We start from the raw sequence: 115343 nt of genomic DNA, 5'->3' as shown, positions 1-115343 counted from the left end.
TGGCGCCGTCATGACAGTGAAGCCTGCGGCCTCAAGGGAAGCCGTTGTGGACCATTGAGAACCGGATCCGGTCGGGAGCCTTTTCAGGTCTTCGAGCGTCGAGATCTTTGACAGCATGTTCTGATCCTGCCTGTTAATGAAGAACAGGCGGTACCCTTGCAGCCCTTTGCGGATCGGTATGCGGATCGGAATGAGTTTTTCCTCCCATTCCGGTTTTGTCGGCAAGGCGATGAACTCGATGTTCTCGCCGGAGAGAAGTTCCAGGAATTTCCGGTTGCGGGAGTAAGGCAGTTCTCCCGCGACGCGGCGCTTCGCGGCACCCGGACCTTCCGTGCGTTCGAAGATCTGATGGGTCAGTTCCAGGATAAAGTTCGAGTTCTTTTCCGCACCTATCGTGGCGGTGGGGGCGGCCACGAACAGGAACAGCAGGCCGGCCATCGCAACGGGCCTCAGGAAGGTCTTTATCTTGGGCATCGCTGTTTCGTTCGAACTCGGGTTTGGAATTTCGATCTTCAACAAGATTTGTCCGTATAGTCTGAACAATAAATGAATCGCAACGTAAGAAGTTGTGTCAAACTAATTAAGTATGCGAGAGAGTATTGTTAGAAGTAACGATAACGTTTTGGTCGTCGTGAGGCGTGGCACCTGAAATAATTAAGTAAACTGGACAGAGTTGGGTCGAGTGGCGCTTTCCGGGAGAGCAATTCTGCCCGCGCCGATTCCCGGCCTTTGTATGCCGCATGAAATCTGTCCCGATGAAAGGTACTTGATATATGACAAATAATTTGTCATATTGACAATAATATTTCTGAATAGGTGCCATGAACAATTCAGTCGAACTCTATGAAATTATCCGCCTGATCAGGCCGGTTCACAGGCGTCTTGCCCGGGCGGTCGAGGCGAAACTGGAGGGAACCGGCATCACGGTCGGCATGCGTGCTGTGCTGGAGGTGCTGCAAGAAGCCGGTCCGATGTCGGTACCTGATCTGGGGCGCATGCTCTTTCTGGCCCGCCAGCAGATCCAGTTGCTGGTCAACGAGCTGGAAAAACGGGGACTGGTCGACCGCAGGCCCAACCCCGCACACAAACGCTCGCCGCTGTTCGTCCTGACCCGGGCCGGTGAGGCCGGGTTCGGCGAGATCCGCGCGCGCGAAAACGACGACATAGACAAGATCAGCGGTTTGTTCGAGCAAGAGGATCTTCGTTCGACGCAACGCGTGCTCTGCGCGATGCTTGATCAATTCGCGGAATTCGAAGACGACCCTGATCTGCCGAGAGCCCTGGAGTGACCCCATGTCTACCTTCTGGATCGCACTTTCCATCGCCGGGACAGCTTTGGCCGGCTTGCTGGTTTACACCGGATACTGCCTGCGCAGGTTGGGAACGCCGACAAGGGGCATTGCCATCGACAGGGCGGCCCGTCCGAACCGGGCGCTGGTCGTGATCGACGTGCAGGAGGATTTCACCCGCAACACGGGCAGGCACGCCTATGATCCGGCGATCCGGGACAAGGCGCTGGCCGCCATCGGCAGGGAAATTGCGATTGCCCGATCGGCCGGAAACGACGTGATCTTCGTCCGGAATGTGTTTCGCGGGTGGCTGGTGGTGCTCGCAATGAAACTTGTTGCCGGCGGTATCGGCACGCCGGGGCGGGAAGGCTTGCGGATCGACCGGGCGCTCGATGTCGGCGAGGACCCTGTTTTCGAAAAGTCCATCGGCGACAGCTTTTCCGATCCCGGTTTCGAAGCCTTTCTGGCGGACCGGGCGATCGGCGCGCTCACGCTTGTCGGCCTCGATGCCTGCCATTGTGTGCAACTGACGGCCAGGGGCGCCCTGGCGCGCGGTTACGAGGTGGAGGTCAGGGAAGCCTGCCTGCTGACCGTGACACCGGACAAATGGCCGGCATTGAAGCGAGACATCGGCGCGGCAGGGGCTCAGGTGGCCTGACGCCGGCACTTGCTGTTCGCACGCCAGGCCGGACAGAGGCATGGCAATCCCGAGGGGTGTTCCCGATTGTTTGCCTGTGATGAACACTGTGTCGACACCGGATATCGGCAAACCCGGGTATAAGGACAGTCCTGGCAAGCTCGAAGGCACCGCAATGACCACTTCCCGGCATCTGGACGAACGGCAGGGTCTCCCCCCGGAATGGCTGTATTTGTTGAAGGACCATCCGCGCGATGGTTGGCAGGCGCATGGAAATCTCGGGCCGCTCACCCAATTCTGGCTCGAGCGCCACAACGGGTTCCGCCAGCTTGGCCGGTCACTGGACGACTTGCTTGCGGATTTTCGGGAGGACCGCGTGCGGGCCGAGCGTTTCGGCGGTCTGTTCGCACCGCGCCTGCAACAGTTTCTGTCAGAGCTGCATCACCACCACATGATCGAGGACGAGCACTATTTTCCCGTCTTCATGGCAGCGGAAAACCGGCTGGTTGCCGGGTTCGAACTGCTGGAAGGCGATCATGAACTGATCCATCACCGGATCGAAACGGTGATCGGCAGCGCCAACACCTTTCTGGACCGGTTGCGCCAGGGCGGGCGTGACGGGCTTCGCCGCGCGGCTGACGACTACGCCGCCGTCAGCGACACCCTGCTCAGTGGCCTGATGCGCCATCTGGACGACGAGGAAGATCTTATTGTTCCCCTTATCCTGGATCAGGGCGAACATGACCTGGGGCTGTCGTGAGGCTTTTGCGCCACACCGGGTGTCTTGCGGCCGTGATGCGGCCGCAAGACACTTGACTCTTTTCCTCCGGCCACGCATTTAAGCTGACATGAACAGGATGAGCGCCACCTTTGTGTATTTTTATTACGTCACCGACATACCGGCGGCTGCGTAGGATCTTGTTCACCCCATAGAAACCTCAAAAGCCGCCGCGTCAGGCGGCTTTTTGGTTTCCAACCCCAAGCTTCCTGGCGGGGATACCAGGAAGCAGACGATGACCAGACACATGATCGAGGCCGGGAAACCGGCATCCAGCCTCAAGTCCGAAGCACTCGCCGTGCTTCTGGAACGCGGGCTCGTGCACCAGTGCACCGATATCGAGGCCCTCGACAACACCCTCTCCAATGGCCCGATCACGGCTTACGCCGGGTTCGACGCGACGGCGGCAAGCCTTCATGTCGGGCACCTGATGCCGCTGATGACCATGCGCTGGCTGCAGAAACTCGGACACCGGCCGATAGTCGTGCTCGGCGGCGGCACCAGCCGGATCGGCGATCCGAGCTTCCGCAAGGACGCGCGGCCGATGCTGGAGGAGCGTCAGATCGCGGCCAATATCGCCACCATCCGGCGGTCCGTCGAGCGTCTTGTCGACATGGAAGGCGCTGACGGCGCGCGTCTGGTCGACAACGCCGAGTGGCTCGATGAATTCCGCTTCCTGGAATTCCTGCGCGACTACGGCTCCCAGTTCACGGTCAACCGCATGATGACCTTCGACAGCGTCAAGTCTCGGCTGGATGCGCAGATGCCGCTGACAGTGCTGGAATTCTGCTACATGATGCTCCAGGCCGTCGATTTCCTGGAACTCTCCAAGCGCCATGGCTGCGCGCTGCAGGTGGGCGGCTCCGATCAGTGGGGCAACATCGTCAACGGCGTCGAACTCGGCCGCCGGGACGGGCGCAAGCTGCACGGCCTCACCGTGCCGCTGCTGACCACGGCAAGCGGCGCCAAGATGGGCAAGACCGCAGCCGGAGCCGTGTGGCTGCATCCCGAACACCTGTCCCCCTTCGGCTTCTGGCAGTTCTGGCGCAACACCGCCGACGCCGATGTCGCGAAGTTCCTGCGCCTGTTCACCGAACTGCCGATGAGCGAGATCGACCGGTTGGGCGCGCTGGAAGGCGCGGAGCTGAACGAGGCCAAGAAGATCCTGGCAACCCAGGTGACCGCTATCGTCCACGGTCCGGAAGAAGCCCGCGCCGCGCTGCAGCAGGGCGACGCGCTGTTTGCCGGTGAGGGCGAGATTCTCGAGCCGACCCACACCCTGCCGCTGGCACAGCTTGCCGAGGGGCTGGGCCTCCTGGAGCTCGTCGTTGCCGTCGGCTTCGCCGCCTCCAACGGTGAGGCCCGCCGCCTGGTCGAAGGCGGCGGCGTGCGTCTCAACAACCGGATCGCCGACGACCCCCGCCGCCGCATCGCCATCGGCGATCTTGCAGCCAACGACAGGCTGTCGGTTGCCGTCGGCAAGAGGCGCAAGGCGCTGGTTGAGTTTGAATAAAGTAAACTCGAAGAGCCGGGAGATTTCCGGCTTTTCGAATGGCGGCGACGGTCACCCTTGCGCGGGTCACCTGTATTTTTTCATCAGGCAACTCAATTGCTTCTTTCCTGTCGGGAATTGATCTGAAAGATCTACGTCGTGATCTTCCAGTGGTTGTCGTCGTGGACGGAGGTCAGGAGATCGGCATCGCTGATTGAGAAATGCACCCGGGCAAAGTCGGTGTTGTCGTCAGCGACTGCCGGACCGAGACAATTCGAACGTATTCAGCCATGGTCCGAAAGCGCAGAGGCGTTTCGTTTGCCATTGCATAGATCGCGTTGGCGTGGAACACTTTTTCCAGAAGGCCGGTGTCTCAATGATGAAGCGTATCGAAATAGTGAACACGGCATCTTGCTACGCGTCGTCCTGCCGACATCCACCCCTTTGCTGAATCCGAGCTGACGGATCTCAGGCGGGAACACATTCCGGTTCGCTGAGCGATTGTCGAGTTGGTGCACAAGCTGAAACGCCGGCGCGGCTACCGAACGGAAGGGGAATCCGCAGATTAGGCTGACTTGATTTGCCGACTTGAGGGCACTTATGGGGAAGACATTCGTTCTTGTTCACGGCGTTTGGCACGGAGGCTGGTGCTGGTCGCGTGTTGCGGCCATCCTGCGCTCTCGTGGACATCGCGTATCGACCCCGACCCAGACTGGACTTGGTGAGCGGGCGCATCTCCTGACCGCTGACATCACTCTCCAGACTTTCGTTGAGGACGTTGTCCGGCATCTGGAATTTGAAGATCTGAAGGAGGTGATCCTGGTTGGCCACAGTTTTGGCGGCATTCCCATAACCGGGGTCGCCGATCAGGTGCCGGAACGGATCGCCTGGCTCGTCTATCTCGACGCCATCATGCTGGCAAGCGGCGAGACCTGGTTCAATCTTCTGCCGCCTGACATGGCCGCCGACCGCAAGGCGCTGGCGGAAACATCGAGCGGCGGTCTCAGCCTGCCGCCGGCGCCACCCGATAGCTTCGGGGTAACGAAGGCAGAGGATAGGGCGTTCCTGGAACCGCGCCTCACGCCGCATCCGTTCCGCACTTTCACTACGTCATTGGAGCTGAAAAACCCGATCGGAAACGGCCTGTCCACCCACTATATCCAGTGCACCGATCCGCCGTATCCACCTGCGAGGGTCGCTCTGGAACGGGCGATCGGCTTCGGATGGCCCGTCTCCCGGATCGCCACCGGACATGATGCAATGGTTACAGAACCCGAAGCGCTGTCCGATTTGCTGGAAGAGATTGTCTGATCAAGAATAGGGGCGGTCCCTTGTGAGGACCGCCCCGCGTCACTGCCCGTTCAAGATCGGGTAACGCAGGCAGTGATGCTTAAAAGAAGCCGAGCTTGTTTGGGTTGTAGCTGACCAGCATGTTCTTGGTCTGCTGATAGTGGTCCAGCATCATCTTGTGGTTCTCCCTGCCGATGCCCGACTGCTTGTAACCGCCGAAGGCGGCATGGGCAGGGTAGGCGTGGTAGTTGTTGACCCAGACGCGGCCTGCCTCGATGGCGCGGCCGAAGCGGTAGCAGGTATTGGCGTCGCGCGACCACACCCCGGCACCGAGGCCGTACATGCTGTCATTGGCGATCGCGAGCGCTTCCGCCTCGTCCTTGAAGGTGGTCACAGACACGACCGGGCCGAAGATTTCCTCCTGGAACACGCGCATCTTGTTGTGGCCCTTCAGGATGGTCGGCTGGATATAGAAGCCGCCCTCAAGGTCGCCGCCGAACCTGGCTTCGCCGCCGCCGCACAGAACCTCGGCGCCTTCCTCGACCCCGATGGTCAGATAGGACAGGATCTTGTCCTGCTGCTCCCGGCTGGCCTGGGCGCCGACCATGGTGTCGAGCGCGCGCGGGTCGCCCTGCTTGATCGCTTTCACGCGTGCGATTGCCCGCTCGATGAAGGCCTCGTAGATGTCCTCCTGGATGAGCGCGCGGCTGGGGCAGGTGCACACTTCGCCCTGATTGAAGGCGAACAGAACGAAGCCCTCGATGGCCTTGTCGAGGAATGCGTCGTCTTCGCGCATCACGTCGGAGAAAAAGATGTTCGGCGATTTGCCGCCGAGTTCCAGCGTCACCGGGATCAGGTTCTCGGTAGCGTATTGCATGATCATCTTGCCGGTCTGGGTGGAACCGGTGAAGGCAATCTTGGCAATGCGGGCGGATTTCGCCAGCGGTGCGCCGACCTCGGCGCCATAGCCGTTGACGATGTTGAGCACGCCGTCCGGCAGCAGGTCGCCGATCAGTTCGGCAAGCACCATGATCGCCGCCGGGGTTTGTTCCGCCGGCTTCAGCACGACGCAGTTGCCCGCCGCCAGCGCGGGTGCCAGCTTCCAGGCGGCCATCAGGATGGAGAAGTTCCACGGAATGATCTGGCCGACCACGCCGAGCGGCTCCTGGAAATGATAGGCGATCGTGTCGGCGTCGATCTCCGACATGGACCCTTCCTGACCGCGCAGGACACCGGCGAAATAGCGGAAGTGGTCGACTGAGAGCGGGATGTCCGCCGCCGTGGTCTCGCGGATCGGTTTGCCGTTGTCCCAGGTTTCCGCCTTGGCCAGAATATCCAGGTTTTCTTCCATGCGGTCGGCGATCCTCAACAGCACGTTGGCGCGTTCCGCTGCCGGGGTCGCGCCCCAGCCTGTTTTCGCCGCATGGGCGGCATCCAGCGCCAACTCCACGTCCGCCGCGTCGGATCGGGCGACGTTGCACACGGGTTGTCCGGAAATTGGCGTGATATTGGAAAAATAGCGGCCGTTCACCGGCGCGACAAACCTGCCGCCGATGAAATTGTCATAGCGGGCATTGAAAGGCGACACGTTGTCGGCCGCGATCTTGGGCATCTGGTTCATGAACTTCCTCCTCTTGAACCCCGGTCCTCCACCGGGAATGAGGCGACTTTGCCTGGGAGGCGTCGTTCATGACAGACCGGGCGGGGAGGTAATGCGGGAAAGGTGTCTCAGTTCCGAGACAGGTCGGCCTGATTTCAGTCGATGCCGAGGCGATTCATGCGCCGGTAGAGGGTGGCCCGTCCGATGCCGAGGCCTCTGGCGGCCTCGGACACATTGCCTCTGGCACGGGCCAGCGCGCGCACCACGGCCGCCCTTTCGGCCTTTTCAAGTCCGCTCGGGCCGTCCTCCCGGCCGAGCAGGTCGGAGGCGGGCACGGGGGCGACCGGCCCGCTGGCGCCAAGTCCGAAGGCCTTGCGGGCAGCTCTGGTGGCCCCCAGCACGATGTCGTCCTGATCGACGGCCAGCAGCACCGCTGCCGTTTCGGAAGTTTCCTGATCGGCAACGATGACACGGCTCCGCGGGAAGGCCGCCCGGAAAGTGTCTGTTTCGATCTGCCGGGCGGTCTGCGCCACCATGGCGGCGATAAGCCGGTTGAACGCTTCGGTCTGGTCGGAGCGCGCGGAGGACACGTCCAGCGCGCCCGCCAGGCTGCCGTCGGCTCCGTAGATGGGCGCATCCATGCAGCTCATGCCGACGTTGCGGGCCAGAAAATGCTCGCCCTGGTGCACGATCACGTTGCGCTCCTCGGCAAGACAGGTGCCGATGCCGTTGGTGCCGACGGCAGCCTCGCTCCAGGTTGTACCCTGGTAGAGGCCCCAGTCGCGGAATGTGGTCCTGTCCGCCTCCGTGCAGCGCTGGTCGAGCACAACGCCGTCCGCGTCGGTCAGCAGCACCGTACAGCCGGACTGCCCCACCAGCCCGAACAATTGATCGAGTTTCGGCGTTGCGATCCGGACAAAGTCGCCGGCCATCGTTCGCCGCTGGTCAAGCACGCTGTCCTCCATGCGGTCGGGAGTGTCATGGGCCGCCGGATCGAGCCCGTACTTGTCGACGGAACGCCGCCATGACGCGGCAATCCGCGACAACGCTGGCGCCGACCCCGATTGCACGGTCTTCAGAACTGTTTCCACATGATCTTTCATGGCCGTGACCGGGCCTTGGGCCGGCTGCCGCACCAGATGGCAGCCTGCCTTCGATCCGTTCCTCCCGAGAACGCCTGACAGGCCCGGAAGGATGTCGGCAACGGCAGCAGAATGCAAGCGATGCGCGCCCGGCGTATTGCCCACAAGAAAAACCCCGCCTCCTTTTCTGGGAGACGGGGCTGAAGTTTGTTTCGCGGGGAATGCGAATGTCGCTTCTTGGAGACGCCTGCTTATGCCTGCAGACGGGATCTGATCTCCTTGCGGAGTTCGTCGATGGGCGCGGCCTTGGCCCCGTCCCTTATGTGCCAGAAGGTCCAGCCGTTGCAGGCTTCCTGCCCCTGGACCAGCGCACCGACCTTGTGGATCGAGCCGGTGTGGTCGCCTGACTTGAGCGATCCGTCCGCGCGCACGATGGCCAGATGCTTGCCCTTGGAACAGGACAGTTCGGTGCCCGCTTTCAACAGCCCGCTTTCCAGAAGGGTGCCGAACGGGATGCGTTTCAGGGCGCGTTTGCCCTGATGCATCTCCAGGGCCTGCGCATCGCCGGGCTCGATCGCTTCGATGCGCGCGGTTGCGGCATCGATATAGTCCTGCTCGCGCTCCACGCCGACAAAGTTGCGGCCCAGTCTCTTGGCGACAGCGCCGGTGGTGCCGGTGCCGAAGAACGGGTCAAGGACCACGTCGCCGGGCTTGGAGGAGGCCGTCAGCACCCGGTAGAGCAGAGACTCCGGCTTCTGGGTCGGATGTACCTTCTGGCCCTGCTTGTCCTTCAGGCGTTCCGTCCCCGTGCACAGCGGCAGGTGCCAGTCGGAGCGCATCTGAAGGTCTTCGTTGAAGGTCTTCAGCGCATCGTAGTTGAAGGTCGGCTTGGCATCCTTCGACTTCGTCGCCCAGATCATGGTTTCATGCGCATTGGTGAAGCGCTTGCCACGAAAGTTCGGCATCGGATTGGACTTCAGCCAGACGATGTCGTTCATGATCCAGAAGCCGAGATCCTGCAGGATCGCGCCGACGCGGAAGATGTTGTGATAGGAGCCGATCACATACAGCGAGCCGTCGGGTTTCATCACCCGGCGGATTGCCAGCAACCACGCCTTGGTGAAGGCGTCATAGGCCTGAAAGCTCTCGAACTGGTCCCAGTGGTCGTCGCAGGCGTCAACCTTCGACTGGTCCGGCCGGTGCAGGTCGCCGCCCAACTGAAGGTTGTAGGGCGGGTCCGCGAACACCAGGTCGACAGACCGGGACGGCAGTTTCTCAAGGGCGGCCACGCAGTCGCCCTTCAGGATCGTGTTCAGCCAGGAAGCGGAAGCTTCCGGATTTTGGGTTTTACGGGGTGCCGCGAAGGACACCCCGGTACGCAGTACACTCATTGCGACGCAATACCTCACGCAATTTAGAGTGTCATGGTTACCGGGTTTGGTAAATCAGGCGTTAAGCGCTGAAAACAAAAATTACCGTTGAATCAATGCTTTGTTTACATTGGTAAAAGCTGAATGAGAAGTTAATGAGGTGTCCCGACCGAAAAGGCCAGAATTCTGCTGATTTCATTCAGGGAACGACCGGAAGTTGCGTTCCATTCGTTAAAGGCTGCCTGAATCGCCCTGAGGTTTTTTTTCGACATAGCGGCATTCTCAATGACATTTTCAACGATCAGCGCATTAACCAAGTCGCTCGAGAGCACGAAACTCTCCTTTCCCATGAAACGCAGGGAGATTTGTCCGGCAAGTCCGCCGAGGCGGCTGCCGCGCTTCTTCAGGAGGTCCATCAGACCGATCTGGTCCGTGACCGGATACCGGGCGAAAAACCGCGCGGCGCTGCCATGCCCGGCCGCAAGGTCCTTCAGGAAAATGGCGTTCTGCTGAACCGACCTGATCTTGGCGCCATTGCGGACGATGCGGGTGTCTTTCAGGAGTGCCTCGAAGGCTTCGTCGGGAAGGAAGGCAAGGCGGGCGACGTCAAACCCTTCGAAGGCTTCCTCGAATCCGGGCCATTTCCGGTCGATCACCTTCCAGCTGAAACCGGCCCGGAACACGCATCTTGTGAACATCGACAGCCATCGGTCGTCGCCGATCCGTTCCAGTTCGGCCGCGGACTTGGGCGGATCGTGTTCGGCCAGCAGCGCGCTGAGCCGATCCGCTCCTCCCTTGCGCGCCGCGGAAACGGCCTCGATCTCTTCAAAAGGTCGCATGACTACGGGTCTTTTCCGGCACGGCCTGTGAACCCTGTTGCAAGGGACCGTATCTCAAGGCGTCCTGTTTTCATCAAGATAGATCTGCTTGTATTTCTCCAGCAGGTTCTCGACCATCTGCATGTAACCCGGCTCCGCCAGAATGTCGTCGATCTGGTCCAGATACCCGGAAAAAGGCGATTTCTTCGAAACGGAAATGTACAGCGGACCCTGCACGACCGGCCTGGGCAACACCGTGATCCTGTCTTCAAAATGATGCAGGTCGCGCTGCAGCAGGCCGATCTGCTTGCCGGTCACGAAGAAGTCCGCGCGGCCGGCCTCCAGGAAACGGAAGGCCTGGAGACGGTTTTCCATCCTGTACAGCATGGTGTTGGCCTCCAGAAAGACATCATTGCCCTGGCCGATGCTGACGCCGTCGAGCATGATGGCCCGCTTGCCGGACAGGTCCCGAAGGGTGGTGAACGCGAATTCCTCGCCCTTGCGCACGAAGATCGAGATCTCGTTGATGCCCATGGGCCGCCCGGCGAACGTCGAATAGCCTTTGCGGGTGTCGTTCACGAAGGCGCAGATATTGACGTCGATCCTGCCGCTTTCGACATATTTCTGGCAGCGATTCCAGGGGCCGGCATAGTCGAGAGACACCTCCAGCCCCAGCCGGGCGAACACCGTGCTGGTGATTTCCGCGCAGACCCCGACAATCTTGTCGCCGCTGCGCCAGTTCCAGGGAGGATAATCGTCATGGCCGCAGGCGGTCACGACGTCGCTGGCAAGAGCGTTTCCGGCGAACAGACATGCCATGACCCATCCTGCGATGATCCGGCGCACGCTTGCATCTCCTGATACTTACTTAGAATTGCAGCCTATGGGCAAATACACGGTTCGGCAAGCAGGCGCCGGCGAGGGGGCGACCGGCCAGTTGCCTCCCTTGAGCGGCCTCTAACGGGATCGGGGCGGGCCGGACCTCTCGAACCGCCTCAGGGCCAGCGACAGCGTGACGGTCATCATCAGATAGATCAGTGCGACGACATTATAGGTCTCGAAATAGCGGAACGAGCCGGCTGCATAGATCTTTCCGAGCTGGGTGATGTCGGCCACACCGAGAACGGAAACCAGGGAGCTGTCCTTGATCAGCGCGATGAAATCATTGCCGAGCGGGGGCAGGATGGTTTTCAGAGCCTGCGGGAAAACGATCAGCCGGAACCGCAGCCATCGGTTCATGCCGAGCGCCTCGGCGGCCTCGATCTGACCCCTGTCGACAGCCTGGATGCCGGCCCGGAACACTTCGGCGATGAAGGCCGAATAGCCGATTGTCAATGCGAGCACCGCGCGCCAGAGCAGGGGGAAGTCCCGGCTGCGCACCGGGTCCAGCCCCATGGGTTCCAGGACGGCGTTGACACCTGCCACCAGCAACAGGGTTGCGACGAAGGCAATGTAGAGCAGCAGCACGATGATCGGCAGGCCGCGCACGATCTCGACATAGAACCGGGCGGTCTGACGCAGGACAAGGGATCCGGAAAGCGACGCAAGCGCAAGGGCAAGCCCCAGCAGCGAAGCCAGCAAAAACGCCACGAGTGTCACCAGGACCGTCAGCCCGACACCGCGGGACACGGTCGCCATGACCTGGCTGTAGATGTCGTCGGTCGCGATCCGGAAAAGCAGAAACACCGCTATTCCAACCGCAAGCAGCAGCCAGTACGGAAAGTCCGGTCGCGGTGTGCCTGACGGATTTTTGCGTGAGATCATGAGCTGACTTGAGGTTCGCGGGGAAGGGACTTCGGCGGCGGCAATGAAAATGGCCGGTCTCCGGACGAGGGCCCGGATACCGGCCATGACTATGGAAACCCGCCACCCGAAGGCGGCGGCAGGGATCTATTTGCCGATCTTGTAGTCGAAGAACCATGTCTGGTTGAGCGCGTCGAGCGTGCCGTCTGCCCGCATCGAAGCGATTGCGGCATTGAACGGGTCGATGAGATCGGAGCCTTTCGGGAAGATGAAACCGAAATCCTCGGAGCCCATCGGCGCGCCGATCAGCTTGAACGTGTCCGGATTGGTGGCGACATAGCCCTTGCCGCCGGTGCTGTCGGTCAGAACCAGATCGAACGTCCCCGACCTTCAGAGCCTGCACGGCCGCCCCGAAGGTTTCGAACAGCTTGATCCGTGGATTGGCCTCGTCGCCATCCAGCACTTCATAGACGGTGACATAGAACGGTGTCGTGCCCGGCTGCGCCGCTGCGAGGAAATCCGGGTCGGCGGCAAAACCCTTGGCGTCGGTGAAGCGGTCTTCCTCGGCGCGCACCAGCATGAACATTTCAGAGCGCATGTAAGGGGCGGAGAATGCGACCTTTTCGGCGCGGTCTGCGCGGATGGTAATGCCGTTCATGGCCAGGTCGTATTCACCGGCGGACACCGCCGGGATCATGGCGTCCCAGCTGGTGTTCTGATAGGTCACCTTTGCGTTCAGGCGCGCGGCGATTTCGGCGATCGCGTCATATTCCCAGCCGATCGCCTTGCCTGTGTTCGGATCGACGAACTGCAGCGGCGGATAGGTGTTTTCGGAGGCCACGACAATCTCGCGGCCGCCGAGATCCGGAAGGTCGCCGGCAAGGACACCGGCGCCCGCGCCTGTCAGGGCGGCGACGGCGATCGCAAGGGTCAGGATCGGATTTTTCATGAAATAACTCCCGGTCGAATTTCCGCTAGGTTCGTGGCCGGAGCTTACCGGTTCACCGGACGTTGGGAAAGGTCGACGAGGCAACAGATGAATTGCGGCTGAAGATTTTTTCTAGTGACGCAAAAAATTTCACAAACCTGTCTGACATCTATTGACCCGGCGGAGACTTGGCGGGACTGTGAGCCCACAACAATAAGGAGAGGCTGAATGTCCGGAACCCCCAATGTTTTTCAGCAGCCCGCGCGCCGTGTCCGGCTTGCCCCGTCGCATCCGCTTGAAGTGTTCAGCGATGCCGGGCAGGCGGTCGATCGTCTGGTCGAGATCTTCGAAGCCAATACCGCGTTCCTGCGTGCCCGGTTTCAGGATCTGCTCGACGGCAAGCCGATCGAGGGACGGGTCCGCGCGTTTTATCCGCAGGTCCGGATCATCACCGACAGTCACATACGCCTCGACAGCCGGTTGTCCTACGGCTTTGTCTCAAGGCCGGGCACCCATGCCACCACGGTGACGCGCCCGGACCTGTTTCGCCACTATCTGCTCGCACAGCTGTCTCTCCTGATGAAGAACCATGACGTGCCGCTGCTGATCGGCGACAGCGACATGCCGATCCCGCTGCATTTCGCGTTTTACGACGGCACCCACGTGGAAGGCGGGGCGGCCGCCGCCAAACTGGATCGGCCGCTGGCGGACATGTTCGATCTGCCCGATCTGACCGTGATGGACGATTCCATCGCCAACGGCACCCATGAGCCGCTTGACGGCGTCATGCCGCTGGCCTCCTTCACCGCGCCGCGGATCGACTATTCCTTGCACAGGCTGCAGCACTACACCGCGACCCGGGCCGAGCATTTCCAGAATTACGTGCTTTTCACGAACTACCAGTTTTACATCGATGAATTCTGCCGCATGTCCCATCAGTTGCTCGCCGATCCGCAAAGCGGCTACGAGGCGTTCGTGTCGCCGGGCAATCTCGTCATAGAGGCCGGGCAGAGCGAACCCGGCAGCGGCGAGGAACCGGCCAAATTGCCGCAGATGCCGGCCTACCACCTGAAACGGGCGGACGGCAGCGGCATCACCATGGTCAATATCGGCGTCGGTCCCTCCAACGCCAAGACCATCACCGACCACATTGCTGTCCTGCGCCCGCATGTCTGGCTGATGCTCGGTCACTGCGCCGGCCTCAGGAACAGCCAGACGCTCGGCGACTATGTGCTCGCCCACGGCTATGTGCGCGAGGACAGCGTGCTCGACAAGGATTTGCCGATCTGGGTGCCGATTCCGCCGCTGGCCGAGGTTCAGGTCGCGCTGGAAGATGCCGTTGCCGAGATCACCGGCATTGACGGGTATGAACTGAAGCGGGTCATGCGCACGGGCACCGTGGTGTCTCTCGACAACCGCAACTGGGAACTCTGGAACCAGCCGGAGCTGGTCAAGCGCTTTTCCCAATCCCGCGCGATCGCGCTGGACATGGAGTCGGCCACAATCGCAGCCAACGGGTTCCGCTTCCGTGTGCCTTACGGAACGCTCCTGTGCGTGTCGGACAAGCCGCTGCACGGCGAACTGAAGCTTCCGGGCATGGCCACGGATTTCTACACGCGCCAGGTCGCCCAGCATCTGGAAATCGGCATCAGGGCGATGGAGAAGATGCGCGCGATGACAGCGGAACGGCTGCATTCACGCAAGCTCAGGAGCTTTGCGGAAACCGCGTTTCAGTGACCCCGGTGCGAAGTGCATCCTGAAGTCAGCGGAAGCTGTGCAGCTGAATAAAAAAAGCCGCCGGTGCTGTTTCTTGCACCGGCGGCTGAACAGGGTGATGGGGCCTGAAGTAACCTTATTCCGCTTCGTCGGCCGGGACGGCGTTCAAAAGGCCGTAGCGCTCGACGCCGATCTTTTCCAGAAGCTCGAGCTGCGTTTCCAGGAAGTCGATATGACCTTCCTCGTCCGTCAGCAGCTCCTCGAACAGGTGCATGGAGACATAGTCGCCTTCCTCGCGACAGACTTCGCGGGACTTGGCATAAGCCGTGCGGGCGTCATATTCGCCGGCAAGATCGCATTCCAGCACTTCCTTGATGTTCTGGCCGATCCGAAGCGGTGCCAGCTTCTGCATGTTCGGATGACCTTCGAGGAAGATGATGCGGTCGGTAATCTTGTCCGCGTGCTGCATTTCCTCGATCGACTCTTCACGCTCCTTCTTGGCCAGGCGCGCGTAGCCCCAGTCGTTCAGGAGACGGTAATGCAGCCAGTACTGGTTGATTGCGCCGAGCTCCAGAAAAAGGGCCTCGTTCAGACAATCGATAACCTTTTGATTTCCCTTCATGGCAGTTCTCCTGAAAGCCGCTAATTTAGAATTATTCTAAAAGACACATTAGGATCATTCCGATGCTCTTGTCCAGTCATGGCGTGCAAAAATTTTCAAAAAAATAGCCTGGCCGGCGCGTTTTCCAGCGGGATTGGCAATGCCGCAACGCCTTCAGAAAAAAGAGTTTTTGCGAGCAAGTCGCAATAGGCGGCGCGGCCTCGAAAGGCCGCGCCGCTTGCCGTCACATGTCACGGCTGAAACGGGTTCGAAGAGAACCTCAGGACTTCGGAAGGATGACCGCGTCAATCACATGGATCACACCGTTGGATGCGTCCACATCCGCTGATATCACCGTGGCGCCATCGACCTTGACGCCATTGGTCGCGTCGATGGAGACCTCACTGCCCTGAACGGTGGCGACCGAGGCTTTCTTGCCGGCGATATCGGCGGCCATCACCTTGCCAGGGATCACGTGATAGGTGAGCACGGCCACCAGTTGGTCCTTGTTTTCCGGTTTCAGCAGGTTCTCGACCGTGCCTTCCGGAAGATTGGCGAAGGCCTCGTCCGTCGGCGCGAACACGGTGAAGGGGCCGTCGCCTTTCAGGGTCTCGACGAGACCGGCGGCCTGAACGGCGGCAACCAGCGTGTTGAACGAGCCGGCTTCGACTGCCGTGTCAACAATGTCCCTGTCGGCGGCCCTTGCGGCGGACAGAGGTAGAATGACAAGCAACGCCATGACGATGTTCTGAATCAGTTTCATTTCATACTCCCACTCGGTTCACGCAGACACAAAGAAGTCGTTCCCGGAAACGCATTCTCCGGGGTATCTCAGGGCTTCAGTTCAAATGTCTGTCGTGATTGAGGTACGGCGGACCGCACGGTGTGGATGAGGAAAAACTCTTTTCCGATTTTTAACAGCAATCGGGTTTGGCGCCGGATCGTTTGCCGCGACCGGACGTAAAATGAAAATGGGTGTTGATAGCCGCTGCAGAACGCGCCTGCCGGTCGTTCAAGCAGCCCAACGCTGTTCGCGCGCCGGAACAAGCCACCGGTGGCGGCGATTGCAAAGTATTCCGCCACATTGCGGAAGGAGACCGTGCATCAGGCTCACGAACCCTGATCGGCGGCCAGTGCCATCGCGAGAACCTTGCGCATCACAGTCGGGAGAGCTTCGTCGCGAAGCTCTGTCCGCGCGGACCACCAGCCGCCCTCGGGCGGCCTGGCAAGTGTCAGGTCGGCCCGGTAGACGGCCAGGCGAAGATGAAAATGGGTGAACGTGTGTTTCACCTCACCCGGCCGGCGCGTCCAGTCGGCGGGGAAGGGGGCCAGATCAAGAGCCGCTTCGCCTGCAAAGTCCGCGGCCCATTCCGTTCCGGGAACTTCCGTCATGCCGCCGAGCAGGCCCTCGGGCGGGCGCCGGCGCAGCAAGACCGCCCCAGACTTTTCATCGATGGCGACGAAGGCAGCCCCGAAGCGGGTCGGCTTTTTCTTTTTCGGCGCCTTGCGGGGCAGGGTCTCGGCGAGGTTCGTAGGCTGGGCCGCGCAGTTTTCCCGCCAGGGGCACAGCCCGCAGGCAGGCCGCCTGGGCGTGCAGATGGTGGCGCCGAGATCCATGACGGCCTGGGCAAAATCTCCGGGCCGTGCGTGCGGTGTGAGTTCGCCCATCCGGGCCCTGATTTCGGGCTTGGCCTCGGGAAGGGGTGTTTCGATCAGGAACATGCGCGAAACAACCCGCTCGACATTGCCGTCGACCACGGCCGCATGCCGGTCGAACGCGATGGTCGCGATCGCCGCTGCGGTGTAGGGGCCGATGCCGGGCAGACCCATCAGCGCGTCTTCCGTCTCGGGAAAGCGTCCGTCATGTTCCCTGGCGACCGTTTCGGCACATTTTTTCAGATTGCGCGCCCGCGAGTAGTAGCCGAGACCGGCCCAGGCCTTCATCACGTCTTCTTCGTCGGCCATGGCAAGATCTTCCACGGCGGGCCACAGGCGGATGAACTTTTCGAAATAGTCCTTCACTGCCGCGACGGTCGTCTGCTGCAGCATGACCTCGGACAGCCAGATCCGGTAGGGATCGGGAACTTCGCCGAGGTTCCGGTCTTGCGGGCTGACGCGCCATGGCAGGCGCCGGGCATGCCTGTCGTACCAGTCGAGCAGCGATCGGGAGTGCGAAACAGTCGTCATGAGATCAGCGGTGCAGGTCTTGTGAATTCAAGCAGCGAAGCGTTGGATAGGCTGGGGACAACTTGGGAAGCACCGCGTTCCGCCGAGCTTCATGAAAGTATTCGTCGTCATTCTGTCGTATTCTATTGGGACACATCAGGCCATTCCGGAATCTGGCCGGCCGTTCGGGCCGTGCGGATTGAAGGGGGAGGTAGGACATAAGCGCTGCAAAGGCAAATTCCGTGCGCCCGCAGATGGGGGCAAAACGACTTTCCGATCTCGTCGGCAAGGCGATGACGCCTGCCTGCCGGAAGCGTGGATTTGCCTCGGTCGACATCATCGCCGCCTGGGCCGACATTGTCGGGGAGCGCTATGGCGCCCGGGTTCAGCCCGATCGCCTGATCTGGCCGCGCCGGCCTGACCGCACCGATCCCGAGACGCCTCCGGAACCGGCGATCCTTGTCGTCCATACCGATGGCGCGACCGCGCTGCTGCTGTCCCACGAAACTGCGCAGGTGATCGAACGCATCAACACCTTCTACGGCTGGCAGGCCGTCGGCCGCATCAAGATCCTGCAAAAGCCGGTAAAAGTGAAACCCGCCGCCCCGAAACGGCAACTGCGGGAGCTGACCACGAGCGAACAGGACCGGCTTGACCAGAATCTCGAGGGTGTTCAGAACGAGCGCCTGCGCGATGCCCTGAAAAAGCTGGGAACTCAGGTGATCGCCCGTAACGGCGACAAGGCCGCCTGAGCAGCCTGCCTGACATCGGCGGCCGCCTGAAGTCCCGATCAACAACACCGCCGGGCGATAACAACCCCGATTAATAACAACACTGTGATACGCCGAATTGCATCGTCCTCGCTCCCGCCACATTTGATAAGCTCTGTTGACGCCATGTGTCGGAAAGGGCACATGAGATCCCGGTATTCGCGCCTGGCAGTGCAAACTGGGCAAGGTACAGCGCTTAAAATGTGACAGGACGAATTTGTGACCCAGACCCGTAGACAGTTTCTAAAGACCACCGCCCTGGCGACCGCCGCACTCAGCCTCACAATGCCCCTGGCGGCATTTGCCCAGTCCGTTGATCTGGACGAGCTTCTGAAGCCGGGTCCTCTTGGCGACAAGATCCTTGGTGACGAAAACGCCCCGGTGGCCATTGTCGAATACGCTTCCATGACGTGCGGGCATTGCGCCAATTTTCACAAGCGCACCTGGCCGGAACTGAAAGAGCAGTTTATCGACACCGGCAAGGTCCGATTTATCTTCCGCGAGTTTCCGCTGGATCCGGTCGCTGCCGCGGCCTTCATGCTGGCGCGCTGCGCACCGGCCGACAAGTATTTCGAGATTGTGGATACCATGTTCGAAAACCAGCGGACCTGGGCATTCGGCGACAATCCGTACCAATCCCTGCTCGACTTTTCCAAGCAGATCGGATTTACACAAGAGACCTTTGAGGAATGCTTGACAAACCAGGGGATGCTGGACGCAGTAAATGCTGTCAAGGACCGTGGTGCGAACGAGTTCGGGGTGAGCTCGACACCGACATTCTTCATCAATGGCGAAAAGCACTCGGGGGCGCTTTCGATTGAAGAGATGGGCAAGATCATCGAGGAGAACCTGTGAAGCCGCGGATTATCCGCGGCTCCTGAAGGGTTGCCCTGATCTTTCCCTGAAAAACTCGGTGTCCGAACCCCGGCAGCCCTGGAGGGCCGGGCACCGATGAAGTTCTCCAAACTCCGTATCGTCGGCTTCAAGTCCTTCGTCGAACCGATGGAATTCATCATCGGCGACGGCCTGACCGGGGTGGTCGGGCCGAACGGGTGCGGCAAGTCCAATCTCGTCGAGGCCCTGCGCTGGGTCATGGGCGAGAATTCCTACAAGAACATGCGCGCCTCCGGCATGGACGACGTGATTTTCTCGGGCAGTCTCAACCGCCCCTCGCGCAACACCGCGGAAGTCACGCTCTTTCTGGAAAACCAGGACCGCACCGCCCCGTCCGTCTTCAATGACGCCGATCTTCTGGAAGTCAGCCGACGGATCGAGCGTGAGCAGGGCTCCAACTACAAGATCAATGCCCGGGATGCGCGCGCGCGCAACGTCCAGCTTCTGTTTGCCGATGCCTCGACCGGCGCCCGCTCGCCCGCCATGGTGCGTCAGGGCCAGATCGGCGAGCTGATTGCGGCCAAACCGACCTCCCGGCGTCAGATTCTGGAAGAGGCGGCGGGGATCTCCGGCCTGCACTCGCGCCGCCACGAGGCCGAGATCCGCCTGCGTGCGGCCGAGCAGAACCTGGAACGGCTCGAGGACGTGCTGGTTCAGATCGACAGCCAGCTCGACAATCTGAAGCGCCAGACGCGGCAGGCGACCAGATACCGGAACCTGTCCTCCGAAATACGCGCGGCGGAAGCATCTATTCTCTATATCCGCTGGACGGAAGCCCGCGACGCGCTCGGGGCGGCGGAGACGCATTTCGCGGATGCCCAGAAGCAGGTCAACGAGGCGACCGCCTTGCAGGCCGAGAGCGCCCGTATTCAGGCGATCGCCGCGCACAAGCTGCCCGAACTCAGGGACGAGGCGGCCCGGGCCGGAGCCGCTCTCCAGCGTCTGGTGATCGCGCGCAACGAACTGGACGCCGAGGAGCGGCGTGTGAAGGAGCGGTTGCAGGACCTGGAGCGGCGGCTGGCGCAACTGGCCGAGGACATTCGCCGCGAACAGTCGATGGTCTCGGAAAACGACGAGGTGCTGGAGCGCCTTTCGGAAGAGCGCGCCGAGCTTCTGGAAGAAAACGAGATGGTGCAGGAACGCACCGGCAGCGCGCGGGAAAAGGTCGCCGAGGCGGAAGAAGCGGTGCGTGACCTCGAATCCGGCCTGTCCGAACTGACCGCAGCCGAAGCGCGCGCCGCCGCAGAGCGGCGTCAGTGGGAAAAAGCGGTTCAGGACAGCCGCCAGCGGGCCGACCGGCTTGTTGCCCAGGCGCAGGAGGCCCGGCAGGCCCTGGCCGATCTCGACGAGCGGATGGCGGAACACGACGGTGTCGCCGACAAGCGCGAGGCACTGGAGCTTGCCGGCGAGGCGCTTGCTGAAGCCGAGGCGGCCGTTGAGGACGCGGAAACGGCAACGCGCGAAGCGCGCGAACGGGAGCAGGCCGCGCGCGGTCCGGTGAGCGCGGCGCAGCAGACCCTGCAGGGATATGAGACCGAGGCGCGCACCCTGGACCAGGTCCTGAATGCCAACGCGGACCGGGATCACACGCCCGTGGTCGAAAAGATGCGGGTCGATCAGGGCTTCGAGACCGCGCTCGGCGCCGCGCTGGGCGAGGACCTGGATGCATCGCTGGAAGAGGCCGCCGCGGTGAAATGGGGAGCCGCGCTGGCGCATGACCCCGATCCGGCCCTGCCGGACGGTGTGCGCAGCCTTGCCGATGTGGTCGAGGCCCCCGCCGAGCTTGGCCGGCGGCTGCGGCAGATCGGCATTGTCGATCAGGCGGCCGGTCCGGCTCTGCGCGCGGCGCTGAAGCCCGGCCAGCGTCTGGTGTCGCGCGAGGGAGACCTCTGGCGCTGGGACGGCTTCGTGGTCGCGGCCAATGCGCCGACGCCGGCGGCCCAGAGACTGTCCCAGAAAAACCGGCTGGCCGAACTCGGCGACGAAATCGATGTTGCCCGGCGCCTGCTGCAGGAGCTTCAGGAGGCGCTGGAAACGGCAGCCGGCGAGGTTCGCCAGGCGGAAGAACAGGAACAGACTGCTCGGGGCAAGGTGCGTGACGGCCAGCGCCAGGCAGCCGCGGCGCGCGAGGCGCTTGCCGCCGCCGAACGGGCGGTCTCCCAACTGGCCACCCGCAAGGAAGCGGCGCAGGAGCGTGCGCAGCGCCTCAGCGAGGAAACGGAACTGGCCCGCGAGCAGCTTGCCGAAGCCGAAGCCAGCCTGGAAGACGCGCCGGACGCCTCAAGCTATCGCGCCCGGATCGAGGACCTCCAGGTCCGGGTGGACACGGCCCGTGGTGTCCTTGCCGAAGCACGCGCCGTGTCGGAGGGACTGACGCGCGAACAGCAGATGCGCGACCGGCGCCTGGAGGCGATTGCCCGCGAATATGACGGCTGGAAGACCCGGGCCGCCAATGCCTCGCAGCAGATCGAGGTGCTCAGGGAGCGCCGCGAGGAGGCCGAGGAAGAACGCGCGGAACTGATCGAGGCACCCGAAGACATCGAGATCAAGCGCCGCGACCTGTTCTCCGCCATCGCCAGGGCGGAGGAAGAGAAAAAGGCAAAGGACGACCGCCTGCAGCAGGCTGAATTCGACCTTGCCGATGTCGACCGGGCGGCCAAGGCGGCACTGGAGGCCATGTCCGGCGCGCGCGAGGAAAAAATTCGGGCGGAAGAGCGCCTGGAAGCGGCGCGCGACCGCAAGGGCAATCTGGAACGGCGCATCGACGAGGATCTGGAAGTCGCGGTCACGGCCCTGCCGGAGATCGCCGGCCTCAGGGAAGGCGCGCCGCTGCCCGATCCGGAGGCGATGGAACGCAAGCTGGAGCGGCTCAAGGCCGAGCGCGAGCGCCTCGGCGGCGTCAACCTGAGAGCGGAGGAGGAACTGCGCGAAATCGACGAGCAGAAATCGACGCTCACCTCCGAGCGTGACGATCTGATCGAGGCGATTCGGCGTCTGCGCACCGGCATCTCCAACCTCAACCGGGAAGCGCGGGAACGCCTGCTGGCTTCATTCGAGGTCGTCAACGGCCATTTCCAGCGGCTGTTCACACATTTGTTCGGCGGCGGCACGGCGGAACTGCAATTGGTCGATTCCGATGATCCGCTCGACGCCGGTCTGGAAATCATCGCCCGCCCGCCGGGCAAGAAGCCGCAGACCATGACGCTGCTTTCTGGCGGCGAACAGGCGCTTACCGCCATGTCGCTGATTTTCGCGGTATTCCTGACGAATCCGGCGCCGATATGCGTTCTCGACGAGGTCGATGCACCGCTCGACGACGCAAATGTGGAACGCTACTGCGATCTGCTGGATGAAATGACCTCGAGCACGGAAACCCGCTTCGTGGTGATCACGCACAATCCGATCACCATGGCGCGCATGAACCGCCTGTTCGGGGTGACGATGGCGGAACGCGGCGTTTCCCAGCTTGTTTCGGTGGATCTGGAAACGGCGGAGCGATTCCGGGAAACCGCCTAGCCCGGCAGTCCGGGAACACATCCGGCGCGGCACGGCCGCAAAAACCTTATGCAACTTAGGTCTCGCAGAATCAGTTTGGACTGAAAAAGATGTTTATTTTCAATCAGATATAACTTGTTTTAGGCTCCTTGACACGACATGAGGCGCCGACTATGGTGCGCGCGGCTCAAGGGGCTCCCCTGTTGTTGGATCTGACATGTCGGCGCGGCAAGAGGACTAGTGAATATGTCTTCGCAAAACGGCGATAAGGAAGATCGGACAGTCGGAACCCCGGAAGCAGGTCTGTCGGAACGGCGGGCTCAATTGAACCGGAAGCTTGACGACCGGCGGGTGGTGGAAGAAAAAGCCGCACGGAAGTCGACAAGCAGCTCATCCGGATATGCGCAGGCAATGAAGCTCTCTTCGGAGTTTATTGCGGGCGTTCTGGTGGGGGCCGGGATCGGTTGGGTTGCCGACCAGTGGTTGGGAACATCACCCTTCGGGCTGATTGTCTTCCTGTTGCTGGGCTTCGTGGCCGGTATCTTGAATGTCTTGCGTTCGGCGGGTGTCGTCGAGCATCCTGACCCGAGAAACCAGCCCGATACTGACGTTCAGAACGACAGGCCGGACTAGAATTTGTCGCGCCCTTGGGCGTTGTGATCATGAACGAGCGAAGAAGGCTGGCCGGTGGCGAACGATCCGATCCATCAGTTCCAAATCCAGAATATCTTTCCGATTGAAGTCGGGGGAATGGATTTCTCTTTCACCAATTCTTCGCTGTTCATGGTTTTGACCGTGGCAGCAACGTCCGCGTTTCTGATCTTCTCGACCAGCGGTCGCGGGCTTGTCCCGTCCCGTCTGCAGTCGGTGTCGGAAATGGCGTATGAATTCGTCGCAGGCACATTGCGAAGCGCAGCGGGAACGGACGGGATGCGTTTCTTCCCGCTGGTGTTCTCGCTCTTCATGTTCGTGCTTGTGGCCAACCTCTTCGGGATGTTCCCGTATTTCTTCACCATCACCAGCCACATCATCGTGACCTTCGCGCTCGCGATGCTGGTGATCCTCACCGTGATCGTCTACGGCTTCATGCGCAACGGCATGAGTTTTCTCAAGCTGTTCGTTCCCAGCGGCGTCCCTGCCTTCCTGATCCCGCTGGTGACCCTGATCGAGGTGATCTCGTTCCTGTCGCGTCCGATCAGTCTGTCCGTTCGTCTGTTCGCGAACATGCTGGCCGGTCACATCACGCTGAAGGTCTTCTCCGGGTTCATCGTCAGCCTCAGCGCCATGGGCGCGGTTGGCGTGTTCGGAGCCATTATTCCCCTTGGGATGACAGTTGCCCTCACGGCGCTGGAATTCCTGGTTGCGTTCCTGCAGGCCTATGTCTTCACGGTCCTGACCTGCATGTATCTGAACGACGCCATTCATCCCACACACTAAGGGTTACCCAATCACACGGCCTTCGCGCCGCGCGTGAGAAATCTGCAAACACCATCTAGGAGCACGTGTCATGGAAGCAGAAGCAGCAAAATACATCGGTGCCGGTATCGCATGCCTGGGCATGGGCGGCGCCGGTATTGGCCTCGGCAACATCTTCGGTAGCTATCTCGCCGGCGCCCTGCGCAACCCGTCCGCTGCTGATGGCCAGTTCGGCCGCCTGATCTTCGGCTTCGCCGTTACAGAAGCTCTGGGCATCTTCTCCCTGCTGGTCGCCCTGATCCTCCTGTTCGCTTGATCGCTCATTCGCAGCGACTTTCGATGCGACTCCGGTGGCGGCGCCCCGATACAGCCAGCGTTCCATGTGAGCGCCGGCTGTTAGAAGTGCCGCCCAGCCGGATTTAGGAGACAGGAAATGGCAAGCCCAACGCATTCGACCACCGAAGGCATGCACGAAGTCATCGAAGTGCCGGCTGCTGAGCATGGCGCTGGCTTCCCGCCGTTCGATGCGACCACCTTTGCGTCCCAGCTCTTGTGGCTGGCCATCACCTTTGCCGTGTTTTACTGGATCATGAAGAACGTGGCCATGCCGCGGATCGCAGGGATCCTGGAAGACCGCAAGGATCGCATCGCCGGGGATCTTTCCGAGGCCAGCCGCCTCAAGGAAGAAACCGACGCGGCGATTGCCGCTTACGAGCAGGCGCTGGCCGAGGCCCGCAACAAGGCGCATGGCATAGCCCATGACACGCGGTCCAAGCTCAAGGCGGATCACGAGACCCGCCGCGAAAAGGCCGAAGCCAAGCTGGGCGAGAAGCTCAAGGCGGCGGAAGCTCATATCGCCGGTATCAAGACCGAGGCCCTTTCCCAGATCGAGGAAATTGCCGGAGACACCACGTCAGCTCTCGTCGAGCAGCTGATCGGGAAGGCTCCGACAAAGACCGATCTGACCAAGGCGCTGAAGTCGGCGATGAACTGAGGAGACCATCATGGACGCAACATTCTGGGCCACGGTCGGTCTCGTTCTCTTCTTCGTGCTGATCATTTACGTCAAGGTTCCGGGCAAGATCGGAGCTTCTCTGGACGACCGCGCCGATACCATCCGCAAGGAGCTGGAGGAAGCACGCAAGATGCGTGAAGAAGCCCAGTCTCTGCTGTCGGAATATCAGCGCAAGCGCCACGAAGCCGAAGGTGAGGCGGAAGCCATCATCGCCGAAGCCAACTCGGAAGCCGAGCGCCTGACGGTGGAAACCAATCAGGCCCTTGAAGAGATGATCGCCCGCCGGACGAAGGCTGCCGAGGACAAGATCGCCCAGGCCGAAAGCCAGGCGATTGCCGAGGTTCGCGCCAAGGCGGCCGACATTGCCGTCGCCGCGGCCGAGGTGATCCTGACCGCCAAGGTCAAGGACAAGGTCGCCGACGACATTCTGGCCAAGAGCATTTCGCAGGTGAAGGAACGGTTGAACTGACGTTCAGCTTTCCTGGCAATGAACAAACTGAAAAGCGGCCTCACGGGGCCGCTTTTTGTTTGTGCCGGTATCGGTCGTGTCAGGCAGCCGTTTCGCAAGTCATGCCAGAGAGTGCTGGTGACGACCCATCTGACGGCACGTTTCCGTCTGCCGGCAAAGTGCGCCGAGGTGCGCGGTCTGGTTGACCGGGCGAGCGGACTTTCTGCCGGCCGGCAGGATCTTTTGCTTTTGAGCTACGCCGCAGAAACGGGGCCGTGCTCTTCACGTGGCTTGATCGTCCAGTCCCGGCAGATCGCCGCTTCGCCCCGGATGGCGGGCCTCTGAAACTCAGCAAGTCACCGGTGTCATCGGCCTTTGCCCTTGTGATGGTCAGGGGCACGGCGGCGTGCTCTTGTCACCGGTGCGCTTCTGCCGCAACCCGGACCGGCCTGAAGCTCATCCGGTGGTGCGGGGAAGGCCCAAGTCTGGCCAGGGCTGCCTGATGCAGCGGAACCCCGTAACCCTTGTGACGGGCAAAGCCGTAGCCCGGACAATGCTCTTCCAGCCGCACCATCATCCGGTCCCGGGTGACCTTGGCGACAATCGAGGCGGCGGCGACACACAGGCAGCGGCCGTCGCCTTTTACCAGAGCCTGACCCGGTGATTTCAATCCTGCCGGAACATCCCGCCCGTCGATCAGCACATAAGCTGGAACGGCAGCCAGGAGCGTGACCGCCCGAACCATCGCCGAAAGGGTTGCCGCGCGAATGTTCAGCCGGTCGATCGTGGAAGGTGACGCGCTGGCAACCGACACATGCGCACTGGTAACGATTTCCTCGAACAGCGCCTCGCGCCGGGCTTCGGTCAGCTTCTTGGAATCGTTCAGCCCCTGCGGAACCCGGTCATAGTCCAGCATGACGGCCGCGGTGACCACAGGTCCCGCCCAGGGGCCGCGTCCGGCTTCGTCCACACCGCAGAGAAATCCGTCGAACGCGGCGGCCTGCCGGCGTTCAATGTCAAGGTCCGGCTGATCGGGGAACGGCAGTTCGAAAAGGGTCGGAGTGTGTGGCATACCGTCAAACCTGCAGACACCCGAGCCTTTCCGCAAGTCGCTGGATCAGAACAGGTCCAGTTGCACACCGCCTTTTTGCGGCTGGACGAAGTCGTCCGAATTCAGTTTCTTGCGGCGCAGGTTGAGCCCGAGACGTTTGGCGGCAAGCGAGAAGCGTTTGCCGATCTGGTCCGCATAGGGACCGCGTCCGCGCATGCGCTCGCCCCATTTGGCGTCGTAATCCTTGCCGCCGCGCATGGACCGGATCAGGTTCATCACATGCTGGTAGCGGTTCGGTCGCTCGCGCAGCAGCCAGTCGCGGAAGAGTTCGGAGACTTCCCGCGGCAGGCGCAGCAGGACATAACCGGCCTCCGCCGCACCGTGTTCGGCCGCGGCCTCAAGCAGGGCCTCGATTTCGCTGTCCGTCAGCGCCGGGATGATCGGTGCCATCATGACGGACGTTGGAATGCCTGCTTCCGAAAGGGCTTTTATGGCACCAAGCCTCTTGTGCGGTGCGGAAGCCCGCGGCTCCATTGCCCGGCAGAGTTTCCTGTCCAGCGTCGTCACCGAAAGCGCGACCTTGACCAGGTTTCGTTTCGCCATGCGGGCGAGGATGTCGATGTCACGGCTGACCAGGGCCGACTTGGTGACGATCGCGACCGGGTGGGAACAGGCCTCCAGAACCTCCAGTATTTCGGGCATCAGCTTGTAACTGCGCTCCATCGGCTGATAGGGGTCGGTGTTGGTGCCGATGGCGATGACGCGCGGGGTGTAGCCGGGACGGGACAGTTCGCGCTCCAGAAGCTCCGCGGCATTGGGTTTGGCAAACAGTCTGGTTTCGAAATCGAGCCCGGGAGACAGGCCCATATAGGCGTGGCTGGGCCTGGCGAAGCAGTAGATGCAGCCGTGCTCGCATCCCCTGTAGGGATTGATCGACCGGTCGAAGGAGATGTCCGGAGACTCGTTGCGGGTGATGATGGTGCGCGCGCGCTCCTCCTGGATCTCCGTCTTGAGCGGCGGCAGGTCGTCAAGGCTGTCCCAGCCGTCGTCGAAGTCCTCTCTGGCAACCGGCTCGAAACGCCCGCTCTTGTTGAGAGCCGCCCCCCGGCCGCGGCGGCGCTCCTCACCCAGCCTTGCGGCTTCCGACGCGGAAGGCTCTGCCGCTGGCGACGCGGGCAGGGAGTGTCTGAAGGCATTCATCAAGGCGTTCCGTAATCAAAAAAGAACATATCAGGAACATTAGCCTAAATCAGAGCTTTCACAAGCGGACTCTCTCGCACTTTGAAATTTTTCATGTAAAACTCGGGCTCATGATAAGTGTCATCATCGCGACAAAGAATTCAGAAACCGAGCTGGTGCACGCCCTCTCGGCTTTGGTACCGGCGGCGGCGGAAGGTGTCGTGCGCGAAGTCATCATTGTGGATGGCGGGTCGACCGACAACACCGACATGGTCGCCGATGCCGCAGGCTGCACCTGGGCGTGCCGCCAGGGCGCGCCGCGCAGCGAGCGTCTTGCCTATGGCGTGTCTCTTTCAAGGCGCGGCGACTGGCTGTTGTTCCTGCGTCCCGAAACGCTGCTGGAAAGCGGCTGGCATCACGAGGCGCAGGCTTTTGTCGAAAGAGCCGCGCGTGCGCGCAAGGGTCCCGGCACCGCCGCAAGTTTCCGCCTCCGCTACGAAGCCTTCGGCTTTGGCGCCCGCATCAGCGAAACCATTGCGGCCCTGCGCTCGCAGCTTCTCGGCATGCCATATGGCAATCAGGGTCTGCTGATCTCGCGCAGCTTCTATCAGAAGCTCGGCGGACACAGGCCACTGCCGGAACTGGAAGACCTGGACATCGCCAAGCGCATCGGACGCGGGCGGCTGGTGTTTCTGCGAGCGGCTGCCGTTTCGTCCGGTGATGCGGAAGACGACAGCGTGCTCTCCCGGTTCCGCCAGTCCCTGGCACGCTTTTGCGTCGGCATGCTGCGCATCCCCGCGAGCGTCGCGGTCAAGCTGCACGGCTGAAATCGGCACTTCGGCCCGGGCAAGGGACTGCCCGTCTTTCGAACGAATGGCGCCTGAGGGAATCTCAGGCTCTTGGCTTGCCCTGTCCGGGGCTAAGCCTCCCGCAGCTTGCCGCGTTTCAGGTGCTCGTCGAGGCGCGGCATGATTTCCACGAAATTGCAGGGCATGTGGCGGTAGTCGAGCTGCCACATCAGGATGCCGTCCCAGGCGTCCTTGCAGGCGCCCGGAGATCCCGGCAGCACGAATATATAGGTGGCGCCGGCGACGCCGCCGGTGGCCCTGGACTGGATCGTCGAGGTGCCGATCTTGTCGTAGGAAATCCGGTGAAAGACCTCCGAGAAACCGTCCATGCGCTTTTCGAACAGGGGTTCCATGGCTTCGGGCGTCACGTCGCGGCCGGTGAAACCGGTGCCGCCGGTGGAAATGATCACGTCGATATCGGGATCCGCGATCCAGTCCTTCGCGATCTTCCGGATGGCCGGCACGTCGTCTGTCACGATCTTCCGGTCCGCGAGGCGGTGGCCCGCCTTTGCAAGCCTTTCCGCCAATATGCTGCCGGACCGGTCCTCTTCCAGCTTGCGCGTGTCGGACACGGTCAAAACCGCAATGTCGAGCGGGATGAACGGGCGCGTATCGTCCAGACGGGGCATGGCGTTCTCCTTTGTCGTCAACAGATAGGCGATTGCTGACGCAGGTTCCAGAGGCAACGGCAATTGCGCTCGGTAACCTGCGACGCAATAAAGTTACAAAAAATAACAAGAATGAGACACTTGCTAAATAGATAGGTCAGTATTATTGACTTAAATAGCAAGACCAAAAACAGCCGAAGAGCCGAACATGACCACCTGGGACAGCCTCTATGCCCGGCGCGCCAGCCGGATGAGCGCCTCGGAAATCCGAGAACTTCTGAAACTCCTGGACCGGCCGGACGTGATCTCCTTTGCCGGCGGCATCCCTGATCCGGATCTGTTTCCGGCGGAGGAATTCAGGCAGGCCTACCAGGAAATCCTCAGTGGACCCGACGCCGGCCGGGCCCTTCAATACGGTGTCAGCGAAGGCAGTCCCCGGCTGCGCGACTGGATCGTGAGCCACATGCGCACCCTCGGCGTTGACTGCGATCCCGGCAATATCCTGATCACTTCCGGCTCCCAGCAGGGACTGGACTATATTGGCAAGCTGTTCCTGTCGGAGGGCGACACGGCCCTGGTGCAATGGCCCACCTATCTTGGTGCGCTGCAGGCATTCAACGCCTACGAACCCCGGTTCGACCGCCTCGATCCATGCGCGAACCGGGACGTCACCGACTATGCGGCGTGCGCGCAGGAGCAGGGCGGCCGGGTCAAGTTCGCTTATCTGTCGCCGGATTTTGCGAACCCGACGGGGCTGTCGGTCGGTCTTGCCGACCGCGAGCGCGTTCTGGCCCTGGCAGAAGAGCTGTCCTGCGCGATCATCGAGGACGCACCTTACGAGGCATTGCGGTATGATGGTGATACGGTCCTGCCGCTGCTGGCCCTCGACAGCCGCAAGCAGGGCGGCATCGAAGCGTCCCGCACACTTTACCTGGGCAGCTTCTCGAAATCCTTGTCACCGGGCCTGCGGCTCGGCTGGGTCTGCGCCGCGAAAGAAGTCATCTCGCGGCTGGTGCTGATCAAGCAGGCAAGCGACCTGAACACGCCGGTCCTCAACCAGGAAGCCATGGCCCGGGTCGCGGAGCGGGTCTTCGACACGCACACGGCGCGCACCAATGCCGTCTACAAGGCCCGCCGCGATGCGATGCTGTCCGCCCTTCAGATCCATATGCCCGAAGGTGTTCACTGGACCAGACCGGATGGCGGCATGTTCATCTGGTTGGATCTGCCCGCCGGCATCGACGCGGCCGATCTTCTGGAAAAATCCCTCGCGACGGTGCGGGTGGCGTTTGTTCCGGGCAAGGCCTTTCATCCGGACGGCAGCGGCGCCAACTCCCTGCGCCTCAGTTTTTCCTGTGCGGACTTTGCTAAAATCGAAGAAGGTATTTCAAGGCTGGGACGCTTGATTTCGGAAACTGTCATGTCCACGGTGTAGGCAATGCGGGTAAACGGGGCTGACGGGGAACCGGTCGATGGCACTGACCGATCAGGTGGACAATTATTGCGAGCGCGTCGGCCCGGATTTCTGGTCCGAGCCGCTGAACGCCGTGACCAACGCAGCCTTTCTGATGGCGGCGGTTGCCGCCTTTGTGTTCTGGCGCCGAAAGACACCCGGAGATCTGCCGGCACTTGTGCTGATCGCGATCGTGTGTGCCACCGGGATCGGCTCGTTCCTGTTTCACACCTTCGCGACCAGGTGGGCCGGCCTGGCGGATGTCATTCCGATCGCCCTGTTCATCCATGTCTATCTTTTTGTCGCCCTGACCCGCTTTCTGGGTCTGCCGTGGTGGGCGGCGCTGGGGATCGTCGCCGTCTTCTTCGCGGCGACACCCCTTGCGGGGCGGGCTGTTGCGCCGATCGTCGGTTCGTCAGCGGGCTATGTTCCGGCCCTCATGGCGATCTTCATCACCGGAGCGCTGTTTGCCCGCTGGGACCGTGAACTGGGAACGCAGGTTCTGCTGACGGGCGCGATCTTCGCCCTGTCGCTGGCGCTGCGAACCCTGGACGGTCCGTTGTGCGATCAGATCGCATTCGGCACCCATTTCCTGTGGCATATCCTGAACGGTGTCGTTCTGTTTCTGCTATTACGGGTTCTCATTTGGCAGCGTGCCGGGTAGACCTCGGGGAAACGTCGGAAAAAAGTACGGTGTCCCGCCGGCAAGGCCGGGATCATCGCAGACATAGCAAGTGACCTCGGGAGACAGGGACCGCAATGAGCGACAGAAAGACCACTGATAGCGATCTGACAGAAGCGGCCCTGTTCTATCATGAGCATCCGCGCCCGGGGAAACTGGAGATCCAGGCGATCAAACCGCTGGGCAACCAGCGCGATCTCGCGCTGGCCTACTCTCCAGGCGTCGCCGCTCCGTGTCTGGAAATCGCTGACGATCCGGCAAAAGCCGCCAACTACACCTCGCGCGGCAATCTGGTCGCGGTCATCTCCAACGGCACCGCGGTGCTGGGGCTCGGCAACATCGGGCCGCTGGCCTCCAAACCGGTGATGGAAGGCAAGGCGGTTCTGTTCAAGAAATTCGCCGGCATCGATGTCTTCGATATCGAGGTCGACGAGACCGATGTCGACAAGTTCGTCCATGCGGTGTCTGTGCTGGAACCGACATTCGGCGGCATCAACCTTGAAGACATCAAGGCGCCGGAGTGTTTCATGATCGAGGCGCAGCTCCGGGAGAAAATGAACATCCCGGTGTTCCACGACGACCAGCACGGCACCGCGATCATTGTCGGTGCCGCCGTCCGCAACGCGCTCGACCTGGCCGGCAAGAAGATCGAGGACGCCAGGATCGTCGCTTCCGGCGCAGGCGCGGCCGCGCTTGCCTGCCTCAACATGCTGGTCTCGCTGGGCGCGAAGCGGGAAAACATCTGGGTGACGGATATCGAGGGCGTTGTCTATGAGGGCCGGGAAGCCCTGATGGACGAGTGGAAGGCGGCCTTTGCCCAGAAGACCGACAAGCGCACGCTCGACGAGGTCATCGAAGGCGCCAACGTGTTCCTGGGCCTGTCCGCCGCCGGTGTCCTGAAACCCCACATGGTGGCGAAAATGGATCAGGGGCCGCTGATCCTGGCCCTGGCCAATCCCAATCCGGAAATCATGCCGGAAGAGGCCCAGGCGGTGCGCGACGACGTGGTCATGTGCACCGGCCGGTCGGATTATCCGAACCAGGTCAACAACGTCCTGTGTTTCCCCTACATATTCCGGGGCGCGCTGGATGTAGGTGCGACCAGCATCAACGAGGAAATGAAACGCGCGGCGGTCGAGGCGATCGCCGGCCTGGCGCGTGAGGAGCCAAGCGATGTCGCCGCCCGCGCCTATGGTGGCAAGGTGGAGACCTTCGGCCCGAACTACCTGATCCCGTCGCCTTTCGACCAGCGCCTGATCCTGCGCATCGCGCCCGCCGTTGCCCGGGCCGCGATGGAGACCGGCGTCGCGACCCGCCCGATCGCGGATTTCGACGCCTATCTGGACCGCCTGAACCGCTTTGTCTTCCGGTCCGGACTGATCATGAAGCCGATCATCCAGAATGCCAGCAAGGACCCGCAGCGGATCATCTATGCGGAAGGCGAGGACGAACGGGTGCTGCGCGCCGCCCAGGTTCTGATCGAGGACAAGATTGCCAAGCCGATCCTGGTCGGCCGCCCCGACGTGCTGCAGCAGCGCTGCGAACGGTTCGGACTGAAGATCCGTCCGGATGTTGACTTCGAGTTCATCAACCCGCAGGACGATCCGCGCTACCGCGACTATGCCGATGAATATTTCGAGTGCGTCGGCCGCCAGGGCATGCCGCCGAACGCGGCCCGGACGGTCGTGCGCACCAACACCACCGTGATTTCGGCGCTCGCCGTGCGACGGGGCGATGCCGATGCGGTCATCTGCGGCCTGGAAGGCCGTTTCATCCGCCATCTGCGCGACATCAAGCAGGTGATCGGGATTTGCGAATCGGCGCGGGACCTGTCCGCCATGTCGCTTCTGATCAATTCCCAGGGGGCGATGTTCCTGTCGGACACCTTCGTCACCGAGGATCCGACCGCCGAGGAAATCTCGGAAATGGCGATCCTTGCCGCCGAAGAAATCCGCCGGTTTGGCATCGAGCCGAAGATCGCGTTGCTGTCGCTGTCGAATTTTGGCTCCCGCGACACGGCGTCATCGCGCAAGATGCGCGAGGCGCTGAACCTGATCTGGAAGCGCTATCCCGGTCTGGAAGCCGACGGCGAAATGCATGGCGATTCGGCACTCAGCGTCGACCTGCGCGAACGGGTCATGCCGGGAAGCAAACTGACCGGCGAGGCCAACCTCCTGTTGTTCCCCAACCTGGATGCGGCCAACATTGCCCACAATCTGCTGAAGGTGGCGACCCAGGCCCTGCATGTGGGGCCGATCCTGCTCGGCGCCGCAAAACCCGCTCATATCCTGACCCCGTCGGTCACATCGCGTGGTGTGGTCAACATGTCTGCATTGGCAAGTGTCGAGGCGCAGACACGTTCGGCGGACTGACCCGTTCGGTCTGGGAGTGCGTCCGGCCATGCGTGTGAGGAAATGCCTGACACGCATGGCCGGCTTTCAAAGAGCTGCCAGAAGGTTTTTTAACCCGGACCGCTTTTCAGCGCAGATCCATTGCCTAACTTATCCAGGAGACCCGACGGCCTTATGGAGCTGCCATGACCTGGACGTTTTCTGCACTTTCCCCGCTTGTATCCATGGGCGTTGCCGCCTTTCTCGCAGTGGCGCCCGCGGCCGCCCAGTCCTCCATTGAACTTGAGACGGTCGCGGACGGCCTGTCCTACCCATGGAGCGTCGCGTTTCTCCCGGAGGGCGGCTACCTGATCACCGAACGGGACGGTGTTCTCAAACACGTGGATGCGGCTGGCGGTGAGACTGCCGTGGAGGGTGTGCCGGAGGTTTTCGCGCAGGGCCAGGGCGGTCTTCTGGATATCGCGCTGGATCCGGATTTCGGGACCAATAGCACGCTTTACCTGACGTTCTCGCAAGGCTCGGTGGAAGGGGCGGGGACGTCGCTCTACAAGGCCGTTCTGGCAACGTCACCGGCGCGCGGATACGCGCTGACCGGCGGGGAAACAATTTTTGCCGGCAACAACCGGTCCTATGGCGGCCGCCATTTCGGTTCGAGGCTGGCCTTCGCGCCGGACGGGCACCTTTTCATGACGATCGGCGAACGGGGGGAGGACGAGCGGGCGCAGGATCCGTCCGACCATGCAGGCTCGGTCCTGCGCCTGACACGGGACGGTGCCCCGGCGCCCGGCAATCCGTTCCTGGAGCGCGATGGCTACCGGCCTGAGATCTGGTCGATCGGTCACCGCAATCCGCAATCCGCAGCGATCCACCCCGAAACCGGCAAGCTCTGGACGGTCGAACATGGCGCGCGTGGCGGCGACGAAGTCAACATCCCGGAAGCCGGCAAGAACTACGGCTGGCCGGTGATCTCCTACGGACGGCATTATTCGGGCGGCAAGATCGGCGAAGGCACCGAAAAACAGGGCATGGAGCAGCCGATCCATTTCTGGGATCCGTCCATTGCACCGTCCGGCATGGCTTTTGTCACCGGCGACACCTACCCGGACTGGCGGGGAAACCTTCTGATGGGCGCGCTGCGGGGCCAGCATCTTGCCCGGCTTGAGCTGGACGGCGCGCGGGTTGTGGCGCAGGAAAAGCTGCTCGGTGATCTGGACGAGCGCATCCGGGATGTGCGCCAGGGGCCGGACGGATATATCTATGTTCTGACCGACAGCGACGACGGCCGTCTGATCCGTCTGGTACCGGGATCGGGTTGACGAAGCACCGTGCGCCCGGCGGGCCTTTTTACATGACTGCTTGACTTTTCAGGCCGCTAAGCCGATATAGCGGCGTGCAACCGCTGCCGCGTGAGCAGACAGCGCGCCCTTTTTTCCAAAACCATCGTGTTTTCAAGGGCAGCCGCTTGCCGGTTGCAGTCAAGGGCCCAATGAGGGGTCCAACCAGTTCCCATGTCACGCGAGGGTCTGGCGGCACAGAGCCCGTTTTTCGAAACGAAGCGGCTGCCGCAATCCATCATCGAACCGCAAGGATGCGTTCCTGCGGTCATCCGGGCGTGTTTCCTTACGCCCGAAAAGGAATTTATATTGACCGACTTTCAAAGCCTGGGACTTTCCGACGGCCTCCTGAGCGCTGTTGCTGACAACGGCTATGACCAACCGACACCGATCCAGCAAAAAGCGATCCCGTTGATCCTGGAAGGCCGTGACCTCATGGGTCTGGCCCAGACAGGAACAGGCAAAACCGCAGCTTTCGGGCTGCCGCTGATCGACAGCCTGCTTGCGGACAACGCAAGAGCCCGGCCCAAGGGCACCCGCGCCCTGATCCTGGCACCGACGCGCGAACTGGTGAACCAGATCGCCAAGAACCTGATTTCCTTCCTGAAAAACACCCCGTTGCGTGTCACCTCAGTCGTCGGCGGCGTGTCGATCAACGGCCAGATCAAGCGCCTGTCCAAGGGCACGGACATTCTGGTCGCGACCCCGGGCCGGCTGCTGGACCTCGTCGACCGCAACGCCGTCGATCTGGCATCGGCCTCCTATCTCGTCCTCGACGAGGCGGACCAGATGCTGGATCTCGGCTTCATCCACGCCCTGCGCCGCATTGCCGGACTGGTCGCCAAGGAGCGTCAGACGCTGCTGTTCTCTGCGACCATGCCCAAGCAGATCAACGAATTGGCCCAATCCTACCTGCGCAACCCGGAGCGGGTGGAAGTCTCGCCGACGGGACGGACCGCCGACAAGGTGACGCAGTCTGTGTATTTCATGGACCAGAAGGCCAAGGGCGACTTCCTGGTCGAGCAATTGCAGGCAAAGCCTGACGGCATGTCGCTCGTCTTCGGCAGGACCAAGCACGGCGCGGAACGGCTCATGCGCAAGCTGGCGCAATGTGGCATTGCAGCAGGCTCCATCCACGGCAACAAGAGCCAGAATCAGCGCGACCGGGCGATTCGCGATCTGCGCGAGGGCAAGATCAATGTTCTGGTGGCGACGGATGTCGCGGCCCGCGGCATCGACATTCCCGGCGTCAGCCATGTGTACAATTTCGAACTGCCGGAAGTGGCTGAAGCCTATGTCCACCGTATCGGACGGACGGCGCGTGCGGGTGCTGAAGGCGAGGCAATTGCCTTGTGCGCGCCCGAGGAAATCGGTCTGTTCCGGCAGATTGAGAAGCTGATCGGCATCGACATCACGGTCGCCGGCGGCGAGATCCCGCCAATGTCGGCTGCCAGCAAGCCCAAGCGTGGCGGCGGCGGCGGTAACCGGGGTGGACAGAATCGCGGCGGCGGCAGGCCGAACGTGAAAAAGACCACCGGCAGCAACGACAATGCCCAGAACCGGCGCCCGAACCGCAGACGGACGACCGGCCGCAAGAGCGCTGCATAAGCGATCTCGTGACGGCACAATGCAAGACGCCCGGCCATCTGGCCGGGCGTTTTTTTGTGCCTGACAGGGAGACAGCAACGTGCGGAGGCGCACCGCGGTGCTGGCTGCGCACCGGGTCCGGTGCGCCCAAAAAAAAGCACCGGGAAGTGGCCTTCCCGGTGCAGAACCTTGTGGTCGATGGGTTTCAAAACTGCCGGAGCCGTTCTGAACGTGATTTTGGAAGTTTACCTGACCCCGGTCCATAACCGCCGCGATCTGGAAGGAGCCAGCTTTCTTCCTGTCCACAAGGTATCCAACCGCTTGCACGGTTCGATCCCATTATCTCGTCGGGAAACTCGCGGGATTTCCGCGAAGACCGTGCAGTTCGCCGCCGGATACCGACCGTTCACCGCAGTTTTGCCCCCGTTGGAGGTAAACCTAAATTAACCAAGTTGAATGCGCAATCATGTGACCTAACGTCAGGTTTGTTGCGTGTGGATAATAAAAATACCCTTTAAAATCAGTTAGTTGATGTCGATTTTGGTGATGAGGGGGGCTTTGGAAAGCCAGGGTTGGCGGGGCAGAGATGGCGGGCGGATCAAGAAGCGCTTGAATTTCAATCAGATAGCGGACGCATTGCGGTAACTTATTGATGGATAGATAAAATTTATGCGCTGACTTTCAGCACCGGGATCTGCAACCGGTTCCAAAAAGCCGGTGTCGGAATGAGGGCGTCTGACCGGGCAGCATCCGTTTTCCGACAAATTTTGAACAATAAGTATAAAATTTTCTTTTGGGCCCATCCAATTTCTTTTTTTGGCGTTAAGGAGGGTTGACCTTACCCTTACGTGAAGCTAATTCACCTCTCACCGCAGTTTAATAAATCAAATAAAACTAATCGGACCCGAACAGGGACGGATTGGACAAGACAATGCGGATGTTCAGGGTGGGAACGACACTTCTGAAGAAATTGTCCGTCGATAGACGGACCTTGAATTTGTGGCGCGGGACATGGCGCGCGGCTCAAGAAGTGCGGACAGACCGCACCTGGCCGCTGCCCAAGTGACAACCGCAACGAACCGGCCTCCCATCACCGGTTCGATAAGACCCATCGGCCGCAAGTCAGCGGCATCGGAAAGATTTCTTTCCGGTGCCGTTTTTTTTGAGCAAACTGACTGACTTGAGAGCGGCGCGGATGGGCCCGGTGGTGAACAGTCCGGCGCACGGCCGAAAAGAATGACCCGGCTCGGAGCCGGGTCGCTGACATCAGGGAAATTGCTCGGGTGCGGCCGGACCGGCGGTCGGTGTCCGCCTCACATGTTCGGATAGTTGGGTCCACCGGCGCCTTCCGGTACGGTCCAGGTGATGTTGCCGTTCGGATCCTTGATGTCGCAGGTCTTGCAGTGCACGCAATTCTGCGAATTGATCTGGAACTTCGGGGCGTCCGCGCCCTCTTCCACCCATTCGTAGACGCCTGCCGGGCAGTAGCGGCTCGACGGACCGGCATAGACATCGTGTTCGGATGTCTTTTGAAGAACCGGATCCTTCACCTTCAGGTGGATCGGCTGGTCTTCCTCATGGTTTGTGTTGGACAGGAAGACGGACGACAGCTTGTCGAAGGAGACGACCCCGTCCGGCTTCGGATAGTCGATCCTTTCGCAGTCCTTGGCGGGTTTCAGGGTGTCGCGATCCAGCTTGCCGTGCTTCATGGTGCCGAAGAAGGAGAAGCCGAACAATTCGTTCGTCCACATGTCCAGTCCACCAAGGCCGATGCCCAGCCAGGTTCCGAATTTCGACCAGAGCGGCTTGGTGTTGCGCACTTTTTTCAGGTCTGCGCCGATCGGGCTGTCGCGCCAGGCCTGATCGTACCGGCTGAGCTCGGTATGCGCCTCGCCGCGGCCGATGGCCTCCATGACTTCTTCGGCGGCCAGCATGCCGGAAAGCATGGCATTGTGAGAGCCCTTGATGCGCGGCACGTTGACGAAGCCCGCGGAACAGCCCATGAGCAGGCCGCCCGGGAAGGAGAGTTTCGGCACGGACTGATAGCCGCCCTCGGTGATTGCGCGTGCCCCGTAGGAAATGCGCTTGCCGCCCTCGAATGTGTCGCGGATCGCCGGATGGGTCTTGAAGCGCTGGAACTCGTCGAAGGGCGACAGCCAGGGATTCTCGTAGTTGAGATGAAGGACGAAGCCCACGGCCACCTGATTGTCCTCCAGGTGGTAGAGGAAGGACCCGCCGCCGGTTTTGCCGTCCAGGGGCCAGCCGAAGGAGTGCTGCACCAGACCGAGCCTGTGCTTGTCCGGATCGACCTGCCACAGCTCCTTGATGCCGATGCCGAATTTGGGAACGTCGCAGTCTTTGTCCAGCCTGAACGTCTCGATAAGCTGCTTGGCCAGAGAGCCGCGGACGCCTTCGCCGATCAGCGTGTACTTGCCGCGAAGCTCCATTCCCCGCGTGAACATCGCGTTTGGCTTGCCGTCGCGGCCGATGCCCATGTCTCCGGTGGCCACGCCGACGACCTTGCCGTCGTCATCATACAGCAGCTCGGAGGCCGCGAAACCGGGATAGATCTCGACACCAAGGGCCTCGGCCTTTTCGGCGAGCCAGCGGCAGACGTTGCCGAGCGAAACGATGAAGTTGCCGTGATTGTTCATCAGTTTCGGGAGGAAAAGATTCGGCAGGCGCATGGAACCCGCTGGGCCGAGCACGAGGAAATGATCGGCGGTCACCGGCGTCTTGATCGGTGTGTCTTCCTCACGCCATTCGGGGAGCAGCTTGTCGAGTGCGATCGGGTCGATGACGGCGCCGGACAGAATATGAGCACCGACTTCCGATCCCTTCTCCAGCACCACGACGCTCAGCTCTTCGCCTTTTTCACTGGCGATCTGCTTCAGCCGGATCGCCGCGGCAAGCCCGGCAGGGCCTGCGCCGACGATCACGACATCCACGTCCATGCTTTCGCGTTCGCCAAGCGTTTCCTGTTCGCTCATGTCTTTCTCCCTCCGCCCAAAGGGGCATGCCTTGTTTCACGGACGGTCAGCCGGAAGCCATTGGATGACCAAAAGCCCCTCGATACCCTGCGGTCCAAGGCAGGTGTTCCGCGTCCGTTGTCACGGCAACCGGTTGTTACCGCCTATGTGCCCTATTTCGCAGTGCGAAACACGACATTTATCGTGGTCCAAAACGAATTCGGGCAGCGTGTTCTCTCGTCCGGCCCAGATAGATCAAAGCAGGCAATGGGCGTCAAGAGTAATATTAACGTTTACGTAAACGTAAATTACCGCGGTAACTGGTGGCTTGCCGTGGCGAGCGGTTTCTGAAAAAAGGCCTCCTGCGGCCCGCTTTTGCGGTGGCGCGCTTGTACTATTGCGGCTGGGGGGTACACTCAACACCGGAGGCTCTTTGCGTGCAGAACACACCGACCGACCAACGCCAGATCGAAGCCCTGCTGGATTTTTTCACCAGCGCGGGTGTCGACTGTTTTCTGGGCGACGAGCAGGTCGACTGGTTCGCCCGGACGCGTGAAGCGGCGCGGGTGCAGCCGGATCAGGGGAGGCCCGGACCGCAACAGGTGTCGCAGACACTGCCCGGGAGCTCTGCCGGCCGGGATGGAAACCGATCCCAGGCTCGTCTTGACCCTCAGACCCGATTGGACCCTCAGTCCCAGTTTGATCCCCGGGCCCAATCCGCGCCGCAGGCGCGCGCGCCGGGCACTGGTCCTGCCGCTGTGCTGCCGGACGGCGAGGTGATCGCCGCCGCCAGGGACCTTGCGGCCCGGGCCTCGTCTCTTGCCGAATTGCAGGCATGTCTGGAGACCTTCGATGGCTGCAATCTCAAGCTTACCGCGAAGAAACTGGTCTTCGCTGACGGCAATCCGCAAGCCCGGCTGATGTTCGTGGGCGAGGCCCCGGGCCGCGACGAGGATCTGCAGGGCAAACCGTTTGTCGGCCGGTCCGGCCAGTTGCTCGACAGAATGCTGGCCGCAATCGGCCTCGACAGGTCGTCAGCCTATATCGCCAACGTGGTGCCATGGCGTCCGCCGGGAAACCGCACGCCGACACCCCAGGAAACGGAAATCTGCAAACCGTTCATCGTGCGCCAGATCGAGCTGGTCAAACCGGATGTGCTGGTGTTTCTGGGAGCGGCTTCCGCAAAAACGCTGCTCAATGAGAAGGACGGCATCCGCAAATTGCGCGGGCGCTGGATGACTTATCCGGCAGGCGGACGGGAAATTGCCGCGATCGCGACCTACCACCCGGCCTACCTGCTGCGCAGCCCTCTGGAAAAAAGACTTTCCTGGCGCGATTTTCTTGCAATCGGACAAAAACTATCGGGTTAACCGGTGATCGTTTGTCTGATTGCAGATTGAAACCAGTATTCCCTTGCGTTACTATGAGGGGTGGGGCGAATTTTATAGAACTAAAGTATAGTATAGAGTAAATGAGGGCTGGTGGGTAATTGTAAACTTGAATAATACAAATTTCATCATCGGATTTATTGATTTTTAATTCGGGCGTGGTTTTTCACATAAGCAAGTTTACGGGTGTTCCGTCATCATATGGAAGTCGGCAATCGATCTGAACCAAGGGGATAAATTGACAGGACCAGAGTTGAACATCCCTGAAAATGCCGTACTGCACATCTTGGTCCTGGACTTCGACACCCTGGGCTGTGAGGAAACGTCTGCTTCCGGCTTCAGCAGGAACGGATGCCGGGTCCTGTCGACAAAGCATCGGCGCGTCGGCAAGACCCTGGGGCTCCGGATCGCCGGTTTTGATCAGATGGTCAAGGCCAGGGTCTCCGAAGTCAGCGGCGCCGACGTCGTCGTTCGTTTCGAATTCGATGAAGCCGAGAACACGGAAAAACGCAGCGAGCGCCGCCGCAGGGTGTCCATACCGGCCTGGGTCAGCGGCCAGAACTCTCGTGAAGGGCTCCGGTGCGAAATAGTCGATGCCAGTCCGTCCGGTTGCCGGCTCGCAAGCTATCAGATGGAAAACCTGCCCGCTGATATCCAGCTTCAGATTGCCGGCCTCGATCTGCCGGTCGTCGGCAAGATCGTCTGGCGGTCGCCGGAATATGCCGGCGTGAAGCTTATCTGGAAGTTCACCAGCAGCAGGGAATTTGATGAAAAACGCCTCCATGCACCGTCCGGTGCGAGAGAGACCGGCGCGAAGCCCAAGCCCAGCGCCAAGCCCAAGCCAAAACGCACTTCGGACAATTCCGGTTTTGGTGTCAGGCGCACCAAGGACTGACCCGGACAAGGACCTGTCTGGTCTCCGGGCTGACACCGCGCGCTCCGGCAACACGCTTGCGTACCTTTCCTGCCGTTCCATCCCGGGTCACCGTATCGGGCACGCCATCCCGGCCGATCCCTTCCTTCGAGAGTTGTTTGCAGATGCCGTGACCCGGACGGCCCGCCAGAATGTCCTCCTGGCCGTCTCTCGTGTGTTAACCAGGTTTTCAGTCTTCCGATCGTAAGGTAAATCGTGCAAATCGGGGGGACGACATGAGCACTACTGCCGCTGCTATGAATGCGGATAACAGAATTGCGGCTCAGGTCGTCGATCTGGCCGACATGTCCTTTTTCGACGCGACCGCCTATGACGTTTGTGAAACGGGCTGCCGGATCGCGACCGACAGGATCGATCTTCTCAAGGAAGAAGTGGGATTGCGCCTCGCGGGTTTCGACGAGCTTGTTCGCGGCAGGGTGGTTGCCTGCGGCGATCGCGATGCGCAGATCTCGTTTCAGCTCAAGCAGGAGGAGCCTGGCGAAAAGCGGCGGGAAACCCGCCGGCCGGTCTGGATGACCGCTGTTGTCAGCGGCAGGAAGCAGCCGACGACGATGAAATGCCGGATCGTGGACGCCAGCAAGTCCGGGTGCCGTCTGGAAGGCGACACCGTTGGGCGCCTGCCCGAAGCGATCGAAATCGCCATCCCCGGCATGGATCAGCCGATCTGCGGATCGATTGTCTGGCGGAAAGACAATCAGGCGGGTGTCCGGCTGAGCTGGCCGTTCAAGGCGGGGCCCAAGCCGACAAAAGAGTCGCTTGCCAAACGCCCGGGAGAAGACAAACAGCCTGTTTCCGGACCAAAGGTGAAAAAGAAGATCAGCGCATTCGGCGGCTAACACCGAAGCGTGTTGGTTTTGCCCCCACTGATGGTCCGTTTCCGTCTGCCGGCAGGGCGCGTCGGCCGGCCTTCACAGACAGCTTTTATCCGCTGCAAGGCCTCATGGCCTTTGCAACTGCCCGCCGGATACATATATCGGAGGAGATTGTGAACTCCTTCAGGGCTATTCCGCGTGCTTTCAAAAATCCGCAGCTATCTTCCCAGACCTTTCCGCGATGAAAAAACCGTCATTCCGGTCGTTCGGCTCCAGGGAGCGATCGGCGGCGGCGGCCCTCTGAGAACGGCCCTTTCCCTCGCGACTGCCGCGATGCCGCTTGAAAGGGCGTTTTCGGTCAAGAAAGCGCCTGCTGTCGCGTTGATCGTCAATTCGCCTGGGGGCTCGCCTGTTCAGTCGCGTCTCATTTTCAAGCGGATCCGCGATCTTGCAAAGGAAAACCAGAAGGACGTGCTCGTTTTCGTCGAGGACGTCGCGGCCAGCGGCGGCTATATGATCGCGGTCGCCGGAGATGAAATCTTTGTCGATCCGTCTTCGGTCGTGGGGTCCATCGGTGTCGTTGCCGCCGGCTTCGGCTTCACGGAAATGATCAAGAAGATCGGCGTCGACCGGCGCGTTTATACGGCGGGCGAGAAGAAGGTGATCCTCGATCCGTTCCAGCCGGAAGTGCCCGAGGACATCGAGTATCTGAAAAGCCTGCAACTGGAAATCCACGAGACCTTCATCGACCTGGTGAAATCACGCCGGAGCGACGTGCTGGCCGACGACGCCGATCTGTTCAGCGGCAAGTTCTGGACAGGGCGCACGGCGATCGAACTTGGTCTGGCCGATGCCATCGGAGATCTGCGCGGCGTCGTCAGGGAGCGCTACGGCGACAAGGCCGAGCCGAAACTGATTTCCGCCCCGCGCGGACTGTTTGGCCGCAAGGCCGGCGTGGGCATCGGCCGATCCGGCAGCCGGCTGATCGAAGGGCTCGGCGAAGACCTGATGTCGTCGGTGGAGGAACGGGCAATGTGGATGCGTTACGGCCTTTGAATTGGCACATTGCCCGTGTCAGGTGCGGGCAGACAAGGGGAACGACATGACCGAACTGATTGGTGTGGCCGCACTGGCCGTTGGCGGATACTGGATCATGCAGCGCGTCAAGCGCAAGATGGCCGACGTCGAGAACCGGATCTCCCGCGCGGCGGCCAAGGCAGACCCGAACGGCCGCGGCCCGAAGCTGGTGCAGGACCCGGTCAGCGGCAAATACCGGCCGCAGGCCTGAAGGAACGGCGGGCAGGATGTCCAGCCCGCCGGATTTGATCATGTGACCGTTTCTGCCCGGAAAAGCCCCCAGCGCGCTGTGCCGCCACGCGCGGCCCCGGCCAAAACGATGGCCGTCAGCACAACAAGAAGACCTTCCGCGATCGGACCGGACAGCCAGATGCCGGGTTCGCCGAAACCGCGCGGCAGCACGAACAGCAGCGGCAGGAAAAAGACGTAGGGCTTGGTCAGGCTGAGCACGGCTGCCCGGCGCGCGTCTCCGAGCGCCTGGAAGTAGGTCGCGACCACGAACAGGGGCCCGGCGGCAAAATACATCGCCACCATCACCGGCAGAATGCGTCCGATTTCGCCGATGACCTCGGGGTCCTCGACAAACACAAAACCAATGTGTCTTGCTCCGAACCACAGGACGACTTGCACACAAAGGCTGTACGCGAGGGCTATGCCGAGCCCCAGGCGCAAAGTGTCGTCCGAGCGCCGCCACTGGTGCGCGCCGGCGTTGTTGCCGATCATGGATTGCAGTGCCATGGAAAGGCCGAGCAGCGGCAGATAGGCAAAGGTCATGATCCGGGTGGTCACGCCGAAAGCGGCCACGGTGGTTTCATAGCCTTCGGCCCCGAATGCCTGAAGAACCGCGAGCGTTGCCGCCGCTCCGAAGGCGATGCCGATAAAGCTGAGGCTCTGCGGTGCGCCGAGCACCACAATGGTGCGCCAGTGCGAGGTCAGCGGGTTCCGGACAAGGTCCTTCGGGCCAAGAGCGGTGCGACCGCTCAGGCGATAGCAGGTCACGAAGGCAAATGCGGACACCTGAGCCAGCACGGTACCGTAGGCACTGCCCGCAACGCCGAAGTCGAACACGGCAATCAGCAGGTAGTTCAAGGCCAGATTGGCCAGCGAGACGGAGAGGCTGAGCCCGGCCATCAGCAGGACATGGCCCTCGTTCCGCAGAGCGTCGGAATTGACCGCCAGCACGAACATCAGCGGCGAGAAACCGATGGTGATCGCGAGATACGTGAAGCTCATCGCCGCGATCCCGCCCGCGCCATCGGCCGCTGCAAGCGTTGCCGTCCGGCCGAAGACGAGCAGCAGGAGGATGAGCACGGTGCCGGCGGAGAGTGCCAGACCGTGTGCGCCGGTGTAGACGGCACGCGCCTCCTTGAACCGGCCGCCGCCCAGATGTCGGGCGAGCAGGCTCGACATGCCGCTGGAGACGAGTGTCGCCAGCGCGGCCAGGAGCATATAGGCGGGAAACATCAGGGTGACCGCGCTGAGCGCGTCAGGACCGACATAAAGCCCCAGGAAGACCGCATCCGCGACGGTCAGAAGCCCGTTCATGCTCATGACGAGTATGATCGGCAGGGCGGTTTTCAGCAGCGTCGGGCCGATCGGCCCATGCGTGAACGCATTTGCTCTGGAGGTGTCGTGCGACATACCATTCTCCGAGATCTGGGCATTTCGAGATGAAGGAGGGGCTCGCATTGCCACCAGCGCGAAATGCGTCGGGGAACAGAAAGTCTTCAGCCGGAATTTCACCAAGGGTTAGGGCCTGCGAGCGGCGGGCATTCCGGAGCCTGTCAGCTTGCTATCTTACCAGGGGGAGGTCCGTCAATCCCGACAGGGCCCTGTCGGACCTCGCTTTGACGCTGAAGGCCCAGACGCCATCCTTGCGCCATCCTTGCATCATCCTTGCGCCAACGCGCCCGTCACCTTGACCTAGCGCCCGCATCGTGGCACCTGTCGCCGCCGGAACCAGCCACATTCGCGGAACAACTCCATGTCGACTGAAACGCTGCCGGCGCATATGCGGCCGGAAAATTCATTCCAGGGCCTGATCCTGACCTTGCAGCGCTACTGGGCAGACCAGGGCTGCGTGGTGCTGCAGCCCTACGACATGGAAGTCGGTGCCGGGACCTTCCATCCGGCGACAACATTACGTTCGCTCGGGCCACGCCCCTGGAAGGCCGCATACGTTCAGCCGTCGCGCCGCCCGACAGACGGCCGCTACGGCGAGAACCCCAACCGGCTGCAGCATTATTACCAGTTCCAGGTCATTCTGAAGCCGTCCCCGGCCAACCTGCAGGATCTCTACCTGAATTCGCTCTATGCCATCGGGCTGGACCCGAAGGTGCACGACATCCGTTTTGTCGAGGACGACTGGGAAAGCCCGACGCTGGGCGCCTGGGGACTGGGCTGGGAGTGCTGGTGCGACGGTATGGAAGTGTCCCAGTTCACTTATTTCCAGCAGGTGGCCGGTTTCGAGTGTTCGCCGGTCTCCGGCGAGCTGACCTACGGCCTGGAGCGTCTGGCCATGTATATCCAGGGCGTCGATAACGTCTACGACCTGAATTACAATGGCATGGAAGGGGCCGACAAGGTCACCTATGGCGATGTCTTCCTGCAGGCCGAGCAGGAGTATTCGCGCCACAATTTCGAACATGCCGATACCGAAATCCTGTTCCGTCACTTCAAGGACGCCGAGGCCGAGTGCCGGGCGCTGCTCGAGGCGGGCGCCAGGGCGCGTGACGAAAAGGGCGCCAGCGTGCATCAGGTGGTGCTGCCGGCCTATGACCAGTGCATCAAGGCCAGCCACGCCTTCAACCTGCTTGACGCGCGCGGCGTGATTTCGGTGACCGAGCGCCAGAGTTACATCCTGCGGGTGCGCGAACTGGCCAAGGCGTGCGGCGCCGCCTTCCTGGAGACCGAAGCCGGCGGCGTCGGCTATCACAACCAGGCGGCGGAATAGTTTCCACGTGTCACCGGGTCTGCAGGCGTGAAAAATGTGTTCCACAGCACAGAACGGCGCTTGATTTTGACCTGAGACGTTTGAGACAGGTTCAGCGGGATGACAATTCCCGTCCTGGTGGCTAGGTTCCGGGACCTGAATTTTTGGAGGTTCCCCCAATGGCCTGGTTTTTTCTCGCGCTTCTGATCGCGGCCAGTGTTTTTGCGATCGTTCTTTACAACGCGCTCGTGAAAAAGCGTCAGATGGTTGAGGAGGGCTGGAGCGGCATCGACGTGCAGCTGAAGCGCAGAGCCAATCTGATCCCGAACCTTGTCGAAACCGTCAAGGGTTATACCTCCCACGAAAACGAGACGCTGCAGTCGGTCACCGAACTGAGAGCGCAGGGCAGCGCCCTGCCGCAGGACGATGTCGCCGGACGGGCAAGGGTGGAGGGTGCCCTGTCGCAGGCGCTGGGCCGGCTGTTTGCCCTGGCGGAAGACTATCCGGACCTGAAGGCCAGCCAGAACTTTTCCAACCTGCACCAGTCCCTCGACGAGATCGAGGATGCCATCCAGATGGCCCGCCGCTATTACAACGGGGCGGTGCGCAACCTGAATGTGGCGGTCGAGAGTTTTCCCTCCAACCTGATCGCCCGCCAGTTCAGGTTCGAAAAGGCCGAATACTTCGAGATCGAGGACGAAGCCGACCGGGCAGTGCCCCGCGTGACGTTCTGAGGGAGACCGACGGGATGCTGAAACAGCTTGCAACCGCCTGCCTTGCCACTTTTCTTCTGGTGCTGGCCGGGCTGACCGCGCAGGCCGATGAGCGGATCCTGCATTTTGCATCCGACATCGATGTCGGCACGGACGGGACCTTGACCGTGACGGAGACCATCCGGGTCCGCGCGGAGGGCAACCAGATCAAGCGAGGTATCTTCCGCGATATTCCCCTGACGGCGGAAGGTGCGAACGGCCGCATCTATCAGGTTGGTTTCGAACTTGTATCTGTCCTCCAGGACGGGCAGCCCGTAGCGAATTTCACCCGGAAAAGCGGGGCGGGCGTGAGGATCTACGTGGGCGAGGAAAGCGTCTTCCTGCGGTCGGGCGTGTATACCTACACAATCAGGTACCGGACCGACCGGCAGATCCGCTTCTTTGACGACCATGACGAGGTCTACTGGAATGTCACCGGCAACGAGTGGAACTTCCCGATCGACGAGGCCATTGCACGGGTGAGACTGCCCAATGGGGTGACCGCCACGGACTGGACCGCGTTCACGGGGCCCTTCGGAGCGACTTACCAGAACTATACTGCCCGCACCCAAGACGACGGTTCAGAGGTGGTTTTCACGACCACGCAGCCCTTGTCCTACCAGGAAGGCCTTACAGTCGTTGTCACCATGCCGTCGGGCGCCATCGCCCGGCCCTCCAGCACGGAAAAGATGCGTTACTTCCTTGGCGACTACCGGTCCGAGCTGATCGGCGGTGGCGGGCTCTTGCTGGTCATTGCCTATTATCTGTTCGCCTGGTTCAAGGTGGGCAGGGATCCAGCGGCAGGGGTCGTCTTTCCGCGGTTCACGGCGCCGGCACACATTTCACCGGCCCTTTCCAGATATATCGTCAACCGCGGGTTCGGAGATGGCGGCTGGGTGGCCCTGTCCGCGGCGTGTCTCAATCTGGCGGTCAAGAAACGGCTTCGCCTCGAAGACACGGACGGCGACATGACGCTGACGCCGGACCGCGCAGGGCGCAAGGAGCAGGTGCCGGGTTTCGGCCTGCCCAAGGGGGAGGCAGCGCTCGAGAGCTGGCTGATGGCGCGGGGAAGTCCGCTCACGTTGAACAAGGCGAACGGTCTGTCGATCAAGTCCCTGGGCAACAGGTTCCGCGGCGCGATCGAGCAGGAAAACCGCAATGTTTTCTTCAAGAGCAACTGGACCTACCTGCCGGCCGGCGTCCTGATGAGCCTGGCCACGATCGTAGCCCTGATCCTGTTCGTTCCCAAGTCCCAGGGCGAACAGGAATTCATGATCGTGTTCCTGTTCCTGTCGGTGTTCGCGACTGTTTTTCCGATTGCCTTCGGACAGGCGCTTCTGCCCATCGCCAACATGAAACTTCGGCTTGGGGTCACTTTGCTGATTGCCGGGCTGGCCATGTTCGGCGCAGCCGCCCTGGCCGGGCTGATCACAGGCGGGGTGGAAATACTTCCGGCGGTTCCGGTGGTCGTGGCGGCACTGGTTGCCGCGAACCTGCTGGCCTTCATGTTCATTGGTGCTCCGACCGCATTGGGCCGTGAGGCACTCGACGAGATCGAGGGCCTGAAGCTCTATTTGTCGGTTGCCGAGAAGGATCGGCTCAACATGCAGGTGGCGCCGGACATGAGCACGGAGCATTTCGAGGACCTGCTTCCCTATGCGGTCGCTCTGGACGTTGAAAAGCCCTGGGCGAAAGCCTTCGAAGGCTGGCTGGCAACGGCGGCCGGGGCCGCGGTGGCAGCCAGCTATCATCCGAACTGGTACGCGGGCCGCGATTTCGATGCCCGTCATGTTTCTGACAGTCTGGGCGAGACGGCGAGCGCCATGGCCGGGTCGTTCCAGTCCTCCATTCCGGTTCCCAAGTCGTCGAGTTCCGGCTCTTCGGGCGGTGGTTCCTCCGGAGGCGGGGGCGGTGGTGGCGGCGGCGGCGGCTGGTAGTTTTGCTTGCGCCGAAACCGGTCAGGAGCTTTTATGGAGCATAGCATCATGCCTTTTTCATCCGGATCGGTTCGGCTTCTCATATGACCGGTGACACAATCTCCTTCAGCGAATTCGCCAGTTTCAATCTGGCGATCCTGGTCTATTTTCTCGGCGTCCGGCTGAACAAGAAGATCGTTTTTCTGCAGCGCTACAACATTCCCGAACCTGTGTCGGGCGGACTTCTCGTCGCCCTGCTGGCCCTTGTCGTCTATCTCGGATTTGGCAGGGAAGTCGGATTTTCCCTGCAGTCCCGAGACTACCTGCTCTATTGCTTCTTCACGGCAATCGGTCTCAATGCCCGGTTCTCCGACCTGGCGAAAGGCGGCAAGCCACTGCTGATCCTGCTGTGCCTGACAGTCGTCTACATGCTGCTGCAAAACACGATCGGCACCGGCATTGCGCTCGCGCTCGGACTGCCGGCGGGTTTCGGCCTGCTCGGCGGCACGGTCTCCCTGGTCGGGGGGCATGGCACCGCGATCGCCTGGGGGCCGAAGCTGGTGGCCGACTATGGGGTGGTGGGCGCCGTGGAAATAGGCGCGGCAACGGCAACGCTCGGCCTGATCGCGGCGAGCTTGCTGGGAGGGCCCGTCGGCAACTACCTGATCGAGCGGAAAGGGGCCCGGCCGGATCCCGACCGACCGCCCGAAGCCCCGATGATCGGCATCGAGAGCGACCGGGAAGACGACATCACCGTGACCCATACCGGGTTGATGCGGGCCCTGCTGGTGCTCAACATCGCCATTGCTCTGGGTGTCGGGCTGCAGGAGGTCCTGGTCACCGGGTTCGCCGTCGATCTGCCAGTCTTCGTTTGCTGCCTTTTCTGCGGTATCGTGCTGTCCAATACGGTGCCGGTCGTTTTCAAGAAAATGACCTGGCCTGCCCGGTCCCGGTCGCTGGCGGTCCTGTCCGATCTCGCACTCGGGATCTTTCTGACGATGTCCCTCATGAGCCTGCAGCTGTGGACACTCGCAGGCCTCGCCGGGCCAATGCTGCTGATCCTGGCGGTCCAGATCGTCGCCGCGGGGCTGTTCATCATTTTTGCGGTGTTTCCGATGATGGGGCGCGATTACACCGCAGCCGTTCTCGGCGCTGGTTTTGCCGGGTTTGCTCTTGGCGCCACCCCGACCGCGATCGCCAACATGACCGCGGTGACCAAGAGCTACGGTCCTGCAACGCAGGCGTTCCTGATCCTGCCGCTGATATCCGCGTTCTTTGTCGATCTGGCGAATGCGGCGATTATTCTGCTTTTCCTGGGAGGCTGACCGGGGCCCTGCGCCGGAAAACGCCCGTCACAGGGAGTGGTCGGCAGATCCGGCAAAGGACAGCCGTCCGTCCTCCTGGGAAGCCAGCAGGGCGATGGCGTCTTCCGCCGACAAGGCAGCGGCATAAAGGAAGCCCTGGCCGTAGTGACAGCCGTTCGAGTTGAGGGCCTGATGCGTCTCGGTTTCCTCGACGCCTTCGGCGACCGCATCGATGTCGAGGCCTTTGGACAGAACCAGTATGGCTTCCACGATTGCGGCGCATTGCCGGTCGGTCAGCATGCGCTCGGTAAAGGATTTGTCGATCTTCACCTTGCTGATCGGAAAGTCGCGGAGATAGCTCAGGCTGGAATGCCCGGCGCCGAAATCATCCAGCGCAATCGAAATGCCGCTTTCGGTCAGCTCCGAAATGATGCGCTTCGCCATTTCCGGGCTCTTGACCAGAGAGGTTTCGGTGATCTCCAGGACGAGCCGGTTCGCCGGGAAGCCGTGCTCTTCCAGGATGGCAGCCACCTGCGCAGGCAGGGAATTGTCCTGAAGCTGGACCGGTGAAAGATTGAAGGACAGGTAAAGCTCCTCCGGCCAGGTCTTCGCCGTCCTGCAGGCTTCCGCGAGAAGATGTTTCGTCAGGTCGGTGATGATGCCGCAATCCTCGGCGATCGGAATGAACTGCAGCGGCGGAACCTTGCCGAAATCGCTGTCTGTCCATCTCGCGAGGGCCTCGAAGCCGGCAATGCGTCCGGTCTTCATGTCGAGAATCGGCTGATAGTTGGCCGCGACCTCGTTTGCCGCGATCGCCTGGCGCAGCCGTTGTTCCAGGAGGGTCCGGTGCAGGATCGATGCGTCCATGTCCAGCTCGAAGAACCGGTAGGTCGAACGGCCGGATGATTTGGCCCGGTAAAGGGCAATGTCCGCGCGGCGGAGCAGTTCCGTCATGGAGTGGCCATCGTTCGGATAAAGAGCGATGCCGATGCCGGAGCCGATCGAGATCTGCCGGTCGTTGAGCTTGAAGGGTTCGCTGATCCGCGTCAGCAGCCGCCGTGCAAACCCCGCTGCGTCCGCCTTGTCATTGAAAACCGGAGAGACGATCGCGAATTCATCGCCGCCGAGCCGCGCGACAATGCCGTCGTTGCCGATAAATTCGCTGATGCGGTCGGCGAAGCTGTGCAGGAGAGTGTCTCCGAACGCGTGGCCGTAGACATCGTTGATGGGCTTGAAGCCGTCGAGGTCGAGCATCATTACGGACCGGAAGGAACCCGCCTTCACATCGCCTGTGAGCACCGAAAAGGCTTCGAGCAGTCGCCGCCTGTTTGGAAGTCCTGTCAGGGGATCGTGCTGGGCGAGCGACAGCGCCTCGGAATGGGCCGAGGATCTCTCGATCAGTTGCTTGCGCAGATGCCGTGTCGACCATACTCCGTAGACGAGGCTGAACAAGGCAATGATGAAAAGGATGCTCGTGACAACGTCATAGACCTCATGAGCGTGTTCCGAGCGGTCGGCAGGGAAAAAGACCGGGAACAATCTCAGGGTCGCGAAACTGACAAGCACTATGGAAAGGACGAAAAATATAGGTCGCGTCAAGTATTGGGTGTTTGCAACTTTCCCATCAGTCACGAAGTCGTTTCCATCGAATAGTAATATGCGCGATATAGGGAGTTTCACATGAATTTGTTGATGAAGAGTGAAATAATTCCGCTGGGTCAATAATCACGCCTTGTGAAAGCGGGCTCTGGTCGCCAATGCGAAAGGGGGTGACAAGTTGCCGCCGACTTGGTAACGGACGCGCATTCCGACTTCGGTGATGTCCCATCTACCAAGGCCAAAGGTCAACTCATCCCATGCCTGATCTTCTGCTTGAGCTTTTCAGTGAGGAAATTCCGGCCCGCATGCAGCGCAAGGCGGCCGAAGACCTGAAATCTCTGGTGACCAATGCGCTGGTGGATGCCGGGCTGCCCTATGAGGGTGCAAAGGCCTTCGCAACGCCCCGGCGCCTCGCGCTTCATGTCGCCGGTGTGCCGGCTGGGTCCGCAGCAACCCGTGAAGAACGCAAGGGTCCTCGAGTGGGCGCGCCGGAAAAGGCTGTCGAGGGGTTTCTTCGCGGAGCGGGCCTGGCGTCCATCGACGAGGCGACGATCAGCACCGATCCGAAAAAAGGCGATTTCTATGTCGCCGTGATCGAAAAGCCCGGCCGGACCGCCATCGACATCATCGCGGAGTTCATGCCGGGGATCCTGCGCGCTTTCCCCTGGCCCAAATCCATGCGCTGGGGGACAACCAGCACAAGGTGGGTCCGGCCCCTGCATTCGATCGTCGCGAGCTTCGGTCCGGAAACCGAGGAACCGGATGTCGTGCCTTTCGAGTTCGACGGTATCCTGTCGGGCAAGACCACGCGCGGGCACCGGTTTCTGGCTGATGAGGCCTTCGGCGTGCGCCGGTTCGATGACTATGCCACGGGGCTCGAGAAGCACAAGGTCGTGCTCGACGCCGACCGCCGCAAGGAGATCATCCTGCACGATGCCAAGGATCAGGCGCTGGCGCTGGGACTGGACCTTGTCGAGGATCCCGGCCTTCTGGAAGAGGTTGCCGGTCTGGTCGAATGGCCTGTGGTGCTGACCGGAAGTTTCGACGAGGCTTTCCTGGCCATTCCGGACGAGTGCATCCAGCTGACCATCAGGGTCAACCAGAAGTGCTTCGTGCTGAAGGACCCCGATACCGGCCGGCTCGCCAACAGGTTCGTGCTGATCTCCAACATCGTCGCCGACGATGGCGGCAAGCTGATCGTTGCCGGCAACGAGAAGGTGATCCGGGCGCGGCTGTCCGACGCGCGCTTCTTCTGGGACACCGACCTGAAAACCCGGCTGTCCGACAATCTGCCCAGGCTGGACGAGGTCAAGTTTCACGAAAAGCTCGGCAGCGTCGGCGAACGGGTGAAGCGCCTGATCGCGCTCTCCGCCGAATTGGCTCCGCACGTCGGCGCCGATCAGGCGAAGGCGAAACGCGCCGCGGAACTGGCCAAGGCCGACCTCGTCTCCCAGATGGTGTTCGAATTTCCCGAACTGCAGGGCCTGATGGGCCGCTACTACGCGCAAGCGCAGGGAGAGGATGCCTCTGTCGCGACCGCGATCGAGGAACATTACAAGCCGCAGGGGCCGAGCGACAGCGTGCCGGCCGACCCGGTGGCGATTGCCGTCGCCCTTGCCGAAAAGCTGGATCTGCTGGCCGGCTTCTGGGCCATCGGCGAAAAGCCGACCGGCTCGAAGGACCCGTATGCCCTGCGCCGTGCCGCGCTGGGGGTGATCCGGATCGTGCTGGAAAACAATCTCAGGCTCAATCTGGGTGCGGCAATGAGGTCCGCGCTTGATCTTCAGTCGGCCGATGTTGCCGATCCGGCAGCTGTCGTTCTGGATCTCCTGGCGTTCCTGGGCGACCGTCTGAAGGTCCACCTCAGGGATGAGGGCGCCCGGCACGATCTGATCGACGCCGTGTTCGCGCTGGAAGGCCAGGACGACCTCCTCAGGGTGGTCAGCCGCGTCGAGGCGCTTGGCAAGTTCGTGTCATCCGACGACGGTGCCAACCTGTTGGCCGGCTACAAACGCGCGATCAACATTCTGAAGGCGGAAGAAAAGAAGGACGGCGCACCTGTCACAGGCAAGCCGCATGCGGATCACTTCAGGGAACAGGCCGAGATCGACCTGGCCGCGGCCATCGACACCGCCCGGGCGACAGCCACCGATGCGGTCTCGGAAGAAAACTTCGAAGCCGCCATGGAGGCGCTTTCGATGCTGCGCGCTCCGGTCGACCGTTTCTTCGAGGATATCCTGGTCAATGCCGACGTGGCCGAGCTGCGTATGAACCGCTTGCAACTCCTCGCCGAAATCCGCGACGCGACCCACGTGGTCGCCGATTTTTCCAAGGTGGCCGGCTAGGCGGGGTCAGGTATCTGCCCGGTCTTTCAAGCGGCAGCCCCCACCCCTAACCCCTCCCCACAAGGGGGAGGGGGATCAATCATTGCCGTTTGCAAACATGGAACCCGTCTTTTGAAGCCAGTTGAAGCAGGACGTGTAGGATAAAACGGGACCTGTCCCCCTCCCCCTTGTGGGGAGGGGTTAGGGGTGGGGGTTTTCCGCGCCGCAGCAGCTCAGTATTGCCTGACCGAGCTCATTCCGCCGCCTGGCCCGCCAGCCTTGCCACCGGTTTTTCCTCGATCGGCCAGTGAATGGCTGCGGCGAAAATGCCCAGGGCGATGCCGAGCCACCAGATGGCGTCGTAGGAGCCGGTCTGGTCGTAGAGCTTGCCGCCGAGCCAGACCCCCAGGAACGCGCCGATCTGGTGCGACAGGAACACGAAGCCGAACAGGGTTGCCATGTAGCGCGGTCCGAACATGACCGCGACGAGGCCGGAGGTCGGCGGCACCGTCGACAGCCAAAGAAGTCCCATGACGCCGGAGAACACCAGAACGGAAGCCGGCGTGATCGGCAGCATGATGAAGGCAAGGATCGCGGCCGACCGGCCGAGATAGATCAGCGACAGGAAGATCGGTTTGGAATAGCGTCCACCGATATAGCCGGACGCCAGTGAGCCGACCACGTTGCACAGGCCGATCAGCGCGATCGCCCAGGCCCCCCAACTGGGATCGAGGCCGACATCGGCAATGAACGGCGGCAGATGCACGGTGATGAAGGCGACGTGGAAGCCGCAGACGAAGAACCCGATCGACAGCAGGATGAACCCGCGCGTTCCGAAGGCCTCCGACAGGGCGGATTTCAGGTTCTGGTCATGCGCCGGGCTGCCGTCGCCAGTGCGTTCGGACCTGCCCCGCAGCGCGACAGCCAGCAGGGGAATGAGCGCAATGAGGCCGGTAAAGACGATCAGCGTGTCCTGCCAGCCGATATTGGCAATGAGAGCGCCGCCGAGCGGTGCGAACAGGAATTGCCCCAGGGAGCCGGAGGCGGTGCCGATGCCGAAGGCAAGCGACCTCTGCTCCGGTGTCACGGCGCGCCCGAAGGCCGCAAGGACCAGCGAGAACGAGGAAAAGGCGATGCCGAGACCGATCAGGATGCCCGCGGAGACATGCAGGGCGACGGCGCTTTGCGCGTCGATCATCAGGAGCAGTCCGGCGCAGTAGAGCACCGTGCCGAAGGCCATCGCCTTCCAGGTGCCGTATCTGTCGGAGACCATGCCGGCGATCGGCTGGCCGATCCCCCACATCAGGTTCTGGATCGCCAGTGCCAGGGCGAAGATCTCCCGGCTCCAGTCCCGCGCTTCCGTCATCGGCTGGAAGAACAGCCCCATCGCCGACCGCGGCCCGAAGGAAATCAGGGCGATCAGGCAGCCGCAGGCAATCACCAGCGGGATATTCGGGCCAGCCCGGACGGTGGTGGAGGCATTGGTCATCGTCGGCCTGCTCTGATCGTTAAACTACGATCAGAATAGGCGGAAAGCCGGTGCCGGCAAAACGCGTAATATTGATCCATAGATCACGAATTGGAATGAGACTGCGCGACCCGGTTGTTTGCACGTCACAACGGGCTTGTCGCAGCACCTGACGCGTGCCATTTCCTGCCGTCAGGCCGAAGAGCTTCCAAACGCGGTCGGATGCGTGATAGTCAACTCTCGTTGGGTTAAGTCTCTGATTATCATATGAGAAACATTTAAATCATCGGTTTTTTGCGAATTAGGTGGATTTCGGACGCGGGGATTGTTATATAAACTCTGAAAGAGCAAAAGTATGGGCTTCGGGCCCGTTTTCTTTTCGCTTGAATATGCTCAACTTGAGTATAAAGCATTTGCGCCACCGGGCACACGGTCCGGAGCGCACAATCAAGGGAGGTCGCCATGACCATTGCCCAGACCAGGACCCCGGTTGGACATCCTGTTGCCACCGGACTGACCGCATTGGAACGCTTCGGCAAGCTGGAGCGCCCCGATCTGCGTTACACGCCCGAGATCGCCGAAGCCACGGCTCCGATCTTCGAGAAGGTCAGGCATATCATCCCGGCCATCGAATGGCCGGCGCTGGCGCCCACCATCCATGCCATCAACGTGCTGAAGAAACAGCGCAACGCCGTCATCCTGGCGCATAACTACATGACGCCGGATATCTTTCACGGCGTCGCGGACATCGTCGGCGACAGCCTGCAACTGGCGATCGAGGCGACCCGGACGGATGCGGAGGTTATCGTCCAGTGCGGTGTGCACTTCATGGCCGAGACCTCCAAGATCCTGAGCCCGGAAAAGACGGTGCTCATTCCGGACATGCGCGCGGGCTGCTCGCTGGCCGAGTCGATCACCGGTGCGGATGTCCGCGGTCTGCGCGAGCGCAATCCCGGCGTGCCGATCATCACCTATGTCAACACCTCTGCCGAGGTGAAGGCCGAATGCGATATCTGCTGCACCTCGTCGAATGCGTTGCAGGTGGTTGAAAGCTTCGGCGTCGACCGGGTCTTCCTGATCCCGGACAAGTATCTGGCGGCCAATGTCGGCAACAAGACCGATGTCGAGGTTCTGACCTGGGACGGTGCCTGCGAGGTCCATGAGCGGTTCACCGCCGAGGAATTGCGGGAATACCGCAAGATCGATCCGGGTGTGAAGATCATCGCTCACCCGGAATGCCCGCCGGAGGTGGTTGCCGAGGCGGATTTTGCCGGCTCGACCGCGCATATGATCGACTGGGTCAAGACAAAACGGCCGGAAAAGGTGATGATGATCACCGAGTGTTCGATGGCGGACAACGTTGCCAGCGAAACCCCGGACGTCGACTTCATCCGTCCGTGCAACCTGTGTCCGCACATGAAGCGGATCACGCTGAACAAGATCCTGGAGTCTCTTCTGGAGATGAAGGAAGAGGTCGTCGTCGATCCGGCGATCGCGGACAGGGCCCGCACGGCCGTCGAGCGGATGATCAACTTGAAAATGTGACCGGCTTCGGTCTACACCGCTCCCCAGCATCTTATTCCGGGCCAGACTTCGGCCCGGAACATCCTTTGGGCGATGCCCCGTCTCTACCAGGAAGTTCCCCATGGCCGTTTCGGTTGAGGATTTCGCGCCTGCCTATATTGGCAAGGATGTCGATGACGTCGTGATTTTGGGAGGCGGCCTTGCCGGCCTCTTCTGTGCGCTCAAACTCAGTCCGAGGCCGGTGACCGTAATCACCAATGCGCCGATCGGGCAGGGGGCCTCGTCCGCCTGGGCCCAGGGCGGCATCGCCGCAGCGATTTCCGAACAGGACTCGGTTGAAAAGCACCGCGACGACACGCTGGCGGCCGGTTGCGGCATCTGCGAGGAAAAGATCGTCGAGCTGATGACCCGCGAGGGCAGCGACCGGGTGCATGACCTCCTGTCCTACGGCGTTCCTTTCGATCAGGATCTGGAGGGCCGCCTGAAATTCTCCCGGGAAGCCGCGCATTCCCAAAGCCGGGTCGTGCGCGTGCGGGGAGACATGGCCGGCCGCGCCATCATGGATGCCCTGATTGCCGCCGTGCGCAAGACGCCGTCGATCCGGATCCTGGAAGGGTACCTGGGCGAAAGCTTTCTGGGCGCGGGCCGCTACGTGACCGGCGTGCTTGCGCGCCGCCGCGGCGGGATCGAGCGCCTGGCATTCCCGGCAAAGGCTGTCGTGCTGGCCTCCGGCGGCATCGGGCACCTTTACGGCCTGACGACCAACCCCCACGAAGCCAATGGCCACGGTCTGGCCATGGCCGCCCGGGCCGGGGCGGTGATCGCCGATGCCGAATTCGTGCAATTCCACCCGACCGCGCTCAACGTCGGCAGGGATCCGGCGCCATTGGCGACCGAGGCTCTCAGGGGGGAGGGGGCGACCCTGGTCAACTCGGCCGGCGAGCGCTTCATGGAAAGCGTGCATCCGGATCTGGAACTGGCGCCGCGCGACATCGTCGCCAGAGCGATCCACCACGAGGTCTCGGAAGGCCGAGGTGCGTTTCTGGATTGCCGGGAAGCGATCGGCGCGCGTTTCAAGGACGATTTTCCGACCGTGTTCGCGGCGGCGCAGGCGGCCGGACTTGATCCGGAGAAGGACCTTCTGCCGATGGCGCCCGCCGAGCATTACCACATGGGCGGCGTGCTGACCGATGCCAACGGGCGCACGTCCCTGGACGGGCTGTGGGCCGCCGGGGAAGTGGCCTCCACCGGTGCCCACGGCGCCAACCGGCTTGCCTCGAACTCGCTTCTGGAAGCGGTCGTCTTCGCTGCCCGCATCGCCGAGGACATCCAGGGGCTGATGCCGACGCCGCGCAGCGCCTACTGGAACGAGATGGACGACGAGCCCGGCCTGCCGAGCCAGCGCAACACGGAAGAGCGCGACGGCATCACCGTTCTGCGCGAGACCCTGCGCCGAAATGTCGGCGTTCTGCGCGACGCCGCCGGTCTGAAGGCGGCGCTCGCCGACATCGCGCAGGTCGAGAAGATCTGCGTGCGCCAGTCCATTCGGAACATGATGATCACGGGCAAGGTGATTGCAGCCTCGGCGCTGAAACGCCAGGAAAGCCGGGGCGGTCATTTCCGCAAGGACTTTCCGGAGGAAAATCCGGACATGGCGTCACGCTCCTACACCACATTGAAAGAGGTCGAGGCGATCACCGCCGAGGCTCTGGAAACCGCCTGAAGGAAAACCCATGACCCGCACCGTCCTGCCGGAGTTGCCGCGTCTCATGGTCGATGATGCCGTCAAGGCTGCACTGCTTGAGGACTGGGGCCGGGCCGGTGACATCACCAGTCAGGCGACCCTGCCTGGAGAGGCGCGCGCCACCGCCGTGATCGCGGCGCGCAAGCCCGGTGTTCTGGCCGGGCTGGCGCTGGCGGAAAGCGCCTTTCGCCAGACCGACGCGGCGCTGGCCTTCGAACCGCTGCTCAACGACGGCGACCGGTTGGCGCCACGGGATGTGGTGGCCAGGATCGAGGGGCCCGCGCGGGCTCTGCTCGCCGCCGAGCGGGTCGCTCTGAACTTTCTCGGTCATCTTTCCGGCATCGCTACAGTGACCGCGTCCTTCGCGGACCTGATCGCCCATACCAGGGCGGACATTGTCTGCACCCGCAAGACGACCCCCGGCCTGCGGGCCTTCGAGAAATATGCGGTCAGATGCGGTGGTGGTTCCAATCACCGCTTCGGCCTCGACGACGCCATCCTGATCAAGGACAACCACATCGCTGTTGCCGGTGGCGTCACCCGGGCGATCGAGGCCGCGAAGGCCTTTGCCGGGCACCTGGTCAAGATCGAAGTTGAAGTGGATACACTTGATCAGTTGAAAGAGGCGCTGGCGGCAAGGCCCGATGTGGTCATGCTCGACAACATGCCGCCGGAAACCCTCAAGCAAGCCGTCGCGATCGCGGGCGGAAAGGTCCTGCTGGAAGCCTCCGGCGGCATCGAGCTCGACACGGTCAAGGCCGTGGCCGAAGCCGGGGTGGACCTGATCTCGTCAGGCTGGATCACCCATTCGGCTCCGGTGCTCGATCTCGGTCTTGATATCGAAATGGCTTGAGTCAGGCTTGAATTTGCTATCGTTCCTGTAGCGCAAGCCGGACGCCGAGCGTGCAAAAAATGCAGCCCACCACTTTGCCCTGCCATTTCAACACTGTCGGGTTGCGGCGGAGAAAAGCGCCGAGCCCTCCCGCCCCGGCTGCGAAGACGACAGTGCTCAACAGCCCGAGCAGAACGAACACCAGCCCGAGCGTCGTAAGCTGCAGGGCAACCGCGCCGTTCCCGGGCTGCACGAATTGAGGTAGGAAGGCCAGAAAGAACAGTGCCGTTTTCGGGTTGAGCACTTCTGTCAGGATTGCCTGGCGGAATGCCTTGCCGGCAGTGATCGGCAGAGCACCACGGCTCAGATCCGTTGACCCCCGTTCCAGAAACGCGCGAATGCCGAGATAGACCAGATAAGCCGCTCCGGCATATTTGACGATGCTGAAAAGCAGCGCCGACGTGGCAATGATGGCCGAAAGACCAACCACTGCCATAAGGGTGTGCAGCAAGTCGCCTGCTGCGATACCGGCGCCGGTCGCGATCCCGACATGCGTACCGGACGTGGTTGCCCTGGCCACTGTGAGCAGCGTTGCCGGGCCCGGAAGGAACACGAAACCGAGGACGATAGCGACATAGGTCACGAGCGTGGCTGTATCGATCATTCGGTTTCTACCCCCCTGGCACTCGTTCCGTGCCACTCAACCCCATGGGCGGGCGAAAATCAATCCTGGCGGCAGGGTTCCGGCATCCCTTGTTGTCTGAGCCGGGGACCCGTCAATTCTGACCTGTCAGCCGGCCGCCAGGAACACGCCCCCGAGAGCGGTGACAACGCCAAGCGCGCGCAGGATGCCCGGCGCACGAACCGGTTCGTTGCGCGCAGCGGTCCTGGCGCCGTGGCCGATCAGCAGGCCGGCCGCATGCAGCAGCGCGGTTGCCAGCACGAATCCACCCGCATAGCCGATTGCGTCCGCAGCTCCGATTTCCCCCCCATGGGCGTGGCCGTGGCACAGGCCAAAGGCAAACACAAGCGCCCCGGAAAACGTGAGCGGCAGGCGCAGAGCAAGGGCAACGGCGGCGCCCAGCACAATGACGGAACCCAGGATGACCGGTTCCACGAAGGGCAGTGCCACGCCGGCGAGCGACAGGGCGAATCCGGCGATCATGGCACCGACAAACGCCGTCGGCAGGACCCAGACGGCGCGGCCGCCGATCAGGGCCGCCCACAGGCCGACAGCGATCATGGCCAATACGTGATCGGCCCCGAAAACCGGATGGGTCAGGCCCGCCGCAAAGGAGCCATGGGCAGCTGAATCCAGATGCGCGAAGGCAGGCGAGGCGGCAAGAAAGAAGACGGTGGCGGCAAGGCCGAAGCGGAATTTCATGAAAGGATCCTTCATTTGGTCGGTCCGGTGCCCCGGGATGGGTCGCACCGTTCATGCGGGTTCGCATTGCCGGCAAAGCTAAACGCGATTCCGTCTCATTGTAAATTGTGCTGACCAGGGGACGTGCAGATTAACGTGAGCTGCCGCAATCAGGCAGGCGCTCCCTGTGGACGCGGAAGCTGCGGACGTCACTCGGCGGCGGGCCTGAGACTCGTCAGAAGGTGGTGGAATTTTTCGCCTTGAACGGATACATGCCGGCGAACGGAATCGGCGGCGCGTTCCCCGTCGCCCGCCTCTATGGCGGCAACGACAGCCTCGTGCTCGAGCATGGACTGTTTCATGCGACCGCGCACGCGCAATTGCAGACGCCGGAACGGCTGCAGGCGGCGCTGCAGGCGCAGGCATTCCTGCTCGAGAAACCCGTTGCCGGACTGTCTATACAAGATGGCATGAAACTGTTGGTTTTCGCGGTAGTAGCCATCCGTGTCCTGGGCCTCCACCGCAAGCCTGCATCGGTCGTTCGCGGTGTGAAGATCGGTCAGTGCCTTGTCGGATATGCGTGTGGCCGCCAGCCGGGCGCTGACCGCTTCCAGTTCGGCCATGACCTCGAACATTTCGATCAGTTCCACCGGACCGGGCTGGCGCACGAACACGCCGCGCCGCGGGATCTGTGTGACCAGACCGGATTGCGCGAGCCTGAGGAGGGCTTCCCGGATGGGAGTTCTGGAAACCGAAAAACGGGCGGCCAGCTGAACTTCGTCCAGCCTGTCGCCGTCCGCGAAAGTGCCGTCGAATATCAGCCCCTCGAGCGCATCCGCGATGCAGTCTGACCGTTTTCGTTCCATGCTTCGCATTTATCATAATGAGATTTAGTGCGCAATATTGTCATTCTTGTATACAAAAGGCCTTGACTCAAAAACATGGTCTGGGGCTAAGTTCCGTTTCCGGTTTCAATCCGGGCTTTCCATGGGAGGAAAACATGAACTTCAAACTTTCAGTCGCCGCCGCAGCGCTGGTTTTCGCAGGCTCGCTCTCCGCAGGGGCCACCGAACTGCGCCTGTCGCATCAATGGTCCACCGGCGACGTGCGCCACAAGGTGGCGCAGATTGTCGCCGACGAGGTTGCTGCGGCCGATGTCGATCTCGACATCAAGATTTTCCCGTCCAAGTCGCTGCTCAAGCCGCGCGACCAGTACAAGCCGCTGACGCGCGGCCTGCTGGACATGACGGTGCTGCCGCTCAGCTACGCCGGTGGGCAGCAGCCGGCTTACAATCTGACCCTGATGCCGGGTCTGGTGAAGAACCACGATCATGCCGCGCGCCTCAACGAAAGCCCCTTCATGGACGCGATCGAAGAGATCATGGCGGGCGATGATGTCATGGTGCTGGTGCACGGCTACCTGGCAGGTGGCTTCGCCGGCAAGAACAAGTGCATTTCCGAGCCAGGAGACATGCAGGGCCTGCAGACGCGTGCTGCCGGCAAGGCCTTCGAGCAGATGCTCGCGGGTGCGGGTGCGTCCATCGCCTCGATGGCGTCTTCCGAGATCTACAATGCCATGCAGTCCGGCGTGCTTGATGCCGCCAACACCTCGTCCTCGTCCTTCGTCAGCTACCGCATCTACGAGCAGGTGTCTTGCTACACGCCGGCAGGGGAATATGCGCTCTGGTTCATGTATCAGCCGCTGCTGATGAACAAGAGCACCTTCGAAGGGCTGAACGAAGCACAGCAGAAAGCGTTGCTGGACGCTGCCGCCAACGCGGAAGCCTACTATCTCGAGGAAGCCAAGAAGCAGGATGCGGCCTCGGCCGAGGTCTTCCGTGAAAACGGCGTCGAGATCGCGGCGATGACCGAGGAACAGTTCGAAGCCTGGCGCGCCCTTGCCAAGGAGACCTCCTACAAGGCCTTCGTCGAGGACACGCCCAACGGCCAGCAACTGCTCGACCTCGCCCTTTCGGTCGACTGACGTGTGAAGATCGGGGCGGCCACCTGCCGCCCCGGATACGTTTCAAAGCCTTTTTGAAGGAGTGACCCATGGCGGGCCACAGTTCGGCAGCCGTCGCGCATGCCGGTAACAATCCCTTTTTGCGCGCCGTTGCCGCCGTGTCGACACTGGCAGGCTGGTGTTCCGCACTGATGATCGTGATCGCGGTTGCCATCACCTGTCAGATGATCTTCGTGCGATTCGTGCTGAACGGCTCGACGATCTGGCAGACGGAGGCCGTGATCTATCTCGTTATCGCCGCGACCCTTGTCGGACTGCCTTATGTCCAGCGTCTGCGCGGACATGTGAATGTCGACCTGTTTCCGTTGTGGCTGTCGCCCCGCCCGAGGTGGGTGCTGGCCTGTATCACGCTGTCCACGTCGATCGTGATCGTCGCGATCATGCTCTTTTACGGTTTTGAATACTGGCACTTCGCCTGGGCTCGCGGCTGGACGTCGGACACGGTGTGGGGCGTCCGGCTCTGGATTCCGTATCTGTCGATCCCTGTCGGCTTCGGCCTGCTTCTGCTGCAACTGATTGCCGATCTCGCTGCCGTGATTCTCGGCGTCGACAAACCCTTTGGTCTGGAGGACGCCTGATGGATCCGCTGCTGCTCGGTATACTTGTCGCCGTTGCGACCATTCTGATTCTTTTCTCCGGCGTATCGGTCGCGATCGGCCTGCTGATCGTTTCCGCCGGGTTCCTGATCCTGTTCGACGGCGCGCGGTCGCTGGAACTGATGCCGGAGATCCTGTTCGGGAAACTCGACAATTTCGCCCTCCTGTCGATTCCCATGTTCATCATCATGGGCGCCTCGATCGCCTCGACCCGCGCCGGGGCGGATCTCTACGAGGCCCTCGAGCGCTGGCTGACGCGCATCCCGGGCGGACTGGTCGTCTCCAATCTCGGCGCCTGCGCCCTGTTTGCCGCCATGTCCGGCTCGTCGCCCGCGACCTGCGCCGCCATCGGCAAGATGGGGATCCCGGAGATGCGCAAGCGCGGTTATCCGGACGGCGTCGCGGCCGGTTCGATCGCGGCCGGCGGAACGCTCGGCATCCTGATCCCGCCGTCGGTCACCATGATCGTCTACGGCATCTCCACCGAGACCTCGATCGGACGCCTGTTCCTGGCCGGTGTCTTTCCGGGTCTGATGCTGCTGACGCTGTTCATGGCCTGGTCGCTTTATTCGACCTGGCGCAGCGGCAACGCCAGCGTTCTGAGCGCAGGAAGTTACTCCTGGCGGGAGAAATTCGAGATCCTGCCGAGGGTGCTGCCCTTCATGGCCATCATTCTCGGTGTCCTCTACGCCATGTATGGCGGTGTTGCGACCCCGTCGGAAACAGCCGCCGTCGGCGCGCTGCTCTGCCTGCTGATTGCGGTCATCATCTACAAGCTCTGGCATCCGAAGGCGCTCTGGGTGGTCTTGAGGGACAGCACCAAGGAAAGCGTGATGATCCTGTTCATCATCGCGGCGGCGGGCGTCTTCTCCTACATGCTGTCGTCCCTGTTCATCACCCAGGCAATCGCGGAATGGATCGGCACGCTGGATGTCAACCGGTGGCTGCTGATGGGGGTCGTCAACGTGTTCCTGCTGATCGCCGGCTTTTTCCTGCCGCCGGTCGCCGTTATCCTGATGGCCGCACCGATCCTGCTGCCGATCATCATGACGGCCGGTTTCGATCCTATCTGGTTCGCGGTCGTGCTGACCATCAACATGGAAATCGGGCTCATTTCACCACCGGTGGGGCTTAACCTCTACGTGATCAACGGCATCGCTCCGGACATCTCGCTGAAGACCATCCTGACCGGATCGTTGCCCTTCGTGGCGTGCATGGTGGTCGCCATCATCCTGCTCTGCCTGTTTCCGGAACTGGCCACATGGCTGCCGGACGCCGTGATGGGAGAACGCCGATAATGTTCCTGGCCGACCTGCTTACCACCGTCTTCGAACGCAGGTACCGTTCGAGGAGTGCGGACAAACCGGACGACAGGCGGATCGAAGCCCTGGTCGACGACCTGATCGGGGCGACCGGGGAGGTCTCCGGGGTCTCGATGGCAAGGCAGATACTCGGCCGTTACGCCGCGATGACGGACGACGACAAGCGCGGGTTCTTTCATCATCTCGCGAAAGAACTGTCCGTTTCCGCACCGAACGTCCGGGCCGCGCTGGAGCTTTACGAAAACGGCCAGTCGAAAGCGAGCTACCGCGCGTTCCTGGAGGCCGTCGAACCACCGCGCCAGGAACTGATCCGCAGGCTCAACCAGGTGCCGGACGCGACCCGGTTCCTGGTGAGAATGCGCGAGGACCTGCTGCGCCTGAGCCCGGGAGACGACGCGTTGCAGGCGCTCGACCTCGATTTCCGGCACCTGTTTTCAAGCTGGTTCAACCGGGGCTTTCTGGTCCTTCGGCACATCAACTGGGACAGCCCGGCGCAGCTTCTTGAAAAGATCGCGGCTTACGAGGCCGTACACGAAATCGACGGCTGGGACGATCTCAGAAGGCGTCTTGCGCCGGCGGACCGGCGCTGTTTCGCGTTTCTCCATCCCGCGATGCCGGATGAGCCGCTGATTTTCGTCGAAGTCGCGTTGACGCGGGGCGTTCCCGGATCGGTTCAAGACCTGCTGGCGGAGAACCGCACGGTGCTCGACGCCGAGACGGCCGACACGGCCGTCTTTTATTCCATCTCCAATTGCCAGGAGGGCCTGGCGGGAATTTCTTTCGGAAATTCGCTCATCAAGCAGGTTGCCGCGGATCTGGCCCTCGAATTGCCCGGCTTGAAGACCTTCGTCACCCTGTCTCCGATCCCGGGCCTCGTCCGCTGGTTTGAAGCCGAAGGCCTCGCGGTCGATGCCGACAACGAAGAAAGCCTGCGCCAGCAGGCGGCACGTTATCTGGTGACGGCCAAGCGCAAGGACGGCCTGCCGCTGGATGCCGTTGCCAGGTTCCATCTCGGCAATGGCGCACTGGTGCATCAGGTCCATGCCGGGGCCGATCTGTCCGGCAAGGGCGTGCGCCAGTCCGCCGGCGTGATGGTGAACTATCTCTACGATCTGAACAGCGTGACGCAGAACCATGAACGTTTTGCCGCCTCGCGAACCGTCGCCGCCTCCGCGGACATACGGTCGCTGTGCGCGGCCGCGAACGAAGCAGTCGCCCCAGGAGCCTGAACGATGACCAATCCTCTCTACGACCAGCTGTTCGGAAAGCACGCAGGCAAACAGACGCCCTTCCTGCTTTTCCGGGATGGCGCCGTTCTGACCCACGCCGCCTTTCTGGAACAGGCGGCCAGGTTCGCGCATGTCCTGACCGAAGGTGGTCTGAAGCCGGGCGACCGTGTCGCCGTTCAGGTGCACAAATCCGCGGAAGCCCTTGCGCTCTACGCGGCATGCGTTCAGGCCGGCATCGTGTTTCTGCCGCTCAACACGGCCTATACCGTTGATGAACTGGATTATTTCATCGACAACAGCGGCGCCCGGATCGTCATTTGCGATGACGGCAGCAAGACACTTCTGCAGCCGGTCGCCGATCGTCTCGGTGCGGGTGTCGAAACGTTGAATGCAGACGGCTCCGGCTCCTTGAGCGACCGGTCCGCCGCCATGCCGGCGCACTATCCGACCGTGGAGCGGTCAGCGGATGATCTCGCAGCCTTTCTTTATACATCCGGTACGACGGGACGGTCCAAGGGCGCCATGCTGACCCAGGACAACCTGCTGTCGAACGCCGCGACGCTGGCAGATCTCTGGCGGTTCACCGCCGAAGACGTCCTGCTGCATGCCCTGCCGATCTTCCACACCCACGGTCTGTTCGTGGCCACCAACGTGACCCTGATCGCCGGCGGATCGATGATCTTCCTGCCGAAATTCGACCAGGACGCGGTCATCGACCTGTTGCCGAAGGCCACGGCGATGATGGGCGTGCCGACCTTCTACACCAGACTTCTGGGGGACGAGCGTTTCAACCGCGAGCTGACCGGGCACATGCGTCTGTTCGTGTCGGGCAGTGCGCCGCTTCTGGCCGAAACCCACAAGGATTTCGAGGACCGCACCGGTCACCGCATCCTGGAGCGCTACGGCATGACCGAAACCAACATGAACACGTCCAACCCCTATGACGGCGAACGCAAGGCCGGGACCGTGGGCCCGCCGCTTCCCGGTGTCGAGCTGATCATCACCGATCCCGATACGGCTCAGGAGCTGCCGCAGGGCGACATCGGCCAGATCGAGGTGCGTGGGCAGAACGTGTTCAAGGGCTACTGGCAAATGCCGGAGAAAACGGCAGCCGAATTACGCGACAACGGCTTCTTCATTACCGGGGATCTCGGCAGGATCGACGAGGACGGCTATGTCCAGATCGTCGGCCGCAACAAGGACCTGATCATATCCGGCGGCTACAACATCTATCCCAAGGAGATCGAACTCCTGCTGGATGAACAGCCCGGCGTCCTGGAAAGCGCCGTGATCGGCGTGCCCCATGCGGATTTCGGTGAAACCGTGCTTGGCGTCATCGTTCCAAGGCCGGGAGAAACACCCGATCCGGAGCAGATCCTTCAGGTGGCGGGCGCCTCGCTGGCCCGCTTCAAGCATCCCAGAAAGCTCGTCATCGTCGACAGCCTGCCGCGCAACACCATGGGCAAGGTGCAAAAGAACCTGCTGCGCGACGCGTTCAAGGACACGTTTGCGGCCGGGTGAGGGCCGCAAACGTCACCTAGTTCCAGCCGCCCGCGTAGGTCTTGTAGAAGATGTGCAGGCCGACCTGGCCGCGTTTGGCCATGGATTTCGCCCAACGCGGATTGACATAGGTCGCGTGGTAGTGGGTCGAGGCGTCGACCATCTTGGAATAGCGCTTGCCGTCAAGGACTTCCCTGGCCAGCTTCTGGGCTGTCTTCCAGGCCACCGGGCTGGCAATCCGGTCCTTGATGCCGTCGCAGGCAAAGGAGAACTGGCAGCGGTTGCGCTTGTGGCGGTTCTGGTAGACGACACCGCAGATGGTGTCCGGATAGGCCGGGTTCTTGACCCGGTTCAGGACCACCTGGGCCACGGCCTCCTGGCCGTCCTCGGCTTCGCCGCGGGCCTCGAAATAGATCGCTTCCGCCAGGCAGCGCTGTTCCTTCTTCTCGCCGACCGAGAGGGGCAGGGGTTTCTGAGCCCACCAGTGCGGGTTGTCCGGATCCTCCGGCGGCGGCAGTTCCTGCTCGTATTTGGCCGCGCCGAAGAGCGCGTCGAAGGGCTCCTTGGTTTCCCTGACGCTGTCCGGCGCATAGGCCGACACGAGCGAGAAACTGGCGGCAGCGGCGTTACGCGCCATCATCACTTTCTGAAGGTCGATCGGACCGCCTTCCAGCAGGCCGTCCCTGCCGGCCCTGGCAAGGCGGCGGGTTTCCTTGGCATCGAGCGGCTGCGCCTTGACGAAGGCGACACGGGGAAGGTCCTCGTGCTTCTTCTCCGTGGAGATCAGGCTCGTCATCAGGTAAAGGTTGCCGGAGGCACGATCGACCATGTGCCGGTCCGGAGCCATCGTGATCCGGCGGTCGCCCTTGGCGCCCTTGTTGGTGGCGATCTCGTCCGGAATGACGGTCGGGCGCGAGCTTGCGGCCACATCCGCCAGTCCGACGACAGCCCTGGTCTCGAAATCCTTGTCCGCGGACGTTAGCGTGAGCACCGGAGCACTGGTATGATCCGGAACCGGTATCGACCCGAGTGCCAGGTTGGGGGCCAGTTTCGAGGTGTAGTTCGCCGGCTCGAGCGCCATCATCCAGCGCGGCGTCTCATGGTCGCGCGCATTGACGAGGGCGAAGATATCCTGGTTGCCTGCGGTTCCGCCGAGGCCGAACCAGGCGAGCGGACAGGCAATCAGAAGATTGCGCATCCGGCGCCTGCGCGCGCGGACCGGGCCGTATTTCTGAGACATGCTAGAAGAAAACCGCTTTTTGTTGCGGGACATAGGGCCAGACATACGCAGCCAACTCCAACTCGGTACACATCATCCCGAATACGCCGGGTGATCAGTGCTAACGTCGTGTGAACAGCGACGCAGAAATTCAAGATGTGCGCTTAACCTTGAAAGAGCGTTAATGCGGGACAAAATCGCGGAATATCGCGGACGGTTTCGCCGAAACACGCCCCGTCATGGTTAATAGTGCGAAGGTGTCGGGTGCGATTTCAGGGCCGTGCGGACCGCCGGGCGGCTCAGCGGCCGCCGACCCGCAGTCCGGGAGCCGGCCGTTCGCTCATCAGCTGATGGCGGAAGCGGAACAGCGCCGCCGGCCGACCGCCGGTGGCGGTGGAGGTCGCTCCGGTCGGTTCGACAAGGTCGGCGTTTTCCACCAGACGGCGAAAATTCTGCTTGTGCAGATGGCGCCCTGAGATCGCCTCGACCGAGGTCTGCAACTCCGTCAGAGTGAAGGCTTCCGGCATCAGTTCGAAGATCACCGGCCGGTATTTCAGCTTGCCCCTGAGGCGGGAAATCGCGGTCGCCAGAACGCGGCGATGATCGAACCGCATCGGCGCACCGAGCGCCGGCAGCGCACCGCGCTCCAGCGCCGCGCGCCTTCCGTCTGTGCGCGCTTCGGCCACCAGGCCCGCCTCGTAGAGCAACTCGTATCGCTCGAGGGCCCGTTCCTCGTCCCAGCCGGTGGCGCCGGTTCCGAACGCCAGGTGGATGCGCTCCCGCCGGCCGAGCGCCCGGGGCGGTTCTCCGTCCGGGGGCGGTTCCTTGGCCCAGGCGTCGAGCGCGGGCAGGATGTCCCGGTCCAGAACGCCGGGCCGGCCGGCCCGCCAGTCTTCCCAGGGGAAATAGTCGTACCAGGAGCGCCAGGCCGAATTGTGCCGGGCAAGCATGCTTTCCGACCCCGCGGTCTGCCGCGTGAGCGCCAGATAGCCGACAGAGACCACATGCGGGCCTTCGTCTCCCGTGACCCTGTGCCGTCCCCGGTCTCCGAACGTATAGAGCTGCTCAACGTAGCCAAGCCGCAGGGCGGTCTGGTTCTCCACCCATGTGCGCAGGCCGATTTCAAACGTGCGGTGCCGGATCGGATCGAACGGACCGAAGGGCAGGCTGTCCAGCGACGTCTCTCCGGCGTCGTTCACATGAACGATCTGCGGCAGGCCTTCGGCAACCGACACGACGACGGCGTTCAATCCGATTTCGATACTGGCTTGCCGGTGGGGCATGGCGGCTCCGGTCAGTCGATGGGCATGACGAAGGGGGTGCCTTCAAAGGCATTGGCGCCGCGGCCGATGCCGCGCACCGCATCAATCATGCGTCCCTCGCGGCCAAGCAGCTTGTCGCCCATGGCGACGATGCGGCCATTCGGCGTCGCGGACGGCGCGCGTTCCCGCAACAGCGCCGCGAGCCGGTACTCGTCCGCGGCCGGGTTCAGCGCGCAGGCGGCAACATAGGCGCCGGCCGTGGAGCGGCTGATCCCCGCCCAGCAGTGGATCACCAGGGGCGCCTGCCGGTCCCAGGATGCGATGAAGTCCAGAAACGCCACCACATGCTGTTCGCTGGCCGGAACGAGTCCGGCCACCGGGTCGACAATGTCGTTGAAGGCCAGGAACAGATGCCGGTCCGGCGGGATGCCTTGCGGTGTCGGCACGCTCATTTCCGCATTGATCAGCGTGACCAGGGATCTTGCGCCGGTGGCGGCGACCGTCTCGGGCAGTTTGGACAGGGAACAGACGTGCAGCATGACAGGACCGGGTTATATCTCTGAAGGTAAACTAGGACTGTTTGCGGCTGAGGTCACCCGTTTCCATGCGGGCTTTTCCGTTTGTTCCCCGTTTCGCGCAGCGTGTCGATCAGCTCGAAGCGCTCCATGAACTTTTCCTGTGCGATCTTGACCGGCAAGGGCTCCAGTCCGTAGCGCAGCTTGCCGTCGCTGTTGAGGGGAAAGCCGCGGGGCCGTCCGAAGATCCGCGCCGCTTCCCCGTCTTCGAAACCGGCCAGCTCGACCGCCTCGAAATAGGCGCAGATGATGTCCGCGCGCTTGGCCAGTTTCTTGACGGTCAGGGGGATTTCGGCGGGCAGGCCGAAGCGCAGATGGATCGCGCCCTGGAGGCGGGACTCCACCGCCTTGTAGGCTTCGCCGATCACCGCCTTGAACGGCGAGATCATGTCGCCGATGACATATTCGGGCGCATCGTGCAGCAGCACCGCCAGGCGCCAGTGCGGCGGCAGGTCCGGCTTCAGCATCAAGGCGATGTCTTCCACGATCATGGAGTGTTCGGCGACCGAGAAGGCATGATCGCCGAAGGTCTGGCCGTTCCAGCGCGCCACCCGTGCAAGCCCGTGGGCGATGTCAGTAAGCTCGACATCAAGCGGCGAGGGGTCCAGCAGGTTGAGGCGTCTTCCGGACAACATGCGCTGCCAGGCACGGGGCGGCTGGTCGGAACGGGCGGCGGGCATCGGACCTCGAACGGCTTTCTGTTTTAGTCCGCGGTGCCGGTCTCCGGCCAGCTGAAACCGGCCCAGTCGGGCAGCCTGACCTGGATCTCCACGCCACCGCAGTCAAGAAGGGTGCCGTTTTCCTTGGCCAGCGCGACCTTGTCAAGGCGGACGAGCGCAAGTCCGGCGAAAGTGTCGCCGCCCGGCGCCGACGACCCGAGGACACCGACAGACTTGCCGCCGGCCGTGATGTCCGTGCCTTTGACTGGAAGGGCCGCCGCGCCTTCGACCTGCACGAAGCGCTTGCGCGCGGTGCCGCGGTGGTGAACGCGCGAGACCACTTCCTGGCCGACATAGCAACCCTTGGCAAAAGAGACGCCGCCAAGCTGGTCGAGATCGGCGTCATGGGGGAAGATGTCCGAATAGTCGTAGTCGCAAAGACCTTCCGGCACGCCGAGGCGGATCCTGTGGGCGTGATAGGCGGCAAGACCGGCGTCCTCGCCCCCAAGGATGGCCACCAGGTCGGCCACCGCGCCCGACAGACGCTGACCCATGGCCTCAAGGCGCGGATCGGTGACGGATGTCAGGGACCCGCTCGCCGCCGCCATGGGGCCGCCCCAGACGGCAACAACACCGATGCCATCTTCACACTTCTCCAGTTCGACCTTGGCCCTCAGCCGGTAGAATGTCAGCCGCTTCAGCAGGTCCGGCGCGGCAACGGCCGGCGCGTCCAGAAGATAGCCGCCGTCCACCTTGTAGACCAGGAAATCGAACAGGATCTTGCCCTGTGGTGTCAGCAGGGCCGCCGCCGTCGCACCACCGGGTTCAAGCCCGTCGATATCAGCCGTCACCAGGTTCTGCAGAAAGTGTTGAGCCTCGGGTCCGCCGGCGCGGATCAGCGCACGGTCGGTCAGGTGGGCGAAGGACGGTGACGGCACGGGGAGCTCCTTGCTCGGTGATCGCACGGACGGGTTTCCTGACAGCGACATAGGCTTTCCGGGGAGCGCGGACAAGGCTTCGAAACTGCTGTGGCATCTGGTTCTTTGCGGCGGGGCCGCGTATAAGCCCATCGAAACCGACACGACCTGATTGCAAATTGAGCCGGAGGTGCCCCATGAGCGCGACCTATGACCTGATCCTGAAAGGCGGAACCGTTGTCAACCAGGACGGCGAGGGTCTGCGGGACGTTGCCGTCCGGGGCGGAAGGATCGCCGAAATCGGCGCTTTCGATGCCTTGCAGGCAGGCGAAGTGATCGATTGTACCGGGCTTCATGTGCTGCCCGGCGTCATGGACACGCAGGTGCATTTCCGCGAGCCGGGGCTCGACCACAAGGAAGATCTGGAATCGGGTTCGCGCGCAGCCGCGATGGGCGGCGTGACTGCCGTCTTCGAAATGCCGAATACCAATCCGCTGACCACCTCCGAGGCAGCGCTCGCCGACAAGGTCAGGCGCGGCCATCACCGCATGCATTGCGACTTCGCCTTCTGGGTCGGCGGCACGCGCGACAACGTCAAGGACATTCCGGAGCTGGAACGGCTGCCGGCCGCCGCCGGGATCAAGGTGTTCATGGGCTCGTCCACCGGTGATCTTCTGGTTGAGGACGACCAGGGCGTGCGCGAGATCCTGTCCGCCACCCGCCGCCGGGCGGCGTTTCATTCCGAGGATGAATTCAGGTTGCGCGAGCGTATGGGCGAACGGATCGAGAGCGACCCCAGCTCGCATCCGGTGTGGCGCGACGAGATCGCGGCGCTTCAGTGCACGCAGCGGCTTGTTGGCATTGCCCGCGAGACCGGCGCCAAGATCCACATCCTGCATCTGTCGACCGCCGAGGAAGTCGACTTCCTGATCGACCACAAGGACGTTGCCTCCATCGAGGTGACCCCGCATCACCTGACCCTGACCGACGAGGCCTATCAACGGCTCGGCACCCTGGTTCAGATGAACCCGCCGGTGCGCGCCCCGCGCCATTCCGAGCGGCTGTGGTGGGGGCTTCAGCAGGGCATCCTCGATATCTTCGGTTCCGATCATGCGCCGCATCTTCTGGAGGAAAAGCGGAAACCGTATCCGGCCTCGCCCTCCGGCATGACCGGTGTGCAGACGCTGGTGCCGGTCATGCTCGACCACGTCAATGCCGGCCGGCTCTCGCTGGCGCGCTTCGTCGACATGACCAGTGCCGGGCCGGCGCGCCTGTTCCAGACCGCCAGAAAGGGCCGGATCGCGGTCGGCTACGATGCCGATTTCACCGTGGTCGACCTGAAGCGCAAGCAGACCATCCGCAACGAGTGGATCGCCTCCAAGTGCGGCTGGACCCCCTATGACGGCAAGGAGGTCACGGGCTGGCCGGTCGGAACCCTCGTCAGGGGACAGCAGGTCATGTGGGAAGGGGAGCTGGCAACGCCGTCGCGCGGCGAGGCGGTTCTGTTTCAGGACAGCCTGAGAGGCTGAGCCATCCGTGAAACGGGAACCCGCCGCGCGCCCGTCGACACATCGGCAGGTGCCCAACTGTACAAAATGTGATGTGAATAACAGCCGAAAGCTGGCTAATGTGCGATTTCTCGGTGAAACGATGAAGGAAACCAATGGGTAACCGTGTTTCCTAACCGGATTTACATAGGTATTGTCTAGAGTTTGAAGAGAGCTTTATGGGTTTTTGCGTAGGGGAGCTCAAGGATGTTGTCAGTAAGTTTTAATAGCAGGCGCTCGCTGCTGGGTCTCGCCGGAGCTGCCGTTTTGTCGTTCACCACTCTGTCTGGGGCCGTTGCCCGCGACAGCGGGGCGGAGGCTGCGGAAATTCCGGCGACTGAATCGCCGCTTCATATGCTGATCTCGCTGAACGAACAGCAGATCAAGGTTTTTCGCGGTACCGATCTGATCGAGACCTCACCGATCTCCTCCGGCATGCGTGGCCACAGCACCCCGACAGGGGTCTTCTCCATTCTGGAAAAGCGCCGCAAGCACTTTTCCAATCTCTACAACAATGCGCCGATGCCGTTCATGCAGCGGTTGACCTGGTCGGGCATCGCCCTGCATGTCGGCAAGCTGCCTGGCAGGCCGGCCTCCCACGGCTGCATCCGCCTGCCGCGCGACTTCGCCAAGTCGCTCTACGGCATGACGGACCGCGGCATGCATGTGGTCATCACCAGGGACGGAACCGCCCCGGTCGGCGTGCGCCACGCGGTGTTGCCGCAGCCCTATGCGCCCGAGACCGAAGTCGCCAGCCTGTCCCGCGAGACCATTGCCGCCGACGCGGCGCTGCGCGGTGCGATCCATGAGGCCGCGCTGCAATCCAATGTGCCGAACGTGCTTCTGGACAACCCTCATTTCGACCAGCCGCTGCGCATGATCATCACGCCGCAGCAGGCACCGAACCGGGTGAAGGTGCAGCAGCGCCTGCTCAACCAGATGGGCTTCAACGCGGGCCCGGTCGACGGTGTCGCCGGCCGCAAGACCCGCGCCGCGATCAGCCTCTATCAGGAAGGCGCCGATCTGCCGGTAACCGGCAGGATGACCGACGCTCTGGAGGCCCGCATCCACGCGGATGCCGGCTACGAGGAGCCGCAGAACGCTGTGTTGCGCATCCGCCGCAAGTTCCGCGACATCTATTCCGCGCCGGTCACCATCAACGACATGCACCGGGACATCGGCACCCATGTCTTCACCGCGCTTGATTTCCAGCTGGGCGACAATGCCGTCGACTGGATCGCCGTTTCCGCCGAAGGCGAACGCGGCGGCGCACCGGCCGATGTCCTCGACCGGATCGAGATGCCGGAGGCGGTTGCCCTGGAAGTCTCCAGGATGCTGACCCCGGGCACGTCCCTGACGGTCACCGACCGCAGCTTCAAGCGCAACACCGGCCTCGGCACCGACTTCGTGGTGATCACCCGCTGATCGACTGCGCATCCGGGATCGGAAAAAATCCAGGAAGCCCCTGCCCCGGCGGGGGCTTTTTTTGTCTGGAAACAACCCTCTCGTGTCGTCGCTCCACGCCAATTTTATTTTCGGGCTCACGGACGGAATTATTACCCGGATAAACGGCAATTTCCCCCGGAACGTCACCAAACTGTCGTGTCGCTCACGTATCGGAAGGCAGTTTATTCGCGCAGGTGACACGGGAGAACATGATGGCTCAGAGCACGCTGACGGCTTCGAAAAAACGCTTGAAAAATGCGGTTCACCGCTCCGAGGCAGCCTCTCGTGAAGGTATTCTGGAGCGGCTCTTCACCTTCGCCTTCAAGGGTCTCGTCTATCCGCAGATCTGGGAAGATCCGGATGTCGACATGAAGGCGCTGCGCCTGACACCGCAATCCCGAATGATTGCCATCGCATCCGGCGGCTGCAACGTGATGTCCTATCTGACCGCCAACCCGGCCGAAATCACCGCCGTGGACCTGAACCGGGCCCATGTGGCGCTGGGCCGGCTGAAACTGGCGGCGGCCAGGAATTTCCCGAACTACGAGACCTTCTACCGATTTTTCGGCGAAGCCGACGAAAAGGCCAATGTGGCCGCCTATGAGCGCTTCCTGAAGGACGATCTCGATGCGGAAACGGTGGCCTACTGGGAAGGCCGCGATGTCGCCAACTGGGGCCGCAAGCGCATCACGCTGTTTTCCCGCGACCTCTATCACCACGGCCTGTTGGGGTATTGCATCGGTGCCGGCCATCTGATTGCCCGGCTCTACGGCATCGACCCGAAGCACATGGTCAAGGCCGGCTCGCTCGAGGAGCAGCGCACCTTCTTCGATACGGCGCTGGCCCCCCTGTTCGACAAGCGCCTCGTGCGCTGGGCGACCTCCAAGAAGATGTCGCTCTATGGCCTCGGCATCCCGCCCGCGCAATATGACGCGCTGGTCTCCGCCAATGCGGAGGGCGACATGTCGGCGGTGCTGCGCCAGCGGCTGGAAAAGCTGGCCTGCGACTTCTCCATGAAGGACAATTATTTCGCCTGGCAGGCCTTCGGGCGCGGCTATGCACCCGGCGGGGATGGGACAGGTGGCTCCACCGGAGAATCCGGCCCGTTGCCGCCGTACCTGAAGCGGGCGCATTTCGAGGACATCCGCGAACGCGCCGGGCGCGTCCGCGTGCTCAACCGGAACTTCACAGAGCACCTGCAGTCGGTGGCCGACGACACGCTCGATGCCTATGTGCTGCTCGACGCCCAGGACTGGATGACCGATCACCAGCTCAACGCGCTGTGGAGCGAGATCACCCGGACCGCGCGCCCCGGCGCCCGTGTCGTCTTCCGCACGGCCGCCGAACCGACCCTGCTGCCAGGCCGCGTCGCCGACGAAATTCTCGACCGCTGGACCTACGAGGAAGCAGAAAGCCTGGAGCTCGGCCGCCAGGACCGCTCTTCCATCTATGGCGGATTCCACCTCTATGTCTTCAACGGCTGACAGCAGGCGACAGGCGGATACCAGGATGAGCGAAGCTGCCGAAACCGCCCGGCTGATGGACGGCGTCTATCGCCGCCAGCGCCACTTTTACGACCTGACCCGCAAATACTATCTGCTCGGCCGGGACCTCCTGATCGACGAGTTGCAGCCGCCCGACGGCGGCGCGGTGCTGGAACTGGGCTGTGGTACCGGCCGCAACCTGATCGCTGCCGCCAGACGGTATCCGGACGCTCGTTTCTACGGCCTCGACATTTCCCGGCAAATGCTCGAGACGGCGCGAACCAACATCGACAAGGCCCGCTTGAGCGACCGGATCACTTTGGTCGAGGGCGACGCCGCCAATCCGGCGGCAACCGAGCGTCTGGGTGTCCCTGCCTTCGACCGGGTGTTTTATTCCTACACCCTCTCCATGATCCCGATCTGGCGCGAGGCGCTGGCCGCAGGCGCGGCCCGCCTCAAGGACGGCGGCCGCATCCACGTGGTCGATTTCGGCCAGCAGCAACGCCTTCCCGGCTGGTTTCGCAAGCTGCTCTTCGCCTGGCTGAAGTCCTTCCACGTGACCCCGCGGGCGGAGCTGGAAGCCGAACTGCAGGATCTGGCGCAAAAGACGGGGACCGACCTGACGGTCCGTCCTCTTTACCGGGGCTACGCTGAGTATGCGGAGCTGCGCAAGGCGGAGGCCGCGGGATAGGACGGCGCGGGGCGCCGATGAAGCCGGGTCATGAACACAGCCGTTCGACGACGAAATCCATCTCCGAGTGAAGCTGTTCGTCCTCCAGGGCAACGAAACGCCCTTCCAGAGCGATGGAAACGAGGCCGTGCATGGCCCCGAAGCAGGTGCGTGTCCGCACGCTGAGGCCAGCCTCGTCCAGGCCCGGCGCAAGTTCTGCGAGCGCATCGGCAATCAGGGACAACAGACGAATGTTTTCCAGCTGGTGTTCTTCCGGCATTTCACGCCGGTCCGGCAACTGGTGCGCGAACAGGCCGCGCCAGGCATTCGTATCCGCCGCCGCATAGTCCAGATATGTCCGCGCAAGAACCTTGAGACGGGTCAGGGGATCGCAGATCCCCGCGCTCGCTTCGGTCAATGCCGCCCGGATCTTCGAGAGTGTCCGCGAATTCACGGCGATGATCAGCTCGTCCCGGTCCGAAAAATGCTTGTAGACAGAACCCACGGAACAGTCGGCCCTGGAGGCGACTTCCCGGATCTGGACCGCATCTATCCCGTTCTCCGTCATGACGGTCGCCGCGGCCTCAAGCACGCGTCGCCGGGTTTCCTCGCTTTTCGTCTTCTGCAGGCCCGGCATTAACCTGTTCCTTTTTGAAATTGAACAATGTTCACTTTTTTCTTGACCATGCCGGTCAAATGTGGCTTTGTCAAATAGTGAACAATGTTCATTTTTCTGGAGGAATAATGACCAACAGATTTGTATCCACATTCAAGGGCCTCTTCGCGGAAAGCGATGGCGGGCTGGAGGCGCGTACCGATCTCGCAGTCCTGTCGGGCCAGTTGCGGGAAGCAGGAGGCGCGGTGCGTCAGGCCCGGCTCGCACTGGCGCTTGCTTCCGCCCAGCACCAACAGGACCGGAACCGCAGGGACCGGATCGACCGGACCCTGCTGGACCTCGAGGACCGGACCCGGGCTGCGCTCGTTCAGGGCCGGGACGGGTTTGCCCGGGAAGGGGCGGAGGCGATCGCGGTCCTTGAAGACGAGCGGGAGGCGCTCGACCGGTCGGTCCACAGTTCCGAACCCGATCTCGCGGCCCTGAGGCAAAACCTGCACCGGACAGAAGCGCGTCTGCGGGATCTCGAACGTGGCCGCAATGTCGCCCATGTGCGGGCCCGCATCAGCGCGGCCGGATCCGCGACGGCTTATCCGGCGCCCCTGTACCAGGCGGAAGAAACGCTGGAGCGCATCAACACCAGACAGGAACGCGGGGTCCTTGCCGATCAGGCGCTCGCGGCCCTCTCGGTCATCGACCGGCCCGGGGATCTGATCGAACGTCTGGCCGACGCCGGATGCGGTTCTCCGGCCTCTAGTTCCGCCGATGCCGTTCTTGAGCGCCTGCGGGCAACCTCCACTCAAGCTGTTGAAATAAAAAACTAACTCACACAAGGAAAGGTCAGATACCATGCAGGAAGAGCAGATCAAACATTCGAACAACTGGACCCTGTTCACGATCGTGAGCTTCGCCGTTGCTGCCGGCATGATGGCCATCGGGATCTACAATCTCGAAGCCAGTTTCTCGGCCAAGGGGTTCTACACCATGGCCGCGATCATGCTTGTGCACACGTCGGTGACACTGACGAAAACGCTGCGTGACCGCGACGAGGTGACCAAGCTCCACAACCGGATCGAGGAAGCCAGGACCGAAAAGCTGTTGATGGAAGTCGGCAAACCCGGCGTGTCCTGACGCCAGAGACGAGGGGCCGGACCATCCGGCCCCTGCCTGCACCAAACCGGAGAACGGCCATGTCCCAATTCCAATCCCAGTCCCTGATGAAATCCGTGCGTTTCGCGCCCCTGTTCTGGACCCAGTTCCTGTCCGCATTCAACGACAACTTCCTGAAGAACGCTCTCGTCTTTCTGGTCCTGTTCAACGTCGCCGACGGCGGGGCGGTTCTGATTTCGGTGGCAAGCGCCGTTTTCATCGCGCCATTCCTGCTCCTGTCCGCGCTGGGCGGGCAGATCGCGGACAGATGCGACAAGGCGCTTGTTGCCCGGCGTCTCAAGCTCCTTGAAATAGGCGGTGCCGTTCTGGCCGTCGGCGGCATGGCGATCTCGAGTGTTCCGGTGCTTTTCGCCGCGCTGCTGGTCTTCGGCATCGGCTCGGCCCTGTTCAGCCCGGTCAAATACGGGCTGTTGCCCGACCATCTGGACCGGTCCGAACTGACCAGGGCCAACGCCTGGGTCGAAGCCGGAACGTTTCTGGCGATCCTCGGCGGGACCATTGCCGCGGGCCTGATGTTTTCCTCCGGCAATGCATCGCTCCTGTTCGCACCGCTCATGATCGGCCTTGCCCTTGCCTGCTATGCCTGCGCCCGCAAGATACCCTCGGCGGGCAGTGCCGCTCCGGACCTGAAGGTCGACTGGAACATCCTGCGCTCCAGTCACGGCATCCTGCGCGACCTGTTCGCCGACCGCCGCCTTGGCCGCACCGCCTTGATGACCTCTTGGTTCTGGATGACGGGCGCATTGGTCATGGCGCTTCTGCCGATCGTCGTGAAGGATGTCCTGGGCGGCGGTGAACTGGCCGTGACCTGGTTCCTGACCGTCTTCGCCGTGTCCATCGGCATCGGCTCGGCGCTGGCCGCCTGGTTGTCCGCCGGCCGCGTCGTGCTGTTGCCCGCTGTTGCCGGAACCGCCCTCATCGCCGTCTTCGCGCTCGACACGGCCCTGACCCTGTCACACGTTACCCCGGGCGCGCCCGACACGGGCTTTGCCGCCTTCCTTGCCCGTCCCGATGTCATGCGGCTGAGCGTCGACATGGCCGGCCTCGCCATTGCCGGTGCCCTTCTTGTCGTCCCCACCTTTGCCGCCCTTCAGGCCTGGGCCGCGCCCGAACGCAGGGCACGGACCATCGCCGGGGCCAACGCTCTGGGAGCCGGCCTGATGGCGGTGTCCAGCGGTGCTCTTGCGCTCGCTCTGGGGGCAGGCACCGAGCCGGTCCACGTGATGCTGGTTCTGGCGGTGCTGAACGCAGTCGCAGCGGTTGTCATGTTCCGGTTCCTGCCGACGGATCCGTTCCGGGATCTCGTTTCGATCATCTATCGCGCGTTTTTCAGGATGGAAATCCGGGGTCTTGAAAACCTGGAAAAGGCGGGAACTGCCCCGATCCTCGCCCTGAACCATGTCAGTTACCTGGATGCGGGCCTGGCGCTGACCCTGACCGAGAAAGCCCCGACCTTCGCCATCGACTACAATGTCGCGAAGCGTTGGTGGGTGCGCCCGTTCCTGAAGCTGGCAAATGCCTTGCCGGTCAACCCGGCCAAACCCCTGGCCACGCGGGCGTTGATCCAGGCGGTCAACGCCGGTCAGCCGATGGTGATCTTCCCGGAGGGGCGCCTGACCGTGACAGGCAGCCTGATGAAGGTCTATGACGGCGCCGCCATGGTCGCAGACAAGACCGGCTCGATGGTCGTGCCGGTGCGGATCGAGGGACTGGAGCGGACACCTTTTTCCTATCTGCGCCCGGCCCAGATCCGCAAGAGACTGTTTCCGAAGGTCAGGGTGACCATTCTGGAGCCGGAGAAACTCGCCGTGGACGAAGCCCTGAAGGGCCGCCGTCGCCGCGCGGCTGCCGGTGCCAGGCTCTACGACATCCTGTCCGGCCTGATGTTCGAAACCGATCTGGCCAACCGGCAGACGATAATCGAGCGGGTCGTGGAGACCGCGAAGGATCGCGGCATGTCCAGCGTCGCCATCGAGGATCCGGTAACCGGTGCGCTCACTTACGGCAAGCTGCTCACGGGCGTCGCCGTCCTGGGGCGCAAGCTCGCCGAAATCGCCCGGGAAGACGAATCCATCGGCGTGATGCTGCCGAACGCCAATGGCGCTGTCGTCACGACGCTCGCCGTCATATCCGCCGGCAAGGTGCCCGCGATGATCAACTTCACCGCCGGTGCGACCAACGTGGTGTCGGCCTGCCGCACGGCGAAACTGTCCAGGGTCCTGACCTCGCGTGCCTTTGTCGAGCAGGCCAAACTGTCCGCTCTGGTGAGCGAACTCGGCCGTCATGTGGAGATCGTCTGGCTGGAGGATGCCCGCAAGACCATCGGCCCTGCCGACAAGGTGCGCGGGCTTCTGACACGCGCGCGCCCGCTGGTCCGCCGTGACCGCACCGACCCGGCTGCGATCCTGTTCACGTCCGGGTCCGAAGGCACTCCGAAGGGCGTTGTCCTGAGCCACGAGAACATCCTTGCCAATGCCACCCAGGCGGCCGCCCGGATCGATTTCTCGCCCGAGGACAAGGTCTTCAATATCCTGCCCATGTTCCATTCCTTCGGGCTGACGGCGGGCACGATCCTGCCGCTGATCTCCGGCGTGCCGATCTACATGTACCCGTCGCCGTTGCACTACCGGATCGTGCCGGAGCTGATCTACTCATCCAACGCGACGATCCTGTTCGGCACCGACACTTTCCTGAACGGCTACGCGAGGGTTGCCCATGCCTACGACTTCCGGTCCCTGCGGTATTGCTTCGCGGGCGCCGAACCGGTGAAGGCCTCCACGCGGCAAACCTATATGGAGCGGTTCGGCGTGCGTATTCTGGAAGGCTACGGCGTTACGGAAACCGCACCGGTCATCGCAATCAACACGCCGATGTTCAACAAGCCGGGCACGGTCGGCAAGATCCTGCCGGGCATGCGCGCACGCCTCGAACAGGTGCCGGGTGTGGAGGAGGGCGGCCGGTTGCACGTTTCGGGCCCGAACGTGATGCTGGGGTACATGCGCGCGGAGAAGCCGGGAATACTGCAGCCGCTCGCCGATGGCTGGCACGATACCGGCGATATCGTCGAGATCGACGCCGAGGGCTTCGTGATCATCAGGGGAAGGGCCAAGCGGTTCGCGAAGATCGGCGGGGAAATGGTGTCCCTGGCGGCGGTCGAGGAGATCGCGGGCCGGCTCTGGCCCGATGCCTTGTCCGCTGTCGCGGCGATCAGGGACGAGCGCAAGGGCGAAAAGCTGATCCTGATCACCGAAAAGGCCGAGGCCACCCGCATGGAGTTCCTGAAATTCGCCAAGGCCGGCGGCGTTCAGGACCTGATGGTGCCGTCCGAGGTCCGGGTTGTCCCGGCCGTTCCGGTCCTCGGCACGGGCAAGGTCGATTTCGTCGGCGTCGCTGCGCTGGTTTCAGGGGCACCGGACCCCGTGGCCGCGTAGTCATCGCCGGCTGCAAACGCGCCTGACACCGGAAACCCCGCCCGTCGCATAGATCGGGCGGGGGTCACCGTGTCGAGGAAATGTATCTGACGGGCGCGGCGAGCATCCACACCCCGACCCCCAGCATCGTCGAGCCGGCGAAACTGCCGCCCCAGAAAGACAGTTTTCCCGGTCCGAGCCGCTTCACGATCTGCCCTTTCACGGTGACCGCCGTCAGGGCGATGACCGTGAGGCAGACAAAGCCGTTGAGATACATGACGAGGCCGAGCATCAGGATCTGATAGCTGATATGCCCCAGGTCCACCGCAACGAACTGCGGCAGGAACAACGTCAGCAGAACAACCATTTTCGGATTGCCCAGATTGGTCAGGAACCCCTGAAGACAGGCGGCCCACAGCGGCTCGTCTCCCGCTGCGGCGGACCGGTTCGCCTGCGGTGTTCCGGTTCTGCGCCTGGTGAGCTCCGCGGCAAGCATTCTGGAGCCGACATAGATCAGGTAAAGCGCGCCCGCGGCACGAACGCCCATCCAGACCGCGGGAGACAGGGAGTTGATGAAGTCCATCCCGAACGCGATCGCAGGCACGAGAATGAGCCCTGCGGAAATCACGCCGAAAATCGCCGCGAACGCATGCCGCATCCCCTGGGAAGTCGCCCGCGAGACGACGATGATGCTGTCCGGACCGGGGGTCAGAAACATCAGCGCATGGATCCCCACCATGATCATCACCAGGTTCCAGTCCATGAGCAGCCTTTCTGAGTGTCGTCGAGCGTCGGTGTTCGGACGCTATGCTGTGTGCAGCGGATGGTAAAGAGGGATCGGAAGGCTCATGCACCGCGAAACGGTCGAAGGTTTGCGATCCTCGTCCTTGTCAACCTTGTCCAGGCTCCGCAGGCCTTGGTCGCACTCACCAAGGATTTAGTGCCTGACGGCCTTCAACACGGGTGTCACCCCGGACAAACAAGGCGCAGATACGGGGCCTGATCGCGGTGCAACTTGTTGAAAAAGATAGTTTTTTTCATAAAAACTTCTGCAGGTCGACTGCTCTCTGGAAATGAGTGGGCCCCGGGTCTCGCTCTGCTCGCCCGGGGTGACACCGGTGATCGCGGTCGTTCTCCGGTCAAATGCGCGTGCGCTGCCTTCCTCACACCTTTCTTCTCACCAGCCTCCGCCGGAACCGCTCCGGATCAAACCCCTCCGTCCCGGCCTTCGCCGCGTAAATCGCCCGGTCCAGTTCCGCCGTGGCGTTGCCCGGTACCGGCAGGCCGACAGTCCGCCGCCGCGCGAGATACCGCTCTGTCGCCGAGCGCAGCGCGATGAGGTCGTTTGTTCTTGCGGCTGCCTTCAGGGCACGGCGGGTCGGGTCGTGCGGGGACCAGCGCTTCAGCAGCTTCAGGACCTGGGTCTTCCTGCGCGGCGATGCGCCGGAGAGGGCAAGGCCGAGGCCGGCGAGAAGACCGGCTGTGAACAGGGCGCAGGCGATGGCGAGCTGGGAAAGGGACAACCGGCCGGTGCCGGACCTGTTGCTGGTGCGATTGGCCTCAAAACTGGCATAGCCGATGGGGATGGCCGGGATCTGCGCGATCCGCATCTGCCGGGTCACCGTGTCGAACCAGGGGATCTCGACCGGCGGCAGCACGCCGGGTTCGCCGGTCTTGGGGCGCAGGTGCCATTCCCAGATGACGGTGGTTTCCGGTCCCTGCGGCGTCGGCTTCATTTCGCGCACCTCCGGCGCGCTGTAGCTGATCAGCCAGGGCTGGCGCACAATCGGCCGGGGCGGCAGCAGATGGGGCAGCGTGTCGTCGGCGGTGAGTGTTACCCGGCGGATCAGGGTCTCGCCGTCGCGAAGCTTGCCCGGTTGCGCGGACAGCGTGTCCTCCACCTTGAGCACGCTGGCCGCGAGCGGCCGGCTGTCCGCCGGATACGGCGCGACCTGGACCGTCAGCGGCTCGGCATTCACGTCCAGCGGCGCGCGGCCGCCGGTGTCGGTGGCAATGGTGAGATGATGGGTGAGCGGTCCGATCGTCACCGGTCCGGCTTTGCGCGGAAACAGCGCGATGCGCCGTTCCAGGACCCGAACGGCCCGGCCGTTGACCCGCTCCTGGCGCCAGTCGTCACGGGCAAGCTGCATCCAGTCATAGGCGTCCGAGTCGGGGAAAACCAGCGTCTCCAGGGCGATCCGGCTGGTGTATTCGCCCCGAACGGTCACTGGAATCATTTCCCCGACAACGGGCCGTATCTCCGGCACCAGCAGGCGCAGCGTTTCTGCCCCGGCAACCGGAGTGAACAGCAGGATTAGCAGCAGGGCATACCGGATCACCATGGCTCGGCTTCCTCCGCCCGGATCAGGCCGAGCGCGGCCCGGCGCTGGTATTCCTTTTCAAGGCGCAGCCGCAGGAATTCGCCCGGGTCGTCCGAGATCGTTTCCAGCCAGGCCTGGGAGGCACCGACCCCCCGTTCGCCGACCTTGCGCTGCCATTCGGGATCCGGCGTGCCGGGCCAGCCCCACGGGCTGCTGTCGCCCGGACCGGGGCGGCCGCCATGGCCGGTCAGCCGTCCCGGGGCGTCGCTGTCGCCGCGTGTTGCGGCAACCATCGTACCGACAAGATCGCGCAGCCGTCGGGCCTCGTCGTCGGCCGGAGCGGCGAACAGGACCGCGTCGAAATAGGCGACCGACAGCGCATGCTGTCCGGTTGCCGCAAGCGTCAGGGCGCGGTTGAAGGTCTGACCGCGTCCGGCATCGGCGAAAGCCGCGTCGGCGGCCTCATAGGCGCCTTTCCGATAGAGCGCGAGGCCTTTTTCGGCAGGCGCGGTCAGCAGCGCGGCCGCGCCCGGCAACCCGGTCCACAGCGCGATGCGGCCCCATGCGGAGGGCCCGGCAAGGGCAAGGCAGGCAAGCCCGATCAGGAAGGCGGCGGCGGTGCATTTCATGCAAGCCTCCGGAACAGGGCGAGCACGGGGATCATCGCCAGCAGGGCGAACAGCGGCCCGAGATCGTGGAAGCGGAGCGCACGCAGGACACCGTCCCGGCTGAGAGACGCCGCCGACGAAATCCGGCTGAGCACGGGCTCTGGCGCCCGGGCTGGAGCGGTGACACCGGCAGCGCTCAGCTTCTGGAAACGGTCCAGGCGGAGCGCGGGGCCCGCGGTGCCTGAAAGCGTCAGCAGGGAGAGGCGCGCGCCGTCTCCGGCCAGGCGGTCGGCCTCTGCGACCGCTTCCGCGCCGAAACCGCCGCCATCCGAGATCAGCACCAGATCGGCATCGTCCACCCCCGACAGCATCTGCCTGCCAAGCGCCAGGGCGGCGGCGGGGCGGCTGCCTTTTCCGGGGACGGTGTCCGGGCCGAGCACCGCGATCTGGGTTTCCAGCGTCGCCGGGTCGGCGGTCGGAGCAGCAACGTCGAAGGCCTCGCCGGCATAGAGGATCAGGCCGACAGCGCGCCCGTTGGCGGCCCGCAGGATCTGCGCGGCGGCCGCCTGCGCATCGGCCAGCGCCGGACTTGTGGCGACGGATGGCGACATGTCGATGACAATCAGGATCGCGCCGCTTCCGGCCAGCACGGGCGCGTCCGTCCGGGGCACGGCCGGTCCCGCGAGGCCGAGCGCCAGCAGACCGGCCGCTGCGAGGCAGGCAAATCCCGCCCGGCCGGTGTCCGCGCGCAGATGGCCGAGCGTGCGCATGGCCCCCAGCATCGGTGCGGGCAGGACCTGCCGCCAGCCACCCGCTTCTGACCCGCGCCGCCAGGTCCACAGCGCAAGGACGATCAGCAGCGGCAGCACCGCCAGCCACCATGGACGCAGCAGGGTCAGATCGCTCATGTGCTCCTCTTCCTCATCCTCTTCTTCGGGCGGCAAGCAGCAGGAGCAGCACCAACGCGGCACCGGCGGGCCAGATCCACAGCGGGCGCCAGTAGTGCAGGGGCGGGCGGCGCATGGGGCTCGGCTCCAGCCGGTCCAGGGTCGCGGCCATGGCTTTCAGATCGTCCATGGTGCGCACCCGGAAACTGGTGCCGCCGCCGATCTCGGCCATCGCCTTGAGAGCCGTCGCATCGACTGCGTCCCGGGCGCGGGGCTGGCTCTCAAGATCCTCTGGACCGAGCGCGATGGTGTGCACCCTGATGCCCTTGTCTGCTGCCAGCCGGGCGACATCGCTCGCGCGCACCTTGCCTGAGGTGTCGACACCGTCCGACAGCAGCACGACGATCCTTGTGGTGGCCCGGCTGGTCTCCAGCCGCTTGACCGCCAGACCGAGCCCGTCGGCGATTGCGGTTGCCCGGCCCGAGATGCCGATCTGCGCCGTTTCGATGGAGCGGGCGACCGAGGCGACGTCGAAGGTCGGCGGTTGCGCAACATAGGGGCGCTCGCCGAAGACCACGAGGCCGATGCGGTCGCCCTTGCGCGCGGCAACAAAAGCCGATGCTGCCCGCTTGACCGCATCGAGCCGCGACAGCGGCGCGCCGTCCAGAACGAAGTCCTCCTTGACCATGCTGCCGGAAAGGTCGAGGGCCAGGATGATCTCGCGTCCGGAAAACGGCAGGAGGTCCGTCGTCTGCGACAGGCGCGGCCCCGCAAGTGCCAGTACCAGCGCGCCCCAGGCCAGGATCAGCAAGACCCTGCCGGGACGATCGCCCCGGCCTGCCGCCGGCAGGGCCGAGGCGTAGAGACCGGCCGGAACCTGCAAGGCGGCACGGACGGTGCCGGGGCCCGTCAGAAAACGATGGACCAGAAAGGGAAGCGGCAGCAGCAGCAGCGCGAGCGGAAAGACGAGGTTCATTTCCGCCCCGCATCGCGTCTGGAGAAAACCCGTGTCGAGCGCAGGGCGATACGCTCGATGAACTCATTGGACGGAGGGGCTTGGCCGCCATAGGCCGCCGGGCGCAGCGCCTTGGGCAGATGGCCGAGAATGCGCGCGATCGCCAGCAGACGCTCCTGCGGAGCAAGCGCGCGGGTCGCGCGGATGCGGGCCTTTCGGGAAGGCCGGCGCGCCAGGAAAGGTGCGATCAGCAGCGCCACCAGCGCCGCAACCATGAGGCCGGCGCCGAACAGGGCCAGCAGCTCGGCGGGGCCGGGTGCTGTCAGGCCCGGCGGCAGGCGGCCTGCCGGCAAGGCGGCAATCAGCTCAGCCTGTGTCATCTGAGATGGCCATGAAAGTGACGTTCAGCGCCCGCATCCGGGCAGCGAGCGCCGTTGGATCGAATGCCCGCAGCCGCGCGAACCGGCTGGCGGCGCCGGACGAGACCGGCAGGGCCCCGGGCGGTGGGGAAATCTCGGCCGGATCGAGCGGGCACAGCAGGGTCACCCGCCTGCGGCGGGACAGGCGGCGCAGGGCGGCTTCGTCCTGCCGGGCAATGCCCTCCCCATCGGTGGCAAGCCAGACCTGGGCGCCGGGCGGGGCAAGCCGCGCCGCGCGTACCAGCGCCGCCGCGAAAGGCTGGCTGTGCTCCGAAACGTCTCCGTGCAGTTCCAGCGCGCTATCATGCGCCTGTGCGAACATCTGGGCGATGGCACCGAGCTGCCTTGCGCCGGTGCGCGCGGGCAGCGCCGAGACGCCGGTGGCGGTGATCGCCAGCGCGGCAACGGAGGCTCCGCGCGCGGCGGCCTGCCAGCCGTGCCGGGCCAGCAGCCGGGCCGCCCGGACCGAGCGCAGCGTATCGCCCGTGCCCCAAAGCATCGCCGGCCTGAAATCGGCGATCAGCAGCGTCGTGTCGTCCCGGTCCTCGTGAAAGCTGCGCACATGGGGCGTGCCGGTCCGCGCGGTGGCGGCCGGGTCGATCCGTCGGGTGTCGTCGCCTTCCGAAAACGCCCGGATTTCCCTGAGGTCCATGCCGGCGCCCGGCAGTCTGGCCGGAACCGCACCGGGCCTGCGGGTCGCCGGGCGGTGCCTGCCCGGTGGCCGCGCGTCCTCGCGCAGCGCCAGCAGTTCCCGCGCGCTCAGCCGGATGCCCGGATGGTTCAGCGCTGCCCTCACCATGGCTCAACCAGCCGCAGGATATCGGCGACCAGGCCGCGTCCGGTGCGTCCCTCGCTGACTGCGGCCCAGCTCGGGATCAGCCGATGGGCAAGCACGTCGGGCGCCAGCGCCTGGGCGTCCTCCGGCAGGCCGTGGTCGCGGCCCTTCAGCCAGGCGCGGGCCCGCACGGACGCGGCCAGCGCCAGCGTGCCGCGCGGCGAGACGGGATGCTCGACCCATTCGGCAACGGCGCCACCGGGCCGCGACGCCATGACCAGTCGCACGATGAAATCCTTGAGCGCGGGTGCCAGATGCACCCTCGCGACTTCCGCCTGCGCGGTGCGCAGCTCCTCGGCGGACATCTGCTGGATCGGGGAAGCCGCCGCGGCGATGTCCTCGGCTTCCACCAGATCGAGTATGGCGCGCTCCTGCGCGGCTTCCGGCATGTCGAGCGCAAGATGAAGCAAAAACCGGTCCATCTGCGCCTCGGGCAGGGGAAAGGTGCCCTCGTGCTCGATCGGGTTCTGCGTGGCGACCACCATGAACGGATGGGGCAGGGGCCGGGTGACACCGGACGTGGTCACCTGGCGCTCGGCCATGGCCTCCAGCAGTGCCGATTGCACCTTGGGAGGCGCGCGGTTGATCTCGTCGACCAGCACCAGCGCGTGAAAGACGGGTCCGGGAAGAAAGTCGAAGCTGCCGGTTTCCGGCCGGAACACCTGGGTGCCGGTCAGGTCGGCGGGAAGAAGATCCGGCGTGCACTGGATGCGGCCGTGGCTGCCGGGCAGATGGGCCGCAAGCAGCTTGACCGTGCGGGTCTTGGCAACGCCGGGCGGCCCTTCGATCAGCACATGGCCACCGGCCAGCAGGGCGATCAGCAGACGCTCGACCATGTCCGTGTGCCCGATCAGACCCGCCGAGACATCCGCCTCCAGACGTGTGATCGGATGGCAAATATCATCCATACGCTTGCCTCCCATGCGCAGTGATGGACCGGAAGATCCGCGGATGCGCGCCCGAGGTCCGGTTGCGCGGATCTGCAAGGTGGATCGGTTCCTTCAGGCCACTCTACCGTGACCTTGCGATCAGGCTCAATGCATCCTTAATGGGCAGAAAAGGGCATCGCTCCGGGGGGCAACAGACGGGAAAGCCGGTCCGCCTTCATCGTGTTACCGGTAGGTTCTCTCCTCGATCGGGGTCTCCCGGATCCTGGCCAGCAGCATGCCCAGGAGGGCCTTTTCGGCCCGGTTGAGCTTGGCCTTCGGGTTCCAGACCACGTGGACATCGATCTCCGGCAAGGCGTCATAGGGCGGCAACTGCCACAAGAGACCGTCGCGCACATCCCGCCCGGCGACGTGAACCGGCAGGGGGCCGACGCCGAGACCGGCGATGATCATGCGCCGGACTTCCTCCAGATTGGCCGAAGTGCCGACCACCCGGTCTTCCAGATCGGCCTCCGCGCGCATCAGCGTGACCGGCCTCAGCGCGTCTTCCAGCCGGTCGGTGACGAAGCTGACCGCCGACTGGCCGGCAAGATCGGACTTGGTCAGGTCGGTCTTGCCGAACAGGGCATGGGGCGGCCCGCAGAACAGGCCGAAGAATTCGCGGAACAGGCGCAGGTATTCCAGCCTGGGATTTCGATCCCGTACCAGGCAGACCGCCACCGAGGCACGGCGCGCTGTCACGGCCTCCAGGGCGTCCTTGCTGGCCGACACATTGATGGTGAGGGTCGCCGCGGGGTGATGTTCGTGAAATTCGCGCAAGGTATCGTCGAAGAGCGGGCTGACCACGTGACTGGCCATGGCGATCTCGACATGGCCGCGGACCTCGTCGGTGACGTCGCGCATCAAGGTGCCGAGCCGCAGGATGGATCCCTGGATCTCGACCGCCTCCTTGAACAGGAGCGTGCCGGCCTCCGTCAGCTCGAACTGGCCGGGCTTGCGGTTGATCAGCTTGCGTCCGAGCCGGTCTTCCAGCCGTTTCAGGGCACTGGAGACGGTCGGCTGTTTCAGGCGGAGCCGTTCCGCCGCACGGGTCACGCTGCCCGCCTGCGCCAGAACGACAAAGGTCCTGAGCAGGTTCCAGTCCAGGTCGCGGGCCAGCCTCTCGGCCTGGATAGGGCGAAGCTCCTCGGGCATATAGATCTCATCAATACTTGTAATTTCTATTATCTATTTGATCTATGAGGGGCCACCTGCAACGCTGGAGTCAAGCAGTTTTGACAATCCAAAAACCGGTCAGCTCCTGAAGGTCCGTCGATTTCGATCGGCCTTTGCTGATCCAGCGGGGCAAATCCATGAGCGTCGAGGCGCGGGAAAGACGGCAACCGTGGATACTGCTCACGCCGGCCCTGAGCGCGGTGGGCCTGCTGCTGTTCGTGCCGCTCGCGTTCATCGTCGTCTATTCCTTCTGGCTGCGCACCGCCACGGGCGCCGATCAGGCCGGCTTTTATCTCGACAACTGGATCGAGGCGCTCACCGATCCGTTCTACCGGGACATTCTGCTCGGAACGCTGCGCATCGCGGCGATCACCACCTTCGCCTGCGCGGTGCTGGGCTACCCGGCCGCCTATTTCATCGCCCGCTCGAAAGGCAACAAGGTGTTGCTGCTGCTTCTGCTGATGCTGCCGTTCTGGATCAGCTACATCATCCGCACCATGTCCTGGATCAACATTCTGGGCGTCTCCGGCGCGGTCAACTGGCTGCTCCTCAACCTGGGCATCGTCTCCGAGCCGGTTCAGATGCTCTACAACGAGCCGACCGTGATCCTCGGGCTGGTGCATTTCCTGCTGCCCTTCATGGTGCTGAATATCTATGTCGCTTTGGAAGGTGTCGATGTCTCGCTGGAAGACGCCGCCTGTTCGCTCGGCTCGACCCGCTGGCAGGCCTTCCGGGAAGTGACCCTGCCGCTGTCCCTGCCGGGGCTTGCCGCTGGCGGACTGCTGTGTTTCGTCCTGAGCGCCGGCACCTACATCACGCCGCTGGTCCTCGGCGGTCCGACGGACGCCATGTTCGCCAATCTCGTTTTCGAGGCGATCATCACCCAGCTCAACTGGCCGCTCGGCTCCGCCCTGTCGCTGATGCTGCTCGCCGTCCTCGGCGCCCTGGTGCTGATCTACAATCACTACCTGGGCATGGCGCAACTGATGAAGGGGCTGGGCTGATGGGCTGGAACCTGATCCGCATCTATACGCTTCTGGTGTATCTGTTCATGTTCCTGCCGGTGGCCGTGATCGTGCTGCTGAGCTTCAACGCCAGCCAGTTCGGCAGCTTCCCGATGACCGGCTTCTCGTTCCGCTGGTTTGTCGAACTGGCCCAGAACGACGCCATCCTCAGGGCCTTCCGCACATCGCTGATCCTGGGCGGGCTGACCGCGCTCGTGTCCACGACGCTGGGCGTTCTGGCGAGCCTGGCACTGGTGCGCTACAACGTGCCCGGCCGCAACCTGATCTCGACACTTCTGATCGCGCCGATCCTGGTGCCGGAAGTCGTTCTGGCGGTCGCCCTGCTGCTGTTCCTGAATTTCCTGTCCATCAACAAGAGCTTCTTTCTGCTGCTGATGGGACACGTGATCTTCACGCTGCCCTTTGTCATCCTGGTGGTGCAGGCCCGCCTCGTCGGCATCCGCCGCGATTACGAAGAGGCCGCGCTCAGCCTGGGCGCCAGCCCGGTGCAGGCCTTCTTCCGGATCACCCTGCCTCTGCTGGCCCCGGCCGTCTTCGCAGGCATGCTGTTCGCCTTCACCATCAGTTTCGACGACATCACCGGCACGCTGTTCTGGAAGCCCGGCGGGGTGGAAACCGTGCCGACCCAGATCTTCGCCATGCTGCGCAATTCGATCTCGCCGGAGATCAACGCGCTCGGCACCGTGATGATCTTCCTCACCGTCGGATTACCGCTTCTCGGCCTGGCGATCGCCCGGCGGATGGCCATGCAGCGCGGCGGCTAGAACCGTGCGACCCAAACAAGAAAACCTGAAAAAAAACGAACCAGAGTGGACAGAAAAATGGACAGTACCAAACGTTATGAACGCCTGCGCGAACGCTATCTCAACGGCGATCTCGACCGGCGCAAGTTCCTCGGACTGATCGGCGCCGCCGGTCTTGCCTTCGGCGTCCAGACGCCCTTCGCCCGTCAGGCCTTCGCCGCCACGGACCAGGTCCGGTTCGACGGCTGGGGCGGTGTGGTCTCCGAAGCGTTCCGCAAATACGCCTTCGACCCCTACACGGAAAAGACCGGCGTCAAGGTTGTCGACGGCACCTTCGGCGGCGGTGACGAATATCTCTCCCGTGTGAAAGCCAGTCAGGAAGGCGAATACAACATCGCGCATCTGTCCGGCGTGTTCGACTATGCGCGCTACGTCAATCTCGGGCTGAACGCGACCCTCAACGAGGACAACATCCCGAACCTCAAATACGTCATTCCGAAGCTGACCGATGTTTTCCGCTCGGTCACCGACGGCAAGCTCTCCTGCGTTCCTTATGACTATGGCACCACGGGCATTGCCTATAACCGCAAGTACATCTCCGACGAAGAGGCCAGGGAAAAGGGCGCGAAGCTGCTGATCGACGAAGCCTACAAGGGCAAGATCGGCGGCTGGTCCGACTGGCGCACCCGTGTCTGGTACGCCTCGCTGCAGACCGGCCAGGACCCGAACAACGCCACCGACATGGACGCGGTCTGGGCGGCCGTGCGCACCAACCGGGATCTGCTCTTGAAATACTGGCAGTCCGGTGCCGAACTGATGAGCCTGCTCGCCGAAGAGGAGATCTATGTCACCGAGGGCTGGTCCGGCCGCATCTACGCGCTTCAGGAACAGGGTCACGACATCGGTTACATCGATCCGCCCAACGGGTTCGGCTGGCAGGAATGCCTGTTCGTCATCAAGGGCTCGCCCATGGCGGAATGCGAGGAACTGCTCAACTTCATGCTGGCGCCGGAAACTTCGATTGCGGTTGCCGAGGGCCAGAACTACCCGCCGGCGCTCGACCCCAACAAGGTCGACCTCGGCAAGAAGATCCCGACCCTGCCGGCGTTCGACCCGACCGGCACCCTGGACGGATTGACCTTCGCCAACCCTGAATACTGGAACGCCCACGAGGCGGACTGGTCGAAGACCTTCGGCCGGATCCAGAAGGGCTACTGAGCCTGACAATGACTTGCCCGCAGCCGGTACCGGCTGCGGGCACCCCCGCACCCGACAGCCGGAGAAATGGCGTGAGCGCAGTTTCCCTCACCAATATCGTCAAGAAGTTCGGCGGCTTCACCGCCGTTCACCGGATGAGCATGGACATACCGGACGGCAGTTTCGTCACGCTGCTCGGCCCGTCAGGATGCGGCAAGACCACCACCTTGCGGATGATCGCCGGTCTGATCGACCCGACCGAAGGCGACATCACCATCAAGGGTCAGCGCATCAATGACGTGCCGATCCACCGGCGCAATCTGGGGCTCGTGTTCCAGAACTACGCGCTCTTCCCCCACAAGACGATTGCCGAAAACGTTGCCTTCGGGCTGAAGTACCGCGACCTTTCGAAGGCGGACGCGGAAAAGAAGGTGAGGGACGCGCTGGACCTCGTGCAACTTCCCCAGGTCGGCGACCGCTATCCGAAGCAGCTTTCCGGCGGCCAGCAGCAGCGCATCGCCCTGGCCCGCGCGATCGTCATCGAGCCGGATGTCCTGCTGCTCGACGAGCCGCTGTCCGCGCTGGACGCCAACCTGCGCGAGGACATGCGCGTGGAATTGAAACGGATCCAGCACCGGATCGGCATCACCACCGTCTTCGTCACCCACGACCAGTCCGAGGCCCTTGCCATGTCGGACCGGATTGTCGTGATGTCCGACGGCAGGGTGGAGCAGGTCGGCACGCCGGAAGAGGTCTACAACACCCCGGCCAGCGAATTCGTGTCGCGCTTCCTGGGGATCTCCAACATCCTGCCGGCCACCTGCAGGGAAGTGACCGGCCACGGCCTTGCGCTCGAGCATGACGATATCGGGCAAGTGACCGTGCCGCGGGAGCGGGCGCTCAATGTCGCCAGAGCCGGCCCGGCTCAGCTCGTGATCCGGGCGGAAAAACTACAGCTCACGGAGGCGGATGCCCCGGCGGACGACCGGATCGCCCTCGACGGCGTCGTCGAAGCCGTCGACTACCAGGGCCAGGCGGCGCGCTATTTCGTGCGCGTCGGCGATCAGAAGCTCCAGGCGGTCAACATGATCGACCGGCGTCCGTTCGCAGAAGGCACCCCTGTGTCCGTTCGTTTCCGCCCGCGGGACTGCGCGGCGCTGCCGGGAGCGTCCGCATGACCCGTCCGGAAACCTCGCACCTCTTCTACCAGACCGGCCAGCGGCGGCCGGTTCTGGATCAGGCCCGCGGTGTCTACATGTGGGACGTCGACGGCAAGCGCTACCTGGACGGATCGTCCGGCGCCATGGTCTGCAATATCGGCCATTCCAATCCGCGCGTCCTGGACGCCATGCGCAAGCAGATGGACAAGTCGACCTTCGGCTACCGGCTGCACTTCGAGACGGAACCGGCCGAACAACTCGCCGCCAGAACGGCGGCTCTCGCACCCGAAGGCCTCGACAAGGTGTTTTTCGTGTCCGGTGGCTCGGAGGCGGTGGAAAGCGCCATCAAGCTGGCGCGCCAGCACGCGCTCGCAAAAGGCGAGGCCGGCAGGTACAAGGTCATTTCTCGCGATCCGTCCTATCACGGCTGCACGCTGGGGGCGCTTGCCCTGACCGGCTACGCTCCCCTGACGGAGCCGTTCGATCCGATGATGCGGCCGATGCCGAAGATCCCCGCGCCGCGGGCCTATCTCGACGGTCTCGATCCTGAGGACGAGGCCACCGGCCACCACTACGCCGACATGCTGGAGGAAAAGATCCTCGAAGAAGGCCCGGACACGGTTCTGGCCTTCATCGTCGAGCCGGTCGGCGGCGCCTCCACCGGTGCGCTGGTGCCCCCGAAGGGGTACATGAAACGCATTCGCGAGATCTGCAGCCGCTACGGCGTTCTCCTGATCCACGACGAGGTCATGACCGGCGGCGGGCGAACCGGCAGGTTCTTCGCCGCGGATCACTGGGACGTCGCGCCGGACATCCTGGTGATATCCAAGGGTTTTGCCGCCGGATATTCCCCGCTCGGCGCAATGGTCGCGCATCGCGACATCGTCGCCAGGGTGCTCGATGCCGGAGGATTCCTGCATGGCTTCACCTATGCCGGGAATCCGCTTGCCTGCGCCGCCGGACTGGCGGTTCTGGACGAAATCGAGCGGGAGCATCTCTGCGCGAACGCCGCTTCCACCGGCGCACTGCTGAAAGGCGAGCTGACCGGATTGATGAATCGTTACGGGATAATCGGCGATGTGCGCGGCGAAGGCCTGTTGCTGGCCTTCGAACTGGTTGAGGACAGGGCAGGCATGACCCCGCTTCCAAGGGAGCTGAATGCCTTCAGCCTGCTGGTCGATATCGCCTATGAGAACGGCCTGATCATCTATTCCCGCAGAACGCGCGGCGGTTACAGCGGCGATCATTTCCTGATTGCCCCTCCGATGATTTCCACACCGGACCATGTGGCCGAGATCGTCGACGGGCTCGACAAGTCCCTGCGCCAGCTCGTGGACAGGTTTTCGCAACAACGGGCCCGTGTCGGCTGAGCGATCGAAATGACAGATAAAATCATCATTACATGCGCCGTTACCGGTTCCATCCACACGCCCACCATGTCGCCGCATCTGCCGGTGACGGCGGCCGAGATAACCGGGCAGTCCATCGGTGCGGCGCAAGCGGGTGCGGCGATCCTGCATCTGCACGCCCGCAATCCGCAGACCGGTCAGCCCTCCGCCGACGCGGCGGACTACATGGCGTTTCTGCCGCAGATCAAGGCCGGCTGCGACGCCGTCCTGAACCTGACCACCGGCGGCAGCGCCGTCATGAGCCTGGAGCAGCGCCTGCAAGGACCGTTGACGGCCGAGCCGGAAATGTGTTCGCTCAACATGGGCACCATGAACTTCGCGCTCTATCCGCTGGCGGCCCGGTATGACGACTGGAAGCACACCTGGGAAAAGCCGTTCCTGGAAAACTCCGACGATCTTGTCTTCAAGAACACCCCCCGGGACATCGCCGAGGTTCTGGTCCGGATGGGACAGGAGCGCGGCGCGCGTTTCGAGTTCGAATGTTACGATGTCGGCCATCTCTACATGCTGCGCCACTTTGCCGACCGTGGTCTGATCGAACCGCCCTTTTTCATCCAGTTCGTGTTCGGGGTGCTGGGCGGTATCGGCGCCGACCCGGAGAACCTGCAGCACATGAAACGCATGGCTGACAAGCTTTTCGGCAAGGACTACCTGTTCTCCGTGCTTGCAGCCGGGCGCCAGCAGATCCCCTTCGCGGCGATTGCGGCGGGTATGGGAGGGCATGTGCGGGTCGGCCTGGAAGACAATCTCTATATCGCCCGGGGCGAGCTGGCCCGGTCCAATGCGGACCAGGTCGTCAAGATCCGCAAGATCGCGGAGCAACTCGGCCGCAGCATCGCCTCGCCCACGGAGGCCCGGCAGATGCTCGGCCTCAAGGGTGCCGGCGGGACGGTTTTTTGAAGATGGACGCAATAGGGATCAAGCGGGCAGAACGCGAAGACGCCGGCAGGCTTCACGATGCACTGAACCGACTTTCCAGGGATCTGGGCGACGATCATGCCGCCAGCGTGGACGACCTGGTGCGCCACGGCTTTTCCGAGCCGCCGGCGTATTTCGCCCTGCTGGCCACCCGGGACGAGGAGACCCTCGGCACTTTGGTGGCGTCCCCCGTCTTTTCGACGGTGCGCGGCGGTGCCGGCCTCTACGTGTCGGACCTGTGGGTGGCTGAAGAAGCGCGGGGAGCGGGGCTCGGCGCGCGATTGCTTGCCGCCGCGCCGGAACTCGCGCCCGGCACCTGGACGATCACCTTCTTGAAACTCGCCGTCTATCACGACAACCCGGCCGCCTACCGGTTCTACCGGCGTCTGGGATTTGAGCCCCGCCAGGATGAAACCGTTCTCGACCTTCAGGGACCGGAGTTGGCCAAATTGAGGAAACGCCCATGAGAGCGGTATTCGACGAGCGCCAGTGGGTGCATGATCCAAAACACTTCATGGCCAACGGCGCGCTGTTGCCGAACCCGGAACAGCCCCGGCGCATCGAGGTTCTCAAGGCGGGCGCGGAGGCGGCCGGCTGCCGGTTCGAGACGCCAGCGGACCATGGCCTCGGGCCCGTCGCAGCGGTGCATTCGGCTGAATACCTGGTCTTCCTGCAGGCGATCCACAAGCGCTGGAGCAGGATCGAGGGCGCTTCCGACGAGGTGATCCCGAATATTCACCCGGACCGCAGAACCGCAAGCTACCCGCGCTCGGCGGTCGGTCAGGCCGGGTTTCATCAGGCCGACACCAGTTGTCCGATCGCGGCTGGAACCTGGGAGGCGGCCTACTGGTCCGCGCAGAGTGCCATCGAGGGCGCCGATCTGATGGCGGCGGGAGGTGAGGCCGCCTACGTGCTGTCGCGCCCGCCGGGGCATCATGCCTTCGCGGATCTCGCCGGCGGGTTCTGCTTCCTCAACAATTCCGCGATCGCGGCCGAGCGCCTTCTGAACGCCGGCAAGCGGCCGGCCATTCTCGACATCGACGTGCATCACGGCAACGGTACGCAGGGCATCTTCTATGAGCGCGGCGACGTTCTGACTGTCTCGCTCCATGCCGATCCCGTGCGCTTCTATCCGTTCTTCTGGGGTCATGGCCACGAGCGCGGGGAGGGCGCAGGCCGGGGCTGCAACCTCAACCTGCCGCTGGCGCGCGGCACCGGCGACGCTGCCTTTCTCGAGACGCTTCAGACCGCGTTCGAGCACATCCGCGCCTTCGGTGCCGATGTTGTTGTTGTGGCGCTCGGCCTGGACGCCTATGAAAAGGATCCCCTCAAGGGGCTTGCCATCACCACGCAGGGCTTCGGCCGGATCGGAGCCGCCATCGCCGGGCTTGGCCTGCCGGCCCTGTTTGTCCAGGAAGGCGGCTATTTGTCTGAGGAACTCGGTCAGAACCTGACCGGCTTCCTGAAGGGATTTCAGAACGCATGACCGAAACCTCGGATTTCCTGGTCATCGGCGGCGGTATTGCCGGCGCGGGCGCCGCCGCGCGCCTGGCGCCTGACGCCTCCGTCACCGTTCTGGAAATGGAGGATGCGCTCGGGCGGCATTCCACGGGACGCTCGGCGGCCATCTATATCCGCAACTATGGCAACCGGATCCTGCGCGCGCTCAACATCGCTTCCGAACCGGTTCTGGAAACCCCGGAAGGCATATCGGACCAAAGCCTTCTGTCTCCGCGCGGCGAGATGCTGATCGCCACGGAAGACGAACTGGAAGCCTTCGAATCCTATCTGAAAGGCGCCGATGGCATGGAGATCCTGAGTGCGGATGAGGCGGTCGCCCTGTTTCCTCTGCTGCGCAGGGAGTGCATCGCTGCCGCGGCCATCGAGCGGGACGCCAGGGACATCAACGTCGACCGGTTTCTGCAAGGCTGCGCGCGTCTCGCCCGGCGGCACGGCGCAAGGTTTGTGACCGAGGCGCCGGCCCACAAGATTTCCCGGGTTTCCGGCTCCTGGCAAGTGGAAACGCCGAAGGGCACGTTCGAGGCGCCTGTGCTGATCAATGCCGCCGGTGCCTGGGCGGATCAGATCGCCGGCCTTGCCGGAGCCAGGAAGGTCAGCCTGGTTCCCATGCGCCGCTCGGCGGCCATCGTGCCGCCCCCGGAGGGTGTCGATGTCACCGGCTGGCCGCTTGTCGCCAGTGCTTCGGAAAGCTGGTACGTCAAACCCGACGCGGGCAAGCTGATGGTCTCCCCTGCCGACGAGGACCCGGTTGAGCCCCACAACGTCTGGGCCGACGACATGGTGCTTGCCGAAGGGCTGCACCGCTTCGAGCAGGCCGTCACCATGCCGGTCACCCGGGTGGAGCGGAACTGGGCGGGGCTCAGGAGCTTCGTTGCCGACCGCACGCCCGTTGTCGGCTTTGCTCCGGACGCCGAAGGGTTCTTCTGGCTGGCCGGGCAGGGCGGTTACGGGGTACAGACGGCACCGGCCCTGTCGCGGCTGACTGCGGACCTGTGCTTTTCTCGCCCCTCCGAACTGGCTGCGGATGTTGTGCTTGCTCTCAATCCGGCCCGTCTCGCCTGAACGGCGACGGTCTCGAACCAAAGGAAAACGAACCATGTCCGATATCAAACGGCTCGACAGCGGTCCCCGCATGAGCCAGGCCGTCCTTCATGGCGGTCTTGTCTGGCTGGCCGGGCAGGTCGGCAATCCAGGTGACACCACCGCAGACCAGACCCGCACCATCCTGGAGCGTATCGAGGCGCTTCTTGAGCGGTCCGGCAGCAACAAGTCCCGCATCCTGCAGGCCACGATCTGGCTGGCTTCAATGGATGATTTCGCCGAGATGAATGCTGTCTGGGATGCCTGGGTCGATCCGGCCAACCCACCCGCGCGGGCCTGCGGCGAGAGCCGGCTCGCAACACCTGAATATACGGTCGAGATCATCATCGTCGCAGCGTCCGGCTGATCCGGCTCCCTGCTCGTCAGCAGGCGGATGACCCGGACCTTGCATCCGGGTCATCCAACCAGGGTGATGCCGGCAGACGCGTTTCCGGTACCTGGTGGTCCGTCTTTCTGCTCATTGCGAAAAAAATGACCGGGACACCCGAGTTGGCGACCACAAAATGTGCGTATCGCCCGGGTTTGTCATGGGTCCGTCATGGAGTTGCCATGAGGCTGGTTGGAGACAGTCAACGGAGTAAAAACCGGAGAATTCTGCGGATATTGTTGTTTCTCACAATGTAAATGGCAGCCAGATCGATGCGATAATTCATACGTATTTTTTACAATAAAAAATTATATAATTTTGAGGTGCAATTTTTTTAACCGCTATTTTGACTATATCTTAAGAGACCTCTGCATAAATTCTGGGCATCAATACGAAGAATCTGCGGAGAGGCATAATGAAAACCAACTATACTCGGAATTTGCTTGCAGCGTCAGCAATCATCGCGTGCGGTTCGGCGCAGGCAGGAGAAGTCCTGTTCGTCGATTCTTACCACGAAGGCTACGCTTGGAGCGATGGCATCGCTGCAGGCATTCAGGAAGCACTTGACGGTTCCGGCCACAACCTGACCATTTTCCGGATGGATACCAAACGCAACAAGGGCGACGACTTCAAGGTCGAGGCTTCCCAGAAAGCGTTTGATCTCATTCAGGAGAAAAAGCCGGATGTCGTGATCGCCTGTGATGACAACGCAGCGAAATTCCTGATCGTCGAGCATCTGGACGGCACGGACATCCCGGTGGTGTTCTGTGGTCTGAACTGGGATGCGTCCGGTTATGGTTTCCCGACAGCTAATGTGACCGGCATGGTCGAAGTTGCGTCTGCCGATGAACTTGTCGGCATGCTCGCACCGGGTGCGGCTGGAGACCGGGTTGGCTTCATCGGTGCCGAAACGGCGTCCGAGCACAAGAACTATGAGGCCATTGCCAGCAAGTTTGGTGACCAGATCAACTTCACTGCGGCGGATTACGTCAGCAACTTTGAAGACTTCAAGACGAAATTCGTCGAGCTTCAGGACCAGGTCGATATTCTGATCTTCTCCAATTATGCTGGTATCGAAGGCTGGGAAGACGGCGCTGCCGAGGAATTCATCCTGGCGAACACCAAGATCCCGACCGGTTCCATGCAGCCGTTCATGCAGAACTTCGTGACGCTGGTCTTCGGCAAGGTCGCCGAGGAACAGGGTGCCTGGTCGGCCAATGCAGCCATGGAAATCATGGGCGGCAAAGCGGTCAGCGACATTCCTGTCACGCATAACAAGGAAGGCCTGATCATCATCAACGGCAAGATCGCGGAAGCGTCCGGTGTCGAGCTTCAGGCGGAACTGGTCGAAATCGCGAATTCGATCGTCGAATAGAAAACGAACGGCGCAGCCCGACGGGCTGCGCCGTATTCGCACGGAACAATACCGGGGTTTGGGGGTCTTGATCATGATTAGAACGCGCTTTCTTGTGCCTTGTCTGCTGTCCTTGATAGTGGCACTGGCCGCATTGGTCGGAGTGTCCTCTTGGGGCATGTCGGACAGCATCGGAACAATGGTGCGCTCGCAACTTCGCGAAACGGCTGTCCTGCTGAGCAGTTCGACCGGCGACTGGATCAAGGACCGAAGGATTAACGTCTCCTCCTGGAGCGAACGCGACACCTATGCCAAGGCCATGGCAAACTCCTTTGTCGCCAAGGCAAGCCGCAAACTCTCGGTCAAGCAGCTCGATCAGATCGTCGCGACCTACGACCACCTGTCCGCCATGCAGCTTCTGAATGCTGAAGGCGAGGTCGTCGTCAGCACATCCGAGAATCTCGCCGGTGTGCCGGTGAACGCCATCGTCGGAGCCCTGGCCGGCGACGAACAGACACTTTACGAGGAAACCGGTGCCGAAGGCAGAAACTTCTACCTTGCGGCCCAACTGGTGGACAAGAAGGCCGAAGCTGTCGCGGGATACCTCGTTGCCGTCTTCGATCTGGATTTCTTGCGGTCCTCCCGCTACGGGGTGGTCACGGTCGGCGATGCCGGCGGCGCGCAGCTCACCACGGGCGTCGACAAGGTCGATACCCCCGTGACCTCCGCCATGGTGACGTTCTCGGACATGGAACGGGACGGCAAGTCCTATGTTTCGGCGATCGCGCCGGTGCAGGGCGCTCCCTGGGCTGTCGAGACCTTTGTGCCATCGGCTGAATTGACCGGTCCCGCATTCGGCATCGCGGTTCAGATGATCATCATCGGACTTGTCGCGCTTGCCGCCATGGCGGTGATCATCGTCGTGCTCATGAACCGGATCACCACTCCGATCGGCAATCTCCAGAATGCCATCACCTCGATCGCCGAGGGCGAATTGGACACCACCGTGCCGGCCACCGGTCGCCGGGACGAGATCGGCTCCATTGCGACCTCTGTTGAATCCTTCCGTGTTGCCCTGATCCACCAGCGTGAAATGGAAGTCGAGCAATCGCATAACCAGCGCCAGCAGCTCGAGCGCCAGCAGAAGGTGGAAGATCTCATCAGCGAATTCCGGTCAACGTCCCAGGGGCTTGTGAGTTCGGTCGAGGAGACTGCCCAGGGTTTGGACAGCACGGCTCAGGACCTGATCCAGATCGCCAAGGACAGCGCCGGTCATGCCACGCAGACACTCACGGTTTCCGACGAAGCGACCAACAACGTCCAGACCGTTGCGTCCGCTGCCGAGGAGCTGTCCGCGTCCATCGGCGAGATTTCAAGACAGGTGTCCCAGACCACGGAAGTGGTCGAGCGTGCCACCAGCGGCACCCGCGTGACCAACGAGAAAGTGGAGAGCCTGGCATCCTCCGCGGCGAAGATCGGCGAGGTCATCACCCTCATCCAGGCGATCGCGGAACAGACCAACCTGCTTGCGCTGAATGCCACCATCGAGGCGGCCCGGGCAGGCGAAGCCGGCAAGGGCTTCGCGGTCGTGGCGGCGGAAGTCAAGGAACTGGCCACCCAGACATCCAAGGCGACCGAAGAGATCAGCACCCAGATCAATGCGATCCAGGGAGCAACCGAGGAATCGGTCCAAGCGATTGCCGAGATCACCGAAACGATGGAGCAGGTCAACAACTACACGGCCACCATCGCAGCCGCGGTTGAGCAGCAGGGCGCGGCCACCCAGGAAATCTCGCAGAACGTTCAACGTGCCGCCCAGGGAACCACGTCGGTGTCCTCCAACATGAGCGAGCTGTCCAGCTCGGTCGAGCACACCTCGAGTTCCGCCGACATGGTGCTCGAAGCCTCGTCCGCCCTGACGGAAAAGACCGAGACGCTGAAGGGCGAAGTCGAGCGTTTCCTCGGCGAGGTCGCCGCCGCCTGAGGCACCGGACCACCTTCACTACTCAATCGGATCAAGCGGGGCCTCGGCCCCGCTTTTTTCGTTTTGCGGGAGACAGGCCGAACCCAGTTGCCACAGAAACCCTCAATCCCCGGCGACAAAATAATGCAGGGTGCCGTCGGGGCCGATGCCGAGGTTCCAGGCGCTATCCAACGTCACAGCGAAGTCTGCGCCAACAGGGTGCAGTCCGCCCTGTTGTCGGATTGCGGCTGAAACGGACTTTCTTCCCGTTTGGTTCAGCGGAATGGTTGTCGAGTGGTGTTTTTTTGCAAGTACAAGCAATTATTGCGAAAAACGGAAAATACGTATTCAGAAATTGAGTTTTCAGGCCGAGTGCATAAGCGATTTCTCGAATAAAGTAATTGACTAAAAAATAATCTATATCATCATGAGTCTCGTTATATTTTTGAGATTAGTGATTTTCGGTATTTTAGTTCATCTGATTTGCTTTTCAGAAGTCTTTGAATTCAAGTTTGTATTCCATGGTGAAGAGGTTCTTTCAGACGATTTTTTGGGAGTTTTCAAATGCCTGAAGATCAACTCACCCGTATTCTTGTTTTCGGCGACAGGGTAACGGACGAGTATATTCTACCGCTCGCCCGCCGTGGCGGGTACGGCGAAAACGAAGGCATCAACGAAGACTGGAAGAACCACGATCAGTGGATCCCGATGTCGCGCGACGGTGGCGTCCAGATGACGGCCGACATGCTCAGATGGTATTTTGCCAAAGACGAGGTTGTCGTCGCGAAAATCAGCACGAAGACACCGGCGTTGAAGTCGCTTGCTCGGCTGGGCGATTGCAAGCTGTGCAAAGATACCGGTAGGCCGGACAGTTTCCGGACAGCCCAGGTTGCAAGCAAGAACGTGCCGGAGAACCTCAAACTCCGTGTCGAGCGTTTCGAAGGCTATTATGGAAATGCGAGAGAAACCCTCCGATCGGAAATCTTGATCGAGCTCGATCTACCACTGGAGCAGCCGGACGCGATTGTCATCAACGACGCGGGCACGGACCTGCGGCAATCGGCTGGTGATCACCCAAATGCCTTCCTAAACGCCATGAACGGTTTGCCGGAGAACAGCGGCACCGACGTGATCCTGAAAATGCACCTGCCCCTTGCCGAGAAACTGGCCTGGACGGCATTCAGGGACGCGGCGGGCAGTGCGAGGACGCGGGTGGTGATCGTGGGGGCCAGCGATCTCCGTCTCCACTACAGCGGCGAGACGACGCAAGCCGGCGCCCCGATCGCTCGCTGCCCCAGTTGGGACAGGGTCGTGGAGGACCTTCGTGCGGGCGTGGCTGCGAAGCATGGTCTGCTCAAGACACTCGTAGAGGGCTCGGACGCGCTGATCGTTTTGTTCGATGTGGAAGGGGCTGCCATTCTCGAAGGCACGTCGCCGGACACACTGAAGATCACCCTTGTATTCGATCCGATGCGGGCGGAAGGCGAAATGGCGCATCTTCTCCCTGGCGACATGGTCGGCAAGATGAATTGCTTTCTGGCCAGCTTCACCAACACATATCTCCGACCGCCGGAGAAAAAGTGCGAAACACTTCTTGCCGCAGCAGTAACCGATGCGATGATCGATGCGCGTCTTTATGCGGAGAGTTGTTTTACCGTCGAAACGGATTCGGAGGGGAAGCTGCAACCGGGCTATCCGGCCGTCCGGGCGCTCAGGGAAGACTATGAGGCCCAGTTGCAGGGCACGCCCGAAGGGCACGTTCTACCGGTCTATGTTCAACTTTCCCCCAAGTTGAGTGCACCTTGCGCCGAAACGGGAAATAAAACTTCAAGACCCCAACACCCTCCTGTGCAACTCCTCGCGGATGCGGTGGAAGAGGGGCGCACACCTGATGAAAGCGAAAAAACCTTCGAACAATTGGCGCATCAGATCGTGCGCGAAGGCATTGAAAAAACCCTGAAAAATCTGCCGCACGGCCGCTTCGGTGACTTGTGGACCGTCGACAGGGAGGAAATCGAAGGCCTTCGGGCTGTGAACACGCTTATCCAGAGTTATCTGGACGATCAATCCGATTCCAAACCCCTGTCGATCGCGGTTTTTGGTCCGCCGGGTGCGGGCAAGTCCTTTGGTGTGAAGCAGCTAGTCGACAAAGACAAGACACCGGTTCTGGAATTCAACCTGTCACAGGTTGGGGAAGAGCAGCTTCCCGGGTTCTTTCACATGATCCGCGACTGTAATCTGGAGAACAAAACGCCGCTGTGTTTCTTTGACGAGTTCGATTCCAGAAATCTCTCTCTTTTGAAGAACTTCCTCGCGCCGATGCAGGACGGCCAGTTTCTCGAGGGCCAGACCTTGCGTCCCGTAGGGCGTGGCATTTTCGTGTTTGCGGGCGGGACCTGTGACACGCTCGACGAATTTGAGTTCGGGCTAGGCAACCAGCCGTTTCCTCAAGACACCAAGGGTCCCGAAGAAAAGTCCGGCCTCGAAGATTTCGAGGCGGCCAGAAAACTGGCAAAAGAGACCAAGAAGGCCGATTTCATTTCCAGGCTGCGCGGGTCCTACGACGTGAAGGGCCCCAATCCGCGCAACGAGCATGATCATGCCTATTTCCTGAGACGGGCGATCCTGTTGCGGCGTCTGCTCGAAAGGCATCTGGACGGCATCATTTCGCAAGTGGACAAACGCGCTTCGATCGAGCCGGAACTGCTCACTGCCCTGATCGGGGTCGACGCGTACCGGCACGGGTCCCGGTCCATGGAGCTCCTCGTGCGCGCATTGGCCCGCGGTCACGCCGGCGCTTCGGTCGGTCGTTCGGATCTTCCGATCGACGGCCAGATCGGCATGCTCGTGGATCTCGAATCCTGGCGAGAATTGTTGGCCGGGCCGGCTGGCTGATACCGCGCAGACAGCAATTCTCCTGACGTACCCCAATTTCTTAGCGAAGACGTGAGGTGCACGCCATGTATACCCATCTTCACCCCGAACTGGATGATGTTCCCACGGCCAAGTCGGTTCTCCGTGACGGGCGCATAGGCCTGTACCGAGCGCTCAACATCGGCCGGCTGGTTGCGGTAACCGGCAGCGGCAGCACCATGACACACGGCCAGCCGTCCTGGGGGGAAATTCCCCATCTCTACAGTCTCAGTGTTCAGACGCAGATCGAGCAAAGCTTTGAGGACCATCCGTCTCTTAACCCGGTTCAGTTCAAGCGTCGCGAGAAGGATCCGGAATACCGGCGTTTGATGTACGCCTATCGCACGGATCTGCGCGTGAAAATCGACGAGATCCTTCGGCAGATCCACACGCTGTGCAATGAAGAGAGCGGTGTGCAGCATCGGGCTCACGAGAAGATCGCAGAATGCGAAGTGCCCCTGCTGAGGATACCGCCGGATTGCAAAATCGACGGCCTGATGCTTCTCAGCCTGTGCGATGCCTTGCTGAAGCGGCTTCCGGATCATCGGGACAGCGGCGAAACCCGCCTGTTCCGAGCCCGGCACGATTTCGCCAGCAAATTCAGCGCATCCGAGGTCAACGTGATCGCATCGAAGATCGCTCGCGGAAGCGATGAAGTATTCGGGCCGGGCCGGAAACTGATCTTGGATTCGGAGAAAATACGGGCAGTGAGGAAGGGCTTCAAGAGAGAGATTGGAAGCTACCTGAATGTTCTCATCAGAATGTATAGCGCTCAGATAGATGCAAGCCGAGACGAGGCTGACCAAAGCGAGAATGGAAAAAGCAAAAAAGAAGACCTAACGGTTGAAAGGCTGGTTTCCAATCTCGTCACCCACCATGATGGCTTCGGTCCCAGGCTCGAACCGGGAGGCTTGCGCAAAGACAATCCCAAGGATGTTCCAGCCGCGCGGGACATGATCAGTACCTTGCTCAACGACTTGAGAGTCTCGCGGATCGCGACACTGAACTACGACGTTGAAATCGAGCGGCGGATCCTGCGCGACCTGAGGCTGTCAGGGGAGTCCGAAGCCACGGATTTCGAGGACCTGTGCGAACAGACCCGCACGGAACGGCCGCACAAGAAGCGCCTTCTGATCGAAAGCGGGGTCAAGAAAGGCGCGGTGTCTATCACGCTCAACTCCGACAACATCGGCGAGATCGTGAATTTCTCGTCCTATTCGAGGCGATACGAAAAGCAGGTCTTGCACCTCCACGGCCGCTTCGACGATCCGGAAAACCTGGTGCTGACGCCGGAAGACTATCTGCGCACCTATGCGCAGCGGGAGATTTCGCGGGAAAGCTTTCGCGAGGCGCAGCAGACGTTGTTTGAAGGAAACAACGTCCTGTTCGTCGGGATCGGCTTCAAGGAGGAGGAGGTCCGCCGGCCTCTGGCGCAATTCTTCGCCAACGAGACCTATGTGCGCCACGACAGCCGCCGCGCGTTCCTGCTTCGGGAAACGAGCAGTTGCGAAAAGTGTTTCAATCGCGGTGGCGAATGTGCGGATTGTGACCGCAAAGACGAGGAGTTCGTCCTCAACGAGTATCAGAAGCTCAACGTCTATACGGTCCTTTACGGCGGCAAGAACTACCGAATGACCAAGTGCTGGCTGGTGTCTTGCCGTGATGTTTTGAAAGCACACATCGATAAACCGGAAGCAAAGCATAAAAAGAATCCGATGCTTCCTGTGAAATTCTGGGAAAAGATTTTAGCCGAGAAATTTTTTTCGAATAAAAATGAAAACACACGTCAAAAGCAGCTGATAACTAATGGCAACTGGGGGGCTTTCGCCACGGCCGCGCTTTTGCAGGACGCGAATGGATCGTCAGCGCAACTGCTGACGGAAGCGGAACTGACGCTTCTGGCCAATCTGGCGGAGGAGGAGCCTTTAGCGGCCCAACTGCCCGTCCTGAAGATGTTCTTCGACGAACTGATCTCGCGGGTCATGGCCCGTGGGGCCAACCTGGAACTCAAGCTGCTGAAAAAGGAATCCGGCCTTTGGTGGGACGCCTGGGGGGAGATTCCAGTCGAGCGCCGCGCCCTCTATCATCTGGCTTCGGAACGGATCAGCGGCCGCCCGGGCTATCTCTGGGCGCGCCATTGTCCGGTCGCGATGGGTCGGGTCGTGGAATTGGACGAAAAAGGCAAGGAATTGAAGGTCCAGAACGGCCATGAACCGCTGGGCCCCGACCATTGGCGCCCTCTCGAAGACGCCATCGAAAGCGCAAAGGAACAGTTGAGCGTGCAGGGCTCGAGAGAAATCGAGCTGCCGAACGGCAAGAAATCCCGTACAGAGGTGCAAAGGCGTATCTTGAGGTTTGCCGGCCCGCGGGGGAGCGGCAAGGGAACGCTCATCAGATTGCTGATGCGCGATGCCAATCAGGCGAAATTGTTTCGTCGCAACACATGGAATTATTCAGGCGCTTTCGTTGCGCATTTGTCGTTCTCCATGGAATTCGCGTCGGTCGCCAAGGCCTTGACGCGATTTTTTGCGCGCCACGCAGCAGAACTCCAAGCAATGCACCGTGTCGACGGGGCGGACGAAAGTCTACGAAAAACCAGAAAAGAACTGAGGAAATTCTATGACAACAAGCCCCTTACCGGAGCGTTGCGGTTGCAATTCGCCAATCTCTTGCAGGAATTCACTCCGAAGGAAAGATACAAGCTGGATGATATTCTAAGGCGGTACAAGAAAGCTGTGACAGGGCGCGACGAAAACGGCAAGTCAGTCAGGGAGAGCGTCAAGGATGGTGATATCGACATAATCGCATACCATCTCTTCATCGCGCGTCGAGAATCCGAACCTAGACTGGTCGAAGAGGCAAAGATCGCCTCGATTGAACAGTTGCAGCCGATCGTCGAACGCAAGCACCGGCTCGACATGTTGCGAGAGATGATGGTCAAATACATGGAGCTTGCCCAAGCCCACGGCGGCAGGCGCCTGTTCGTGTGCCTGGGCGGGCTCGACAAGCTGTGCGACCGGGACGGGGATGCCCACAATCCCATGCACAGGGCGATGTTCCGGATTCTGACGGGAACCCATGGCAATGAAGAGGTCGATCCACCTATGGATCTGGTTCTGATCGCGGGAAGACCCCAGACACCGATTTGTTTCCTGTCGGAGACCCATGACAACATCGATGAAGTTCCGCTGCATCGGCGCAAGCAATACGCGACCTACAGCCAGACAGATCAGGCACTGAAAGTCTGGCCGCAGTTGGGCAAACCCCGCTGGCGGGACAGAATCATGATCGTGCCGGAATACGATGGCGAAAGTAAAGCCAGCGAAGAACAAAGACGGAAAATCCCGCGAAAGTTCCTGAACTGGGCCGAGAATCATGATGCGGCATCGATGCATCCGCGGCAGCATGACTACAGCCGCACGGATGGCATCCACCGTTCGCTCTGGCACAGTGTCGGGCTGACGGTACTGGTCTATTGCTGCTGGCGTGAAATCAAGAACGACAACACGACGATACCCAGGGACCTGACCTTCGACCACTTTGTACGCAACCTTGAACGACATGAAAACCGTGACGGCGCCGTCGGCGTGATGAACTACGTTTTCGGCATCTACGGGCTGTTGAATCGGTCGGTTGCAGAAGCCGACGACAAACTCGATGACCTAATCCTGCGCCACCTGGTTCTGTTCGGCTTGCCGGTCGAGCCGCTGGTTCTGCTTGCCTGCCCGATGATCTACCGAAGGCTTCTGAGGCACTATGCGCAAAGCCAATCGGAAGAATTCAGCAAGCGTGACCTCAATTCCGGTGGCGATGTAAGAGTGCCGAACGATGACGGAGACACGGAAGACTACCGATTGCGCGGCTGGATGCTGAAGGAACTCAAGAAGGCTCTTGCAAGGCTGTGCCGCCGTGCCTTGGTTCTGGAGGTGCATTGCGCCTTTCCGGAGCCGGAAGGGGACAATGACTCCGATGCAGACCCAGGCCAGATTTTCCTGCATCGGCGCTTTGGCATTCACGGGCAGATCCAGGAAATGGTCGGGCACCGGATGCAGCTCGATGTTTCCGACGAGGGCGACCTGAACCACCACCAGATTTCACTGTTTTGCAGCCAGCCTCAGGATCTGCCGACACCCAGCGAGGCTCATTTCAGGATGCTCAAGGATATTCTGGACAAGCTGCAGGAGGACAACCGGAAATCGCTGCGCGTGGCCTACCGCCATTCCGAGGCGGGCATTCGATTCCGCCGCCGCGAATGGGACCCGAAAAAGCCGGGAAACAATGACGACGTTGACGCCCGGCAGGCGGTTCTTCATCTGTTCGAGCCGGTTGATGGTGGCGACCACCAGGCGCTTGCCGGTTCCCTGGGACAGATCCATGCGATCCCGCAACGTCTGCGCGCCGGCTTCAGTCTCGTGCGCAGTGCCTTTTCCGTCGGCTCCCTGTCGCGCATGGAGAACGTCCGGCCCGAGAATGGGCATGAACCGCCGTTCGAGGTCTATCGAGGCTGGCTTCGCGGTCTGATGAATGCAGCCACCGGCTTGCGCATCAATCATAGCGAACTGACATGGCTGCTGAGCGAAACCGTGCTTGAGAAAAACATTGATGAGTATAAGGCCGATCGGGAACTGATAGAGAAGCTTGTCGCCAAAACAAAAGACTTTGAGATGACCCGCAGCGCGGACAATTTGCCGAGCGAATTCGAGCGGGCGCTCGAAATTCTCGGGATGGCTGTCAATCCGGAAAAGTTGAAAAGGAACGATCCGACCGAAATCAAGGATCTGAAAGACGGTGCCGCGAATATCGCGCGGATCGTCAGCACAGCGCAGGGCAGCCCTAAAACAGGAAACTCGTTCAGGAAACGGCAGCGCTCGATTCACAAGACCCTGCGGCACCCGCTTTACCGGGATGAAATCGCCTGGCTGTTCAACGAAAGAGCACTGACCAGTCTGATTCAGGGGCGGATCTATGATGCGATACCGCTGTTCCGCAAGGCGCGGTTCATCATGAGCCATCGGCTGACACCGACCTCGGACGACAAGGCCTATAACGCGGTCGAACGCCGCATCAACCTGAACCTTGCGATCGCGCAGATCGAACGTGGCAATCTCGCTCTTGCCAGATCCATTCTGGCGGATGTCGAGCGGTCCTCGGAAAGCCTGCCCAGGTCCACACCCAGCCGGCTGATGGGCTACATTACCGGTTACAAGGCCTTGTGCGAGCATCTTGGCGGCAGTTTCGAAGCCGCCAGGGAGGGCTATCGGAAGTCGCTCAAGAAGTTCGAAAAACGCCGGGAACTGCGTGCGATCGGAATTTTCAAGCGCCATTTCGGTGATCTTCACCTGGCCAACGGTGACCTGGAGGCGGCGGAACGTGATATCAAGCTGGCCATGAATGCGGCCAGCCAGGCGCAGCAACGCGACATCTGGAATATGGCGCAATCGAGCTATGCGCGCTTGCTGATCGCGCAGGGCAAACTCCAGGAGGCCGGGAGCTACATCCGCCAGATCCGTGCTTATTCAGAAAACATGGGCCTCTACGGCTTGCGCGCGCAAACCTTGCAGATGGAAGCGATGCTGCTGATCAAAAGGGGCGAACTGGGCCCTGCTGCCGGATGCGCCGCACATGCGATTGCGCTGTCCTCACGCTACGGCATGCGCCTGCGCAAATTGTCCAGCCTGGTCATCTACGGAGAAATCCAGCTTTCCCGGGGGCAAAAGGAGGTCGGTATTCACGTCTTGCGCAATGCGAGGACCGAAGCCGAGAAACTGGGCTATCAGCTGAAAGCTGCGCAGGCGGCGGAAGTACTGTCGCGGCAGGACAAATCCCGGCCCCCTGTGGAGATGGAGAGACGGCTTCATTGAGGTCAGCCAGGCCAAGCCAGGTCAGTCAGTGGACGCTAACGTGAGGGCAAAGGACTCGGCTCCATTGGCCGGAAAGATACAGGAGGGTGGCTCGGAAGAGCACCGCTCCACCTCAATCCCCGGCGACAAAATAATGCAGCGTGCCGTCGGGACCGATGCCGAGGCGATAGAAGGTCCAGGCGCCGAAATCCTGCATTTCGGCGAAGTCACCGGCGGTGATGATGCGGAACATCTCGACCTTCTGGTCCGGGGTCAGGCCCTGCAACGGGTAGCGCGCGAAATAGGGCCAGATGAACATTTCCTGCGGCGTGCCCACGTCCACATGCAGGAAGCCCGCATCCAGCACGTCGGCGAGGATCGCAAGGATCTCGTAGCCTTCGCCATCGCCCGAGCTCTGCCGGATGAAGTCGATCGGATCGCCGATTTCGCCAAAGGACAGCGTCGGCGGCATCTCGTTGCTTTCCAGCACCATGCGCAGCCGGTTCAGATCGCCGTTGACGGCAGCTTCCCGCAACTGGGCGTGCATGCGTGCCACCGCTTTGGGCAGCATGGCCGTGCTGTAAAGCACCTGGGGCAGGTCCTGCGGGGCCGCAACGGCTGTTTCATGGGCGCCCGGCACGTCAAGGTCTCCGGCCGCCGGCGCAGGGCTCTGTGTCTCCGGCGCAGGGATCACCGGGATCGTCTCGATCTCGATGGTCTTGGCCGTGGCCCCGGCAGGCAGCAGACACACGCTCACGAGCGCTGCGATCATTGTCCGATTCATCAAGACCGTCTCCTGCTTGGGCCAGACAACCTGCGGACCCGCGCCTGCGGTCCGAAATCAGGGTTCCCTGGCATCGGCGCCCCGTACCGGGTCTTTCCTTAAACAATTCCTGCGAAGCTGAAAACAGCCTGCCGGACAAAATCACGTCCTTGTCAGGTCCCCGAAGGGCCGTTATCGAGAGACATCTTCGCGTTTCAGGCAACAACAACAAGCTGGCGACTGCTGTCGGGCCGGTATCAGCAGCTCCGGAAAAAAGGACCGATCGTGACATTTCTGGAATATGTGCTGATCGGATATTTTGTCGGCATTCTGACCACCGCCCCCGTCGGGCCGGTGAACATCATGGCCATTCAGCACGCGGTCCATGGCGGTTTCCGCCAGGGTGTCTACGTGGGCCTGGGTGCGGTCATCGCCGACACGATTTTCGCGGCCGCGGCCATCTTCGGTGTCTCGGCGGTCACCAGTTTCGTCGAAGGCCAGTTCGATCTCATCGAGGTCGTCGGCGGAGCGGTGCTGATCATCTTCGGCATCAGGATCTGGAACACCCATCCGCATCTGGACGATGACGGCAAAGGCCGGGAGCGCGGCTTTATCGGTGATGCCGCAGCCGCCTTTTTCATGGCGATAACCAATCCCGGTGCGGTGCTGGCGTTCATCGCCATTTTCGGAGCGCTGGGAGACTTCATGCCGGCCCATGGCGACCATCTGGGCGCACTGGTGATGGTGGCCGGGGTCACCGGCGGCGCGACGAGCTGGTGGGTGATGGTCTGTGCGACGGTCTCGCATTTCAGGGGCAGGATCGACGATCACTGGCTGGACCGGGCCAACCACATCGCAGGCGTCCTGCTGGTTGCCTTCGGAGGGCTGATCTATCTGAAACTCGCCCTCGACCTGATCTTTTAAGAACGGCGCGTCGGGCGGCACATGTGTCGGCCGCATCCGGGGCGCGCAACAAAAAAGGCCGGAAGACCGGCCTTCTCGGCATCATCGGAAAAGCGGTTACTGCAGCACGCGATTGACGGTGTAGTCACCCTGAAGAATACGGTCCGGCAGGCCTTCGGCCAGTTTGGCCACAGCGTCCTCGCCGTAGGCGGCCACGAGATCCGCGAGCGCCGTGAACATGGCTGCATGGGCCACCGCATCGGCATCGACACCATTTGCGATCGCTTCCGCCCAGGCATCGGAAATGAAACCGAGTGCTGCGCGCCGGATGTCCTCGTCTTCGGCAAATTCCGCTTCCATTGCCGCATCAGCGTAGTCGTCGTTTATCATTCGTTTCCTTACCGGTCCTTCCCGAACATCGCGAAGCAACTCCAGCGTGTTCCTGCCCCGAATCTTGTGGTTTGATCCTAACACGGCGAACCGTGCTGATAAGCAACCGTGAACGCAAACTTAACGTCCACCCACAAATTTGATTCAAAAGGTTAACCAACTCGTAACGTTTGGAAGATTTCCGTAGCGTCTACCGGCCGTACCGGCTGGTGACGTTGCCGATGATGGTCTCGCCTTCACTCATATACTGTCCCATTGCGAGACGGGCAGCGTCGGTGCATGTGCGATAAGCGACTGAAAATCCACGGTATCCCTGATTGAACCTCTCGATAAAGCGGCGGCGCCGGTTTTCGTCGAGAGTTTCCGCGTCCAGAAAGTCTTCCATCTGGTCGCGCCAGCTCGGACTGTCGCTCTCTTCGCAGAGAGGC

At 62.2% G+C, this 115343-nt stretch carries 100 protein-coding genes and 1 pseudogene (2 of these 101 only partly in view); 62 read left to right on the top strand and 39 right to left on the bottom strand.

Annotated elements, in window-relative coordinates; translation table 11 throughout:
• Window positions 1–474, bottom strand: partial view of a hypothetical protein gene (locus tag AC0VX3_RS22615; protein ID WP_475522405.1) — the 5' portion only. It extends 426 nt beyond the left edge of the window; only the first 474 of its 900 coding nucleotides appear in the window; its start codon is at window positions 472–474; the stop codon falls past the left edge of the window.
• 347 nt (window positions 475–821) lie between these two features.
• Between AC0VX3_RS22615 and AC0VX3_RS22610 the strand changes: the two genes are divergently transcribed.
• The 6 genes from AC0VX3_RS22610 to AC0VX3_RS22585 all read left to right on the top strand — a co-directional run bounded on the left by AC0VX3_RS22610 (window position 822) and on the right by AC0VX3_RS22585 (window position 5507).
• Complete coding sequence (locus AC0VX3_RS22610; protein WP_475522404.1) at window positions 822–1289, top strand: MarR family winged helix-turn-helix transcriptional regulator; 468 nt, start codon at window positions 822–824, stop codon at window positions 1287–1289.
• Window positions 1290–1293: 4 nt separating this feature from the next.
• On the top strand, window positions 1294–1947 hold the full coding sequence (locus AC0VX3_RS22605) for a cysteine hydrolase family protein (protein ID WP_475522403.1): 654 nt from the start codon (window positions 1294–1296) through the stop codon (window positions 1945–1947).
• Window positions 1948–2101: 154 nt separating this feature from the next.
• Complete coding sequence (locus tag AC0VX3_RS22600; RefSeq protein ID WP_475522402.1) at window positions 2102–2686, top strand: hemerythrin domain-containing protein; 585 nt, start codon at window positions 2102–2104, stop codon at window positions 2684–2686.
• Between the two features lie 253 nt (window positions 2687–2939).
• A complete protein-coding gene (tyrS, locus tag AC0VX3_RS22595) occupies window positions 2940–4217 on the top strand; it encodes a tyrosine--tRNA ligase (RefSeq protein WP_475522401.1) in 1278 nt (425 codons plus the stop codon).
• A gap of 38 nt (window positions 4218–4255) precedes the next feature.
• Window positions 4256–4414, top strand: coding sequence for a hypothetical protein (locus AC0VX3_RS22590; protein ID WP_475522400.1), 159 nt, complete (start codon window positions 4256–4258; stop codon window positions 4412–4414).
• Window positions 4415–4796: 382 nt separating this feature from the next.
• Window positions 4797–5507, top strand: a complete 711-nt coding sequence (locus tag AC0VX3_RS22585; RefSeq protein WP_475522399.1) for an alpha/beta fold hydrolase — start codon at window positions 4797–4799, stop codon at window positions 5505–5507.
• A gap of 79 nt (window positions 5508–5586) precedes the next feature.
• On the opposite strand, the gene adh is transcribed toward AC0VX3_RS22585, so the two are convergent.
• The 7 genes and pseudogenes from adh to AC0VX3_RS22550 form a co-directional block, all read right to left on the bottom strand.
• Complete coding sequence (gene adh, locus AC0VX3_RS22580; protein ID WP_475522398.1) at window positions 5587–7107, bottom strand: aldehyde dehydrogenase; 1521 nt, start codon at window positions 7105–7107, stop codon at window positions 5587–5589.
• 134 nt (window positions 7108–7241) lie between these two features.
• The gene (locus tag AC0VX3_RS22575; RefSeq protein WP_475522397.1) at window positions 7242–8189 is read right to left on the bottom strand and encodes a GAF domain-containing protein; all 948 of its coding nucleotides are present in this window, start codon (window positions 8187–8189) and stop codon (window positions 7242–7244) included.
• Between the two features lie 230 nt (window positions 8190–8419).
• Window positions 8420–9559 (bottom strand): site-specific DNA-methyltransferase, encoded by a 1140-nt coding sequence (locus tag AC0VX3_RS22570; RefSeq protein WP_342890972.1) that lies wholly within the window; start codon window positions 9557–9559, stop codon window positions 8420–8422.
• Between the two features lie 131 nt (window positions 9560–9690).
• Window positions 9691–10377, bottom strand: coding sequence for a DNA-3-methyladenine glycosylase I (locus tag AC0VX3_RS22565; RefSeq protein WP_475522396.1), 687 nt, complete (start codon window positions 10375–10377; stop codon window positions 9691–9693).
• 54 nt (window positions 10378–10431) lie between these two features.
• The gene (locus AC0VX3_RS22560; RefSeq protein ID WP_475522395.1) at window positions 10432–11202 is read right to left on the bottom strand and encodes a substrate-binding periplasmic protein; all 771 of its coding nucleotides are present in this window, start codon (window positions 11200–11202) and stop codon (window positions 10432–10434) included.
• Window positions 11203–11313: 111 nt separating this feature from the next.
• Window positions 11314–12120: an amino acid ABC transporter permease gene (locus AC0VX3_RS22555; RefSeq protein ID WP_475522394.1), complete on the bottom strand. Its 807-nt coding sequence runs from the start codon at window positions 12118–12120 to the stop codon at window positions 11314–11316.
• A gap of 126 nt (window positions 12121–12246) precedes the next feature.
• Window positions 12247–13048, bottom strand: a pseudogene (locus AC0VX3_RS22550) (transporter substrate-binding domain-containing protein).
• 207 nt (window positions 13049–13255) lie between these two features.
• On the opposite strand from AC0VX3_RS22550, the gene AC0VX3_RS22545 reads away from it, so the two are divergent.
• On the top strand, window positions 13256–14764 hold the full coding sequence (locus AC0VX3_RS22545; RefSeq protein ID WP_475522393.1) for an AMP nucleosidase: 1509 nt from the start codon (window positions 13256–13258) through the stop codon (window positions 14762–14764).
• Window positions 14765–14879: 115 nt separating this feature from the next.
• Here the strand turns inward: AC0VX3_RS22545 and bfr are convergent, their stop codons facing one another.
• The 3 genes from bfr to mutY all read right to left on the bottom strand — a co-directional run bounded on the left by bfr (window position 14880) and on the right by mutY (window position 17531).
• A complete protein-coding gene (gene bfr, locus AC0VX3_RS22540; RefSeq protein ID WP_342890966.1) occupies window positions 14880–15365 on the bottom strand; it encodes a bacterioferritin in 486 nt (161 codons plus the stop codon).
• Window positions 15366–15624: 259 nt separating this feature from the next.
• Window positions 15625–16107 (bottom strand): fasciclin domain-containing protein, encoded by a 483-nt coding sequence (locus AC0VX3_RS22535; protein ID WP_475522392.1) that lies wholly within the window; start codon window positions 16105–16107, stop codon window positions 15625–15627.
• A 347-nt stretch (window positions 16108–16454) separates the two neighbouring features.
• Entirely contained in the window at window positions 16455–17531 is a 1077-nt protein-coding gene (mutY, locus tag AC0VX3_RS22530; RefSeq protein WP_475522391.1) for an A/G-specific adenine glycosylase, read from the bottom strand.
• 233 nt (window positions 17532–17764) lie between these two features.
• Between mutY and AC0VX3_RS22525 the strand changes: the two genes are divergently transcribed.
• The 9 genes from AC0VX3_RS22525 to AC0VX3_RS22485 all read left to right on the top strand — a co-directional run bounded on the left by AC0VX3_RS22525 (window position 17765) and on the right by AC0VX3_RS22485 (window position 25893).
• Window positions 17765–18262 (top strand): DUF721 domain-containing protein, encoded by a 498-nt coding sequence (locus AC0VX3_RS22525; RefSeq protein ID WP_475522390.1) that lies wholly within the window; start codon window positions 17765–17767, stop codon window positions 18260–18262.
• A 237-nt stretch (window positions 18263–18499) separates the two neighbouring features.
• The gene (locus AC0VX3_RS22520; RefSeq protein WP_475522389.1) at window positions 18500–19135 is read left to right on the top strand and encodes a thioredoxin domain-containing protein; all 636 of its coding nucleotides are present in this window, start codon (window positions 18500–18502) and stop codon (window positions 19133–19135) included.
• Between the two features lie 96 nt (window positions 19136–19231).
• Window positions 19232–22690: a chromosome segregation protein SMC gene (gene smc, locus AC0VX3_RS22515; protein ID WP_475522388.1), complete on the top strand. Its 3459-nt coding sequence runs from the start codon at window positions 19232–19234 to the stop codon at window positions 22688–22690.
• Window positions 22691–22915: 225 nt separating this feature from the next.
• Entirely contained in the window at window positions 22916–23302 is a 387-nt protein-coding gene (locus AC0VX3_RS22510) for an AtpZ/AtpI family protein (protein WP_475522387.1), read from the top strand.
• Window positions 23303–23356: 54 nt separating this feature from the next.
• Window positions 23357–24106, top strand: a complete 750-nt coding sequence (locus tag AC0VX3_RS22505; RefSeq protein ID WP_348144997.1) for a F0F1 ATP synthase subunit A — start codon at window positions 23357–23359, stop codon at window positions 24104–24106.
• Between the two features lie 70 nt (window positions 24107–24176).
• Window positions 24177–24401, top strand: a complete 225-nt coding sequence (locus AC0VX3_RS22500) for a F0F1 ATP synthase subunit C (protein WP_068407233.1) — start codon at window positions 24177–24179, stop codon at window positions 24399–24401.
• Between the two features lie 117 nt (window positions 24402–24518).
• Complete coding sequence (locus AC0VX3_RS22495; RefSeq protein ID WP_342890958.1) at window positions 24519–25079, top strand: F0F1 ATP synthase subunit B; 561 nt, start codon at window positions 24519–24521, stop codon at window positions 25077–25079.
• Window positions 25080–25089: 10 nt separating this feature from the next.
• Window positions 25090–25569 (top strand): F0F1 ATP synthase subunit B, encoded by a 480-nt coding sequence (locus AC0VX3_RS22490; protein ID WP_342890957.1) that lies wholly within the window; start codon window positions 25090–25092, stop codon window positions 25567–25569.
• Between the two features lie 18 nt (window positions 25570–25587).
• Entirely contained in the window at window positions 25588–25893 is a 306-nt protein-coding gene (locus AC0VX3_RS22485; RefSeq protein WP_475522386.1) for a hypothetical protein, read from the top strand.
• Window positions 25894–25963: 70 nt separating this feature from the next.
• Here AC0VX3_RS22485 and AC0VX3_RS22480 read toward each other — a convergent pair whose 3' ends face one another.
• Both AC0VX3_RS22480 and AC0VX3_RS22475 read right to left on the bottom strand, forming a co-directional pair.
• Complete coding sequence (locus AC0VX3_RS22480) at window positions 25964–26620, bottom strand: ribonuclease HII (RefSeq protein ID WP_475522385.1); 657 nt, start codon at window positions 26618–26620, stop codon at window positions 25964–25966.
• A 45-nt stretch (window positions 26621–26665) separates the two neighbouring features.
• Window positions 26666–27799, bottom strand: coding sequence for a PA0069 family radical SAM protein (locus AC0VX3_RS22475; RefSeq protein WP_475522384.1), 1134 nt, complete (start codon window positions 27797–27799; stop codon window positions 26666–26668).
• A gap of 110 nt (window positions 27800–27909) precedes the next feature.
• Between AC0VX3_RS22475 and AC0VX3_RS22470 the strand changes: the two genes are divergently transcribed.
• On the top strand, window positions 27910–28605 hold the full coding sequence (locus AC0VX3_RS22470) for a glycosyltransferase (protein WP_342890953.1): 696 nt from the start codon (window positions 27910–27912) through the stop codon (window positions 28603–28605).
• 92 nt (window positions 28606–28697) lie between these two features.
• Here the strand turns inward: AC0VX3_RS22470 and moaB are convergent, their stop codons facing one another.
• On the bottom strand, window positions 28698–29255 hold the full coding sequence (moaB, locus tag AC0VX3_RS22465; protein WP_475522383.1) for a molybdenum cofactor biosynthesis protein B: 558 nt from the start codon (window positions 29253–29255) through the stop codon (window positions 28698–28700).
• Between the two features lie 187 nt (window positions 29256–29442).
• Between moaB and AC0VX3_RS22460 the strand changes: the two genes are divergently transcribed.
• From AC0VX3_RS22460 to AC0VX3_RS22440, 5 genes are all read left to right on the top strand, one after another.
• Window positions 29443–30669 carry an aminotransferase-like domain-containing protein gene (locus AC0VX3_RS22460; protein ID WP_475522382.1) on the top strand — a complete coding sequence of 409 codons (1227 nt, stop codon included), beginning with the start codon at window positions 29443–29445 and terminating at the stop codon, window positions 30667–30669.
• 37 nt (window positions 30670–30706) lie between these two features.
• The gene (locus tag AC0VX3_RS22455; RefSeq protein WP_475522381.1) at window positions 30707–31351 is read left to right on the top strand and encodes a ceramidase domain-containing protein; all 645 of its coding nucleotides are present in this window, start codon (window positions 30707–30709) and stop codon (window positions 31349–31351) included.
• A 95-nt stretch (window positions 31352–31446) separates the two neighbouring features.
• Window positions 31447–33741, top strand: coding sequence for an NADP-dependent malic enzyme (locus AC0VX3_RS22450; protein WP_475522380.1), 2295 nt, complete (start codon window positions 31447–31449; stop codon window positions 33739–33741).
• 164 nt (window positions 33742–33905) lie between these two features.
• Window positions 33906–35036, top strand: a complete 1131-nt coding sequence (locus AC0VX3_RS22445) for a PQQ-dependent sugar dehydrogenase (protein ID WP_475522379.1) — start codon at window positions 33906–33908, stop codon at window positions 35034–35036.
• 327 nt (window positions 35037–35363) lie between these two features.
• Window positions 35364–36662: a DEAD/DEAH box helicase gene (locus tag AC0VX3_RS22440; RefSeq protein ID WP_342890947.1), complete on the top strand. Its 1299-nt coding sequence runs from the start codon at window positions 35364–35366 to the stop codon at window positions 36660–36662.
• A 1292-nt stretch (window positions 36663–37954) separates the two neighbouring features.
• Here AC0VX3_RS22440 and AC0VX3_RS22435 read toward each other — a convergent pair.
• Complete coding sequence (locus AC0VX3_RS22435) at window positions 37955–39631, bottom strand: electron transfer flavoprotein-ubiquinone oxidoreductase (protein ID WP_475522378.1); 1677 nt, start codon at window positions 39629–39631, stop codon at window positions 37955–37957.
• 416 nt (window positions 39632–40047) lie between these two features.
• Here AC0VX3_RS22435 and AC0VX3_RS22430 point away from each other — a divergent pair, with 416 nt between their 5' ends.
• The 5 genes from AC0VX3_RS22430 (at window position 40048) to AC0VX3_RS22410 (ending at window position 44032) form a co-directional block, all read left to right on the top strand.
• Window positions 40048–40980 carry a uracil-DNA glycosylase gene (locus AC0VX3_RS22430; protein ID WP_475522377.1) on the top strand — a complete coding sequence of 311 codons (933 nt, stop codon included), beginning with the start codon at window positions 40048–40050 and terminating at the stop codon, window positions 40978–40980.
• Window positions 40981–41251: 271 nt separating this feature from the next.
• Window positions 41252–41893: a PilZ domain-containing protein gene (locus tag AC0VX3_RS22425; RefSeq protein WP_475522376.1), complete on the top strand. Its 642-nt coding sequence runs from the start codon at window positions 41252–41254 to the stop codon at window positions 41891–41893.
• A gap of 254 nt (window positions 41894–42147) precedes the next feature.
• Window positions 42148–42768: a PilZ domain-containing protein gene (locus AC0VX3_RS22420; protein ID WP_475522375.1), complete on the top strand. Its 621-nt coding sequence runs from the start codon at window positions 42148–42150 to the stop codon at window positions 42766–42768.
• A 174-nt stretch (window positions 42769–42942) separates the two neighbouring features.
• On the top strand, window positions 42943–43800 hold the full coding sequence (locus tag AC0VX3_RS22415; RefSeq protein WP_342890941.1) for a S49 family peptidase: 858 nt from the start codon (window positions 42943–42945) through the stop codon (window positions 43798–43800).
• 46 nt (window positions 43801–43846) lie between these two features.
• Window positions 43847–44032, top strand: coding sequence for a hypothetical protein (locus AC0VX3_RS22410; protein WP_342890940.1), 186 nt, complete (start codon window positions 43847–43849; stop codon window positions 44030–44032).
• Between the two features lie 38 nt (window positions 44033–44070).
• On the opposite strand, the gene AC0VX3_RS22405 is transcribed toward AC0VX3_RS22410, so the two are convergent.
• Window positions 44071–45462, bottom strand: coding sequence for an MATE family efflux transporter (locus AC0VX3_RS22405; RefSeq protein ID WP_475522374.1), 1392 nt, complete (start codon window positions 45460–45462; stop codon window positions 44071–44073).
• A gap of 370 nt (window positions 45463–45832) precedes the next feature.
• Here AC0VX3_RS22405 and AC0VX3_RS22400 point away from each other — a divergent pair, with 370 nt between their 5' ends.
• The 4 genes from AC0VX3_RS22400 to gltS all read left to right on the top strand — a co-directional run bounded on the left by AC0VX3_RS22400 (window position 45833) and on the right by gltS (window position 50746).
• Complete coding sequence (locus AC0VX3_RS22400; protein WP_475525235.1) at window positions 45833–46774, top strand: glycine--tRNA ligase subunit alpha; 942 nt, start codon at window positions 45833–45835, stop codon at window positions 46772–46774.
• 158 nt (window positions 46775–46932) lie between these two features.
• Entirely contained in the window at window positions 46933–47487 is a 555-nt protein-coding gene (locus AC0VX3_RS22395) for a LemA family protein (RefSeq protein ID WP_475522373.1), read from the top strand.
• Window positions 47488–47501: 14 nt separating this feature from the next.
• Window positions 47502–49442, top strand: coding sequence for a DUF2207 domain-containing protein (locus AC0VX3_RS22390; protein WP_475522372.1), 1941 nt, complete (start codon window positions 47502–47504; stop codon window positions 49440–49442).
• 83 nt (window positions 49443–49525) lie between these two features.
• A complete protein-coding gene (gltS, locus tag AC0VX3_RS22385) occupies window positions 49526–50746 on the top strand; it encodes a sodium/glutamate symporter (RefSeq protein ID WP_475522371.1) in 1221 nt (406 codons plus the stop codon).
• Window positions 50747–50773: 27 nt separating this feature from the next.
• Here the strand turns inward: gltS and AC0VX3_RS22380 are convergent, their stop codons facing one another.
• A complete protein-coding gene (locus tag AC0VX3_RS22380; protein WP_475522370.1) occupies window positions 50774–52264 on the bottom strand; it encodes a putative bifunctional diguanylate cyclase/phosphodiesterase in 1491 nt (496 codons plus the stop codon).
• Window positions 52265–52581: 317 nt separating this feature from the next.
• Here AC0VX3_RS22380 and glyS point away from each other — a divergent pair, with 317 nt between their 5' ends.
• Window positions 52582–54669, top strand: coding sequence for a glycine--tRNA ligase subunit beta (gene glyS / locus AC0VX3_RS22375; RefSeq protein WP_475522369.1), 2088 nt, complete (start codon window positions 52582–52584; stop codon window positions 54667–54669).
• 232 nt (window positions 54670–54901) lie between these two features.
• On the opposite strand, the gene AC0VX3_RS22370 is transcribed toward glyS, so the two are convergent.
• Window positions 54902–56137 carry an MFS transporter gene (locus AC0VX3_RS22370; protein WP_475522368.1) on the bottom strand — a complete coding sequence of 412 codons (1236 nt, stop codon included), beginning with the start codon at window positions 56135–56137 and terminating at the stop codon, window positions 54902–54904.
• A gap of 441 nt (window positions 56138–56578) precedes the next feature.
• On the opposite strand from AC0VX3_RS22370, the gene nadA reads away from it, so the two are divergent.
• The 3 genes from nadA (at window position 56579) to nadC (ending at window position 60237) form a co-directional block, all read left to right on the top strand.
• A complete protein-coding gene (nadA, locus tag AC0VX3_RS22365) occupies window positions 56579–57661 on the top strand; it encodes a quinolinate synthase NadA (protein ID WP_475522367.1) in 1083 nt (360 codons plus the stop codon).
• 100 nt (window positions 57662–57761) lie between these two features.
• Window positions 57762–59363 carry an L-aspartate oxidase gene (locus AC0VX3_RS22360; protein ID WP_475522366.1) on the top strand — a complete coding sequence of 534 codons (1602 nt, stop codon included), beginning with the start codon at window positions 57762–57764 and terminating at the stop codon, window positions 59361–59363.
• Window positions 59364–59373: 10 nt separating this feature from the next.
• Window positions 59374–60237: a carboxylating nicotinate-nucleotide diphosphorylase gene (nadC, locus tag AC0VX3_RS22355; protein WP_475522365.1), complete on the top strand. Its 864-nt coding sequence runs from the start codon at window positions 59374–59376 to the stop codon at window positions 60235–60237.
• A 16-nt stretch (window positions 60238–60253) separates the two neighbouring features.
• Here nadC and AC0VX3_RS22350 read toward each other — a convergent pair whose 3' ends face one another.
• From AC0VX3_RS22350 to AC0VX3_RS22340, 3 genes are all read right to left on the bottom strand, one after another.
• Entirely contained in the window at window positions 60254–60880 is a 627-nt protein-coding gene (locus AC0VX3_RS22350; protein WP_475522364.1) for a LysE family translocator, read from the bottom strand.
• A gap of 126 nt (window positions 60881–61006) precedes the next feature.
• Entirely contained in the window at window positions 61007–61600 is a 594-nt protein-coding gene (locus AC0VX3_RS22345) for a HupE/UreJ family protein (RefSeq protein ID WP_475522363.1), read from the bottom strand.
• Window positions 61601–61788: 188 nt separating this feature from the next.
• Window positions 61789–62445, bottom strand: coding sequence for a GntR family transcriptional regulator (locus tag AC0VX3_RS22340; RefSeq protein WP_475522362.1), 657 nt, complete (start codon window positions 62443–62445; stop codon window positions 61789–61791).
• 134 nt (window positions 62446–62579) lie between these two features.
• On the opposite strand from AC0VX3_RS22340, the gene dctP reads away from it, so the two are divergent.
• The 5 genes from dctP (at window position 62580) to AC0VX3_RS22315 (ending at window position 68270) form a co-directional block, all read left to right on the top strand.
• Window positions 62580–63563 carry a TRAP transporter substrate-binding protein DctP gene (gene dctP, locus AC0VX3_RS22335; protein WP_342890925.1) on the top strand — a complete coding sequence of 328 codons (984 nt, stop codon included), beginning with the start codon at window positions 62580–62582 and terminating at the stop codon, window positions 63561–63563.
• Window positions 63564–63631: 68 nt separating this feature from the next.
• Window positions 63632–64180: a TRAP transporter small permease gene (locus AC0VX3_RS22330; RefSeq protein ID WP_348144924.1), complete on the top strand. Its 549-nt coding sequence runs from the start codon at window positions 63632–63634 to the stop codon at window positions 64178–64180.
• Window positions 64180–65496 carry a TRAP transporter large permease gene (locus tag AC0VX3_RS22325; RefSeq protein ID WP_475522361.1) on the top strand — a complete coding sequence of 439 codons (1317 nt, stop codon included), beginning with the start codon at window positions 64180–64182 and terminating at the stop codon, window positions 65494–65496. The genes AC0VX3_RS22330 and AC0VX3_RS22325 overlap by 1 nt, the downstream gene beginning before the upstream one ends.
• Window positions 65496–66749, top strand: a complete 1254-nt coding sequence (locus AC0VX3_RS22320; RefSeq protein WP_348144920.1) for a malonyl-CoA decarboxylase — start codon at window positions 65496–65498, stop codon at window positions 66747–66749. The genes AC0VX3_RS22325 and AC0VX3_RS22320 overlap by 1 nt, the downstream gene beginning before the upstream one ends.
• Window positions 66750–66752: 3 nt before the next feature.
• The gene (locus tag AC0VX3_RS22315; protein WP_475522360.1) at window positions 66753–68270 is read left to right on the top strand and encodes a malonate--CoA ligase; all 1518 of its coding nucleotides are present in this window, start codon (window positions 66753–66755) and stop codon (window positions 68268–68270) included.
• Window positions 68271–68286: 16 nt separating this feature from the next.
• Here AC0VX3_RS22315 and AC0VX3_RS22310 read toward each other — a convergent pair whose 3' ends face one another.
• The 5 genes from AC0VX3_RS22310 to ygfZ all read right to left on the bottom strand — a co-directional run bounded on the left by AC0VX3_RS22310 (window position 68287) and on the right by ygfZ (window position 72902).
• Window positions 68287–69489, bottom strand: a complete 1203-nt coding sequence (locus tag AC0VX3_RS22310; RefSeq protein WP_475522359.1) for a cell wall hydrolase — start codon at window positions 69487–69489, stop codon at window positions 68287–68289.
• A 278-nt stretch (window positions 69490–69767) separates the two neighbouring features.
• Window positions 69768–70751: an NUDIX hydrolase gene (locus AC0VX3_RS22305; RefSeq protein WP_475522358.1), complete on the bottom strand. Its 984-nt coding sequence runs from the start codon at window positions 70749–70751 to the stop codon at window positions 69768–69770.
• An 11-nt stretch (window positions 70752–70762) separates the two neighbouring features.
• A complete protein-coding gene (locus AC0VX3_RS22300; protein WP_342890918.1) occupies window positions 70763–71269 on the bottom strand; it encodes a tyrosine phosphatase family protein in 507 nt (168 codons plus the stop codon).
• 53 nt (window positions 71270–71322) lie between these two features.
• Window positions 71323–71985, bottom strand: coding sequence for an HD domain-containing protein (locus tag AC0VX3_RS22295; RefSeq protein WP_475522357.1), 663 nt, complete (start codon window positions 71983–71985; stop codon window positions 71323–71325).
• Between the two features lie 23 nt (window positions 71986–72008).
• Window positions 72009–72902, bottom strand: a complete 894-nt coding sequence (gene ygfZ / locus AC0VX3_RS22290) for a CAF17-like 4Fe-4S cluster assembly/insertion protein YgfZ (RefSeq protein WP_475522356.1) — start codon at window positions 72900–72902, stop codon at window positions 72009–72011.
• A gap of 176 nt (window positions 72903–73078) precedes the next feature.
• Here ygfZ and AC0VX3_RS22285 point away from each other — a divergent pair, with 176 nt between their 5' ends.
• The 4 genes from AC0VX3_RS22285 to AC0VX3_RS22270 all read left to right on the top strand — a co-directional run bounded on the left by AC0VX3_RS22285 (window position 73079) and on the right by AC0VX3_RS22270 (window position 78049).
• On the top strand, window positions 73079–74410 hold the full coding sequence (locus AC0VX3_RS22285; protein ID WP_475522355.1) for a dihydroorotase: 1332 nt from the start codon (window positions 73079–73081) through the stop codon (window positions 74408–74410).
• A gap of 285 nt (window positions 74411–74695) precedes the next feature.
• A complete protein-coding gene (locus AC0VX3_RS22280; protein ID WP_475522354.1) occupies window positions 74696–75853 on the top strand; it encodes a L,D-transpeptidase in 1158 nt (385 codons plus the stop codon).
• A gap of 233 nt (window positions 75854–76086) precedes the next feature.
• Entirely contained in the window at window positions 76087–77358 is a 1272-nt protein-coding gene (locus AC0VX3_RS22275) for a BtaA family protein (RefSeq protein ID WP_475522353.1), read from the top strand.
• Between the two features lie 25 nt (window positions 77359–77383).
• Window positions 77384–78049 carry a class I SAM-dependent methyltransferase gene (locus AC0VX3_RS22270; RefSeq protein WP_475522352.1) on the top strand — a complete coding sequence of 222 codons (666 nt, stop codon included), beginning with the start codon at window positions 77384–77386 and terminating at the stop codon, window positions 78047–78049.
• Between the two features lie 28 nt (window positions 78050–78077).
• Here AC0VX3_RS22270 and AC0VX3_RS22265 read toward each other — a convergent pair whose 3' ends face one another.
• Window positions 78078–78665, bottom strand: a complete 588-nt coding sequence (locus tag AC0VX3_RS22265; RefSeq protein ID WP_475522351.1) for a TetR/AcrR family transcriptional regulator — start codon at window positions 78663–78665, stop codon at window positions 78078–78080.
• A gap of 107 nt (window positions 78666–78772) precedes the next feature.
• Here AC0VX3_RS22265 and AC0VX3_RS22260 point away from each other — a divergent pair, with 107 nt between their 5' ends.
• From AC0VX3_RS22260 to AC0VX3_RS22250, 3 genes are read left to right on the top strand one after another with little or no spacing between them, the layout of a single operon-like run.
• Window positions 78773–79465, top strand: a complete 693-nt coding sequence (locus AC0VX3_RS22260) for a PspA/IM30 family protein (RefSeq protein WP_475522350.1) — start codon at window positions 78773–78775, stop codon at window positions 79463–79465.
• A gap of 25 nt (window positions 79466–79490) precedes the next feature.
• Window positions 79491–79772, top strand: coding sequence for a YiaA/YiaB family inner membrane protein (locus AC0VX3_RS22255; RefSeq protein WP_342890909.1), 282 nt, complete (start codon window positions 79491–79493; stop codon window positions 79770–79772).
• Window positions 79773–79831: 59 nt separating this feature from the next.
• The gene (locus AC0VX3_RS22250; protein WP_475522349.1) at window positions 79832–83242 is read left to right on the top strand and encodes an acyl-[ACP]--phospholipid O-acyltransferase; all 3411 of its coding nucleotides are present in this window, start codon (window positions 79832–79834) and stop codon (window positions 83240–83242) included.
• Between the two features lie 64 nt (window positions 83243–83306).
• On the opposite strand, the gene AC0VX3_RS22245 is transcribed toward AC0VX3_RS22250, so the two are convergent.
• The 9 genes from AC0VX3_RS22245 to AC0VX3_RS22205 all read right to left on the bottom strand — a co-directional run bounded on the left by AC0VX3_RS22245 (window position 83307) and on the right by AC0VX3_RS22205 (window position 91327).
• The gene (locus tag AC0VX3_RS22245) at window positions 83307–83984 is read right to left on the bottom strand and encodes a LysE family translocator (protein ID WP_475522348.1); all 678 of its coding nucleotides are present in this window, start codon (window positions 83982–83984) and stop codon (window positions 83307–83309) included.
• Window positions 83985–84384: 400 nt separating this feature from the next.
• Window positions 84385–85563 (bottom strand): hypothetical protein, encoded by a 1179-nt coding sequence (locus AC0VX3_RS22240; protein ID WP_475522347.1) that lies wholly within the window; start codon window positions 85561–85563, stop codon window positions 84385–84387.
• Window positions 85557–86171: a hypothetical protein gene (locus AC0VX3_RS22235; RefSeq protein WP_475522346.1), complete on the bottom strand. Its 615-nt coding sequence runs from the start codon at window positions 86169–86171 to the stop codon at window positions 85557–85559. Before AC0VX3_RS22235 ends, AC0VX3_RS22240 begins: the two co-directional genes overlap by 7 nt.
• Window positions 86168–87058, bottom strand: a complete 891-nt coding sequence (locus tag AC0VX3_RS22230; protein ID WP_475522345.1) for a VWA domain-containing protein — start codon at window positions 87056–87058, stop codon at window positions 86168–86170. Before AC0VX3_RS22230 ends, AC0VX3_RS22235 begins: the two co-directional genes overlap by 4 nt.
• Window positions 87059–87071: 13 nt before the next feature.
• Window positions 87072–88013, bottom strand: coding sequence for a VWA domain-containing protein (locus AC0VX3_RS22225; protein WP_475522344.1), 942 nt, complete (start codon window positions 88011–88013; stop codon window positions 87072–87074).
• Entirely contained in the window at window positions 88010–88372 is a 363-nt protein-coding gene (locus AC0VX3_RS22220) for a hypothetical protein (protein ID WP_475522343.1), read from the bottom strand. Before AC0VX3_RS22220 ends, AC0VX3_RS22225 begins: the two co-directional genes overlap by 4 nt.
• On the bottom strand, window positions 88359–89210 hold the full coding sequence (locus AC0VX3_RS22215; RefSeq protein ID WP_475522342.1) for a DUF58 domain-containing protein: 852 nt from the start codon (window positions 89208–89210) through the stop codon (window positions 88359–88361). Before AC0VX3_RS22215 ends, AC0VX3_RS22220 begins: the two co-directional genes overlap by 14 nt.
• Window positions 89204–90154, bottom strand: coding sequence for an AAA family ATPase (locus tag AC0VX3_RS22210; protein ID WP_475522341.1), 951 nt, complete (start codon window positions 90152–90154; stop codon window positions 89204–89206). Before AC0VX3_RS22210 ends, AC0VX3_RS22215 begins: the two co-directional genes overlap by 7 nt.
• A gap of 204 nt (window positions 90155–90358) precedes the next feature.
• Complete coding sequence (locus AC0VX3_RS22205) at window positions 90359–91327, bottom strand: LysR family transcriptional regulator (protein WP_348144857.1); 969 nt, start codon at window positions 91325–91327, stop codon at window positions 90359–90361.
• A gap of 158 nt (window positions 91328–91485) precedes the next feature.
• Here AC0VX3_RS22205 and AC0VX3_RS22200 point away from each other — a divergent pair, with 158 nt between their 5' ends.
• From AC0VX3_RS22200 to AC0VX3_RS22135, 14 genes are all read left to right on the top strand, one after another.
• Entirely contained in the window at window positions 91486–92352 is an 867-nt protein-coding gene (locus AC0VX3_RS22200) for an ABC transporter permease (protein WP_475522340.1), read from the top strand.
• Complete coding sequence (locus AC0VX3_RS22195; RefSeq protein ID WP_342890895.1) at window positions 92352–93137, top strand: ABC transporter permease; 786 nt, start codon at window positions 92352–92354, stop codon at window positions 93135–93137. Before AC0VX3_RS22200 ends, AC0VX3_RS22195 begins: the two co-directional genes overlap by 1 nt.
• Before the next feature lie 57 nt (window positions 93138–93194).
• Complete coding sequence (locus AC0VX3_RS22190) at window positions 93195–94334, top strand: extracellular solute-binding protein (RefSeq protein ID WP_342890894.1); 1140 nt, start codon at window positions 93195–93197, stop codon at window positions 94332–94334.
• 71 nt (window positions 94335–94405) lie between these two features.
• Entirely contained in the window at window positions 94406–95491 is a 1086-nt protein-coding gene (locus tag AC0VX3_RS22185; RefSeq protein WP_475522339.1) for an ABC transporter ATP-binding protein, read from the top strand.
• Window positions 95488–96843 (top strand): aminotransferase family protein, encoded by a 1356-nt coding sequence (locus tag AC0VX3_RS22180; protein WP_475522338.1) that lies wholly within the window; start codon window positions 95488–95490, stop codon window positions 96841–96843. Before AC0VX3_RS22185 ends, AC0VX3_RS22180 begins: the two co-directional genes overlap by 4 nt.
• 9 nt (window positions 96844–96852) lie before the next feature.
• The gene (gene kce, locus AC0VX3_RS22175; protein ID WP_475522337.1) at window positions 96853–97782 is read left to right on the top strand and encodes a 3,5-dioxohexanoate:acetyl-CoA acetone transferase; all 930 of its coding nucleotides are present in this window, start codon (window positions 96853–96855) and stop codon (window positions 97780–97782) included.
• A gap of 2 nt (window positions 97783–97784) precedes the next feature.
• Window positions 97785–98267, top strand: coding sequence for an N-acetyltransferase family protein (locus AC0VX3_RS22170; protein ID WP_475522336.1), 483 nt, complete (start codon window positions 97785–97787; stop codon window positions 98265–98267).
• Window positions 98264–99286: a histone deacetylase family protein gene (locus AC0VX3_RS22165; RefSeq protein ID WP_475522335.1), complete on the top strand. Its 1023-nt coding sequence runs from the start codon at window positions 98264–98266 to the stop codon at window positions 99284–99286. Before AC0VX3_RS22170 ends, AC0VX3_RS22165 begins: the two co-directional genes overlap by 4 nt.
• The gene (locus tag AC0VX3_RS22160; RefSeq protein WP_475522334.1) at window positions 99283–100383 is read left to right on the top strand and encodes an NAD(P)/FAD-dependent oxidoreductase; all 1101 of its coding nucleotides are present in this window, start codon (window positions 99283–99285) and stop codon (window positions 100381–100383) included. Before AC0VX3_RS22165 ends, AC0VX3_RS22160 begins: the two co-directional genes overlap by 4 nt.
• A 34-nt stretch (window positions 100384–100417) precedes the next feature.
• On the top strand, window positions 100418–100768 hold the full coding sequence (locus AC0VX3_RS22155) for a RidA family protein (RefSeq protein WP_475522333.1): 351 nt from the start codon (window positions 100418–100420) through the stop codon (window positions 100766–100768).
• A 436-nt stretch (window positions 100769–101204) separates the two neighbouring features.
• The gene (locus AC0VX3_RS22150) at window positions 101205–102164 is read left to right on the top strand and encodes an ABC transporter substrate-binding protein (protein ID WP_475522332.1); all 960 of its coding nucleotides are present in this window, start codon (window positions 101205–101207) and stop codon (window positions 102162–102164) included.
• A 157-nt stretch (window positions 102165–102321) separates the two neighbouring features.
• Window positions 102322–104127, top strand: coding sequence for a methyl-accepting chemotaxis protein (locus tag AC0VX3_RS22145; protein WP_475522331.1), 1806 nt, complete (start codon window positions 102322–102324; stop codon window positions 104125–104127).
• 543 nt (window positions 104128–104670) lie between these two features.
• The gene (locus AC0VX3_RS22140; protein WP_475522330.1) at window positions 104671–107001 is read left to right on the top strand and encodes a hypothetical protein; all 2331 of its coding nucleotides are present in this window, start codon (window positions 104671–104673) and stop codon (window positions 106999–107001) included.
• Window positions 107002–107066: 65 nt separating this feature from the next.
• Entirely contained in the window at window positions 107067–112880 is a 5814-nt protein-coding gene (locus AC0VX3_RS22135; protein WP_475522329.1) for an SIR2 family protein, read from the top strand.
• Window positions 112881–112992: 112 nt separating this feature from the next.
• Here the strand turns inward: AC0VX3_RS22135 and AC0VX3_RS22130 are convergent, their stop codons facing one another.
• On the bottom strand, window positions 112993–113643 hold the full coding sequence (locus AC0VX3_RS22130; RefSeq protein ID WP_475525234.1) for a hypothetical protein: 651 nt from the start codon (window positions 113641–113643) through the stop codon (window positions 112993–112995).
• A gap of 264 nt (window positions 113644–113907) precedes the next feature.
• On the opposite strand from AC0VX3_RS22130, the gene AC0VX3_RS22125 reads away from it, so the two are divergent.
• Window positions 113908–114546, top strand: a complete 639-nt coding sequence (locus AC0VX3_RS22125) for a LysE family translocator (protein ID WP_475522328.1) — start codon at window positions 113908–113910, stop codon at window positions 114544–114546.
• A 96-nt stretch (window positions 114547–114642) separates the two neighbouring features.
• Here AC0VX3_RS22125 and AC0VX3_RS22120 read toward each other — a convergent pair whose 3' ends face one another.
• Both AC0VX3_RS22120 and AC0VX3_RS22115 read right to left on the bottom strand, forming a co-directional pair.
• Window positions 114643–114915 (bottom strand): hypothetical protein, encoded by a 273-nt coding sequence (locus AC0VX3_RS22120; RefSeq protein ID WP_006933467.1) that lies wholly within the window; start codon window positions 114913–114915, stop codon window positions 114643–114645.
• A 190-nt stretch (window positions 114916–115105) separates the two neighbouring features.
• A protein-coding gene (locus AC0VX3_RS22115; protein WP_475522327.1) for a TIGR02301 family protein crosses the window boundary here: on the bottom strand, window positions 115106–115343 show its 3' portion. The gene runs 203 nt beyond the window's last position; only the last 238 of its 441 coding nucleotides appear in the window; its start codon lies beyond the right edge, outside the window; the stop codon is at window positions 115106–115108.

Source organism: Roseibium sp. QJM3NY_11 (genome assembly GCF_056173175.1).
The sequence above is the reverse complement of the archived record's forward strand: the minus strand, read 5'-3'. Positions and strand labels throughout refer to the sequence as shown.

Coding starts and splice junctions, on each gene's coding strand:
- nadC (WP_475522365.1), top strand. CDS start 59,374: ATGACCCGCACCGTCCTGCCGGAGTTGCCGCGTCTCATGGTCGATGAT.
- AC0VX3_RS22525 (WP_475522390.1), top strand. CDS start 17,765: ATGGGGGCAAAACGACTTTCCGATCTCGTCGGCAAGGCGATGACGCCT.
- AC0VX3_RS22395 (WP_475522373.1), top strand. CDS start 46,933: ATGGCCTGGTTTTTTCTCGCGCTTCTGATCGCGGCCAGTGTTTTTGCG.
- gltS (WP_475522371.1), top strand. CDS start 49,526: ATGACCGGTGACACAATCTCCTTCAGCGAATTCGCCAGTTTCAATCTG.
- AC0VX3_RS22235 (WP_475522346.1), bottom strand. CDS start 86,171: ATGAAATGCACCGCCGCCGCCTTCCTGATCGGGCTTGCCTGCCTTGCC.
- moaB (WP_475522383.1), bottom strand. CDS start 29,255: ATGCCCCGTCTGGACGATACGCGCCCGTTCATCCCGCTCGACATTGCG.
- AC0VX3_RS22495 (WP_342890958.1), top strand. CDS start 24,519: ATGGCAAGCCCAACGCATTCGACCACCGAAGGCATGCACGAAGTCATC.
- AC0VX3_RS22160 (WP_475522334.1), top strand. CDS start 99,283: ATGACCGAAACCTCGGATTTCCTGGTCATCGGCGGCGGTATTGCCGGC.
- AC0VX3_RS22510 (WP_475522387.1), top strand. CDS start 22,916: ATGTCTTCGCAAAACGGCGATAAGGAAGATCGGACAGTCGGAACCCCG.
- AC0VX3_RS22605 (WP_475522403.1), top strand. CDS start 1,294: ATGTCTACCTTCTGGATCGCACTTTCCATCGCCGGGACAGCTTTGGCC.
- AC0VX3_RS22360 (WP_475522366.1), top strand. CDS start 57,762: ATGGCCGTTTCGGTTGAGGATTTCGCGCCTGCCTATATTGGCAAGGAT.
- AC0VX3_RS22250 (WP_475522349.1), top strand. CDS start 79,832: ATGTCCCAATTCCAATCCCAGTCCCTGATGAAATCCGTGCGTTTCGCG.
- AC0VX3_RS22240 (WP_475522347.1), bottom strand. CDS start 85,563: ATGGTGATCCGGTATGCCCTGCTGCTAATCCTGCTGTTCACTCCGGTT.
- AC0VX3_RS22135 (WP_475522329.1), top strand. CDS start 107,067: ATGTATACCCATCTTCACCCCGAACTGGATGATGTTCCCACGGCCAAG.
- AC0VX3_RS22325 (WP_475522361.1), top strand. CDS start 64,180: ATGGATCCGCTGCTGCTCGGTATACTTGTCGCCGTTGCGACCATTCTG.
- AC0VX3_RS22450 (WP_475522380.1), top strand. CDS start 31,447: ATGAGCGACAGAAAGACCACTGATAGCGATCTGACAGAAGCGGCCCTG.
- AC0VX3_RS22455 (WP_475522381.1), top strand. CDS start 30,707: ATGGCACTGACCGATCAGGTGGACAATTATTGCGAGCGCGTCGGCCCG.
- AC0VX3_RS22200 (WP_475522340.1), top strand. CDS start 91,486: ATGAGCGTCGAGGCGCGGGAAAGACGGCAACCGTGGATACTGCTCACG.
- AC0VX3_RS22555 (WP_475522394.1), bottom strand. CDS start 12,120: ATGATCTCACGCAAAAATCCGTCAGGCACACCGCGACCGGACTTTCCG.
- AC0VX3_RS22475 (WP_475522384.1), bottom strand. CDS start 27,799: ATGAATGCCTTCAGACACTCCCTGCCCGCGTCGCCAGCGGCAGAGCCT.
- AC0VX3_RS22255 (WP_342890909.1), top strand. CDS start 79,491: ATGCAGGAAGAGCAGATCAAACATTCGAACAACTGGACCCTGTTCACG.
- adh (WP_475522398.1), bottom strand. CDS start 7,107: ATGAACCAGATGCCCAAGATCGCGGCCGACAACGTGTCGCCTTTCAAT.
- kce (WP_475522337.1), top strand. CDS start 96,853: ATGACAGATAAAATCATCATTACATGCGCCGTTACCGGTTCCATCCAC.
- AC0VX3_RS22215 (WP_475522342.1), bottom strand. CDS start 89,210: ATGGTGAGGGCAGCGCTGAACCATCCGGGCATCCGGCTGAGCGCGCGG.
- AC0VX3_RS22310 (WP_475522359.1), bottom strand. CDS start 69,489: ATGTCTCAGAAATACGGCCCGGTCCGCGCGCGCAGGCGCCGGATGCGC.
- AC0VX3_RS22150 (WP_475522332.1), top strand. CDS start 101,205: ATGAAAACCAACTATACTCGGAATTTGCTTGCAGCGTCAGCAATCATC.
- mutY (WP_475522391.1), bottom strand. CDS start 17,531: ATGACGACTGTTTCGCACTCCCGATCGCTGCTCGACTGGTACGACAGG.
- AC0VX3_RS22370 (WP_475522368.1), bottom strand. CDS start 56,137: ATGACCAATGCCTCCACCACCGTCCGGGCTGGCCCGAATATCCCGCTG.
- dctP (WP_342890925.1), top strand. CDS start 62,580: ATGAACTTCAAACTTTCAGTCGCCGCCGCAGCGCTGGTTTTCGCAGGC.
- AC0VX3_RS22610 (WP_475522404.1), top strand. CDS start 822: ATGAACAATTCAGTCGAACTCTATGAAATTATCCGCCTGATCAGGCCG.
- AC0VX3_RS22490 (WP_342890957.1), top strand. CDS start 25,090: ATGGACGCAACATTCTGGGCCACGGTCGGTCTCGTTCTCTTCTTCGTG.
- AC0VX3_RS22190 (WP_342890894.1), top strand. CDS start 93,195: ATGGACAGTACCAAACGTTATGAACGCCTGCGCGAACGCTATCTCAAC.
- AC0VX3_RS22300 (WP_342890918.1), bottom strand. CDS start 71,269: ATGCTGCACGTCTGTTCCCTGTCCAAACTGCCCGAGACGGTCGCCGCC.
- AC0VX3_RS22400 (WP_475525235.1), top strand. CDS start 45,833: ATGCGGCCGGAAAATTCATTCCAGGGCCTGATCCTGACCTTGCAGCGC.
- AC0VX3_RS22600 (WP_475522402.1), top strand. CDS start 2,102: ATGACCACTTCCCGGCATCTGGACGAACGGCAGGGTCTCCCCCCGGAA.
- AC0VX3_RS22470 (WP_342890953.1), top strand. CDS start 27,910: ATGATAAGTGTCATCATCGCGACAAAGAATTCAGAAACCGAGCTGGTG.
- AC0VX3_RS22275 (WP_475522353.1), top strand. CDS start 76,087: ATGGCTCAGAGCACGCTGACGGCTTCGAAAAAACGCTTGAAAAATGCG.
- AC0VX3_RS22195 (WP_342890895.1), top strand. CDS start 92,352: ATGGGCTGGAACCTGATCCGCATCTATACGCTTCTGGTGTATCTGTTC.
- nadA (WP_475522367.1), top strand. CDS start 56,579: ATGACCATTGCCCAGACCAGGACCCCGGTTGGACATCCTGTTGCCACC.
- AC0VX3_RS22130 (WP_475525234.1), bottom strand. CDS start 113,643: ATGAATCGGACAATGATCGCAGCGCTCGTGAGCGTGTGTCTGCTGCCT.
- AC0VX3_RS22295 (WP_475522357.1), bottom strand. CDS start 71,985: ATGCCCGCCGCCCGTTCCGACCAGCCGCCCCGTGCCTGGCAGCGCATG.
- AC0VX3_RS22155 (WP_475522333.1), top strand. CDS start 100,418: ATGTCCGATATCAAACGGCTCGACAGCGGTCCCCGCATGAGCCAGGCC.
- AC0VX3_RS22320 (WP_348144920.1), top strand. CDS start 65,496: ATGTTCCTGGCCGACCTGCTTACCACCGTCTTCGAACGCAGGTACCGT.
- AC0VX3_RS22460 (WP_475522382.1), top strand. CDS start 29,443: ATGACCACCTGGGACAGCCTCTATGCCCGGCGCGCCAGCCGGATGAGC.
- AC0VX3_RS22445 (WP_475522379.1), top strand. CDS start 33,906: ATGACCTGGACGTTTTCTGCACTTTCCCCGCTTGTATCCATGGGCGTT.
- AC0VX3_RS22535 (WP_475522392.1), bottom strand. CDS start 16,107: ATGAAACTGATTCAGAACATCGTCATGGCGTTGCTTGTCATTCTACCT.
- AC0VX3_RS22565 (WP_475522396.1), bottom strand. CDS start 10,377: ATGCGACCTTTTGAAGAGATCGAGGCCGTTTCCGCGGCGCGCAAGGGA.
- AC0VX3_RS22420 (WP_475522375.1), top strand. CDS start 42,148: ATGAGCACTACTGCCGCTGCTATGAATGCGGATAACAGAATTGCGGCT.
- AC0VX3_RS22145 (WP_475522331.1), top strand. CDS start 102,322: ATGTCGGACAGCATCGGAACAATGGTGCGCTCGCAACTTCGCGAAACG.
- AC0VX3_RS22260 (WP_475522350.1), top strand. CDS start 78,773: ATGACCAACAGATTTGTATCCACATTCAAGGGCCTCTTCGCGGAAAGC.
- AC0VX3_RS22405 (WP_475522374.1), bottom strand. CDS start 45,462: ATGTCGCACGACACCTCCAGAGCAAATGCGTTCACGCATGGGCCGATC.
- AC0VX3_RS22390 (WP_475522372.1), top strand. CDS start 47,502: ATGCTGAAACAGCTTGCAACCGCCTGCCTTGCCACTTTTCTTCTGGTG.
- AC0VX3_RS22245 (WP_475522348.1), bottom strand. CDS start 83,984: ATGGACTGGAACCTGGTGATGATCATGGTGGGGATCCATGCGCTGATG.
- AC0VX3_RS22120 (WP_006933467.1), bottom strand. CDS start 114,915: ATGATAAACGACGACTACGCTGATGCGGCAATGGAAGCGGAATTTGCC.
- AC0VX3_RS22330 (WP_348144924.1), top strand. CDS start 63,632: ATGGCGGGCCACAGTTCGGCAGCCGTCGCGCATGCCGGTAACAATCCC.
- bfr (WP_342890966.1), bottom strand. CDS start 15,365: ATGAAGGGAAATCAAAAGGTTATCGATTGTCTGAACGAGGCCCTTTTT.
- AC0VX3_RS22340 (WP_475522362.1), bottom strand. CDS start 62,445: ATGGAACGAAAACGGTCAGACTGCATCGCGGATGCGCTCGAGGGGCTG.
- AC0VX3_RS22345 (WP_475522363.1), bottom strand. CDS start 61,600: ATGAAATTCCGCTTCGGCCTTGCCGCCACCGTCTTCTTTCTTGCCGCC.
- AC0VX3_RS22545 (WP_475522393.1), top strand. CDS start 13,256: ATGTCCGGAACCCCCAATGTTTTTCAGCAGCCCGCGCGCCGTGTCCGG.
- AC0VX3_RS22305 (WP_475522358.1), bottom strand. CDS start 70,751: ATGCCCCACCGGCAAGCCAGTATCGAAATCGGATTGAACGCCGTCGTC.
- AC0VX3_RS22165 (WP_475522335.1), top strand. CDS start 98,264: ATGAGAGCGGTATTCGACGAGCGCCAGTGGGTGCATGATCCAAAACAC.
- AC0VX3_RS22265 (WP_475522351.1), bottom strand. CDS start 78,665: ATGCCGGGCCTGCAGAAGACGAAAAGCGAGGAAACCCGGCGACGCGTG.
- AC0VX3_RS22230 (WP_475522345.1), bottom strand. CDS start 87,058: ATGAGCGATCTGACCCTGCTGCGTCCATGGTGGCTGGCGGTGCTGCCG.
- AC0VX3_RS22220 (WP_475522343.1), bottom strand. CDS start 88,372: ATGACACAGGCTGAGCTGATTGCCGCCTTGCCGGCAGGCCGCCTGCCG.
- AC0VX3_RS22435 (WP_475522378.1), bottom strand. CDS start 39,631: ATGAGCGAACAGGAAACGCTTGGCGAACGCGAAAGCATGGACGTGGAT.
- AC0VX3_RS22140 (WP_475522330.1), top strand. CDS start 104,671: ATGCCTGAAGATCAACTCACCCGTATTCTTGTTTTCGGCGACAGGGTA.
- AC0VX3_RS22575 (WP_475522397.1), bottom strand. CDS start 8,189: ATGAAAGATCATGTGGAAACAGTTCTGAAGACCGTGCAATCGGGGTCG.
- AC0VX3_RS22485 (WP_475522386.1), top strand. CDS start 25,588: ATGAACAAACTGAAAAGCGGCCTCACGGGGCCGCTTTTTGTTTGTGCC.
- AC0VX3_RS22210 (WP_475522341.1), bottom strand. CDS start 90,154: ATGGATGATATTTGCCATCCGATCACACGTCTGGAGGCGGATGTCTCG.
- AC0VX3_RS22205 (WP_348144857.1), bottom strand. CDS start 91,327: ATGCCCGAGGAGCTTCGCCCTATCCAGGCCGAGAGGCTGGCCCGCGAC.
- AC0VX3_RS22480 (WP_475522385.1), bottom strand. CDS start 26,620: ATGCCACACACTCCGACCCTTTTCGAACTGCCGTTCCCCGATCAGCCG.
- AC0VX3_RS22500 (WP_068407233.1), top strand. CDS start 24,177: ATGGAAGCAGAAGCAGCAAAATACATCGGTGCCGGTATCGCATGCCTG.
- AC0VX3_RS22285 (WP_475522355.1), top strand. CDS start 73,079: ATGAGCGCGACCTATGACCTGATCCTGAAAGGCGGAACCGTTGTCAAC.
- AC0VX3_RS22170 (WP_475522336.1), top strand. CDS start 97,785: ATGGACGCAATAGGGATCAAGCGGGCAGAACGCGAAGACGCCGGCAGG.
- AC0VX3_RS22590 (WP_475522400.1), top strand. CDS start 4,256: ATGGCGGCGACGGTCACCCTTGCGCGGGTCACCTGTATTTTTTCATCA.
- tyrS (WP_475522401.1), top strand. CDS start 2,940: ATGACCAGACACATGATCGAGGCCGGGAAACCGGCATCCAGCCTCAAG.
- glyS (WP_475522369.1), top strand. CDS start 52,582: ATGCCTGATCTTCTGCTTGAGCTTTTCAGTGAGGAAATTCCGGCCCGC.
- AC0VX3_RS22350 (WP_475522364.1), bottom strand. CDS start 60,880: ATGATCGATACAGCCACGCTCGTGACCTATGTCGCTATCGTCCTCGGT.
- AC0VX3_RS22180 (WP_475522338.1), top strand. CDS start 95,488: ATGACCCGTCCGGAAACCTCGCACCTCTTCTACCAGACCGGCCAGCGG.
- smc (WP_475522388.1), top strand. CDS start 19,232: ATGAAGTTCTCCAAACTCCGTATCGTCGGCTTCAAGTCCTTCGTCGAA.
- AC0VX3_RS22410 (WP_342890940.1), top strand. CDS start 43,847: ATGACCGAACTGATTGGTGTGGCCGCACTGGCCGTTGGCGGATACTGG.
- AC0VX3_RS22270 (WP_475522352.1), top strand. CDS start 77,384: ATGAGCGAAGCTGCCGAAACCGCCCGGCTGATGGACGGCGTCTATCGC.
- AC0VX3_RS22225 (WP_475522344.1), bottom strand. CDS start 88,013: ATGAACCTCGTCTTTCCGCTCGCGCTGCTGCTGCTGCCGCTTCCCTTT.
- AC0VX3_RS22585 (WP_475522399.1), top strand. CDS start 4,797: ATGGGGAAGACATTCGTTCTTGTTCACGGCGTTTGGCACGGAGGCTGG.
- AC0VX3_RS22315 (WP_475522360.1), top strand. CDS start 66,753: ATGACCAATCCTCTCTACGACCAGCTGTTCGGAAAGCACGCAGGCAAA.
- AC0VX3_RS22570 (WP_342890972.1), bottom strand. CDS start 9,559: ATGAGTGTACTGCGTACCGGGGTGTCCTTCGCGGCACCCCGTAAAACC.